This window comes from Enterobacter cloacae complex sp. IR5401, assembly GCF_049238425.1.
Classification (GTDB): domain Bacteria; phylum Pseudomonadota; class Gammaproteobacteria; order Enterobacterales; family Enterobacteriaceae; genus Enterobacter; species Enterobacter hormaechei_C.
In genome coordinates this window covers 57213-172555 of sequence record NZ_JBMKHN010000007.1, presented here as the reverse complement: position 1 = coordinate 172555, position 115343 = coordinate 57213, and the positions used below count along the sequence as shown (strand labels likewise).

The following is a 115343-nucleotide window of genomic DNA, read 5'->3' as shown; positions in this document are numbered from 1 at the left end:
ATAAAAAGACATCGCCCCATTTAAAGGTGATTACGTTGCTTGTTAAGGCTGGCGCAGATCCGCTCCAGCCTCGACCGCAGGGAAAAAGCAGTCCTGCCGAATTTGCCCTAAAGGGAGACAGTGCGGACTGGATCGACGCGATGCTGGACGGTGGCCTCTCACCCAACGTGAAAGATAAGGTTTTCCACGAACCCATCATCTTCCAGTCGCTAAAAGCGAAAAATACAGAGACGCTGGAAGCCATGCTCAATCGCGGTGCTGACGTCAACTCAACCAACTCACTGGGTAAAACGCTGGTGTTTGATGCGCTGGATAACCAGGCTTACGATCATGTCTTGTTGCTTCTCGATCGTGGAGCGGATCCGTCAATTAAGGCCAAAAATGGCTGGTCGATGAGCAATGCGCTCGCGGACGCGTTTAATGGACTTGAGCGAGGCAGTGAGCAATACGAGAAATTAAACGAAATAAAAGAGAAGCTCATCCAGAAGGGGGGCGAATGGCCACCCGCGCCGGTTAAGTGATTGCTCAACTGTCATGAACGCCAGAGATAAGGTTTTCGTTTTCTGGGGATGCATGGATGCCCTGGCCGTTGTCTTATATTGTGCCCAGTCCATGCGGCATGACAAGATCCCTTTTATTTCCGATATACACGCCTTCAGTACGGTTGTGAACACGCTGTCTGCTGGTGGGTATAGCGCTCTGGTTATTCTTTTCTTTATTCTCGATTTTTTGTTGTTGCTCTCTTTTATTGCCTCAGCATGGTGCTTCTTCGCCCGGAATTTATATGCGAGCAGACTGGCACTCTACCAGGAAATACTGCGTCTGGTTGGGTTTCGCTACTCAGTTTCCCTTTTTCCCCTCGTGTTAAGTTTCACGGGCGTGATGAATGTCTGGCTAAATGGATTTTTATTCATTTTGTCAGAGTTTCTGAAAATCTATTCCCTGTGGATTTATAAATATGAAGGGGAAAGGCCCCCGGTTAAAGAGTAAGACGGCCAATAACCAGAACATTCACGTTTAAAAAAGCCTTGTGTCAAAAATATTCTCAGCATAAACCATTACGGAATAAAGATTATGCTCAACCGAATTACCGTCCAGCTCCCGGTTGAGGGGCTGCTTTTCTGGAAACTCTCCGGCCGCGAGGCGATGTCCGAGTCGTTCGCGCTGACGCTGACCGTGCTCGGCACGGACGCGCGCATTGACCGCACTAAGCTGCTGGGCCAGCCGGTCACGGTGACCATCCCGACGCAGAGCCTGCTGACGCCCCGCTATATAAACGGCAAGATTACCCGGGTAGCGGTGAGCGCCGTTGAGCTGACGGGCACCCGCTACGCGGTATACCAGTTGACGGTGGAGCCGGACCTGTGGCCGATGAAGCGCGACCGCAACCTGCGTATCTTCCAGGGCCAGACGGTGCCGCAGATTGTGAAAACCCTGCTGGGTGAGCATCAGGTCAACGTTGAGGACAAACTCACCGGCAGCTACCGGGTGTGGGACTACTGCGTGCAGTATCAGGAGTCGAGCCTGGACTTCATCAGCCGCCTGATGGAGCTGGAGGGAATTGCGTACTACTTCAGCCACGAGGCCGACAAACACACCCTGGTGCTCACCGACGCCGCCCCCCAGCACCAGCCGTTCAGCGGCTATGAGGTCATTCCTTACCACCAGACGCCGTCCGGCGGCAGTACGGACGAAGAGGGCATCAGCCAGTGGGCGCTGGAGGACAGCGTGACGCCGGGGATTTACAGCCTCGACGACTATGACTTCCGCAAGCCGAACGCGTGGCTGTTCCAGGCCCAGCAGAACCCGGCGTCACCGAAACCGGGCAGCATCGACGTGTACGACTGGCCGGGTCGCTTTGTGGAGACAGGGCATGCGGAGTTCTACGCCCGCATCCGTCAGGAGCGCTGGCAGGTGGAGCATCAGCAGATTCAGGCGACGGCCACGGCGGCGGGCATTGCGCCGGGCCACATTTTTACCCTCACCAACGCGCCGTTCTTCAGCGATAACGGCGAGTATCTGGTGACGGCGGCGGGCTACCATTTCGAGGAGAACCGCTACGCGAGCGGTGAGGGGGAGACCATTCACCGCACCGATTTCAGCGTCATTCCGGCGTCGGTGTCCTACCGTCCGGCGCAGAGCACGGCGTGGCCGCGCACCTACGGCCCGCAGACGGCGAAAGTGGTGGGGCCGCAGGGGGAGAGTATCTGGACGGACAAATATGGCCGCGTGAAGGTGAAGTTCCACTGGGACCGTCTGGCGAAGGGCGATGACACCAGCTCCTGCTGGGTGCGCGTGTCGAGCGCCTGGGCAGGCCAGGGCTACGGCGGGGTGCAGATCCCGCGCGTCGGCGATGAGGTGGTGGTGGACTTTATCAACGGCGACCCGGACCGTCCGATCATTACCGGTCGCGTGTACAACGACGCGAGCATGCCGCCGTGGGCGCTGCCGGCTGCCGCGACGCAGATGGGTTTTATGAGCCGCAGTAAGGATGGCCACAAAGATAATGCCAATGCCCTACGATTCGAGGATAAGGCTGGGCAAGAGCAGATCTGGGTTCATGCTGAAAAAAACATGGACACCGAGATCGAGAACTGCGAGACACATGACGTAGGGGTAGACCGTAAAAAAATTATCGGCCGGGATGAGCACGTAACGGTTAAGCGTAACCGGGACGTGAACGTGGGGGCGAATTCAACCAGCAACACGGGTAATCAGCACAAATTCAATGTAGGTAAAAACCAAACCGTATTGACTATGGATAAAGAGGGAAATGCTCTGCTGGAAGCGACAACCTCGATTAAGTTAAAGGTGAATGATAACTACATTCTTATCACGCCATCGACAATTGAAATTATCGTTTCCGAAGGGACACTCAAGGCTGAGAGTATTACTGTGGCATCCTTCAAAGGGACGGAGTTGACGAAGTTAGGCGGCGGAATAAATGCCGAGATGAAAGCTAATGATACTCTTCATCTCAATGGTACAAACCTGACAGATATTAAAGGCGCTGTTGTTAAAATTAACAGCTAATATGTAGAAGGATTTTTGAACATGGGACAGCCTGCCGCCAGAGCGACCATAGATGTCAGCGCACATTCGGGGCCAATACAGTCGGGAAGCCCGGACGTCATCATCGGTGGTTTTCCCGCCGCTCGAAAGGGTGATACGTTATCCTGCTCGACGCACGGCAGCGGTAGTATTGTGGGGGGCTCCGGTACTGTCTTCGTTAACGGTATGCCACTTGCACGTCAAGGAGACAAGACGAAGTGTGATGTTAGCGGCTCACCGGCACCTGCCATACCGAAAGCAGCAGCACCTCAATATTGGGGGGGCACGCTGGCGAAAAATGCCGGCGAAGATGGGATGATGCACGGCGAACATTTTGATGCTCGTGTTCTGGGTGCGTACGCCAGCCTCGAAGATAAAAACCTCAACGGTGATTTTGATACCGCTTCAGCTGGTTTTGCGTTGGCGGATATTACAATTGGGAATATGAAAAGTAAGGATCTGCTACGGGCAGAAATGCGTAATAAACTCGCCGTCGCCAATGCGACGGGGTCTCTGTATGGTGGCGGCAACGATATTTATGGCTTGAATGCGAATGCCGTTGCGACAGGTGAGCAATACGGTGGTTCGGTTGCTGCGGGTAAAGAAGGAACGTTATATGGTGGAGTATCAGGGGATGTAACTATTGGTACAGCAGAAGCTAAAGCCGTATTAGAAGTTTATACCGGCAATGATGGGAAGTATGGTTTGACTGCTGACGCCGGTGCGGAAGCGAAAGGAGTGAAAGGCGAAGTTTCGGGTAACCTTGATATTCTGGGCATCGTTTCCGGAGAAGCAAAAATCGACGGTAGCTTTGGGTCTGCTGGTCTCGCGGGAGGTGGAAGCGCTTTCTGGGACACTAAAGATTATTCCGTTAACGTCAGGGTGACTGGTGGGGCTGCAGGGCTTGTAGGGCTTAAGGGTGATGCAAGTCTGAAAGTGGCATTTAAGCCTATACTGGATTTCTTTGACTATTTGTATGGCGAAGAGGATGAGCCAGCCGTCACCTCTGTTCTGACAGAAAGCGGGGATGGGACAATTATTACCGGGTGTGTTACTGTTTTGATAGGCGATTAAGGGATGTGAGAGGACAATGAAATAATGAAATGGGCTGGCTTAACGATTTTTATTTTAATCACTTTGATCTATATCTGGAATGGAAAAGATCTGTATACAAAAGAAGAATGGCGTGGCTTTGGAATAAAATTCATTTCAGTACTGATTGGTGCATTTGTATTGGTCATTGTTTTGGTTGGCTTTTCTAAGTTCATCCCGTTGCTTACCAGAGAAACTGCACGGTCATTATCAGTAATAATACCAGCTTCCTTTATGGCAGTGCTTCTGTCGAAGTTTTTTGTCGTGATGTTGAATAATATTTTCGATATTATTATGCGATTCCACAAGCGCTATAACACTGCAGCAAACTATACAAAATTATTATCACTATCTGGTAAGTATGGGGCAAAATTACGCCTGGTAGTAAAGTGTCTAGCCTCGTTAGGCTGTATCTTAATGTTCTATGGTATCTGGTTTGGCAGCACTGTCTGAGTTGAAGAGGTTTTATGAACACTGGTAATAATTATGCTTTTCCCATCGTCTCAACCGCAAGCAATGAAGAGATTAAGGCGAACTACTGGAAATGCCTGTATACCTCTGCTGATAAAAAAATGCTTCAGTACTGGGTGATTTTGCCAAATCGTGTTAAGCCAGCTGAACTGACCCCGCAGCACCTTCCTGAGGTCGGCTTGACTAACTTGGGTCGCTATGCCACCGATGATGCGCAACCCTATATGGAAGTTTGGGCCGCTTATGAACGCTGTCAGTGGGAGATGAATCCCTCTGATTGGCTGTTTAATAAACTGGAACTGATGGGCGAAAAAGTGTTGAATCAGCGCTTGATTGCGCATCCTTCCGGTAGTGGCCTTTTTGCAGATGTGCTAACTCTCAAAACGCACTCGTCCGGCGACGAGGTCATTTCACGTTATACCGTACAGAAAGATTACAATCCGCAAGAAGGAGGCGGAAATTATTTCCTGATTAAAGCGGCCTGTGCCGCTCGCGACTACCCTGCGCTGGCGAATGATATTTACTTTACTGTAGTGAACTGGGATTTACTGCATCGTAGTAACTTGGTTCTGGCTGAACTGCTTAAGACCGTGAACCTCAGTGCTAAAAACAGCAGTGGATTTAAAGTACCGGAATCCTGGCAGGTGAATCCCCTTACAGAAACGCGCCTGGTGGTCGAGCACTCGTTTGATGGCATTAACTACGGTGTCATTAATCTTTGCTTTTTTTCGCAGGAGATGTTGTTTACCGCGCAGGATGTTTTTAGCGTTTCGATTAAACGGTTTCACGATCGAGAACCTGCCGTTACGCTTAAGACTGAAGCACTTGCTACTATTCCAAATGAGTTTAATCCATCCCTCGGAAAAACACTGTGGACATGCCGGGGGGAAATGTTCAGCGCAGAGGAAGAAATGCGCGCTGTTTACCAGTGCTATATTTTTAGCGTGGGCAAAGTCTGGTGCTATGCAGAACTGATTGGCAGACACCGTAACTATCATGATTACCACTTCGAGGCGAATAAACGCTGCCTCGAAATCATCCTGTCAACATTCCATATAGAAAATGTCTAATCTTTGACTCGATATTCAGGACAAATTCATGCGTACGCGTAGCTTTTCTTTTTTTAGATGATCGGTGACTTTGTCGGTTTCCCTGCCCTGTCAATATCATCTCCACCATAAACCGTCACTATCAGGAGTCGAGCCTGGACTTCATCAGCCGTCTGATGGCGCTGGAGGGATTGCTATGCCGATATCCGTCAGGAGCGCAGGCAAGTAAGTCGGGCATCAGAAAATTCACACCACCACGGCGGCAGTGGTTACGCCAGAGCACGCTTTCAAAGATTCTTTCAAGTGAAAAGGATATATTTAAGTTGGATCATGAGTAAAGAAAATTATACCGCGCTGGATTATATCAATGATGCTATTGATGCAATTAATAGTCGATTAGAGAAATATCCTACATTTCTTTATATGTTATGGAGAAGAATCAGTAAGATTATATTAAATCTATTCTCATTGGTGTTGAAAAATATAAAAGTAAATTACACACATTGAATCTCGGAGTGCTTGCGTCCAAAGAGTTTGATACTACTGATGACGAAATTTCTCAGCATTGTCCAATGCTAGGTATATAGCTTCGCAAATGGTACAAGGATTTAAGATTATTCTTCCTCATGAGCAAGGCGTAGAATACTTAAAAAGGCAAAAAAGATATCGCAAGTGATGCGCAGTGTTTGATTACAATCTCCCTTCTTCAAATTAATCAAAGATTTTTTGGTAAGAGAAAAGATGAATAATGGTCTGTCATATGACCCCCCCTGTTGCTCTATTTAAAGGGTGTGTGATGCAAGATCTTCACAGTAAAGACTCAGTAATCAATCATTATGCCGATCGTTATCAATGTTATATGCCAATTGATGTCCGTAATGGATTAAGAAGCAATAGTATAGATGCGTCGAATTCATCTCTCCCATGGGATGTAACATTACCTTTAGTCACGACTGAAGATGTTTCACGTGATAAAGCGCTTGGGGCGTTTGTGGGATTGGCTGTTGGGGACGCCGTCGGCACCACTCTTGAGTTTAAGAAAAGAGACAGTGAACATGTAGCAGATATGATTGGTGGCGGGCCTTTTCAATTAAAACCTGGTGAATGGACAGATGATACGTCCATGGCATTATGTCTGGCAGAGACTTATCTTTCAGAAAACAGAATGCACACCGATGTGCTTAGAAAATATATCCTGAAATGGTATCTTGACGGAGAGAATAGCAGTAATGGTCGGTGCTTCGATATCGGCAATACGACGCGGTTCGCGCTTGAACAGTATATGCGTGTCGGACCTTCCTGGTATGGTAATACAGAGAAACACACTGCTGGTAATGCTGGGGTTATTCGTCAAGCACCGGTGTCTATCTTTTGTCGAAAATCACTGCGTGCGATTTACTTCGAATCACAGGCTCAGAGTCGAGCACGCATGGCGCGGTAGAATCAATTAACGCATGCCAATTTCTCGGATTGGTATTGCACTATTTAATCAACGGTTATCAAAAAGAAGAAGCTTTTTCGCCTCATGTTTTCCCACTGTGCGCGCGTGTAATGATCATAAACGCGGGTGAGTATAAGCAAAAAACTCGCGACCAGATTCGTTCAAGTGGTTACGTTATTGATACGCTTGAGGCCGCGATGTGGTCCGTATGGAATACGGATAATTTCCGTGATGCCATTCTGCTGGCAGCCAACCTTGCCGATGATGCTGACAGCGTTGCGGCGACGGCGGGACAAATAGCGGGGGCGTTGTATGGTTATTCCGCTATCCCGCAGGACTGGAAAGATAAACTCGTACAACACGAACGTATTGCCACAATGGCGGGTAAACTATTCGATAGAGCACCTGAGGATAATTTTTTATAGTTAGAATTACCAAGGGTAAGCGAGGGCATATGATGACTTGCGATCAGGTATGGAATTTTTAGTTAACTGAATCTACTGCAATGAATGAAATGACAATGTTTGGTTACGTTGATAGAGCATTAACTTTAGCACAGAAAAGATATGCAGACGTCAAGAATCGTGATCCCCAATCCCCGCTTTTGCAAATGTACGACTCTATTGTACAACAATTATTATTTCTACGGGATTTAATCGAAGGCAAGGAAAAGGATAGAGCGAAATTATGGGATATGACGTTCGGTATGTATGCAGGGAAGGAGTTTGATCATTCTGATGAGTTGTTTTTTGAAAGGTTGTCAGATGCCTGGTTTATTGTGGATCAAATCCGCCGAGGGTTAAAGGTTAGGCTGCCGCATGAGGTCGATACCAACTATAATAAAAAGAAACAAAACCTCATGAAGAAATTCCCTGATGAATTTTAGTATTTCATATGAATAATATTTTTTATTATGGGTGAAAGGTGATTGACTTACATGCTGATTTAAATGCCTTGTTAAAATATGTTGATAGATATCGTAAATACTTACCCATTAGCAGACCTTCAGTCCAGCGAAGGATGCAGTATACGTATGATAATAAGCCATTAGAGTCATCCTCAAATAGTGATGTACAAAAACAATGGGATTTACCACCACCATGTAATATCTCACTAGCGCAATCACGGGATCGTGCGGTAGGTACGCTTATTGGTCTTGCTGTTGGAGATGCTGTAGGTACGACGCTCGAATTTTTGCCTCGTGACAGAGCATACGTCAAAGATATGACAGGAGGTGGGCCATTTCAACTTCGTGCAGGCGAATGGACGGATGATACATCCATGGCATTATGTCTTGCGGAAACGCTTCTTGAGAAAGGCGATGCTGATACTATATGTTTCAGGAATAAGCTTCTGGAATGGTATCAGCATGGTTATAACAGTTCAAATGGCGTCTGTTTTGATATAGGTAATACAACGCGATTTGCTTTAGAGCAATATTTAACAATTGGCCCAGGATGGAGCGGCAATACTGCTCCAGAAACTGCGGGCAATGCTTCCATTATCAGACAAGCCCCTGTCTCTATTTTTTTTAGAAAGTCATTAAGCAAAGCGTTTTATGAAGCTAAAAAACAATGTATCGCAACACACGGTGCCGCGGAAGCAATCAATAGCACGCAGTATTTAAGTTATTTGCTTGTGCATATGATTAACGGTAGCAATAAAGATTTTGTTTTTTCTCCGCACGTTATGCCGCTTCAGCCACGCGTAATGATTATCAACGCGGGTGAATATAAGCAAAAAACTCGCGATCAGATTCGTTCAAGTGGTTATGTTATCGATACGCTTGAAGCCGCGATGTGGTCCGTATGGAATACGGATAATTTCCGTGATGCCATTCTGCTGGCAGCCAACCTTGCCGATGATGCTGACAGCGTTGCGGCGACGGCGGGACAAATAGCTGGAGCATTATATGGTTATTCCGGTATTCCGCAGGAGTGGAAAAACAATCTTGTACAACATGAACGTATCGCCAAAATGGCTGGTGAATTGTTCGATAGAGCCCCCGAAGACACTTTCTTATAACTGTTTATCTCAATGAAACTACAGGAAAAGTAGTTTTATTTTGTGGCAAGCGAAGTCAATCTTACAGCTACTCATTATCACATCAACGGCGTTTCCGCTTTGCATACTGAGATGAGTTAACTTCTGGCACTGAGATTCGTCCATAGTGGAATAAAGATTATGCTCAACCGAATTACCGTCCAGCTCCCGGTTGAGGGGCTGCTTTTCTGGAAACTCTCCGGCCGCGAGGCGATGTCCGAGTCGTTCGCGCTGACGCTGACCCTGCTCGGCACGGATGCGCGCATTGACCGCAGCAGGCTGCTCGGTCAGCCGGTCACGGTGACCATCCCCACGCAGAGCCTGCTTACTCCCCGCTTTATCAACGGCAAGGTGACGCGCGTGGCGGTGAGCGCCGTTGAGCTGACGGGCACCCGCTACGCGGTGTACCAGCTGACGGTGGAGCCGGACCTGTGGCCGATGAAGCGCGACCGTAACCTGCGTATCTTCCAGGGCCAGACGGTACCGCAGATTGTCAAAACCCTGCTGGGTGAGCATCAGGTTAACCTCGAAGACAAACTCACCGGCAGCTACCGGGTGTGGGACTACTGCGTGCAGTATCAGGAGTCGAGCCTGGACTTCATCAGCCGCCTGATGGAGCTGGAGGGGATTGCGTACTACTTCCGCCATGAGGCGGACAAGCACACCCTGGTGCTGACCGACGCCGCGACGCAGCATCAGCCGTTCAGCGGCTATGAGGTCATTCCTTACCACCAGACGCCGTCCGGCGGCAGTACGGACGAAGAGGGCATCAGCCAGTGGGCGCTGGAGGATAGCGTGACGCCGGGGATTTACAGCCTCGACGACTACGACTTCCGCAAGCCGAATGCGTGGCTGTTCCAGGCGCAGCAGAACCCGGCGTCACCGAAACCGGGCAGCATCGACGTGTACGACTGGCCGGGTCGCTTTGTGGAGACAGGCCATGCGGAGTTCTACGCCCGCATCCGTCAGGAGCGCTGGCAGGTTGAGCATCAGCAGATTCAGGCCACCGCCACGGCGGCGGGCATTGCGCCGGGCCACATCTTCACCCTGACCAACGCGCCGTTCTTCAGCGACAACGGCGAGTATCTGGTGACGGCGGCGGGCTACCACTTCGAGGAGAACCGCTACGCGAGCGGCGAGGGGGAAACCATTCACCGCACCGATTTCACCGTTATCCCGGCGTCGGTGTCGTACCGTCCGGCGCAGAGCACGGCGTGGCCGCGCACCTACGGCCCGCAAACGGCGAAAGTCGTGGGACCGCAGGGTGAAAGTATCTGGACGGACAAATACGGCCGCGTGAAGGTGAAGTTCCACTGGGACCGTCTGGCGAAGGGCGATGACACTAGCTCCTGCTGGGTGCGCGTGTCGAGCGCCTGGGCGGGCCAGGGCTACGGCGGGGTGCAGATCCCGCGCGTCGGCGATGAGGTGGTGGTGGACTTTATCAACGGCGACCCGGACCGTCCGATTATCACTGGTCGCGTGTATAACGAAGCCAGCATGCCGCCGTGGGCGCTGCCTGCTGCCGCGACGCAGATGGGCTTTATGAGCCGCACCAAGGACGGTTCCGTGGACAACGCCAACGCCCTGCGCTTTGAGGACAAGGCGGGCGCAGAGCAGGTGTGGATCCAGGCCGAGCGCAACATGGACACCAGCGTTAAAAATGATGAAACGCACACCGTTGGCGGCGCGCGCAGCCATTACGTGAAGAAAAATGAGCTGCATCGCGTGGAGGCTAATCAGATCCAGGCCGTGAAAGGCGGAACCGAGATCCTGACGGGTAAAGGCAAGCTGGATGCAGCGGTGGAGCAGTACGTCATTGCTTCCGGGACGAAGCTGCGGCTGGTCTCGGGCGAGAGTGCTATTGAGCTTAACGCTAACGGCAAAATTAACCTGATCGGCAAAGAGTTTAACTTCTTTGTGGAAGGGGATGGGTATATCACCACAGGCGGTAAGCTGCATCTGAATACGTCGGGCACCAAGCCGGGCACAACGGCGCCGGGATCGGGGCATAAAGGGGATATTGATGCGGCGGTGCAGGAGAAGTTTTCTCCGAATAAAAGTGCTAAGAATCCGGCTCCCGCAGCTTCAGCGCCAGCAGCAACCAGACCAAAACCAACAACAAAATTTGCATCAGCGCCACCATTAAAAGGGAGTTACGTCTATCAAAATAATTCCTACAACTCTGATGTGATGCCCTTCAGTGAAGATGTAGTTAAGGAAATCAATAAGTCACCAACGCTTCAGACACAATTAAAAGATCTAAAAGATAAAGGGTGGGCTATTCAGCCGGGAGCAGCAGGAGGGGGGAGTTACGCTGATACGAATAACAAATTGATTGTCATGGACCCTGAACACATGGAAGATACAGCCACAACGGTGCAAACTCTGGCACATGAGGCAGGGCATGCAACTTATCCTGTTGCGGTAGATTCTTCGAGTAAGGAAAGCTTCATCAACAGCCAGCTTATGGATGAAGGTGGAGCAACGCTGAATAACATTAAAATACAACGCGAGATCCTTGCAAACGGCGGTATTGATATTGATATAGCGGGAAGTGCCGAAAACCTAAAAGCATATAATTCTGCCTATGATAAAATGGTAAGTGGTGAGTTATCTCGCATTGATGCAGCCAAAGCAATAGGAAAAGTGTATGGTAAAGGCGAAATAGCCTCAGGGACTAATCTAAATTATAATGATTACTATGGAGGATTCTATGGAAAGTAGGATGATTAAAGCTACATTCCTCATTGTTCTTCCACTATTTTCAATATTTACCTATGCAGGGCATAATAAAATGAATCAAGATTCGTTGTGGCAAATGATTAAAGAAATGAAATCAGTGTGGGGTAAACAAGTTGAGGATGTCAGTAAACTGTTTAACCAACCGCTGATTAATAATACACAGGAGAAAGAAGACCGTTATACTTCAGCTCCCTTTACGTTAACTGATGGCACACGGATCAGTAATGTGGATGTTCGTTTATGGGGAAATGGTGATAACAGCGTATCTTTGGTTTCTTTCGTAGTTAATCAACCATGTATTACTCTTGATCAAGTCAAATCTCATTTTCCGGATCTGAAATTGTCTAATATCCCTCGCGGAAACACGCCGGGACAATCAGTTGGATATCGCACCCCTACCGATGAACGCGGGCTGGCATGGGCATTTAGCTTTCCAGTTCTGAATCAGGAATGCCTGGGCAGGGTAGTTATGTCACGCTACGAACAATAAGTTGCGAGGCAATTTTACGGGCTGTGAAAGAAGATAATTATCAAACGGCCAATAATATCGCTGCCCCTAAAGTTTTTGCGGAAAAAAAGAAAGTGCTAACGTTCTAATGATCATATTTCTCTGAGTCGCTAAGCAGTAATTAATATTGGCGGTATAAATTTTAGCGCTTTTAATTTTATTTTTCTAATAAATCATCCCGAGTTCACTTATGAAATACACCCTCCAGGAAGGTTCCTTTACCCTTTTTCCTGCCGCCTGGCAGGACAACAGCATGAACATCATTCGCGATGACGAAAGCGGGCTGTCCGTGGTAGTCAGCCGCGGCGTCATCCCGGATGGTAGCGATTACGAACAAGAGTTCCACCGTCAGTGGGAAGTCCTGCGCCCTCAGATGGGGGAGAACGCCCAGAGCGAATTTCAGCACGTAAAAGCCGGGCCAGACGGAAACATTAGCGGACTGGAAGTTGAGACCACCTTTGACCGTAACGGCCAGCGCCTGTGGCAAAAACAGCTGGCCGTGCAGACGCCGGGCAAACCGGTACTGATGATTTTTACCCTCTCGGCCTTAAAAGCCTTTACGGAAGAGGACGAGGCGCGCTGGAGCGCACTGAAGCAGAGTCTGACGCTAAACGACAACCGGAATGTGTAAGGCATGAGCGATAACAACGCGGCCCGTAAGGGCGACGAGATTATTCACTCCAGCATTTTTGCTGATATTACCAGCATTGTGGCGGAAGGCGCTGCCTATGCGGTGATTGGCGCGGCGGTGGGCGCGGCAGCGACCGTCGCGGCCCCACTGCTGGGAGCCGGGGCCGCAGCGGCAGGCGTGGCGGCAATTGGATCCAGCTGTCTGTTGAGCGGCATTATTGGTGGGGTTCTGGCGAACGTCGCGGGGATCACCGACGATATCAGCAATGCTGCTGAAGGGCTGGGCAACGCGCTTTTTCCGCCGTCGCCTGCGGGTAAGATCACCACCGGTTCGAGCAATGTTCTGACAAATAAACTTCCCGCTGCACGCGCAGCCGGGACGTTAACGCCTGCCGATACCCCGTCTCCTGAGCCGCAGTCGCCGGGCAGCTTTGCCGACTACGCGGGTATGCTGCTCTCCGCTGCCGGACAGTTCGGCAGCGAGATGTGGCAGCCGAGCGTCGCCTCTGCTGCCGCGGGAACCTCGCCGCTGGAAGAAGACAAGGTGGCGTGTGATAAACACTCCGGGCCACAGTATCTGGCGGAAGGCTCCAAAAGCGTCTTTATCAACGGGCAGCCCGCGGTACGCGCGAAAGATCGTACCACCTGCGAAGGCACCGTTTCCGACGACGTCTCCCCGAACGTGATCATCGGCGGCGACACCCTCACGGTCCGCGATATCAAAAGCGGTAAAACGCCGGGTCTGGCGTTGGGGATGATTGCGCTCTCCCTGCTGCGCGGGCGTCCGGGCAAGATCCTGAAAAACATGCCCTGCGCGCTGGCTGCTGCCGGTGGCGGGATGCTGGCTGATATGGCCGTCAACGCCGTGTTCGGCTCCTCGCACCCGGTTCACGCTGCTACCGGCGTGAAGGTGCTGAATGACGACGACGAACTCGATTTCTCGCTGCCGGGGCGCTTTCCGCTGCGCTGGCAGCGCAGCTACAACAGCCTGACCACCCGCGAAGGGCTTTTCGGTCTGGGCTGGGCTACCACCTTTGACAGCTATCTGACGCTGGAAGAAAACAATGCCACCTGGTTCGATGAAACCGGGCGCGAGCTGAGCTTTGAACTGCCGCCGGTCGACCGCGCGTTTTACAGCATTAGCGAAGGCATCATTATCCGCCGCAATGAGAGCGGCGACGTGGCGATAGCCGACGATGACGGCGCGGTGTGGCGTCTGTATAAACCGACCCGCGCTAACCCAGCCATCATGCGCCTGGCCTCCCTCAGCGACGAATACGGCAACGCGTTGCTGACGGAATGGGACGAGCACGGCAGGCTGATCGGTCTTCACGACGAGCCGCGAGCGATCGATGTCACCCTGCGCTATGACGATGAACGTTTCCCGCAGCGTGTTACCGCAGCCAGCCATCTCGACGGCAACAAAACCTGGCCGCTGATGCAGTGGGGGTACGATGCGCGCGGCCAGCTGGCGAGCGCAACGGATGCCTCCGGCGTGGTGACGCGTGAATACCGTTACAACGACCACGGCCTGATGGTCTGGCACCGCTTGCCGGGGGGGCTGGAGAGCGAATACCGCTGGCAAAAATTCGACCATTGGCGCGTGGTGGAAAACCGCACCAGCACCGGCGACGGCTGTCGCTTTACCTATGATCTAGCCGCCGGGCTTACGACCGTCGAACACTACGACGGTCAGACGCGAAAGCATTACTGGAACGCGCAAAACCTCATTGTTCGCTACGTTGACGAGAGCGGTGAGAACTGGCGCTACGAGTGGGATGACAACGAACTCCTAACGCGTCGCATCGATCCGCTGGGTAATGCCGTTACCTTCGTCTATGACGACATGGGCAACCGGGTGCAGGAGATCGACGCCGACGGCAACACCCGCACCACCACCTGGCTGGAGCACCGCGCGCTTCCGGCGGCCATTATCGAAGCTGACGGCAGCGCCACCCGGTTCTGGTACGACGAACATCACGGGCTGAAGCGCGTGGTGGACCCGATGGGGCAGACCACGCTGCTGCGTCGGGACGAGTTTGGTCAGGTTGTGGAAGAAGTCGATGCCGCCGGGAACAGCCGCTACCAGGAGTACAACGAGGCCGGGCAGATGGTGCGTGCGACGGACTGTTCGGGCCGTGTGACACAATACCGTTATCATCCGCTGGGCTGGCTGGTGGCTGAGACAGCCGCCGACGGCGAAGAGACGCGTTACCGCTACGACGCCGCAGGGCGTCCGGTGCAGCTCGACCGACCAGAAGGCTGGACCGAGTCGCTCAAATGGAACGAACGTGGCCTGCCGGTGAAGCATGCGGGCGCCGATGGGAAAGAGAGCGAGTTCAGATACGACGAGGCAGGGCGCTTAACCGCCACCCGTAATACGCAGGGTGAAGAGGTGCGCCGCCGCTGGGACAGCCGCGGGCGTTTGATTGCCCTGGAAAACGAAAACGGCGAAGCGTATCAGTTCCGCTGGGGCGCAGACTCGCTGCTGCTGGAAGAGGTGGGACTCGATGGCGTGGCCTCGCAGTATCGCTATGACGCCTGCGGGCGTACGATAGCGCGCACCTTTGCCGCCGGACATCCGGAGGCCATCACCCATGCTTTCGCCTGGAGCGCGAGCGGCCAGCTGGTCGCCCGCACCACGCCGGAAGGGCAGACCCGCTACCACTACACCCCGTCCGGCCTTCTGAGCCGGATTGGGCTGCATCCCGCACTTTCAGCCGATGCCTGGAGCGCCGAGGCCGAGCAGGAGCTTGTGTTTGAGTATGACGCGCTCGGGCGCGTCACGCGCGAAGCGGGCGAGCATGGTGATCTGGCGTGGGGATATGATGCGCTGGGCAACCGCACCTCCGTCACGCTGCCCGATGGCCGCGAGCTGAAACAGTTCTACTACGGCAGCGGGCATCTGCTCAGCATTGCCCTCGATAAGCTGTCGGTCTCCGACTTTACCCGCGACGAGCTTCACCGCGAGACCAGCCGCACGCAGGGGCTGCTGACCACCCGCAGCGAATACGACCGCCTCGGCCGACTGCACCGCCGGGACGTTTTTACCGGCAATGCCCAGCGCCCGTCGCCGCGCCGCTGGTCCCGCCGCTGGGATTACGACTACCGTCATAACCTGGTGCGCGAAGAGCGGGACGATAACCCGTTCAGCTGGTACCGCTGGCAGTACGACAGCGCAGGCCGGCTGATGGTTCAGGGCGGCACGCTGCCCGGACAGGAGCAGTGGCGCTGGGATGCAGCCGGTAACCCGCTCGAAGGATCTGCTGAGAAGGTTACGCACAACCGGCTGACGCAGCTGAACGGCATTCGCTGGCGCTATGACGTCCACGGACGCACCGTGGAGAAAGATAACGGACAGACCCGCTGGCACTACCGCTACGACGGTGAGCACCGCCTGACGGAGGTGATCAGCCAGCCGCGGGACCGCAACAGGCCGCAGACGCAGGTCAGCTTCCGCTACGATCCGCTCGGGCGACGCATCAGCAAAACGCGCCGCCAGATGCTGGGCGGCCAGCCAACCGGCAAGCCGGTCACCACGCGGTTTGTCTGGGAAGGGTTCCGGCTGTTGCAGGAGGTGCACGGGGACGTGCCGCTGACCTACGTCTACAGCGATCAGAACAGCTACGACCCGCTGGCGCGCATTGACGGCGTTGATGCTCCGGAGATTTTCTGGTTCCACTGCCAGCCCAACGGCACGCCGGAGCGGATGACGGATAGCGAAGGACAGGTGCGCTGGGAAGGGGTAAACAGCGCCTGGGGCAAGCTGCTGCGGGAAAGCGAGACGCAGGTATCAGGATATTCCCAGAACCTGCGCATGCAGGGGCAATACCTGGACCGCGAGACAGGGCTGCACTACAATCTGTTCCGGTATTACGACCCGGACTGCGGAAGGTTTACGCAGCAGGACCCGATAGGGCTGGCGGGGGGGATAAACCTTTACCAGTATGCGCCGAATGCGCTGGGGTGGGCAGATCCGTGGGGGTTGACTCCTGACGATCTCATTCGTTACCGGCCACATGATTCTCTTTCTGCTCAAGGTGGAGCTAGAAGCTCTGCTATTTCTAGGGCATGGGTGCAAGAAAAAGCCTTATTGCAGGATGGTGGGGCTGGCACAAGAAATTGGACAGCGCAAGAGAGGGATTTAATTTTGAAGACTCCCAACAAGAGCCTAACCTCTGTGATGTCCCGGGCAGGTTATACCGGGCATCATATCAATTCGGTAGAAGGCAATGGTACACTTGGTTCCAAATGGCAAGGTGATCCGAGGAACATTGTATTCTTGAAAAATCATAACCATCCCGACAAGTTCAATGAGCATGTCCATGGTGATCAAGGACATAGAGGGAATACTAAGAACTCGACGCGTGGGCGCTTAATCGATAGAGAAAGAACACTAAAATCTAGACAACGATGTAAGCAATTATAGGTGGAAAGATGAACATAAAAAATGCAGTCCAAGATCTTGTGAACAAATTTAAAATGAATGAATTGAATATGGGAGAGATAGACTATACAGACGATGAAAATGAGACTTCTTTTCCCGTGAATTTAAATGGGGAGGTTGATTTTTTTTATCGTCATTTGATTTTAAATGACAGTCCAACATTTGATGGTACTTTTTATTTACAGATTATTGAACCTCAAGATCTCAACGAAATATTATCCGGTTGGCGAGTTCAAAATGATACGGCTTGGCGCGATGAATATATAATCTTTGCTGAAAGAAATGGTGACGTTCTTTTTTGTGACACCCAAAATCTAACATCTCCTGTTTATGGTAGCATTCAAAAACGAAACTTTATAATTTCTGGTTCCTTAGCTGACTTTTTGAATGCTTTTTGTTCTGCTATTGAGATGGAACAAAATAATTATGATGGTGATGCTACAGATGATGAATTTAATTTAAGAGAAGATTTTCTGGAAGATATCGATGTGATGCTTAAAACTAAACTAAAAGATGTTGAGGTTGAAGGGTTTAAGAAATTCTTTTTTGGTTAGTTTTTAAGTTTTTTAATAATAAAGATTTACTGTCTTAGATACCTCCTTGCTTCTAAAAGCATTTATTTCTTATTCCCCTTTTTATAGGTGAGGAGGTTTATTTGCTATTGCTAATGAATAAACACATGAATAATATTTACATCTCTTGTAGAAAAAGGAAACGAATTTCATGATAAAAAAATAAGCCGAGGCTTTAGAGCAATAACAAAATGTCCGGCAGGCTCTTCCTGAGCCGCAGATCGAATGGAAAATTGCCAACTGCAACTCTGCGTACATGTACAGTGCTTGCTTTGCTCTCAAGGAGAACGATGAGGCGAAAAAATGGGGGGAGAGGATACTTAGTACACGTGGATCGGATATAGAGACAGCGCCGTTAATCGACCTCGGCATGGTTTTTTATGAGTTGAATCAATTTGATGAAGCGTACAAATATTTTAATGATTCTTATAACTACGTCAAAGAACGAACGTTTCAAGACAGAGCTGAAAAATACCTTGAGTTCTATTTTCCTAAGGGTGCGCAAGTTCGTTTTTTTCATAAAAAACAAATCAAACTTTAAACAAGAAGTTCATCCCATCGCCATTTTTAACGATTTGATTTTATGCTTTCTGCACGCAACTTACCTTTTTCTTTACGTCATGCTCATTCTTTTAAGTGTAAAGTCTTTAGATATTAGACTCTGAGCATTTAAAAGTCTTTTACCAGCTGTACGCAATAATGAAATTATGACAACTGCGATCGTCTGCTGGTAATCCACCTCGAACGACTTGCTGGAAAGGACACGCACAACCCCCTGACGCATGCTTAATCCGTTAAATCAAGGGGGATTGGCTCCTAAGCACGTTGATCCAACAACGCCAGGTAGATCGTATGTATTACCATCAGTATGGGCAGAATGGCTTGAAGAAGTAGCGATTCCAGGCTCCGGTAATGTAAAATAGGTTACTATATGAATATTAATAAAGATGATGATCTCCTTGTGATAGTAAAGAAAGAAGGAATATATTATTGGTTCGTGGCGTTCAAAGAAATGTGGGTTTTAGATAGAATTAAATGGATAGAGGATTTTGTGAAAAGTGGGGTGGAAATAAATCTACAGGATGTCCATAAGGAAAGATATAACATACCCGTAGTAAATGAAGAAAACGCGCAGATTTTTATTGATGGGTTAATTAAAGATGGCTATTCATTCGATAAGGATGACATAGCTGATGAGTTTTTTAGTAGGCTTTCGCAAAAAACAACTTGGTGGGATATATATGATCTTATGCTGGATTTGCTTATAGATTTTGATAATAAAAGACTATATTCGGAGTATGTTGAAAGTATGCATTATCAAAAATATGTTCCTGATGGTTGGCAAGGTGAGCTTGTTGATTTCTGCGGTAATGGAACGTTACCTCAAGATGAAATGTTCTGGATAAAGAATGGAACAAATCATAGAAACGTTATCATTGCTAAAGGGTAAAAAAATTTTCAGCATACCATTTTAGATTATGCAATGGTCTTACAACACGCGAGTTAATTTTTGTGTTAACCGATAAAAAGCCATTATTAACCGTTGTAACCCTATTTGATGCTTAGGGCAAAAGCTTCTTTGCCTGCACTGCCACGAGGCACATTTTTCTATTACTTAAAAATCATCTGAACGAAGAAGGGGTTGTTGTCTTTAGCTATGTGGAAAACCAAAATGGCTGGCATGATTGGTTTTATTTAAATGGCATGAAGCGTAACGCGTTGTCTCGATCAGGCCCTGCTTATTATGATAAAATGCGATTCAAAACTTTTAACGATTCCCGCTCGCAAAAAAAGGATTTAGAAGATATATTATTGTCGACCGGCAGACCTCTCCTAAGAAACGGTGGTGTCAGCCTCGCTAAGTATTAGAGTCTGGCCTTACTTGTTGAGTGATTAATCGAGGTGCCTTTTCAGACGTTAAAGCTTGCGACTACACAAATCATTTCTTTGGAGGTGAGCAAGAAGTCAGATCTCTAAGATATTTTTTTGACTCCCTAATAAAAAATGTACGTGAAAGCGTGGATTTTTCCCGTTCATAAAAATTAAACGTAAACAAGAAGTTCATCACATCGCCATCTTCAACAATGTAGTCTTTTCCTTATGCACGCATCTTGCCTCCTTCTTTCGCGCCTGGCCCTTCCTGACCCAGCTCTTCCATAAACTCTTCACGGTCGGCATCGTCCAGTTCAGTATTATCGGATTCAACCGTGGCGCAAACTACTAACACTAACGAACCCGCAGCGAATATGACCGTCTTGGCCGCCTGCATCGCCGGGATATAGTTACCGGTAATTTTCAGTGCTCTTGGTTGCACCGCTGGGATACTACCGGTAACCCGCTCGAAGGATCTGCTGAGAAGGTTACGCACAACCGTCTGACGCACCTCAACGGCATTCGCTGGCGCTATGACATCCACGGCCGCACCGTGGAGAAGGATAACGGCCAGACCCGCTGGCACTACCGCTACGACGGCGAGCACCGCCTGACGGAGGTCATCAGCCAGCCGCGGGACCGCAACAGGCCGCAGACGCAGGTCAGCTTCCGCTATGACCCGCTCGGGCGACGCATCAGCAAAACGCGCCGCCAGATGCTGGGCGGTCAGCCAACCGGCAAGCCGGTCACCACCCGGTTTGTCTGGGAAGGGTTCCGGCTGTTGCAGGAGGTGCACGGGGATGTGCCGCTGACCTACGTCTACAGCGATCAGGACAGCTACGATCCGCTGGCACGTATTGACGGCGTTGATGCCCCGGAGATCTTCTGGTTCCACTGCCAGCCCAACGGCACGCCGGAGCGGATGACGGATAGCGAAGGACAGGTGCGCTGGGAAGGGGTAAACAGCGCCTGGGGCAAGCTGCTACGGGAAAGCGAGACGCAGATATCAGGATATTCCCAGAACCTGCGCATGCAGGGGCAATACCTGGATCGTGAGACAGGGCTGCACTACAATCTGTTCCGGTATTACGACCCGGACTGCGGGCAGTTTACGCAGCAGGACCCGATAGGCCTGGCGGGGGGGATAAACCTTTACCAGTATGCGCCGAACGCGCTGGGGTGGGTGGATCCGTGGGGGTTAAAATGTGGTTTTTCTCAAAAAGATCGTATAACACAAAGATGGGTGGATAGATTAACAGGGAAAAAACCCGCTGATGTTCATAATATTTTGACATCCAAAGGTTGGACGAGAACATATCCACAAGCCAATAAACCAGGAGCTATCCAACATATTCAATATGTCAAAACAACAAAATCAGGTACTACGTACAAATTAGATTATCATCCCGGAGGGACTCCAACTCAACCTAATATTCATGGTAATGATTACTGGAAAGTTTATCGCGAAGTTGATGGTGCTGATGTAGTATATGGGAGAATTGGTCATGGAGAGTTTAAAAATTATGATTTAATAACCGATTCACCTGTTTATGTTGACGGAGTTTTACTTAATGGGGGGGTATAAAATGATCGATTTTAATGCTGATATTTTATCAGGAAGAGCACTAGGTAACGTTTTTTTGGGGGATAATATCAGTAAGTACATAAGCGAGTTATATGCTGGCTATAAGGTAACTTACTTTGATTATTTCTTGCCTGATGATAAGAAAAGGCTTGCATATATTGTAGATGACACAATGACAATCGCTACCCTTGAAGATGGAACGATCATTTCTATTGGTTGTAACGTAAACTATAAGGGGAGGTATAATAAAATATTACAAACAGGCCAAACGATGGGGGAAATAATAGGGTTGACTTACAAACAGCGTATATTTAATGGCTGTATTATTATAAATGACGACTTTGGTTTTTCATTCGAGTTGCCAGCGCCATATGATGAAATTGCAGATAGCATTGCACATGTTCCACTAGATCTTGTTCTTAATGAAATCCGTGTTGCTGATTACTCTGATTGGAACCCACAAAAAATAAAACGCTGAAGTGTGGGTTAGGGTTGATCCCTCGGATTATTTACTTTACATAAAACCCTAGGTAAGCATTCTCTGGCGTCATGACATCCACTGTCGTAAGTAAAATACCCAGCGCCCGTCGCAGCGCCGCTGGGATTACTACTACCGCAATAACTTGGTGCGCGAAGAGCGGGACGATAACCCGCTCAAATGGTACCGCTGGCAGTACGACAGACAGTGCCGGGCGTCTCCTGGTTCAGGACGGCACGCTGGCCGGAGAGGAGCAGGGGGTCTGGGATGCAGCCGCTAACCCGCTCGAAGGTTCTGTTGAGAACATTACGCACAACCGCCTGGCGCAGCTGAATGATATTCGCTGGCGTTATAATACCCATGCTTGCACTGTAGAGAAGGATAACGGCCAAACCCGAGGAACCGCAACAAACCGCAGACGCAGGTCAGCTTCCGCTACGATCCGCTCGGTCGCCGCATCAGTAAAACGCGACGCCAGAAGCTGGGCGGACAGCCAACCGGCAAGCCATCACCACCCGGTGTGTCTGGGAATGACTGCCTACTGGGGGAAGCGCACGGGGATGTGCTGTTCACCTACGTCGACGAAAGTGGTCAGGACAACTACGATTTGCTGGCGCGTGTAGATAGTGTTGATGCTTCATATATCTTCTGGGTCCATTGCCAATCCAACGGCACGGCACAACTTATAACTGATATCTAAAAGCAGTAATTTTGGTGCAGGTTCGAGTATTGGTAATGTTTTTCCATAACAATCATATGGAACAAGAATAAAAGTCTAGGGAATATAATGAGTGATAAGATCATGCAAACAGTAGATCTGCTAATTTCACATAGTCAAATATTGTTACGATCCAGAGACTATGACGAAAAGCTGAGTCAGTGGGGAAAAGGTAATGTTTCTCAAGGCGCTGTTTTACACAAGGATTATGTTGTATTCGATCCATTACCAGAGGACGCATTTGGAGCAAACGTCAATATCAAAATAGATAATGCTTTTAAATTAGATCAAAATGCACAACGCTGCATTGTTGTTCCATTTTTTATTACGGATAAAAATAAGATCCAGATCGCATCTGCGACAGAGAAATTTGATGTAAGCATTAACGTAACCGGCAAGATTTATTCGCTCTTTTATGAGGTTTGTGAAGGGGACGAGATTTATTATAATTTTACTCTTGTGCCTGAAAAAGAAGCAATCCCTGCTAAGTTTTTATTAGACGACCCTTGGGGAGGGAAAAAATACAATCCTCTAAAAGAGGGTTTTTTTTAAAGTTAATAATAACTAAATCGAATGAAAAAAAATCATACGTTAAACAAGAAGTTCACCACATGAACCTCGTTAACGAAGTAATCTTTCCCTTCCGTACGCATCTTGCCTGCTTCTTTCGCGCCTTGCTCACCCTTGCAGGTGATAAAGTCTTAAAACGCGATAGTCTGCGCACGAATGAAGCCCTTCTCAAGGTCGGTGTGGATCTTACCGGCCGCGTGAGGCGCAGTCGCACCGACAGGGATGATTCACGCGTTCACTTCTTTCACGCCCGCGGTGAAGTAGGTTTGCAGGCTGAGCAGCTCATAGCCCGCGCGGATCACGCGGTTCAGCCCCCGCTCGGCCATGAACTCTTTATGGTCGCCGTCGATGATTTCAGCGATATCGGATTCAACCGCGGCGTAAACCGCTACCTCTACAGAACCTTTACCGCTTGAAGACTCTGCTGAGAAGGTCACGCACAACCGTCTGACGCAGCTGAACGTCATTCGCTGGCACTACCGTTATGACGGTGAACATCACCTGACGGAGGTCATCAGCCAGCTGCGGGACCGTAACAGGCCGCGGACGCAGGTCAGCTTCCGTTACCCTCATACATTGTGACATTCCCAACAGTCAATCAATATAGAAGTGATCCTTTGGGTTATCATCAAGCGTTACAGGTAAAACTAGATGTAACTGGCTTAGATGTAATTGAACCCCGGAAAAATACATTTTTGATCTTAAACACAAAAGATCTCGTTGTCTCTAAAAGAATTGTTAAAAGTGGGAGGAGTTGTGGTTGAGGTGAAAAAATATTATAAAGGAAGTGTTGATTTTATTGCAGGTGAAGGGACTATTCTCAATGAGTTCATAGGAGAAGTAGCCACGCGACAAATAAATATTATAGATGGAAATTATTATGCTTCTTCCTCTTTGCTAGATAAAAAAGAAAAAGTTGGCTTCCTGCTGTATGATGGTAAGAAAAGCGACCTGAACTTAAGTGACGCCGAAGAAATTTCAAATGAGGAATTTGAAGTTTTCTGGCAAACATCAACGGGTTCATTGCAAGAAAAAAAGCGAATAAAATACTTGTCTGGAGATGCTGTGGAACCTTTGAAAAAATCCACAGTTATTGCTCATATTGTGAATAATAAAGGGAAGTGGGGTAAAGGTTTTGTTCTGTCCCTTTCAAATAAATATCCTGCGGCAAAAAAAAGCTATCTTAGTTGCTTCAAAGAAAATAACTTCCCAGAATTAGGGGTGGTTGATTTTGTTATGGTTGATGCTCAGGAGAAGATATTTATTGCGAATATGTATGCGCAGGATGGTATAAAGAAAAATATCAACGACAAAAAACAATACGTATGTTATGACTCTCTGAAAGTTTGTCTTGAAAAATTATCTGACTTTGCTTTAGTTAATCGCCTTTCTATACAAATGCCAAGGATAGGAGCTGGCCTCGGTGGTGGTGATTGGAATGTTATAGAGTCCTTAATACTAAAAAATATTTGCTATAAAATGATTGATTGCAATGTAATAACTTTATAATTTTAAATAAAGTTTAACCATAGATTATGGTGTTTTTGGCGGTTTCTTAGGCAAAGTTTTTATTTAAAAGGACAAGATCTTAAGTATTATAATATCTATAACAATATACTATTGATCAAGGGAACGAGTTTCACGACAACCAAAAATACGCCGAGGCTTTAGAGCAAAACCAAAAAGCCTGGCAAGCGCTTCCTGAGCCAAAGCTCGAATGGGAACTCGCCAACTGGATCGCTGCCTGCATGTACAGCGCATGTTTTGATCTCGCGGATTATGCTGAGGAAAACAAATGGGGAAAAACGACATTACGGACACGTGGATCGGATATAGATACTGCACCCTTAATCGATCTCGGCATGGTCTGTTATGAGTTAAATCAATTCGAGGAAGCGTATAAATATTTTAACGATGCTTATAACTACAGCAAAGAGCGTGCGTTTCAGGATAGACCTAAAAAATATCTAGAGTTCTATCTGCGCAAAAGGGATAAGTTCGTTACTCTATAAAAAAATCAAACATTACGCGTGGATCCGACAACGCCAGGTAGGTCGTGTGAATTACCATCAATATGGGCAGAATGGCTTGAAGAAGTAGCGATTCCAGGCTCCGGGAATGTAAGATAGGTTACTATATGAATATCAATAAAGATGACGAACTCCTTGTGATAGTTAAGTATGAAGGAACATTTTATTGGTTCGTTGCGTTCAAGGAAATGTGGGTCTTAGACAGAGTAAAATGGGTAGAGGATTTTGTGAAAAGTGGGGTGGAAATAAACCTACAGAATACCCATAAGGAACGATATGACATACCAGTTGTAAATGAAGAAAACGCGCAGATATTCATTGATGGTTTAATTAGCGATGGTTATTCATACGATAAGGATGACATTGCTGAGGAGTTTTATAAAAGGCTTTCGCAAAAAACAATTTGGTGGGATATATATGAACTTATGCCGGATTTATTTATAGACTTTGATAATAAAAGATTATATTCGGAATATGTTGAGAGTATGCATTATCAAGAATATGTTCCTGATGGTTGCAAGGTGAACTTGTTGATTTTTGCAGTAATGGATCGTTACCTCAAGATGAAATGTTCTGGATAAAAAATGAAACTGATCATAGAAGCGTTTTGATCGCTAAAGGATAAAATATATTTTCGGCAAACCATTCTTAGACAATGCAATGGTCGATTCAACACGCCAATTTGTGTTTGTGTTAAGCGAGACAAAGCCGTTACCAATCGTTTTGACCATCTTCAACGCTCAGGGTGAAAAACTATTTTGGTCTGCATCTCCTGAAAGTGCTATTTTCTATTACTTAACATTAAACCAGTCAAAGGAAGTGGTTGTTGTATGTAATTTTACAGTAATACAAAATGGCTGGCATAATTGGTTTTATTCTTGGGATATGAAACGTAACGCGTTGTCTAGATCAGGACCTTCGTACTAAATTCACATTTAACATTAAAATTACAGCGACAAGAGTGCCTGAAACTGGCGTACGCAAAGGGGGTATACCTGCTAAAGGTGAGAGACTTGCCTGACCAGCAGAGCGTTTACACCAGCACCCTTTTCAGACGTTAAAATTTGCGACTGCCGACATCATTCTCTTTACCATGTAAAAAAAAATCCACGCCCAAGCGGGGATTTTTCCCATTAAAAACAACTCAAAGGTTAAACAAGAAGTTCATCACATCGCCATCTTTAATGATGTAATCTTTGCCTTCCGCACGCATCTTGCCTGTTTCTTTCGCGCCTTGCTCTCCCTTGTAGGTGATAAAGTCTTCAAACACGATAGTCTGTGTACGAATAAAGCCTTTCACGAAATCGGTGTGGATTTTATCGGCCGCCTGAGGCGCAGTCGCACCCACAGGGATGGTCCACGCACTTCTTTTACGCCCGCGGTGAAGTAGGTTTGCAGGCTGAGCATCTCATGGCCCGCGCGGATCACGCGGTTCAGACCCTGCTCGGCCATGAAATCTTCACGATCGGCGTCGTTCATTTCAGCGATATCGGATTCAACCGCGTTCCAAAACGCTACCACTACAGAACCTTTATCGCTTGAAGAGTCTGCTGAGAAGGTCACGCACAACCGCCTGACGCAGCTGAACGGCATTCGCTGGCGCTATGACATCCACGGCCGCACCGTGGAGAAGGATAACGGCCAGACCCGCTGGCACTACCGCTACGACAGCGAGCATCGCCTGACGGAGGTCATCAGCCAGCCGCGGAATCGCAACAGGCCGCAGACGCAGGCCAGCTTACGCTATGACCCGCTCGTGCGACGCATCAGCAAAACGCGTCGCCAGATGGTGGGCGGACAGCCAACCGGTAACCCAGTCACCACCTGGTTTGTATGGGAAGGGTTCCGGCTGTTGCAGGAAGTGCACGGGGATGTGCCGCTGACCTACGTCTACAGCGATCAGGACAGCTACGACCCGCTGGCGCGTATCGACGGCGTTGATGCCCCGGAAATCTTCTGGTTCCACTGCCAGCCCAACGGCACGCCGGAGCGGATGACGGATAGCGAAGGACAGGTGCGCTGGGAAGGGGTGAACAGCGCCTGGGGCAAGCTGCTGCGGGAAAGCGAGACGCAGGTATCAGGATATTCTCAGAACCTGCGCATGCAGGGGCAATACCTGGATCGTGAGACAGGGCTGCACTACAATCTGTTCCGGTATTATGACCCGGACTGCGGAAGGTTTACGCAGCAGGACCCGATAGGGCTGGCGGGGGGGATAAACCTTTACCAGTATGCGCCGAATGCGCTGGGGTGGGTGGATCCGTGGGGGTTGAGCCGCGAGTGTAGCGGTAAAACAAAACCTGATTTCTATGTTGGTCCAAATGGCCCTAGTTCGACTATGCCTTCTACAGCATATCGTTATATGGATAGCAAATATGCTCCACAGACAATAGAAAATAAATCAGCCCCGTTAAGTTATTTTGGGTATACGAAATATAAATCTGCACATGAAGCCAGGGACGCCTATCAAATTTTTTATGAGAAAGGTAATCCTGATTCATGGAGTGATGCACGTTTATTAGGTGAGTTTGATACATTACAACTGTATAAAAATGGAGTGCCTCAGGTGCAAGTACCTCTTGCCAATGGTGGTCGAGGGCCTGGATATGAGCTTTTCACCAGTGCATATCCTGAGTATGGTAAAGGTGGAGCATTACAGTTGCTACCAATCGAACGTAATTACCCTGTTATTTTTGAACGTGTTACTATAATTCCGGAGTAAAAGCGATGACAGATGAAGAGTTACGAAAGAATCTTGTTTTTTTAATAAAAAAATATGTTCCGGAAAGTCAACAAAAAGCATTTTATGATGATATATCAAAGTCTACTGTGCCAGTGAAAGGTATTTTAGCTGACTTTAATAAAATCAAAACCAGAACTGTTGATGAAGTTGATGGAGATTTAATACGGGATATTTACTTTTATTTTTGTTGACAGATAATTACGTGGGTGATTTATTTTTCCGTTCGTTTTTTATATTTTTTTGGTTGGGAATGGCTCGGTAAAGAGATGAAAATTATCTTTACCGGCAATCAAAATATCAGCAATGGCGTTTAGGAAATTATTAGTTACGCTGATCTCACAGAAAAAAAATAATTGAAAATATTTAATTATGCTGGTGATTTGTATAATGGAGAGGACTAAATCAGGCGGTTAGTTGTTGCCGAATATCCTAATTAAACTATAATGGGGGTTTCAGGGTTTGCGCTTGTTACTAACATGCTGCTCAAAGTTTGAGCAGCAGGGGAAGGGTGCTTCCCCTATCAGTTTTCATATTACAGCTAATCATTAACCCCTTAAAGAATTTCACAAGCATTTTATTTTTAATGGACTGACCCCACATTATCGGTAGAACGATAATAAAAATCGAGGTAATGTAATGAATGATAAAAAAATACAAATAGTTGAGCTACTGATTTCACATAGTCAAATGTTGTTACGATCCAGAGACTATGACGAAAAGCTGAATTACTGGGGAAAAGGCAATGTTTCTCAAGGTGCTGTTCTTCACAAAGATTATGTTATATTCGACCCATTACCAGAGGACGCATTTGGAGCCAACGTCAATATCAAAATAGATAATTCTTTTATATTAGATGAAACTGCTCAACGCTGCATTGTAGTGCCATTTTTTATTACAAATAAAAATAAGCTTCAGGTCGCATGATTGAATTTAAATTCAACCCGATTACCGGTGAGCTAAACCTTGATGGTCTTCCTTTAAAAATAGATACTGAAGAAGGCTTTTGTAAGTGTGATTTATACCACGAATTAGTAAAACGCAAAGCTGTAAATAAAAATATGTCGAATCACTACCTTGTTGACTCAGTAATGTTTTTCGATAAAGAATTTCAAGTTACTATACGCCCGGTGTGCTATGGTTTTCATTTTATGCTTCATCTTGTTGATAAAAATAGTCAATACTATAAATCATTAAATGATTGGAATGCACGAACTAATGTTCACATGCTAAATGAATCAGTGAAAAGCCTGTCTGATTGGCTGAAAGAATCACTGAACCTGGACACGCCTGATACCACGGAAACAGACATCATTAGGTGGAACTTTGAGTGGGGGCGGGTTTCAGTCTCATATGAGACAAAGTCATTTAATCATGGGGTATATATAGTTTGGAATATAAAGTAGTCACTTCCAAAAAAGGTGGTTTAGATATGTTAGAAATGAAACTTGATGTTCATACTGGATTTGTAGAAATTAACAACTACCCCATCGAATTAAAAGATGTTGATACTTTTAAAAATTCCGCATTTTACAAGTTTTTTCTCGCCATTGACTACAGTAGGTCCTTTTTATTTCGCTATCGATAATGTTAAATGGAAAGATCAAGTTTTCATTTTGGAACTGAGGCCTTCAGCATTTTCTTTTTCTCCATCATTATTCCTTACTAGTAAGGATGGAAGTTTTTATAAAACGTTAGAGGATTGGGATAAAAGGGCTAGTCTGAGTAATTTATCGGATGAGCAGCAGCGTTTGACAGTATGGGTTGAGAATGAAATAACATCAAAGCCTAATCTTAAAATTAACAATCCCCCATATGGATTTCAATGGAGGCATGAATGGGGAAATATTGTTGTACAGTCTAATGAAAAAAAGCTTCGATTGTGGTGTTTATATAGAATGGAATGTTTGACTAAATGATGTTAATGATTAATAAAATCCTCCATTTCTTATAGCCTTACTTTTTTATTGATAAACTTAAAATTTAAATAATGAAACTTACTAATCGACTGAAAAAGAAGTTATTAGTCCTTGATGGCATTGACAATGATTTCATAGAGTATGGAAAGGAAATAACATGCCCTGAATGCGAGGGGGTAATAGTCTACTCTATCGTAAACTCATATGAGTTTGACACGCTCACAGAAGAGGTAAAATGCTTTTTGGTTAAGAAAATGAGAGGTGTGAAGCTTGATAGTGAACATAAGAAATATAGCTATGATGAAAGCCAATTAGATGTTTCGAAAAACACATGTTCAAAGTGTTTAAAAGAGTTTTCCGCTATATTAACGTATAAAGAAGTGCAGCCAGCCCGATACCGGGTATATCTTGTGGGGCTTTTTGAAGGTGATTTGAAGCAGATCAAACTTTAAACGTTGAGGTTTACAAATGATTGAAAATCTCATTTGTATTAAAGAAAAAGACCTGCTTCAATGGGCATGTGGTGAAAGTAACATACTGGTTAGTGTGCCATTTTTAAGCTATGCATTGGTCGACTTAACACGCCAGTTAGTCTTTGTGTTAAGCGAGCCTAAGCCATTACCAACCGTTTTGACCATCTTCAATGTGCAGGGCGAAAAACTATTTTGGTCTGCCCCTCCTGAAGGTGCGACTTTCTATTACTTAACATTCAACCTGTCAAAGGAAGTGATCGTTGTCTGTAGCTATCCAGCAAAAAAAAAATGGCTGGCATGATTGGTTTTATTCCTGGGATATGAAGCGTAACGTGTTGTCTCAATCGGGCCCTGCGTATTAAGTTCAAAAGCGCCAAAAAAATGATAACTATAACCGGTGGCAAAAAAGGAACTGTATCAGCAGTTATATCAAGCAGTTTAAAAAAGGCTACGAGGAAAAAGATGACTACGGTTTACATTGTCATATTGACGTATATAAACCCCTTGAGGAGGTTGACCCAACGATACCTTCTCATGTTGAGTGACTAAAAAAGGGTATTCAGAGGGGATATTTCTGACTTCCGGAAGACGGATCCCAAGAACTGGTGGGGTCATTCTCGCTAAATCTGAGAGTCCTGCATCTCTTAAAGAGCGCTAGCGCGAGGGCTCTTTTCAGGCGTTAGGCTTGTGTCTGCCGAAATCATTCCCTTAGATTCCAGCATGAAAACTGATCTCTTAGACAATGTGTTTTAACCTCACAATAAAAAAATCCACGCCAAAGCGTGGATTTTTTTCATTCAAATCAAACGTTAAACAAGAAGTTCATCACGTCGCCATCTTTAACGATGTAATCTTTCCCTTCCGCACGCATCTTGCCTGCTTCTTTCGCGCCTTGCTCACCCTTGTAGGTGATGAAGTCTTCAAACGCGATAGTCTGCGCACGAATGAAGCCTTTCTCGAAGTCGGTGTGGATCTTACCGGCCGCCTGAGGCGCGGTCGCACCCACAGGGATGGTCCACGCACGCACTTCTTTTACACCAGCGGTGAAGTAGGTTTGCAGGTTCAGCAGCTCATAGCCCGCGCGGATCACGCGGTTCAGGCCCGGCTCTTCCAGACCCAGCTCGGCCATGAACTCTTCACGGTCGGCGTCGTCCAGCTCTGCAATATCAGATTCAACGGCAGCGCAAACCGCAACCACTACAGAACCTTCAGCCGCGGCAATTTCACGCACTTTGTCCAGATACGGGTTGTTCTCGAAACCGTCTTCGTTAACGTTGGCGATGTACATGGTTGGCTTCAGGGTCAGGAAGCTCAGATATTTAATCGCTGCTTTGTCTTCGTCAGTCAGGTTTTTCAGCGCGCGCAGCATGCCGGCGTTTTCCAGCTGTGGCAGACATTTTTCCAGTGCAGCCAGTTCCGCTTTCGCGTCTTTGTCGCCGCCTTTGGCTTTCTTCTGCACGCGGTGAATGGCGCGCTCGCAGGTGTCGAGGTCAGAGAGGGCCAGCTCGGTGTTGATGACGTCGATGTCGTCAGCCGGATCCACTTTGTTGTTAACGTGGATAATGTTGTCGTTCTCGAAGCAGCGCACAACGTGGCCGATCGCTTCGGTTTCACGGATGTTGGTCAGGAACTGGTTGCCCAGGCCTTCACCTTTGGAAGCGCCTTTTACCAGGCCCGCGATGTCCACGAACTCCATGGTGGTTGGCAGAATGCGCTGCGGCTTCACGATTTCCGCGAGCTGGTCCAGACGCGGATCGGGCATAGGCACAACGCCGGTGTTCGGCTCGATGGTACAGAACGGGAAGTTCGCCGCTTCAATACCTGCTTTGGTGAGCGCGTTGAACAGGGTGGATTTGCCCACGTTTGGCAGACCGACGATACCGCATTTGAATCCCATTTCTAAATCACCTTAATATCTTGATAATCAATCCGTTAACGATAACCGATTGAAGAAAAGTAAATAACTACGCCTATTATACACGTAACCCGCGCGACGCGCGGTAAAAAAGCCCCAAGACGCCGATTATTGCGCTTTGAAAGCGTGCAGTCGATTGGTGGCTTTCGTCAGGCCGTCCTGAAGCCAAATCTCGGTGCAGCGGGCCGCTTCGTCCACCGCTTCGTCAATCAACTTCTGCTCAGAAACCGGGGGCTTACCCAGTACGAAACCAACAACTTTGTTTTTATCGCCCGGATGGCCGATTCCCACGCGCAAACGGTGGAAATTAGGGTTATTACCCAGTTTGCTGATGATGTCTTTCAGACCGTTGTGGCCGCCATGACCGCCGCCCAGTTTGAATTTCGCCACGCCTGGCGGCAGGTCCAGTTCGTCGTGCGCCACCAGGATCTCATCCGGATTGATGCGATAAAACGTTGCCATGGCCGCCACGGCTTTGCCGCTCAGGTTCATAAAGGTGGTTGGCACCAGCAACCGCACGTCGGCACCCGCAAGATTGATGCGTGAGGTATACCCGTAAAACTTGGGTTCTTCACGCAGGGGAGCGCGCAAACGCTCCGCCAGCAGATCAACATACCAGGCGCCGGCGTTATGGCGGGTTGCGGCATATTCTGCGCCCGGATTGGCGAGGCCGACAATCAGTTTAATCGTCACGATTTACTTCCTAATGGGTTCCAGATCTGGCGCGTAGTTTACTGTCTGGCGCGCCGCTTGACAAAGTTCTGCCTGCTGTACACCGAAATGCGAATAATTTCCTCTTTGAATAATTAGAATTTCAAGCTGTTCAATGTCTTATTTGTAAATTTTTGTCCGGGAGTTATCAGTAAATGTGATCATTCACGCAACTCATATAAGAGGCGTTGTCTATACTTTACACACAAGGAGAAGGGGCTTTTCCCCTGACAACCCAAAGTTCCGGAGGTGACATATGAAACGCAAAAACGCTTCAATGCTCGGTAACGTGCTAATGGGGTTGGGACTGTTCGTGATGGTCGCCGGTGTCGGTTATTCAATCTTAAACCAATTACCGCAGCTTGACCTCCCACAATACTTTGCGCATGGCGCGGTGCTGAGTATCTTCCTCGGTGCGGTACTGTGGCTCGCCGGGGCGCGCGTGAGCGGACATGAGGAAGTCTGCGATAAATACTGGTGGGTGCGTCATTACGATAAACGATGCCGCCGCGACCAGCGCAAGCATAGCTAGTGCCCCATAAAGAACACCGAAACGACTTCATCTGAAGTCGTTTTTTTTTGCATGACGCATTGACCCTCACGTAACGTAAGGCTTCAGAGTAACGACACTGGCAGAACAAAAGGAGCCGTTATGTTGATACAGGTGGGTGAACTGGCGAAACGTGCCGGGATCACCGTGCGGACTTTGCATCACTACGAGCAAACAGGGCTGTTGTTACCTTCTGCCAGAAGCGCGGCAGGCTACCGGCTTTATAACCTGGCGGATGTGCAGCGTCTGCATATGATCCAGACGCTGGCAAAAGCCGGGCTGGAGCTTGCCGAAATCAGGGATTTTCTGGAACAGCGTTCGCTGTCATTAGCCGAATTACTCGACGGGCAAATCACTCTGCTGGACAAGCAACTGCGTACCATCCATACGCTGCGCAACCGGCTGGTGGAATTGCGTACCGGGCTGACCGACGATGCGACGCCGGATCTGGAATCCTGGCTACAGACTCTGGAGTTAATGAATATGTACGATCGCTGGTTTAGCAAAGAAGAGTTGCAGCAACTGCCGTTTGCGGTAGAGAAAGAGGCGCTGGCGGATATCTGGTCGGGGCTGGTGAGGGAGGTTAAACACTTGCTGGAACAGAACGTCAGCGTCACGGACGCGCGGGCGACCGATTTGGCTTCACGGTGGATGGAACGCCTGGAGCAGGATACCGCAGGCAAACCGGAATTTTTGACCCGCCTGAACGAGATGCACAGCGTGGAGCCGCAGATGCAGGAGCAAACCGGCATTACGCCGGAGATAACTGATTACATCACGCGGGCGTTTGCCGAATCAAAGCTCAGCATCTGGGAGAAATATCTCACTGCCGAAGAGATGGCCTTTACCCGGGCGCACTACTTTGACCGGATGATGGAGTGGCCGCCGCTGGTGGCGAAGCTGCATCAGGCGCAGCGAGATAATCTCAGTCCCGCTTCTGACGATGCGCAAAAGCTGGCAGAAAAGTGGCTGGTTTTATTCCAGTCCTATGCGGGAACAAACCCGCAGACCCAGCAAAAATTTCGCCTCGCCATGCAGCAGGAGCCGCATCTGATGAAAGGCACGTGGATGACGCCTGCCGTGCTTGAATGGCTCCAGCAGGCGATCGGGGTGATGATGCAAAGACGCGTCTCTGCATCAGATGACTCACAGATCCGCTAATGCAGCTTCACGGTTAGGGTAGAAGGACAATCGGCCAGGGATCGGCTGCACGCCTGCGCGCGCCATGGTGCGCAGGGGCTGGAATTCGAGGTTACTTATCCGCAGCTCGCAGCCTTCCGGCAGGCGGGCAACAAAGCGCTGGAAGGCATCCAGACCGCCGGCATCCAGCACCGGGACGGCATCCCACTTCAGCACCACAATCCGTTTGCCCGCGATGCGGGATTCCAGATCGCTGAACAAACCTTCCGCTGCGGCGAAGAACAGCGGACCAATCACGCGCAGCACCAGCACATCGTCAGGCACCTCAACGTTAACCGGGGAGAGACGCGTCATCTGCGCGATGCGGCGCATAAACAGCAGCGAGGCCAGCACTATGCCGACGCTGATAGCGATAACCATATCGAACAGCACGGTCAGCGACATGCAGATCAGCATCACGATAATGTCGTCTTTCGGCGCGCGGCGCAGCAGGTTAACCACCTTATGCGCCTCACTCATGTTCCAGGCCACCATCAGCAGCAACGCAGCCATGGCAGAGAGCGGAAGCCATGAAAGCAGCGGGGCAAGGATCAGCAGCGCCATGATCACCAGCAGGGAGTGAATGACCGCCGAAACCGGTGATGTCGCGCCCGCACGTACGTTCGCGGCGGAACGGGCAATCGCAGCCGTAGCCGTAATACCGCCGAAGAACGGTGCAACGATGTTCCCTAAGCCCTGGCCGACCAGCTCGCTATTGGCTTTATGCTTAGTGCCGGTCATGCCGTCGAGCACAACGGCGCACAGTAGAGATTCAATCGCGCCCAGCATGGCCATGGAGAATGCAGCGGGCAGCAGAGCGCGAAGGGAATCCCAGCTCAGGGTGAAGCTGGAGCCCGGCATGTCCCACGGCAGAACCAGCTGCGGCAGCAGCTGCGGAATGCCGCTGCCCTGTGAGCCGTCCGCCAGAACATAGTGGAACAGGGAGCCAATGGTGGCGACCTGTCCACCGAGCAGGTTGACGGCGCCCATCACCGCGCAGCCCAGCAGCAGAGCGGGGAGATGCCCCGGGAGACGAATACCTAAGCGAGGCCAGACGATGAGAGTGCCGAGGGTAACGATGCCAATGGCCGCATCGCCCAGGTTGGCCGTCGGCAACGCCATAAACAGCGCGCCCACTTTCTGTAAATAGTGCTCCGGAACATGGGCCATTTGCAGGCCGAGGAAATCCTTAATCTGCATGGTCCCGATGGTGATCCCAATCCCCGAGGTGAACCCCAGCGTTACGGAAAGGGGAATATATTCAATCAGGCGACCAAAGCGGGCCAGACCAAACAGAATTAAAAAGATGCCGGACATCAGGGTGGCAACCAGCAGGCCTGCCAGACCAAACTGTTGGGAAACCGGGTAGAGGATCACCACAAAGGCGGCCGTCGGGCCGGAGACGCTGAAGCGGGACCCGCCCGTCAGCGCAATCACAATCCCCGCAACGGCCGAGGTGTACAGCCCGTACTGCGGCGCGACGCCGCTACCAATCGCCAGCGCCATCGCCAGCGGGATGGCAATAATCCCGACGGTGATCCCGGCTATCAGGTCACGAACAAAGCGTGACGACGTGTATTTCTCTTTCCAGCAGGCGTCGATGAGGGCGCGAAAGGGCAGAACATGTGAGGAGGCTACGTTTTTCACAATTATCTATCATCCGTATGCGCATCATCTGTCATGTGAATGGCAGGTGAAGGAGGCATTAATCATACAAATAAAACCCAGAGACAAAAAAACCCGCCGCAGCGGGTTTTTCGGCCGTGTTCGATCAGTGTTCGAACATTGCAGAGATCGATTCTTCGTTGCTGATACGACGAATCGCTTCGGCCAGCATCCCGGACAGAGTCAACGTACGCACGTTTGGCAGCGCTTTGATCTCGTCGCTCAGTGGAATGGTATCGCACACCACAACTTCGTCAATGACGGAGTTACGGAGGTTGTTTACCGCATTGCCGGAGAAGATCGGGTGAGTGGCGTAAGCGAATACGCGTTTCGCACCACGCTCTTTCAGCGCTTCAGCGGCTTTACACAGCGTACCGCCGGTATCGATCATGTCGTCCACCAACACGCAGTCACGGCCAGCCACGTCACCGATGATGTGCATCACCTGAGAAACGTTAGCGCGCGGACGGCGTTTGTCGATGATCGCCATGTCGGTATCGTTCAGCAGCTTTGCGATAGCACGAGCACGTACCACGCCGCCGATGTCCGGAGAAACCACAATCGGGTTGTCCAGATTCAGTTGCAGCATGTCTTCCAGCAGGATTGGGCTGCCGAATACGTTATCAACCGGCACGTCGAAGAAGCCCTGGATCTGCTCTGCGTGCAGGTCAACCGTCAGTACGCGGTCAACGCCGACGCTGGACAGGAAGTCAGCGACAACTTTAGCGGTGATTGGCACACGCGCGGAACGGACGCGACGGTCCTGACGTGCATAGCCAAAGTAAGGAATAACAGCAGTGATACGGCCAGCAGAAGCACGACGCAGCGCGTCGACCATAACAACCAATTCCATCAGGTTGTCATTCGTTGGAGCACAGGTGGACTGGATGATGAAAATATCACCACCGCGTACATTTTCATTAATTTGTACGCTGACTTCGCCGTCGCTAAAGCGACCTACAGCGGCGTCGCCGAGGGAAGTGTACAGGCGGTTGGCAATACGTTGTGCTAGTTCCGGGGTGGCGTTACCAGCAAAAAGCTTCATATCAGGCACGAGAAGAACCTCAGGCATGCGTCCAGTGGTGGATAGCGTTCGCCGCAAACTGCGGGGCCTAAGCAAACGCTATCCAGGCGGTGTATTAAAGAGCGCGATGCAACGTCTGGAACAGGGTGACGTTGTCACCGAAACTCAGTCTGCGCCAGAATGGCCTGCTGTAGGGGGGAGATGTTCATCCCGCGTGCTACAAAACCATGCAGCCAAACCGGCGCTTGCTCAAGCACCTGACGGGCGGCGGTTTCGGTGTCAAATTCAGCAAAGACACAGGCCCCTGTACCGGTCAGGCGCGACGGCGCGTATTCTAACAGCCAGGAAAGCACCGCATCAACCTCGCGAAAACGTTTTCTTGCGATATCCTCGCAATCGTTGCTGAATTCACAATTTAATAACGTTTTTATTGACCGTACCGGGGTATTTCTTTTCAGGTCAGGATCTTTAAAGATGACCGGGGTAGGAATGCTCACGCCAGGGTGAACGATCAGATACCATTTTTCCGGCGGATCGACCGGCGTGAGGATTTCACCGACACCTTCAGCGAACGCCGCGTGGCCGCGCACAAACACCGGTACATCGGCGCCCAGCGTCAATCCTAACGCTGCCAGTTCGTCCGTCGTCAGACCGCAGTCCCAGAGGTGGTTAAGCGCCACCAGTACGGTCGCGGCGTTCGATGAACCGCCACCAAGACCGCCGCCCATTGGCAGGCGTTTGTCGATACGGATATCCGCACCGCTTCCCGCCGGCAGACGACCCGACGTCGACGCCGTTTTCATCAGCAGGCGGGCAGCGCGCACGATCAGGTTATCGTCATGCGCCACGCCGTCGACCGGCGTCAGCAGGCAAATCTGCCCGTCCTGACGCGGTTCGATGGAGATGGTGTCGCCGTAATCGACAAACTGAAACAGGGTTTGCAGGGTGTGATAGCCGTCAGCGCGCTGCCCGGTAATGTAGAGAAACAGGTTCAGTTTTGCGGGAGAGGGCCAGTGGGTCATCATTTAACGATCCAGTTGTCCATTTTCAGCTTGATACGCTGGCTACCCTGCGTCAGCTCCATATTGGACGGCAGCGACGGTTGAGTCTTGCTGTCATACGCGCAGTACACCACTTTCCAGGTTTTACCGCCCTGAGTGTAATTTACCTGGCTCAGACGGTATTGATCGTCGAGCGTGTAGTCGGTTGCGTCACCCGGCAGGCCAAGGATCCACTGGCGCAGACTATTGAGCGGAATCGGCATCCCGGTCAGCTTGCCAATCATCTCTTCGGCGTCGGTTGCCGTGTAGTGCTGGCCTTTGTTATCGGTAATCTGCGCTTCGCCAGGCTTCGCGTTCAGCTCCAGTTCGGTGCTGCCCAGCGGGTTCAGCAGCAGCAGGCGATAGTTGTCCTGACCCGTTTGCTGCCAGAAGAAGCGAGCGTAAACTTTTTGCTCGTCAGAGAGATAAGCAAATGCACCGCGGGTCTGATACTGGCTTAATTTCAGCACGTCCTGCTGGTGCTGGCGCCACTGCGGTGAGTCAGGGCTTTTGCCCGGGCCTTTCGGTTGATGAACGGAACAGGCGGTCAGAACCAGGGCCGCCAGAGGCAGCAGGCGAATCATTCGGGTCATAATGATGACAAATCCTTGAGATACGTTGCAGTTATAACTGTTAATGCTAGCGTTGAAGGGTGCCACCGTCTACGTTCAAATTATCTCAAAGCGTGGCGTAAGCTATTACTCCGAAAGGGGGCAGTCTCTTTTATTGATCTCGCGCATCCTGTATGATGCGTCCTGCTAACCTTATTAACGCTGGTACTACTCCCGCTCAACATGACCCTATTAGCACTCGGTATTAACCACAAAACGGCCCCGGTTTCACTGCGAGAACGCGTTACGTTTTCGCCGGATACGCTCGACCTGGCGCTGGACAGCCTGCTTGCACAGCCGATGGTGCAGGGTGGCGTGGTGCTGTCGACGTGCAACCGTACCGAGCTCTATTTAAGCGTGGAGGAGCAGGACAACCTTCACGAGGCGCTGATCCGCTGGCTATGTGACTACCACAACCTCAACGAAGAAGAGCTGCGCAACAGCCTGTACTGGCATCAGGATAACGATGCGGTCAGCCATCTGATGCGCGTGGCCAGCGGTCTGGATTCGCTGGTGCTGGGCGAGCCGCAGATCCTCGGCCAGGTGAAAAAAGCCTTCGCGGATTCCCAGAAAGGGCATCTGAAAGCCAGCGAACTTGAACGAATGTTCCAGAAGTCATTCTCCGTGGCGAAGCGTGTGCGAACCGAAACCGACATTGGCGCCAGTGCGGTTTCGGTTGCTTTCGCGGCCTGTACCCTTGCCCGTCAAATCTTCGAATCGCTGTCGACCGTCACCGTACTGCTGGTGGGGGCGGGCGAAACCATCGAGCTGGTGGCGCGCCATCTTCGCGAACACAAGGTGAAGAAGATGATCATCGCCAACCGCACCCGCGAACGTGCACAGGTGCTGGCAGATGAAGTGGGCGCTGAGGTGATTGCGTTGAGCGACATCGATGAACGTCTGAAAGAGGCGGACATTATTATCAGCTCTACCGCCAGCCCGCTGCCGATTATCGGGAAAGGGATGGTCGAGCGTGCGCTGAAATCCCGCCGCAATCAGCCGATGCTGCTGGTGGATATCGCCGTTCCGCGTGATGTCGAACCGGAAGTGGGCAAACTGGCGAACGCCTACCTGTACAGCGTGGATGACCTGCAAAGCATCATTTCGCACAACCTTGCCCAGCGTAAGGCGGCGGCTGTGCAGGCGGAAACTATCGTTGAGCAGGAAACCAGCGAATTTATGGCCTGGCTGCGCGCGCAAAGCGTCAGCGAGACCATCCGCGAATACCGCGGTCAGGCGGAGCAGGTGCGTGATGACCTGACGGCCAAAGCGTTAGCGGCCCTTGAACAGGGCGGCGACGCGCAGGCGATTATGCAGGATCTGGCCTGGAAACTGACCAACCGCCTGATCCATGCCCCAACCAAATCTCTTCAGCAGGCTGCCCGTGACGGGGACGATGAACGCCTGACAATTCTGCGCAACAGCCTCGGGCTGGAATAGCGCCCTATACCCATTTTCTAAGACAAGGTGCATTTACGCCTATGAAGCCTTCTATCGTCGCTAAACTGGAAGCTCTGCACGAGCGCCATGAAGAAGTCCAGGCGCTGCTCGGCGATGCCGGGACCATTGCCGACCAGGAACGTTTTCGCGCGCTGTCGCGTGAATACGCGCAGTTAAGTGATGTTTCAAAATGCTTTACCGACTGGCGACAGGTCCAGGAAGATATCGAAACCGCGCAGATGATGCTCGACGATCCTGAGATGCGCGAGATGGCGCAGGAAGAGTTACAGGATGCGAAAGCGCGTTCAGAAGAGATGGAGCAGCAGCTTCAGGTGCTTCTGCTGCCGAAAGATCCGGACGATGAGCGTAACGCCTTTGTGGAAGTCCGCGCCGGTACCGGCGGCGACGAAGCGGCGCTGTTCGCCGGGGATCTGTTCCGTATGTACAGCCGTTATGCCGAATCCCGTCGCTGGCGCGTGGAGATCATGAGCGCCAACGAAGGCGAGCATGGCGGCTACAAAGAGGTTATCGCCAAAATCAGCGGTGACGGCGTGTACGGTCGACTGAAATTTGAATCCGGCGGTCACCGCGTGCAGCGCGTGCCTGCGACGGAATCGCAGGGGCGCATTCATACCTCGGCCTGTACGGTGGCGGTGATGCCGGAGCTGCCGGAAGCGGAACTGCCGGATATCAACCCGGCGGATCTGCGCATCGACACCTTCCGCTCTTCAGGGGCAGGTGGTCAGCACGTTAACACCACCGACTCCGCTATCCGTATTACTCACCTGCCCACCGGGATTGTGGTTGAGTGTCAGGATGAACGTTCCCAGCACAAGAACAAAGCTAAGGCGTTATCCGTGCTGGGCGCCCGTATCCACGCGGCGGAAATGGCGAAACGCCAGCAGGCGGAAGCCTCTACCCGCCGTAACCTGCTGGGCAGCGGCGACCGTAGCGATCGTAACCGCACCTATAACTTCCCGCAGGGGCGCGTAACCGACCACCGCATCAACCTGACGCTGTACCGTCTGGATGAGGCAATGGAAGGCAAGCTCGATATGCTGATTGAGCCTATCGTGCAGGAATACCAGGCCGACCAGCTGGCGGCACTGTCCGAGCAGGATTAATGGATTTTCAGCGCTGGTTACGCCATGCCGCCAGTGAGCTTTCCGCAAGTGAAAGCCCGAAGCGCGACGCCGAAATTCTGCTTGAGCATGTGACGGGTAAAGCCCGCACGTATCTGCTGGCTTTCGGCGAAACCGCGCTGACCGCTGAACAGCAATCGCAGCTGGAGACGCTGCTTGCCCGCCGTAAAACCGGCGAGCCGGTGGCGCATCTGGTTGGCGAGCGCGAGTTCTGGTCCCTTCCACTGTACGTCTCAGCGGCCACGCTGATCCCGCGCCCGGACACCGAGTGTCTGGTGGAGCAGGCGCTGGCGCGGTTACCAGCGCAGCCGTGTCAGATCCTCGATCTCGGCACCGGCACCGGGGCGATTGCGCTGGCGCTTGCCAGCGAGCGGCCAGACTGCACCGTGACGGCGGTAGACGTGATGCCTGATGCGGTCGCCCTCGCGCGGCGCAACGTTGAACGGCTGGGGCTGAACAATGTTTCCGTTCTGCAAAGCAGCTGGTTTGCCGCGCTTGAAAGCCGCATGTTTGAAATGGTTGTCAGCAATCCGCCCTACATCGACGAAGACGATCCGCATCTCGCGCAGGGCGACGTGCGTTTTGAACCGTTGACCGCGCTGGTCGCTGCGAATCAGGGACTTGCGGATCTCGATCACATTGTGACAACGTCACGGCAACATTTGCTTCCCGGTGGCTGGCTGCTGGTGGAACATGGCTGGACGCAGGGAGAGGCGGTGCGAGCGCTGTTTACGCATGCCGGATACGCTGCCGTGGAAACCTGCCGGGATTACGGCGGCAATGAACGTCTGACGCTGGGGCAGCGGTCATGAGCATGTTTACGCTGCTGATCTCCGTTCACCTGGTTTCCGTTGCCCTGACCATTGGCTTTTTTATTGCCCGCTACTGGTGGCGCTACAACAACAATCCGCTGATTAACGCCCGCTGGGTACGCATCGCCCCGCACTGTATCGACACGGTGCTGTTCCTTTCCGGAGCCGGGTTAATGTGGAAGACCGGCTATCTGCCATTTACTGATAAAGGCGCATGGCTGACTGAAAAGCTGTTTGGCGTTATCATCTACATCGTTTTGGGTTTTATCGCGCTTGGGCGTCATCGTCCGCGCAGCCAGCAGACAGGGTTTATCGCCTTTTTGCTGGGTCTGGTGGTGCTGTACATCATCATTAAACTCGCCACCACAAGAATACCGTTACTGGGGTAAGTCATGAGGTCCTTAGCCGATTTCGAATTTAACAAAGTGCCGCTCTGCGATGGTATGATCCTGATTTCAGAGATGATCCGCGACGATTTTACGTCACAGTACGTTTACGCTGAACTGGAGAATCTGGTCAGCCTGGCGCGCGAAGAGATCAATCAGGCACGTCCGCAGGACTGGCAATTAGAGAAGCTGATTGAGCTTTTCTACGGCGAATGGGGTTTCTGCGACACGCGAGGCGTGTACCGCCTGTCTGACGCACTGTGGCTGGACCAGGTGTTGAAAAATCGTCAGGGCAGCGCCGTCGCGTTGGGCGCCATTTTACTGTGGGTTGCGCACGAGCTGGAGATTCCACTGGTGCCGGTCATTTTCCCGACGCAGATGATTTTGCGGGCGGAGTGGCTAGACGGTGAGATGTGGTTAATCAATCCGTTTAACGGCGACACGCTGGATGAGCATACGCTGGACGTCTGGCTGAAAGGCAACATCAGCCCGATAGCTGAGCTGTTCAATGAAGATCTCGATGAAGCCGATAACGCCGAAGTGATCCGCAAGCTCCTGGATACGCTGAAGTCTGCGCTGATGGAAGAGCGTCAGATGGAGCTGGCCCTGCGCGCAAGCGAAGTGCTGTTGCAGTTCAATCCGGAAGATCCGTACGAAATCCGCGACCGCGGCCTGATTTATGCGCAGCTCGACTGCGAGCACGTGGCGCTGAATGATTTAAATTATTTCGTCGAACAATGTCCGGAAGACCCGATCAGCGAGATGATCCGCGCGCAGATCAACGCGATCGCGCATAAACACATTACACTGCATTAATCTTAATTCCGATTCACACCTGAATAAGGCGATCCTATGAAACAAAAAGTGGTTAGCATTGGTGATATCAACGTGGCAAACGACCTGCCGTTCGTGCTGTTTGGCGGTATGAACGTGCTGGAATCCCGCGATCTCGCTATGCGCATCTGCGAACACTACGTGACCGTGACCCAAAAACTGGGCATCCCGTACGTGTTTAAAGCCTCTTTTGACAAAGCCAACCGCTCCTCCATTCACTCATACCGTGGCCCGGGCCTGGAAGAGGGGATGAAGATTTTCCAGGAGCTGAAACAGACGTTTGGCGTGAAAGTGATCACCGACGTGCACGAGGCGTCTCAGGCACAGCCGGTGGCTGATGTGGTAGACGTGATTCAGCTTCCGGCGTTCCTCGCTCGCCAGACTGACCTGGTAGAAGCGATGGCGAAAACCGGTGCCGTGATTAACGTGAAAAAACCGCAGTTCGTGAGCCCAGGCCAGATGGGTAACATCGTCGACAAGTTTATCGAAGGCGGTAACGACCAGGTTATCCTGTGCGACCGTGGTTCAAACTTCGGTTATGACAACCTGGTTGTGGATATGCTGGGCTTCAGCGTGATGAAGAACGTCTCTAACCAGTCTCCGGTGATTTTCGACGTGACCCACTCCCTGCAATGCCGCGACCCGTTTGGCGCCGCGTCTGGCGGGCGTCGTGCGCAGGTGACCGAACTGGCGCGCGCCGGTATGGCAACTGGCCTGGCGGGTCTGTTCATTGAAGCGCACCCGGATCCGGCTAACGCGAAATGCGACGGTCCATCCGCGCTGCCGCTGGATAAGCTGGAGCCGTTCCTGAAACAGATCAAAGCGATTGACGATCTGGTGAAGAGCTTCGACGAGCTGGATACCAGCAACTAATAAAAAAACCCGCTTCGGCGGGTTTTTCTTTGCCCGGCGGCGCTACGCTTGCGCGGGCCTACGGGTTTTGTAGGCCGGGTAAGCGCAGCGCCACCCCGCAAAAAAATTACGCAAATATTGTCATCAGATACGCAATAAACAGCGCCATATGCGCCGCGCCGTTCAGCACATTGGTGCGGCCGGTGGAGAAGGAAATCTGGCACAGCAGCAAGGATGCCACCATCACAATCATCTCTGGCGCACCCAGCGCAAACTGCAATTCATTTCCCGTCATAAAGGCAATCAACGTTACCACCGGAACGGTAAGGGAGATGGTCGCCAGAACAGAGCCAAAGAACAGATTCATCGCACGCTGCACCTGATTATTGAGCACCGCTTTCAGCGCTCCCAGGCCTTCTGGCGACAGGATCAACAGGGCCACCAGGAAACCGGTAAAGGCGACCGGCGCGTTCAGTTCAGTTAACAGCGCCTCCAGCGGGTTCGCATTCATCTTGGTGACCGCAATTACGGCAATCAGATGCACGATCAGCCAAACCGTGTGCCACGCGCTGCTGTGAGCCGACGGCTTACCGTGATGCGGGTCATCGTCGTCACCGTCGTCTTCATGCTCGTAAACAAACAGGCTCTGGTGCGTTTTGGTCTGGATCAGCAGGAACACGCCGTACATCGCCGCGGAAATCAGCGCCACCAGCAGCGCCTGGCCGGTGGTGAAATTTGCACCCGGCAGCGCCATTGGGAATACCAGCACAATAATCGCCAGCGGGAACAGGGCGATCAGGTACTGTTTAATGCCAAAAAGGTTCATGTACTGGGTGGCAAATTTGCGACCACCTAATAAAAGTGAAAAACCGACCAGGCCGCCGGTAACAATCATAATGATGGAATAGAGCGTATCGCGCATTAGCGTTGGCGCGGCGTCGCCGGTGGCCATTAATGCGGAAATGAGACTGACCTCAAGAATCACAACCGAAAGGCTTAAAATTAATGACCCATACGGCTCTCCAAGACGGTGGGCTAAAACATCCGCATGGCGTACCACGCTAAATGCGCTGGTTAAAATACCCACCAGAGCCAGAATATTGATCCCCACAACCACTGGCAATGACTGACTGCTTCCCCAGAAGAGCAGCACAGCCAGTGCCAGAACCGGGAAAATGAGAGAGGTCTCCTTGTGGCGGGTTTTCACCGCCTCGTGTGTTGCTGTCATGTGTTTCTCCAACAATGCAGGTGCTTGTAATTATAGATAGATTTTAAAGGTATTAAACTAACAGAAATCTGTTAAATACCCTGTATTTTTTACTTAGTTTTACCCTTTATTATAATTTTTATGCCTGAGGCTTATAATGGCCTATCTCTGTTAAATATTAATTTAATAACAATGACTTGCATTTTTATATTGTTCATTTCTTTCTGTTGGCTGGCACCCTCGCGTATCGTCGTCCACACTTATCTTTTAGCCAAAAGAGAGGTTAACGATGCCATACAAATCGAAAAGCGAATTACCAGATAACGTGCAAAACGTATTGCCTGCCCACGCCCAGGATATCTACAAAGAAGCCTTTAACAGCGCCTGGGATCAGTACAAAGATAAAAAAGATCGCCGGGACGATGCCAGCCGCGAAGAGACGGCCCATAAGGTGGCCTGGGCCGCCGTAAAAAATGACTATGAGAAAGGGGACGATGATAAATGGCACAAAAAGAAATAGCCGCGAATAATACGCTGCCTCCCTTTTGACATTTCAGGCGGTTGACCTGCCGCTGTATTGCATCTGGCCCGCGAATTGCTTATCGTTGCTCAACTGCTGTTAAAATGAACAGCACAGAATGCCGGGAAGGCGAATTACAGATGTCGCAAGGAAGCATGCAGTGGCGGAGGTGGAATGTGTTAACGCGTGATTTCTTGATGAAGGCAGATTGTAAGACGGCATTTGGTGCTATTGAGGAATCGCTTCTGTGGTCGGCTGAACAACGTGCGGCGTCGCTTGCGGCAACGCTGGCCTGCCGCCCGGATGATGGCCCGGTCTGGATCTTTGGTTACGGCTCGCTGATGTGGAACCCGGCGCTCGAATTTGTTGAATCGGCAACCGGAACGCTGCCTGGCTGGCACCGCGCCTTCTGTTTGCGCCTGACCGCCGGACGCGGCAGCGCGTGTCAGCCAGGACGCATGCTTGCACTAAAAGAGGGCGGGCGCACCACGGGCGTGGCATACCGGCTGCCGGATACCACGCTGGAAGATGAGCTGACGCTGCTGTGGAAGCGCGAGATGATCACCGGCTGCTATATGCCCAGCTGGTGCAAGCTGGAACTGGATGACGGCCGCACCGTCAACGCGCTGGTGTTCATTATGGATCCGCGCCACCCGCTGTATGAAGCCGACACCCGAACCCAGGTGATTGCCCCGCTGATTGCCGCCGCCAGTGGACCGCTGGGTACTAACGCCCAGTATCTTTTCTCGCTCGATCAGGAGCTGACGCGTCTCGGTATGCAGGACGACTGTCTGAGTGAGCTGGTGGTGAAGGTGAAAGCGCTGCTGGAAGGGAACCCGCTCAGCAATACGCTGCGGCCGGGTTTTGCCTGATAATACGCCCGGCTGGCCGGGCGTTTACTGTTATGCCGCCACGTAACTTACGGAATGTTCGAGCGACTGGCTGTGGCTGTCGATCAGCACATCCCAGGTGCCGGTGTAAGGCACCGTCAGCCAGGCCTTATCGTCCTGGACGGTAAGGATATCTGCCTGCGATTGCTTCTGTCCTTTTGTACTCATCAGATGGATGCGGCAACGCTCTGAGCAACGCACCACTACCGTATCCCCGCCAAACAGTTTCAGACTCGTTTTAACTCGTGCCATTTTATACCCCGTCGTTTTTGCCCATCCCGAGCGTGATGTTGTTCACAATTTACTCATTGCATAACACCAAAGGGGCAGGGGTGGGATGCTGATTTCGATCAAAAAATGGCGCAACGATTAAACAAAAATGACAAAATCCCTGAAACCTTTCAGCGGACGCACTTTTTCCCTGTTTAACGCGCGTCCGGGAAAAATTATATGCGGAAATGGCCTGCGGTCTCAGCAAGGTCGCCCGCCTGGCTTTGCAGCGCGCTGGCCGCCGCAGCAGACTGTACAACAAGCTCGGCGTTCTGCTGCACCATGCGATCCAGATGAGTCACCGCGTGGTTAATTTCATGGATCCCTTTCATCTGCTCGCGGGTGGCAATAGATATTTCACGCATTATGCCTGACACGCTCCCGACGCTGGCGCGGATCTCATCCATGCTGTCGCCCGCAAGGTGCACAAACCGGGAGCCGGTTGCAACGCTTTCGGTGGTGGAATCAATAAGGGATTTGATCTCTTTCGCCGCCTGAGCGCTGCGGCTGGCCAGGTTACGTACTTCCCCCGCAACGACCGCGAACCCACGGCCTTGCTCCCCGGCACGTGCCGCTTCCACCGAGGCGTTAAGCGCCAGAATATTGGTCTGGAAGGCGATGCCGTCAATGACGCTGGTGATATCGCCGATTTTCGCGGAAGCCAGTTCGATGGACTGCATGGTGCTGATGGCCTGAGCGACGACGTCACCTCCGCGGGATGCGGCGGCAGAGGCCTTGCTCGCCTGTTCATTCGCTTCTGCTGCCGACTCGTTTGACTGCGTGACGGAGGCCGTGATCTCTTCCACGGCGCTGGCGGTTTCGCGAAGGCTTGATGCCGCCTGCTCGGTACGCCCGGAAAGATCCTGATTACCCGCCGCAATCTCATGCGCGGCGTTTTTCACTGAGGCGCTGGCATCACGCAGCTGGACCATCACCACAGAAAGCTTATTGCTGAAGGCGTTAAACGCCTGCGCGATTTGCGCCACTTCATCGCCCCCCTTATCCGGCAGACGCTGCGACAGATCGTTAGTACCGTTGGCAATGTTGTTCATCGCGTCACGGATACCGGACAGCCGCTTAAGCAGGCGGGCAATCAGGAGGTGCATGAGGGCTCCGCTCAGCAGGGCGAGGATCGCCAGCGACAGTGCAGATGCTTTAAGCAATGAGCGCATCCCGGCGGTGGCATCGCCGTTATCAAGCGCCACAACCAGCAGCCAGTGCGTCCCCGGCACGGCGGTGGCCAGGAACGTTTTTTCGCGTCCGTTTGACGTTCCGTCAACCAGGTTGCCGCTTTTCAGAGTGGCAAAATCGGTCCCTTTGATCGTTTCAGTAAACGGCTTAAGCGTCAGTGCAGGATCGCTGCCGGCAATTACGGTGCCGTTGCTGTCCAAAAGCAGTCCGCTGCTGGCCGGAGTTGGGTGAATACCGCGCACGTTAGCCACCACGCTGTCCATTGCCACATCGCCCGCCAACACTGCTTTCAGGGCGCCTTGCTCTTTAACGGGTACCGCGAACGTCACCACCAGTTTCCCGGTTCCCGCGTCCACATAGGGTGCAGTCACTACCGGGCCATCAGCGCTGACGACCTGCTGATACCACGGGCGAAGGGTGGGATCGTAATCAGCGGGCACCCCGGTTGGGTCAGAAAATTTAGCCGTTTTGCTGGCATAACCCACGTAGACGTTGGTGAATCCACCCGCCAGCGCAAGCTGTTTAAACACCGGAACCGGATCGTCGCTGAGCGCGACCGACTGCGCCGAAGTGATGACGGTCATTTTGCTGTTCACCCAGTCGGCAATCGCCATGTTGTGGCTGGCGCTGGTGTTGGTCAGAATATCGCGCTGCGACTGCTGGTTATCCTGGCGCGTGACCTGAAAGTTAATAATGGTATTAAGAAGAAGGGCGACGATCAGACAGCCTGTCGTCGCAGCAATGATGCGGGCGCGAATAGAACTGAACATAAGTGTAATACCTGCTGTGTTGTTTCCATGCCTATCGGCAACGGCGCAGGTAAACTTGATGCTGAAACCGCGTCCATAAGAAAATAATATTTTTAGCGGGTTATTATTAAAAAGTTAATACTTTATCGGCGGAAAGCGTCCATTCAGCCAGCTCCACCAGCGTACCAATTTCCACGCCATCAATCAGCGGCAGCCCGGTAATGCCGCGCCCGTCGGTACAGGTTTTGCACAGTTTGACCGGAACGTTTTGCGCGGTCAGGATCTCCAGCATTTGTTGAATGTTGTAGCCCTCTGCGGGTTTTTGCCCCTTCAGCCCGGCCGTGACGGCGTCGGACATCAAAAAGAGGCGCAGCTCCAGCTCACTCTCCTTATCGCGCAGCGCGATTGCCAGGCGCAGGCTGTTAAAAAGGGATTCACTGCCGTAGGCCGCACCGTTGGCGACGATCACAATCTTCTGCATGTTGACTCCTGTTCTTTGAAAAGGCACGAATATTGCTTCTCGTACCGAAGAATACGTATCGGGGAGAGAAACGATGACGATAGTGGCTGGCAGTTCCCCTGGCGCAACCGAATGGTTCCAGCGTGCGAGAATGTTGCGCGAGGAACAGCTCGGCAGACTGGCGCAGCTGGGCGCACTGGTGAACGGCATCAGTCGACTGGTGCATATGCTACAGTGCGAGCGCGGTGCGTCAAATGTCTGGCTCTGCTCGCAGGGCAAATTGTACGCGCCTGAATGCAAGGCCAGCAGGGCCCTGGTGGATGAAAACCTTGCCGCATTGCACCTTCTGTTTAACGAACCGCTCCCGGGCAGCGCCCTCTGCGAACGTATTGCCAGCGCACTGCACTGCCTTGAGACGCTGACGGCGCTGCGTGATAGCGTTACAGGTCAACGCGTCACCGCGCCGCAGGCGATGGAACACTACAGCCGCATACTGCGTCATCTGCTCAGTATCGTACCTCAACTCAGCGACAGCATTGACGATCCGCACATCGCGGGCCGATTTGTGGCCCTTTACAGCCTGATGCAGGGCAAAGAACTTGTGGGACAAGAGCGGGCGCTGGGGGCTATTGGTTTCACCCAGGGATTCTTTGACGATGAAACCCGCCAGCGGCTGGTGGATCGCATTGATGGCCAGCAGGCCTGCTTTGAGGTTTTTATCTCCCATTGTACTCCAGACGTGCAGGAGTCATTTACCCTCAACTGCCAGCCGGGTCTGGAGACTGAAAAACTCAGGCGTGAAGCGTGCACCCGCCAGCCTCCGGCAGATAACGGCGATACCGCCGTCAAATGGTTCGCCCTGCAAACCGCGCGTCTTGAGCATCTGCGCACGCTGGAGGAGGTGGCAATTGCCGATCTGATGACGGCAGTTGAGGAGCGTCGCTGTAGCGAAAACCTGCACGCAGACGATGAGCACGACGATATCCTGGCGCGATTTCCTGACAGACCGCTGCTGCCGCTGGTGCGCCAGCAGGCGCGTGAAATTGAGCAACTCTCCCGTCAGCTTGCTTCCCTGCGCGACACGCTGGAGGAGCGTAAGACCATCGACAAAGCCAAAAGCGTGCTGATGACACACCAGAACATGAGCGAGGAGCAGGCGTGGAGTGCCCTGCGCAAAATGGCGATGGATAAAAACCAACGCATGGTGGATATCGCCCGTGCGCTGCTTACGGTGAAAAATCTGTGGAAGATACCCCCTGGGGAGTAGTTGCACAGTCAGTGGGCAATTCATGCCTGATTGAGGTGCGTAAAACTGCGCTCTCCTTGCAGAAACCCCGTAACGCCGGGGATGAAAAGCTGGCATTACCTTTGCATTAACAGATTAACCATTTTCGACGATGCGCCAACGGCGGTGCATGCGTCTTCGGGATAAAGGCGTCCAGCGGTGCTTCAGCACCGTCGGGCGCTTTTTTTTGCCTTTTTTCAGGAGCAATTATGGCGGATTTGTCGAGACGGCGGTTATTGCAGGCCAGCATGCTGGCGAGTGGTGCGATGCTGTTGCCGGGTGTCATGCAGGCCGCATGGGCGGCGGGGTCAGATAAGCCGGAGCAGGATACCGTGCGTATCGGGTTTATCCCCCTGACCGACTGCGCGCCCGTGGTTATCGCGGCCCTGAAAGGGTTCGATAAAAAACACGGCATTACCATTGTACCTACCAAAGAGGCGAGCTGGGCGGCGGTGCGCGACAAGCTGGTGGCGGGTGAACTGGACGCCGCACACATTCTTTACGGCCTGCTGTACGGTCTGGAACTGGGTATTGCGGGCAAGCCGCAGCAGATGGCGAACCTGATGACCCTCAACCAGAACGGTCAGGCCATTACGCTCTCCAGCGATCTGACGGAGAAGGGCGTTCGTGACCTCGACGGGCTGAAAAAGCTGATTGCGCAGCAGGCACCGGGAACCTACACCTTCGCGCATACCTTCCCGACGGGAACGCACGCCATGTGGCTCTACTACTGGCTGGCCAGCGCGGGGATTAACCCGTTTGACGACGTGCGCACCGTGGTGGTGCCGCCGCCGCAGATGGTGATGAACATGCGCATTGGCAACATGGTCGGGTTTTGCGTTGGCGAGCCGTGGAACGCGCGGGCGATTAACGACCGCATCGGATTTACCGCCGCCACGTCGCAGTCCATCTGGGCCGATCACCCGGAAAAGATCCTCGGCACCCGACGCGACTGGGTGGCGAAAAATCCGCACACCGCACGGGCGCTGGTGAGCGCCGTGATGGAAGCCGCGCGCTGGATCGAGGCGTCAGCGGAAAACAAACGCGAAACCGCGCAGATCCTCTCGCGCCGCGCCTGGCTCAACTGCAAGGAACAGTATCTCACCGGACGCATGCTCGGCGAGTACGACAACGGGGTCGGTCAGCGCTGGCAGGATGCGCACCCGATCCGTTTCTTCAACGAGGGTGCCGTGAGCTACCCGTATCTCTCCGACGGCATGTGGTTCTTAACCCAGTTCCGCCGCTGGGGCTTGCTCAACGCCGCGCCGGATTACGCGGGCATTGCACAGCGCATTAACCAGACCGCGGTCTGGCAGGATGCCGCGACCGCCGTGGGCGGCATGTCCACACCGTCATCACCGTATCGCAGCAGCACCCTGATGGACGGCACCGTCTGGAACGGCACCGATCCGGAAGGGTACGCCAACCGCTTCGCCATTCACCGTAAAGGGGCCTGAGTATGCAGCATCTGCAAAATACAAAACCACAAGAGACGTCAGAGAGCGGGGAAGTGATAGTCCTGCCTCCGTTACAGGTTCGCCGTCGTGCGCCCGCGTTTACGCGTCGGATGAATGATTTTTTACAGCGCGTCATCCCGGCGCTGCTCGGTCTCGGCCTGCTGGTGGTGCTCTGGCAGCTGGCGGCGATAAACAGTAAAGGCTTTCCGACGCCGCTCAGCACGCTCGATTCGGCCATGACCCTGTTTGCCGATCCGTTTTATCGCGACGGGCCAAACGATATGGGCATTGGCTGGAACGTGCTGGCGTCGTTGCAGCGCGTCGCCATCGGCTTCGGTCTGGCGGCGCTGGCGGGCATTCCGCTGGGCTTTTTGATTGGCCGCTTCACCTTTTTCTCCCGCATGTTCAACCCGCTGATCGCGCTACTGCGTCCGGTCAGCCCGCTGGCCTGGCTGCCTATCGGCCTGCTGCTGTTCCAGAAAGCGGAGCCTGCATCGAGCTGGACTATTTTTATCTGCTCCATCTGGCCGATGGTCATTAACACCGCCGAAGGGGTGCGCTGTATTCCGCAGGACTACCTCAACGTGGCCCGGGTGCTGCAACTCTCAGAGTGGACCATCATGCGCCGCATTCTTTTCCCGGCCGTGCTGCCTGCGGTGCTGACCGGGGTACGTCTTTCCATTGGCATTGCCTGGCTGGTGATTGTCGCCGCCGAGATGCTCACCGGAGGTTTAGGCATTGGCTTCTGGATCTGGAATGAGTGGAACAACCTCAACGTCGAAAACATTCTCATCGCCATCGTCATCATTGGCGTGGTCGGGTTGCTGCTGGAGCAGGGGCTGATGCTGATCGCCCGTCGCTTTAGCTGGCAGGAAAAATAAGGAGTGAAGATGAAACCGTTAATTCAGGTCCAGGCCGTGAGCCAGCGTTTTTCCACCGCCAGCGGCGAGTTTCTGGCGCTGCAAAACGTCTCTTTTGATATCCACGAGGGCGAAACCGTCAGTCTGATTGGTCACTCCGGCTGCGGCAAGTCGACGCTGTTAAACCTGATCGCCGGGATCACGCTGCCGACGGAAGGCGGGCTGATTTGCGACAACCGCGAAATCGCCGGGCCGGGGCCAGAGCGCGCGGTGGTGTTTCAGAATCATTCGCTGCTGCCGTGGCTGACCTGCTTCGACAACGTGGCGCTGGCGGTAGATCAGGTCTTCCGTCACACCATGAGTAAGGCCGAGCGCAAAGCGTGGATTGAGCACAATCTCGACCGGGTGCAGATGGGCCACGCGCTGCATAAGCGCCCCGGGGAGATCTCCGGCGGTATGAAGCAGCGCGTCGGGATTGCCCGCGCGCTGGCGATGAAGCCGAAAGTCCTGCTGATGGATGAACCCTTCGGCGCGCTGGATGCGCTGACGCGCGCCCATCTTCAGGACTCGGTGATGCAGATCCAGCAGGCGCTGAACACCACCATCGTGCTCATCACCCACGACGTGGACGAGGCGGTACTACTCTCTGACCGCGTACTGATGATGACCAACGGCCCGGCGGCCACCGTGGGTGAGATCCTGCGCGTCGATCTGCCGCGCCCGCGCAACCGGGTGCAGCTGGCGGACGACAGCCGCTATCACCACATGCGCCAGCAGATCCTCTATTTCCTCTATGAAAAACAGCCGAAAGCGGCGTAATGAGGGGGCACGATGCGACTGGTCATTATCGGTAATGGTATGGCGGCAACCCGGCTGATTGCGTCGCTCACCGGGCGTGTTCCCGGTCGTTTCGCTGTCACCGTCATCGGTGACGAGCCGGAGCAGGCATACAACCGCATCCAGCTTTCGCCGGTGCTGGGTGGCGAAAAGCAGGCGGAGCACATCTGTCTGCACGATGAAGACTGGTACACGGCACGAGGCGTGACGGTGCTGCGAGGAGAAACGGCGCTCGCAGTAGACGTCAACGCGCGTGAAGTGCATACCTCTGCTCGCACGCTGGGCTGGGATGCGCTGGTGTTTGCCACCGGTTCTACCCCTGTTGTGCCGCCGATCCCCGGCGGCGATGCGCCGCATGTGTTCACCTTTCGCACCCTGGCAGAAACCCGCGCCATCCAGAATATCTCCGGGCCGGCGGTAGTGCTGGGCGGCGGCGTACTCGGCGTGGAGGCAGCGGCAGCGCTGGCGCGCAAGGGTGACAACGTCACGCTCGTGCATCGCGGTCCGTGGCTGATGGAACAGCAGCTGGATCAGCAGGCGGGACTGTTGCTGGAAGAGGCGCTGGCGGCGCGGGGCGTTAGCTGTGAACTCGCCTCCGGCATCACCGCCATCGCTGACGATGCCGTGACGTTGCTCGACGGACGCCGCATTGCCGCCACGCGCGTGGTGCTGGCAACCGGCGTGCAGCCCAACGTTGCGCTGGCGAATGCCAGCGGCATTCGCTGCGCGCGCGGCATCGTGGTGGATCAGGAGATGCAAACCTCCGTGCCGGGTATCTACGCCATCGGCGAGTGCTGCGAAATTGACGGCCAGACGTTTGGCCTGGTGGCCCCCTGTCTGGCGCAGGCGGATATTCTTGCCGCGCGGCTGGCCGGGGAGGTCACCGCGCCGTTTACCCTGACCGACAACGGCGTGCGCCTTAAGGTGACCGGCGTGGATCTGTTCAGCCTCGGGCGCGCGACGGCGCAGGCGGACGATGTGGTCTGGAGTTCATGGGATCCGCTGACCCGTCACTATCGACGTTTACTGATCCATCAGGGGGCGCTGGCTGGCGTGCTGCTGCTGGGTGACTGCCGCAGCGCGGCAACCTTTACCGATTTACTGGCAACGGCTGCGCCCGCCCACGCGGACTGGCTGTTCGATCGTTTCACAACGCAACCGCAGGTTGCAGGACAGAACGCTATGACAAAACCTACTCTGGTGGTGGTTGGGCACGGTATGGTCGGCCATCATTTCCTCGAAGACTGCGTTAACCGCAATTTGCATCAGCAGTATCAGATTATTGTTTTTGGCGAAGAGCGCTATGCCGCCTATGACCGCGTGCATCTGTCGGAATATTTTGGCGGACGCAGCGCGGACTCGCTCTCGCTGGTGGCGGGGGAGTTCTTTGCCGATAACGGCATTGAGCTGCGCCTCTCGCAGCAGATCGTTGCTATCGATCGTGATGCACACGTAGTGCGTACCGCCAGTGGCCATGAGACTCACTGGGACAAGCTGGTGCTGGCGACCGGCTCGTACCCGTTCGTACCACCCGTTCCGGGCAACGATCTGCCGGGCTGTTTTGTCTACCGCACCCTCGACGATCTGGACAACATTGCGGCCCATGCGGCAGGCTCTCGACGCGGCGTGGTAATTGGCGGCGGCCTGCTGGGTCTGGAGGCGGCGAATGCACTTAAGCAGCTCGGGCTGGAAACTCACGTGGTGGAGTTTGCGCCGAACCTGATGGCGGTGCAGCTCGACAGCGACGGCGCGGCAATGCTGCGCAAGAAAATTGAGGCGCTGGGCGTAGGGGTGCACACCAGTAAATCGACGACGGAGATTGCCACCGCAGACGACGGGCTGGTGCTGCGCTTTGCCGATGGTGAACAGCTGGAAACGGACATGGTGGTCTTCTCTGCCGGTATTCGTCCGCAGGACGCACTGGCGCGCAGCAGCGGGCTGGTTATCGGCGAGCGCGGCGGTATCTGTATTGACGACGGCTGCCGGACTTCCGATCCGGACGTGCTTGCCATCGGCGAATGCGCGCTGTGGGAGGGAAAAATCTTTGGCCTGGTGGCCCCGGGCTACCAGATGGCGCGCGTGGCCGCCGCTGTGCTGGCGGGTGAGGAGAAGCGCTTCACCGGCGCGGATATGAGTACCAAACTCAAGTTGCTGGGCGTGGATGTGGCGTCGTTTGGCGATGCCCATGGGCGCACGCCGGGCGCGCTGAGCTACCAGTGGACGCACGGGCCGCAGCAAATCTACAAAAAAATTGTGGTCAGCCACGACAGCAAAACCCTGCTGGGTGGCGTGCTGGTGGGCGATGCCAGCGAATACGCCACGCTGGTGCAGATGATGCTCAACGGCATCGGCCTGCCAAAAGAGCCGGAAACGCTGATCTTACCCGCGTCGTCAGGCAGCGCGCCGAAAGCGCTGGGCGTGGCGGCGCTGCCGGAAAGCGCGCAGATCTGTTCGTGTCATAACGTCAGCAAAGGGGATATCTGCCAGGCGGTAAGCGCGGGCGCAACGGATATCGGCGCCATTAAGCAGTGCACCAAAGCGGCGACCGGCTGCGGAGGCTGTAGCGCGCTGGTGAAGCAGGTGATGGAGTTCCAGCTTGCGGAGCAGGGCGTGGAGGTGAAGAAAGATATCTGCGAACACTTCCCGTACTCGCGTCAGGAGATTTACCACCTGGTGCGCGTCAACCATATCCGCACCTTCGACCAGCTTATCAGCCGCTACGGTCAGGGGCACGGGTGCGAGATCTGTAAGCCGCTGGTGGGATCGGTATTGGCTTCCTGCTGGAACGAGTATCTGCTGAAACCGGCGCATCTGCCGTTGCAGGACACCAACGACCGCTATTTCGCTAATATTCAGAAGGACGGAACGTACTCCATCGTCCCGCGGATGCCTGCGGGTGAAGTGACCGCCGACGGGCTGATCGCCATCGGCCAGATCGCGAAACGCTATAGCCTTTACAGCAAAATTACCGGCGGGCAGCGTATTGACCTGTTTGGCGCCACACTCGAACAGTTGCCGGAAATCTGGCAGGCGCTGGTGGAGGCCGGGTTTGAGACCGGACATGCCTACGGGAAATCTCTGCGCACGGTGAAATCCTGCGTCGGGTCGACCTGGTGCCGCTACGGCGTGCAGGATTCCACCGGCCTCGCGGTCAGGCTGGAGCACCGCTACAAGGGCCTGCGCGCGCCGCACAAAATCAAAATGGCGGTCTCCGGCTGTACCCGTGAGTGCGCAGAGGCGCAGAGCAAAGACGTGGGGGTGATTGCCACGGACAAAGGCTGGAACCTCTATCTGTGCGGCAACGGCGGGATGAAGCCGCGCCACGCGGACCTCTTCGCCAGCGATCTGGACGACGAAACGCTGATCCGCACCGTTGACCGTTTCCTGATGTTCTACATTCGCACGGCAGATCGTCTGCAACGTACCAGTACCTGGATGGATAACCTGGAAGGCGGCCTCGACTATCTGCGCGAGGTGATCCTCAACGACAGCCTGGGGATCGCCCACGAGCTGGAGCAGGAGATGGCTCGGGTGGTGGAGACCTACCAGTGCGAATGGCAAACCACCCTAAACGATCCTGACCGCCTGGCGCTGTTTCGCACCGCGGTGAATGTCCCTGCCGCGGCGGAGAGCAAGCGCTGGCAGGAAATTTGTAATATCGATGAGATCCCGGAGCAGGCGGGCATCGGTGCGCATCTTGGGCGCAAACCGATTGCGCTGTTCCGCTTTGGCAAAAACGTTTATGCCCTCGACGATCGGGAGCCGGGTAGCCGCGCGAACGTGCTTTCACGCGGCATCCTCGGCGATGCGGCGGGGGAACCGGTGGTGATCTCGCCGCTCTACAAGCAACGTATTCGTCTGCGCGACGGCTGTCAGGTGGAGAATGGCGAACCCGTGGTGCGCGCCTGGCCGGTAAAAATTGAAAACGGCAAGGTATGGGTTGGAAATGAAGAGCTGGTGATGCGTGCGGAGGCCTCATGACCGAAACCCGGACAACGTGCCCTTACTGCGGGGTGGGCTGCGGCGTGGTCGCCAGCGCAGACGGTGAAAAGGTGAGCATTCGGGGGGATGAAACTCATCCGGCGAATTTCGGTCGTCTGTGTGTAAAAGGATCTGCCCTCGGGGAAACCACGGGGTTGCAGGGACGCCTGCTGCGCCCGGTGGTCGATGGCCGGGAGGTGGCATGGCCGCAGGCGCTGGGCGAAGCGGGCGAGCGGCTACGGAACATCATCAACGAATGGGGGCCGCAGGCGGTGGCGTTTTATGCCTCCGGCCAGCTGTTGACCGAGGATTACTATGCCGCCAACAAGCTGATGAAAGGCTTTATCGGGGCGGCGAACATTGATACCAACTCGCGGCTGTGCATGTCATCGGCGGTGGTGGGCTACAAACGCGCCTTCGGTGAAGACGTGGTGCCGTGCAGCTACGAGGACGTGGAAAACAGCGATCTGGTGGTACTCGTTGGCTCAAACGCGGCCTGGACGCATCCGGTGCTGTATCAGCGGCTGGTGCAGGCAAAGCACAACAATCCGCAGATGAAAGTGGTCGTGATCGATCCGCGTAAAACCGCCACCTGCGATATAGCCGATCTCCACCTCGCGCTCAGACCCGGCAGCGACGCCGGGCTGTTTGTGGGGTTGCTCAATCTGATTCAGGGGCGGGGCGAGTGGCCGATCCCTCGCGTGGAGGCGTTTTGCGATCTGCCTTCAGACGAGATTGGCACCTTCTACGACTGGTTTATCACCGCGCCACGCGCGATCACGCTCTACACCATGGGGATCAACCAGTCCTCCACCGGCAGCGACAAGTGTAACGCCATCATTAACGTGCATCTTGCCAGCGGGAAGTTCAACCGTCCTGGCTGCGGCCCGTTTTCGCTGACCGGACAGCCAAATGCCATGGGCGGGCGGGAAGTGGGCGGGCTGGCGAATCAGCTGGCGGCGCACATGAACTTCGAGCCGGACGATCTTTCGCGCGTGGCGCGTTTCTGGGGAACGGAACGGCTGGCGCAGACCCCGGGCCTGATGGCGGTGGAATTGTTTGACGCCATTGCGCGCGGCGAGGTGAAGGCGGTGTGGATCATGGGCACCAACCCTGCCGTGTCGCTTCCCGACAGCCACGCGGTGTGTCAGGCTCTGGCAGCCTGCCCGCTGGTCATGGTATCTGAGGTGATGCAGGAGACGGACACCAGCCGGTTTGCCCATATCCGTTTTCCCGCCCTGGGCTGGGGCGAGAAAAACGGCACGGTGACCAATTCTGAACGCCGTATCTCCCGCCAGCGTGCCTTTCTGCCTGCGCCGGGCGAGGCCAGACCGGACTGGTGGATAATCGCCCGGATGGCAGACCAGCTCGGTTATGGCGATGCCTTCGCCTGGGAACACCCTCAGGAGATATTTTGTGAACATGCGGCGCTGACGGCGTTTGAAAATAACGGCGAACGGGCGCTAAACCTGCGCGAACTGGCGTCGCTGTCGCGAGAGGCGTGGGACGCGCTGGCGCCTTATCAGTGGCATGCCGGTGATTTCCCGCAAAGAAATCTTGTACCGGTTGATCCTTCCTCGCATGGGGCAGGCGTCGACGAATTGTACCCCTTGATACTGAATACCGGGCGGATCCGCGATCAGTGGCACACCATGACGCGCACGGGGTATGTTCCGCGCCTGATGCAGCATATTGATGAGCCTTTTGTTGAGATGAACGCAACCGATGCGGCGCGCGCTGGGCTGACTGACGGCCAGCTGGCGCGGATAAGCTCCCCGCGCGGGGTGATGGTTGCCAGAGTACGTATCTCCACCGCGCAGCGTGCGGGCGAGCTGTTTGCGCCGATGCACTGGAACGCGCAATTTGCACGGCAGGGGAAGGTCAATGCGTTGGTAGAAGGGCGGATTGATGCTGGTTCCGGCCAGCCGGAGAGTAAACAAACCGCGGTGAGGATCATGCCCTGGCTACCGGCCTGGCAGGGTGAACTGTATGCCCGCGAGCTGCCAGCGCTGCCGCCGTCGGTCTGCTGGTGGCGTAAAGCCTCACGTCTGACGGTGGCGGGGGAGCAGCCGTTGCTGTCGTGGGTCAGGGCGTACGCCAGCGGTCGGGGCTGGCAGTTACAGGTGGCACAGACGGGAGAACGCAGCAGCGTGCTCGCCTGGCATCACGGCGAGCTGATGCTGGGCTACTGGGAGGGCCATACGCTGCCGGCGCTGGCGCATGCGTTTATTGAAGAAGCCTTTGCTGCTGCACCCGTACAACTCGCTGAACGCCATGCGCTGCTGCACGGACAACGGCCGGGCGAAGATGCCGATCCCGGGCGAATTATCTGTAGCTGCTTCAGCGTGGGTGAAAATACGATACGTAAGGCGATAGCCGGAGGCTGTGATTCTGCCGCAGCGCTGGGCGTGAAGCTGCGCTGCGGCACGAACTGCGGCTCCTGCGTGCCGGAGCTGAAAGCGCTGTTGGGATAATAGTGCAAGGGCGTCGGTTGGCGGCTTCGCACCGGTACGAATTTGTAGGTCGGGTAAGGCGAAGCCGCCACCCGACAAATCTTTTCAGGATATTCCTGAAATTTCTGTTAAGACTGGTTTTCAGGGCTTATGGCGTTAACATAATAAGTGTTTGTTCATAAACACAGGTTCTGATTGACGACGTTGAAGGCTGTATCGTCCCGCATCCGTTTTTTGCTGTTACTCCCCCTTTTTACGGCTGGAGCCCTTCACGGTGCGCCGAAATCCTTCGTGCAGCAGGCGCAGAATCCGTTTGATAATAACGGCGATAGCCTGCCGGATCTCGGTATGGCGCAACCGACCACCGAAGGCGAAAAGCATCTGGCTGAAATGGCAAAGGCCTTCGGTGAAGCCAGTATGACCGATAACGGCCTGACGGCCGGGCAGCAGGCGCGACAGTTCGCGTTTGGCAAAGTGCGGGATGCCGTCAGCGGTGAAGTCAACGAGCAGATTGAATCCTGGCTTTCACCCTGGGGAAACGCCAACGTCAATGTACTGGTGGATGACGACGGCAACTTTAACGGCAGCAGCGGTAGCTGGTTTATCCCCTGGAACGACAACACCCGTTATCTGAGCTGGAGCCAGCTTGGCCTGACGCAGCAGACAGATGGGCTGGTGAGCAATGTCGGGATCGGGCAGCGCTGGGTTGCCGGAAACTGGCTGCTGGGCTACAACACCTTTTACGACAACCTGCTGGAAGACAACCTGCAACGTGCCGGGCTGGGCGCAGAGGCGTGGGGTGAAAACCTGCGCCTGTCGGCCAATTACTACCAGCCGTTCGCTGGCTGGCAGCCGCGTTCCGACATCCGCGAGCAGCGCATGGCGCGCGGGTACGACGTAACGGCCAAAGCCTGGCTTCCCTGGTTTCATCACCTGAACACCAGCGTCAGCTTTGAACAGTATTTTGGCGATAACGTCGATCTGTTTAACAGCGGTACGGGGTATCACAACCCGGTTGCGGTCAACCTGGGGCTGAACTATACCCCCGTACCGCTGGTCACCCTGACGGCTGCCCATAAGCAGGGGGAGAGCGGCGTTAGCCAGAATAACCTCGGGCTGAAGCTCAACTATCGTTTTGGCGTGCCGCTGGCGAAACAGCTTTCCGCCGGGGAAGTGGCGGCGACGCGCTCGCTGCGGGGCAGCCGCTATGATTCACCCGATCGCGATAATCTGCCCGTGATGGAATTCCGTCAGCGCAAAACCCTCTCGGTATATCTGGCCACGCCGCCGTGGGATCTTAAGCCAGGCGAAACCGTGATGCTGAAGCTGCAAATTCGCAGCAAGCACGGTATCCGGCAGATCCACTGGCTGGGTGATACCCAGGCGCTCAGCCTGACCTCACCGGCAAACGGCAACAGCAGCGATGGCTGGAGTGTGATCATGCCTGCATGGGATGATTCAGAAGGGGCGAAAAACGCATGGCGGCTAACGGCCGTGGTGGAAGATAAGGATGGGCAGCGTGTCTCCTCCAATGAGATCACGCTTTCCGTGGTGCAACCGCTCGTCGCAATGCCTGCCGACGATCCACGGTGGAAGTTGCTGCCGGATGAGTAAGTTAAAAAATGCGCTCCTGATGCACCCAGACGGCGGCTTCGACGCGGGATTTTAACTTCATTTTTTTCAGCATGTGTTTGACATGCACTTTGACCGTGCTCTCGGTGATGTCCAGACGGCGGGCGATCATTTTATTCGGCAGCCCCTGGGCAATCAGCTTCAGAATGTCACGCTCGCGCGGGGTCAACTGGCTGACGTCGCGGTCAGACGTGGCGCGGTTCGCACGCAGGCTGGCGGCCAGTACCGGCGTTAACGCTTCACTCAGCACCATCTCGCCTGCGGCAGCCTGTTGCAGCGCCTTGAGCAGATCTTCCGGCTCCATATCTTTCAGCAGATAGCCGTCTGCCCCTCGCTTGAGGGCGGTGACCACGTCTTCTTCATGGTTTGAGACGCTGAAGACCACCACCCGGCCAGAGAGGGATTTCTCCCGCAGCTTGTCGAGGGTTTCCAGGCCATTCATGCCCGGCATGTTGAGATCGAGCAAGATCAAATCAGGATCGAGCGATTCGGCAAGTTCAATACCCTGTTCGCCGTTGCTGGCTTCCCCGACGACGGTGATATCTGGCGCCATGCTGACAAGCTGTTTAACGCCAGTGCGCAGCATCGGATGATCGTCAATCAACAGGATAGATGCCGGTTCCTGATTAGTCATGGTTTTCTCCTTGAGCAGTTATGAGGGGCTTTTCGGGTATAAAGGTGACCACTACTTCGGTGCCACCTGACTCTCCCCGGCGAACCTGGCAATCACCGCGCAGGCTTTGCGCGCGGTCTCGCATGATAATTAAACCATAATGGTTCGTTCGTTCGGCATTTTCCGGCACGCCGCGGCCGTTATCCTGAACCCTGAGCTTCACCTGATTATCCTGGCAGCTGACGGTGACCGTAACGGCCGTCGCCTCGGCATGCTTGAGCACGTTGCTCAGGGCTTCACGGGCAATTTGCAGCAAATGGATCGCCTGGTGAGAGGGGACAAAACGCGGTGGCAGCTGGTAATCCAGCTTCACCGGGAAGCCCAGCCGGGCACTAAACTCCTGACAGCTGGACTCCAGCGCAGGGCGCAGCCCCGGCTCGGTGAGCTGCAAACGGAAGGTGGTCAGCAGCTCGCGAAGCTGAACCCACGAGGTGTTAAGCTCGTTGCGGATCTGGCTGAGCAGCTGTTTGCTGCTCTCGGGCATGCCTTCGTCCTGCATTTGCAGGCAGCTCACCTGCATCTTCATGCAGGAGAGGGACTGGGCGATGGAGTCGTGCAGCTCGCGGGCGATGGTGGCACGCTCCTCCATCACGATCAGCTGCTGCTGTTTCTCCTGGTGGCGGTCGAGCGCCAGCGTGGCCGTGAGCTGCTCAACAAGCGTATCGACCAGCTGCTGCTGGTCGTGGCTCAGGTGACGTCCGGCGGGCAGGGTGGCCAGCAAAATACCGTACTGGGTATGGCTGTCCATCAGCCGCCACTTGAGGGTCGTGCCGCTGGTGGTAAGCGGCGGCAAGCCGCGCGGGCACAGATGACACCCTTTATCGTCGCAGGAGATGTCCGACTGACAGGTAAATTCCTGATGGTTTTCCTCATCTTCAACGTCGTAAACCCGAAGCTCAAGATCGCGGAGCAGAGTCAGGTTTTGCAGGCCGTTCAGTACTGGCGAGAGACGTTCGCAAAGCGGTACCTGCATATGCAGGCGACGGTTCGCCTGCCAGAGGAAAGAGAGGATCTCGTTTTTTTGCTCAAGCCCGGCGGTTTTCTCCTGGACGCGTTGTTCCAGTACCGCGTAGCTCTCTGATAGCTCTGCCGACATGGTATTGAGCGCCTCGCCAAGCATCGCCATTTCGTTGCGCCCGCTGATGTGCGTGCGCTGGGTAAAATCGCGCTGTGTGACGGCGCGGGCCATCGCCAGGAGCTGTTTCCAGGGGTTAAGCAACCGCGCGCGCAGCCAGATAACCGTGAAAATCAGCAGCAAACCCATAAACAGCGCCATTGCGCGGTGAACTATCACCACACGGTCAATGCGTAACTCTGTGGTGCGATCGAATGAGGAGACAAGATGATCGATGCGTGACACAAACCCGGCGACATCCTGGGCGACCGTTTCCCGGTCTTCCGCCCGCTTTAAGCCGGGCTCCAGCTGGGTATGCCAGTAGCCCTGAAGCGCCTTAAGCTGAGATTGCTGACCGTCACGGATGGCGGCTCTTTCCAGTTCAGGGCTGAATGCGGTACGCTCCATTTCGTCGATAAGCGGTTGGTCAGCCTGCGTCAGCGGCACCGACGCCAGTAGCCGGTAACTCTGCATACGTAGCGAGCCTGCCTCGTTGATGGCATGCGCGTTACCCTGTACACCCTGTACCAGCCAGCCAGAAATAGCCATGCCGGTCACACCGATAGCGGTGGACAGCAGAACAATAAGCGCCAGCTGGTTAACCAGCGTCAGCGGAGATAAACATCTTTTTAACATAGAGTTGCCGGGCTCCTGACGTGACCTGATTGCAGGAATGGCGCTATTCTGGTGCATACCCTGGAGTATACCCATACCAATAAAGGATTACCTCTAAATTGCCAGAGAGGTAACGGTTAGTGGGTGGACGAAGCAGGGATGCCTCAGCACCGTGAAAAACCACACCTTTTTTACGTTTTGCATCTACTCATTAAGAGTGATGGCTTTTTTTTTGCCGCAAAACCTCCCACTTTTCCTTTGATTTATATCAACTTACCGCCGCTCTAAAGCCCTAATGTTTGCAGCATCATTCGAGAATCAGAGGTGTCTATGAGTCACTCTTCCGCTCCCGAAAGGGAAACTGGTGCCGTTATTACAGACTGGCGTCCAGAGGATCCGGCGTTCTGGCAACAGCGCGGCCACCGTGTAGCAAGTCGTAATCTGTGGATTTCCGTTCCATGTCTGTTACTGGCGTTTTGCGTCTGGATGTTGTTCAGTGCGGTTGCGGTTAACCTGCCAAAAGTGGGCTTTACCTTTACCACCGACCAGCTGTTTATGTTGACCGCGTTGCCGTCGCTTTCAGGCGCACTGCTGCGCGTTCCTTATGCGTTTATGGTGCCGGTCTTTGGTGGTCGTCGCTGGACGGCTTTCAGTACCGGGATCATGATCATACCGTGCGTGTGGCTCGGTTTTGCGGTGCAGGATACCTCCACACCGTTTAGCGTGTTCGTGATTATCTCTCTGCTGTGCGGTTTTGCGGGGGCGAACTTTGCGTCCAGTATGGCAAACATCAGCTTCTTCTTCCCGAAAGCGAAGCAGGGTGGCGCGCTGGGCATTAACGGCGGTCTGGGTAACATGGGCGTGAGCGTGATGCAGCTGATTGCCCCGCTGGCGATCTCTGTCTCCATCTTTGCGGCCTTTGGCGGCGGCGGTGTGACGCAGCCCGACGGTTCCGTGCTGTTCCTGCAAAACGCCTCCTGGATTTGGGTACCGTTCCTGGTGGTCTTTACCCTGGCGGCGTGGTTCTTCATGAACGATCTGTCCGCGTCCAAAGCGTCATTGAGCGAGCAGCTGCCGGTTCTGAAGCGTGGCCACCTGTGGGTGATGGCGCTGCTGTATCTGGCGACCTTCGGCTCGTTCATCGGTTTCTCCGCAGGCTTTGCCATGCTGTCTAAAACCCAGTTCCCGGACGTGCAGATCCTTCAGTTTGCCTTCTTCGGTCCGTTTATCGGCGCGCTGGCACGTTCGCTGGGCGGGATGATCTCCGACCGTCTGGGCGGGACGCGCGTTACGCTGGTGAACTTTGTTGTAATGGCCATCTTCTGTGCGCTGCTGTTCCTGACGCTGCCTGCGGGTGGTGAGGGGGGTAACTTCTTTGCCTTCTTCGGCGTCTTCATGGTGCTGTTCCTGACCGCCGGGCTGGGCAGTGCGTCTACTTTCCAGATGATCTCTGTCATCTTCCGCAAGCTGACCATGGACCGCGTGAAAGCGCAGGGTGGGAGCGACGAGCAGGCAATGCGTGAAGCCGCCACCGATACCGCTGCGGCGCTTGGGTTTATCTCTGCGATAGGCGCGATTGGCGGCTTCTTTATTCCAAAAGCGTTCGGTATCTCACTGGATCTGACCGGCTCTCCGGCGGGTGCGATGAAAGTATTCCTCGTCTTCTATATCGCCTGCGTGGTCATCACCTGGCTGGTATATGGCCGTAATACCAAGAAAAACAAGTAAGCTTGATTATCCGTTTGCGCGGCCTGAGTGCCGCGCTTTTTTTAATCGCTAAATAGTTACAACATACTAATGGCGTTACCCGTGGTCACCCACAGGTAACGCTGTGATCGCCATCGCTTTACAGGTGTCTCTACCCCTTAATACCTAAGATGTTAAATTTTGCCTCGCTTATTGTACGATAAATAAAATATATCCATATAAATCATAAAGTTAAAAAATAATAACAGCTACCGCTTTGGTGGTATTTGATCTAATACCCCCCCTCAGAGTCCCCCTTCGTCTTGATCGTTATCAATTCTCACCATCTTTCATAGCGTTACCTTCGCTGCAAATCAGCAATGTCGATTTAGAGAGCCACAGGCTCCACACAGGAGATACCCGATGAGCAAATTTTTGGACCGGTTTCGCTACTTCAAACAGAAGGGTGAAACTTTTGCCGATGGGCACGGCCAGGTTCTGGATACCAACCGGGACTGGGAAGACGGTTACCGTCAACGCTGGCAGCATGACAAAGTTGTCCGTTCTACCCACGGCGTAAACTGCACTGGCTCATGTAGCTGGAAGATTTTCGTTAAAAACGGTCTGGTCACCTGGGAAATGCAGCAGACCGATTATCCGCGTACCCGTCCGGATATGCCGAACCACGAGCCGCGTGGCTGCCCGCGTGGGGCCAGCTACTCCTGGTATCTCTACAGCGCCAACCGACTGAAATACCCGCTGATGCGTAAACGCCTGATGAAAATGTGGCGTGAAGCGAAAGTGCAGCACAGCGATCCGGTTGATGCCTGGGCCTCCATCATTGAAGATGCCGACAAAGCGAAAAGCTTCAAGCAGGCGCGTGGTCGCGGTGGTTTCGTTCGTTCTTCCTGGAAAGAGGTGAACGAGCTGATTGCGGCTTCCAACGTCTACACCGTGAAAACTTACGGTCCTGACCGTGTGGCAGGCTTCTCGCCAATCCCGGCGATGTCGATGGTCTCTTACGCCTCCGGCGCACGCTACCTGTCACTCATCGGCGGTACCTGCCTGAGCTTCTACGACTGGTACTGCGACCTGCCGCCAGCGTCGCCACAGACCTGGGGCGAGCAGACCGACGTGCCGGAGTCCGCTGACTGGTACAACTCCAGCTACATCATCGCCTGGGGCTCTAACGTTCCGCAGACCCGTACCCCGGATGCGCACTTCTTTACTGAAGTACGTTACAAAGGGACCAAAACCGTTGCCGTGACCCCAGACTACGCCGAAATCGCCAAGCTGTGCGACCTGTGGCTGGCGCCGAAACAGGGTACCGATGCCGCCATGGCGCTGGCGATGGGCCACGTAATGTTGCGTGAATTCCACCTCGACAAGCCAAGCCAGTATTTCACCGATTACGTGCGTCGCTACACCGACATGCCAATGCTGGTGATGCTCGAAGAGCGTGACGGCTATTACGCCGCAGGCCGTATGCTGCGTGCCGCGGATCTGGTGGACGCGCTGGGTCAGGAAAACAACCCGGAGTGGAAAACGGTCGCCTGCAACAGCAACGGCGAGCTGGTGGCGCCAAACGGTTCTATCGGCTTCCGCTGGGGCGAAAAAGGCAAATGGAACCTGGAGCAGCGTAACGGCACCACGGGTGAAGAGACGGAACTTCGCCTCAGCATGCTGGGCAGCCAGGATGAGATCGCCGATGTCGGCTTCCCGTACTTTGGTGGTGAAGGTTCCGAGCACTTCAACAAGGTTGAGCTGCAAAACGTTCTGATGCACAAACTGCCGGTTAAGCGCCTGCAACTGGCGGACGGTACTACTGCTCTGGTCACTACCGTCTACGATCTGACCATGGCGAACTACGGCCTGGAGCGCGGCCTGAACGATGAAAACTGCGCGACCAGCTATGATGACGTGAAGGCTTATACCCCGGCCTGGGCGGAGCAGATCACCGGCGTGCCACGCGCGCAGATCACCCGTATCGCGCGTGAATTTGCGGAAAACGCCGACAAGACCCACGGTCGCTCCATGATCATCGTCGGTGCGGGTCTTAACCACTGGTATCACCTAGATATGAACTACCGTGGTCTGATCAACATGCTGATCTTCTGCGGCTGCGTCGGGCAGAGCGGCGGCGGCTGGGCGCACTACGTGGGTCAGGAAAAACTGCGTCCGCAGACCGGCTGGCAGCCGCTGGCGTTTGCCCTTGACTGGCAGCGTCCGGCACGCCACATGAACAGCACCTCCTACTTCTATAACCACTCCAGCCAGTGGCGCTACGAGACGGTTACCGCCCAGGAACTGCTGTCGCCGATGGCGGATAAATCCCGCTACAGCGGCCACCTGATTGACTTCAACGTGCGCGCTGAGCGTATGGGCTGGCTGCCGTCTGCGCCGCAGCTGGGCACGAACCCGCTGCGCATTGCGGAAGCGGCGAAGAAAGCGGGCATGTCACCGGTTGACTACACCGTTAAATCCCTCAAAGACGGCTCAATCCGCTTCGCGGCAGAACAGCCGGAGAACGGTAAAAACCATCCGCGTAACCTGTTCATCTGGCGCTCTAACCTGCTGGGTTCGTCCGGTAAAGGCCATGAATACATGCTGAAATACCTGCTCGGTACCGAAAACGGTATTCAGGGTAAAGATCTCGGCAAGCAGGGCGGCGTGAAGCCAGAAGAAGTTGAATGGAAAGACAACGGTCTGGACGGCAAGCTGGATCTGGTGGTAACGCTGGACTTCCGTCTGTCCAGTACCTGCCTGTACTCCGATATCGTGCTGCCTACCGCCACCTGGTACGAAAAAGACGACATGAATACGTCGGATATGCATCCGTTTATTCATCCGCTGTCTGCGGCCGTTGACCCGGCATGGGAATCAAAAAGCGACTGGGAAATCTACAAAGACATCGCGAAGAAATTCTCCGAAGTCTGTGTAGGGCACCTGGGCAAAGAGACCGACGTGGTGACGCTGCCAATCCAGCACGACTCCGCTGCCGAACTGGCGCAGCCGCTGGACGTGAAGGACTGGAAAAAAGGCGAGTGCGACCTGATCCCAGGCGTAACCGCGCCGCACATTATTCCGGTTGAACGTGATTACCCGGCAACGTACGAGCGCTTTACCTCTATCGGCCCGCTGATGGAAAAAATCGGTAACGGCGGGAAAGGGATCGCCTGGAACACCCAGAGTGAAATGGACCTGCTGCGCAAGCTCAATTACACCAAAGCGGACGGCCCGGCGAAAGGCCAGCCGATGCTGAACACGGCGATTGATGCGGCGGAAATGATCCTGACCCTGGCCCCGGAAACCAACGGCCACGTGGCGGTGAAAGCCTGGGCGGCCCTGAGCGAGTTTACCGGTCGTGACCATACGCACCTGGCGAAGAATAAAGAGGAAGAGAAAATCCGCTTCCGCGATATTCAGGCCCAGCCGCGCAAGATTATCTCCAGCCCGACCTGGTCTGGCCTCGAAGATGAACATGTGTCCTATAACGCCGGATACACCAACGTTCACGAGTTGATCCCATGGCGCACGCTTTCTGGCCGTCAGTCTCTGTATCAGGATCACCAGTGGATGCGTGACTTCGGTGAAAGCCTGCTTGTGTACCGTCCGCCAATCGACACCCGCTCCGTGAAAGCGGTGATGGGTGCGAAATCGAACGGTAACCCTGAGAAGGCGCTGAACTTCCTGACGCCGCACCAGAAGTGGGGTATCCACTCCACCTATAGCGACAACCTGCTGATGCTGACCCTGTCGCGCGGGGGGCCAATCGTCTGGATGAGCGAAGCGGACGCCAAAGATCTGGGTATCGAAGATAACGACTGGATTGAAGTGTTCAACAGCAACGGTGCCCTGACGGCACGTGCGGTGGTGAGCCAGCGTGTACCGGCCGGGATGACCATGATGTACCACGCGCAGGAACGTATCGTTAACCTGCCGGGGTCTGAGATCACCGAACAGCGCGGCGGTATTCACAACTCCGTGACCCGTATTACGCCGAAGCCGACCCACATGATCGGTGGTTATGCCCAGCTGGCCTACGGCTTTAACTACTACGGCACCGTAGGATCGAACCGCGATGAGTTCGTGGTGGTACGTAAGATGAAGAATATTAACTGGTTAGATGGCGAAGGTAATGACCAGGTACAGGAGAGCGTAAAATGAAAATTCGTTCACAAGTCGGCATGGTGCTGAATCTGGATAAATGCATCGGCTGTCATACCTGCTCAGTCACCTGTAAAAACGTCTGGACCAGCCGTGAAGGTATGGAGTACGCCTGGTTCAACAACGTGGAAAGTAAGCCGGGCACCGGCTTCCCGACCGACTGGGAAAACCAGGAGAAGTGGAAGGGCGGCTGGATCCGTAAAATCAACGGCAAACTGCAACCGCGCATGGGTAACCGTGCCATGCTGCTGGGTAAAATCTTCGCTAACCCGCATCTGCCGGGCATCGATGATTACTACGAGCCGTTTGATTACGACTATCAGAACCTGCACAACGCGCCGGAAAGCAAACACCAGCCGATCGCCCGTCCTCGCTCGCTGATCACCGGCCAGCGCATGGACAAAATTACCAGCGGTCCAAACTGGGAAGAGATTCTGGGCGGCGAGTTCGAAAAACGCGCCAAAGACCAGAACTTCGAGAACATGCAGAAGGCGATGTACGGCCAGTTCGAAAACACCTTCATGATGTACCTGCCGCGCCTGTGCGAACACTGCCTTAACCCGGCGTGCGTGGCGACCTGCCCAAGCGGCGCCATCTACAAGCGTGAAGAAGATGGCATTGTGCTGATCGACCAGGACAAGTGCCGCGGCTGGCGTATGTGCATCACCGGCTGCCCGTACAAAAAAATCTACTTCAACTGGAAGAGCGGTAAGTCTGAGAAGTGCATCTTCTGCTACCCGCGTATCGAAGCCGGTATGCCGACCGTCTGCTCAGAGAGCTGCGTAGGTCGTATCCGCTACCTCGGCGTGCTGCTGTACGACGCGGACGCGATTGAAAAGGCCGCAAGCACCGAGAACGAGAAAGATCTGTATCAGCGTCAACTAGACGTCTTCCTCGATCCAAACGATCCGAAGGTTATTGAGCAGGCGCTGAAAGACGGTATTCCGCAGAGCGTGATTGACGCCGCACAGCAGTCTCCGGTGTACAAAATGGCGATGGACTGGAAGCTGGCCCTGCCGCTGCACCCGGAATACCGCACGCTGCCGATGGTCTGGTACGTGCCGCCGCTGTCTCCGATTCAGTCTGCGGCGGATGCGGGTGAACTGGGCAGCAACGGCATTCTGCCGGACGTGGAAAGCCTGCGTATCCCGGTTCAGTATCTGGCCAACCTGCTCACCGCCGGGGATACCCAGCCGGTACTGCTGGCGCTGAAACGTATGCTGGCGATGCGTCACTTCAAACGTGCGGAAACCGTTGACGGCGTGAACGATACCCGCGCGCTGGAAGAGGTTGGTCTGACCGAAGCGCAGGCGCAGGAGATGTACCGCTATCTGGCAATCGCTAACTACGAAGATCGTTTCGTGGTGCCGAGCAGCCACCGTGAACTGGCTCGCGAGGCCTTCCCGGAGAAAAGTGGGTGTGGCTTTACCTTTGGCGACGGTTGCCACGGGTCAGACAGCAAATTCAACCTGTTCAACAGCCGCCGCATCGACGCGATGGATGTGACCAGCAAAACGGAGCCGCACCAATGATTGAACTCGTCATTGTTTCGCGTCTGCTCGAGTACCCTGATGCTGCGCTTGTGCAGCATCAACAGGAACTCTTTGATGCACTCGCGTCATCTGAAAACCTGGATAAAGAGGATGCCCAGAAGCTGGGCGTTTTCCTCCGCGATCTGCTGGCGCGCGATCTTCTTGATGCGCAGGCGGACTACAGCCAGCTGTTTGACCGGGGTCGTGCCACGTCTCTGCTGTTGTTCGAACACGTTCACGGTGAATCCCGCGACCGTGGTCAGGCGATGGTGGATCTGATGGCCCAGTACGAGCAGCACGGTTTGCAACTCGACAGCCGCGAGCTGCCGGATCACCTGCCGCTGTATCTGGAATATCTGGCGCAGTTGCCGAAAGAGGAAGCGCTGGGCGGGTTGCAGGACATTGCTCCCATTCTGGCGTTGCTCGGCGCGCGTCTCCAGCAACGTGAGAGCAGCTATGCAGTCCTGTTTGATCTGCTGGTGAAACTGGCTAACGCCTCGGTTGACAGTCAAAAAGTGGCGGAAAAAATCGCGGATGAAGCCCGGGACGATACCCCACAAGCACTGGATGCCGTCTGGGAAGAAGAGCAGGTGAAATTCTTTGCTGACCAGAGCTGTGGCGAATCTGAAATCTCCGCGCATCAGCGTCGTTTTGCCGGAGCGGTGGCTCCGCAATATTTGAATATCTCTAACGGAGGACAGCACTAATGCACTTCCTGAATATGTTCTTCTTTGACATTTACCCGTATATCGCGGGCACCGTGTTCCTGGTGGGAAGCTGGCTGCGTTATGACTATGGCCAGTACACCTGGCGTGCTGCCTCCAGCCAGATGCTGGATCGTAAAGGGATGAACCTGGCGTCAAACCTGTTCCACATCGGGATTTTGGGGATTTTCGCCGGTCACTTCCTGGGGATGCTGACCCCGCACTGGATGTACGAAGCGTGGCTGCCGATTGACGTGAAGCAGAAGATGGCGATGCTCGCCGGTGGCGCCTGCGGCGTGATGACCCTGGTGGGTGGTCTGTTGCTGCTGAAACGCCGTCTGTTCAGCCCACGCGTGCGGGCTACCACGACCGGAGCGGACATCCTGATCCTCTCCCTGCTGATGGTGCAGTGTGCGCTTGGTCTGCTGACCATTCCATTCTCTGCGCAGCATATGGACGGCAGCGAGATGATGAAGCTGGTGGGATGGGCGCAGTCTGTCGTGACCTTCCGCGGGGGCGCCTCTGAGCATCTGGACGGCGTGGCGTTCATCTTCCGCGTTCACCTGGTGTTGGGTATGACCCTGTTTGTGCTGTTCCCGTTCTCTCGCCTGGTGCACATCTGGAGTGCGCCGGTGGAGTACCTGACGCGCAAATATCAGGTTGTGCGTGCTCGTCGCTGATTCGCTGTATTAATACAACCCCGCATATGCGGGGTTTTTTTTGTCCCCGATCCAGGGTTTCGTGCGGATGCCGGGTGGCGGTTGCGCCTTACCCGGCCTACAGAATTCACTATGCTCGAATCGAACCTTGGTCGAAGCTTCTTATCCTTCCCCGCATGGGAGAACCATGGGGCATTGTGCTTTTGGATAGTGCTAAAGAATCTGGAAGTGATGGTGGTGGGGGAAGGATTACTCAGCGCTTCGCGCTTCGCCCTTCGGGTCGTTGCCTGCGGCAACGCTTTCTCGCTACGCTCGAATCGAACCTTGGTCGAAGCTTCTCATCCTTCCCCGCACTGAAGAACCATGGGGCATTGTGCTTTGAGAGAGTGCTGTAGCATCTGGAAGTGATGGTGGTGGGGGAAGGATTCGAACCTTCGAAGTCGATGACGGCAGATTTACAGTCTGCTCCCTTTGGCCGCTCGGGAACCCCACCAGGGGTAATTCATATTTTGAGGTAAAGCTGGAGATGGTGGTGGGGGAAGGATTCGAACCTTCGAAGTCGATGACGGCAGATTTACAGTCTGCTCCCTTTGGCCGCTCGGGAACCCCACCACGGGGTAATGCTTTTAACTGGCCTGCTTCGTGTTGGAAGCGGGGCGCATCATATCAAATGAGACGCCCCTGTAAAGCATTCCTTTAGGAAAATGAAGCTGTTTGCCTGCTTTTTATCCGCAAAGGCGTAAAGCTAATCAATTCATTTTCCGAGGGATTAAAGAATAATCGTTCTGTTGCCGTACACAAAGACGCGCTGGGCAAGTACCTGATACAGCGCACGGCTTAGTACGTTCTTCTCAACGTCACGGCCGGCACGCATCATATCTTCTGCCGTGTAGGTGTGATCCACGTGAATCACGTCCTGCATGATGATTGGGCCTTCATCCAGATTATCATTCACGTAGTGCGCGGTTGCGCCAATGATCTTCACCCCACGCTCGTATGCCTGGTGATACGGACGCGCGCCAATAAAGGCTGGCAGGAAGGAGTGGTGGATGTTGATAATCTTGTTCGGGAAGCGCGCCACGAAGGATGGCGTCAGCACGCGCATATATTTCGCCAGCACCACGTAGTCCGGGTTATGCGCTTCAATCGCAGCAGCCATCAGGTTGTCGTGCTCTTCACGGGTATGGCCTTCGTGACTGACCAGCTCAAACGGAATGTCGAAACGTTCTACCAGTGTACGCAGCGTCTCGTGGTTGCCAATGACGGCGGCAATTTCGACGTCCAGGCCACCGTAGTTGGCTTTCATCAGCAGATCGCCCAGGCAGTGCGCCTCTTTGGTGACCAGAATGACAATACGGCGACGGCCCGCCGGGTTCAGCTCGCGCACCGAGCCTTCCGGCAGGGCGCTGTCCAGATCGGCAAGCAGGGTTGTGTCGTTGAAAATGCCTTCTAGTTCGGTACGCATAAAGAAGCGACCGGTACGGTGGTCAACGAACTCGTTGTTCTGCACGATATTCAGTTCATGCTTGTAGCAAATGTTGGTAATTCGTGCGATCAGCCCTTTTTGATCGGGACAGATAGTGCGCAGAACTTTACGTTGTAATGATTGCATCGCCGGGAAATCCTGTTTATGTATTTGCGAAGTCTGAGTTGTCAGGCATTACTGCCGCAACACTTTTTAAATTTTTTTCCTGAACCACAGGGGCAGGGATCGTTACGACCGAATTGCGGACGTGTGCCGTCAATATAATACCATTGCCCGCTGTCCTTTAAGAACCGTGAGCGTTCAATGATGGCGCCGGGTTTGTTTTGTTCGCTAAAGCGGGCGACAAAACTGACATAGCCCTCGTTGGCATCGCGTCCGGGAGCGGCTTCAAAGACGGTGAGGCCCAGCCAGACGGTGTTAGCAAATCCGGCTTCAATCTCTTGGCGAAAATCGGCAGCATGGCAGGACGGATGCCAGGTCTTAATCAGGTAGTCTGCGTTTTTGATCACAAAAGCAGTATACCGCGAGCGCATAAGGTGTGACGGGTCTGGTGCAACCTGCTTGCCAGAAAGATATCGCTGGCAACATAGGCTATACTCCAGAGCGCTACCACAGGGGCAGAGTTGAGACACGATTCTCTTCCTGGAACAAAAAATAAGGCGTTAAACGCTTAAGGTAGCAATATGTTAACTGAGCAGGTGCGTTGACGCTATGTCGGGAATCCAGGGGAAGTAAAACAGGGCTAATGAGAAAGGTAAAAATTGGACTGGCGTTGGGCTCAGGTGCTGCCCGGGGTTGGTCACATATTGGCGTTATCAATACCTTAAACCAGATGGGGATTGACGTTGATATTGTTGCAGGATGTTCTATCGGGTCGCTGGTCGGATCTGCGTACGCCTGCGGTAAGCTCCCGGAGCTTGAAAGCTGGGTGCGCTCCTTCAGTTACTGGGATGTGCTGCGCCTGATGGATCTCTCCTGGCAGCGTGGCGGCCTGCTGCGCGGCGAACGCGTGTTCAATCAGTTTCGCAAGATAATGCCCCTCGCTGACTTCAGCCACTGCCAAATGCCTTTCGGGGCCGTTGCAACCAACCTCAGTATGGGCAGGGAGTTATGGCTCACCGAAGGGGATATTCATCTCGCCGTTCGTGCATCCTGTAGTATGCCTGGGTTAATGGCGCCTGTGCCTCACAACGGCTACTGGCTCGTTGACGGTGGTGTAGTGAATCCTGTCCCTGTCTCTCTGACGCGCGCCATGGGGGCGGATATCGTTATTGCCGTGGATTTACAGCACGATGCTCACCTCATGCAGCAAGATTTGATGCCGGTTAATCTTCAGAGCGATGATGCGGAAGAAGAGAAACTTGCCTGGCATGCTCGATTACGCGGCAGAATAGGGCGCCTGGCTGCCCGTCGCGCGGTGACCGCACCGAACGCCATTGAAATCATGACGACCTCTATTCAAATTCTTGAGAATCGCCTGAAGCGAAACCGTATGGCTGGCGATCCTCCGGATATTCTTATTCAACCCTATTGTCCACAAATCTCTACCCTTGATTTCCACCGGGCTGAGGCCGCCATAGCAGCGGGCTCGTTAGCCGTCGAAAAGAAAATAGATGAACTGTTGCCTTTTGTGCGTACAGCACGTTGAGCACTTTTTTGATTACTTCAGCAAAATCTGACAGGCGATAGTACCAATAGCATGCCACTATTTAGTAACTGTCAGCCAGGGGAGGAACCATGACACAGCCATTGGCCGGAAAACATATTTTGATAGTAGAAGACGAGCCCGTTTTCCGATCGCTACTGGATTCGTGGTTATCCTCACTGGGTGCAACCACGTCCCTTGCCGAAGATGGCGTCGAGGCACTGGAAAAAATGGCCAGCATGGCGCCGGATCTGATGATCTGCGATCTTGAGATGCCGCGCATGGACGGATTAATGCTGGTAGAAAACCTGCGTAATGAAGGTTATCAGACACCGATACTGGTGATCTCGGCCACCGAAAATATGGCGGATATTGCTAAGGCGTTGCGTTTAGGAGTGCAGGATATCCTGCTCAAACCGGTTAAAGATTTAAACCGTCTGCGCGAAACGGTGTTGGCCTGCCTGTATCCCAATATGTTCAATTCCCGGGTGGAAGAAGAAGAACGTCTTTTCCAGGACTGGGATGCTTTAGTCAGTAATCCGCTCGCGGCCGCGAAGCTGCTTCAGGAACTTCAGCCGCCGGTGCAGCAAAATATCTCTCATTGCAGAGTAAATTATCGCCAGCTGGTAGCGGCTGACCAGCCTGGACTGGTGCTGGATATTGCGCCGCTCTCGGATTCCGACCTCGCTTTTTATTGCCTGGATGTTACCCGAGCGGGAGATAACGGCGTTCTGGCGGCCTTATTACTCCGGGCGCTGTTTAATGGATTGCTACAGGAACAATTATCCCATCAGGGGCAACGACTTCCTGAGTTAGGCAGTTTACTAAAACAGGTCAACCAACTTTTTCGCCAGGCCAATTTACCGGGGCAGTTCCCGCTTCTGGTTGGCTATTATCACAGCGGGTTGAATAACCTTATTCTGGTGTCTGCGGGATTAAATGCCACACTGAATACTGGCGAACACCATATTCAGGTGAGTAACGGCGTGCCGTTGGGTACGCTGGGAAATACTTACCTTAATCAAATTAGCCATCGCTGCACCTCCTGGCAGTGCCAAATTTGGGGTGCCGGAGGGCGGTTACGCTTAATGTTGTCCACGGAGTAAGCAGTCAGATTTTATTTTTCAGATTGCTTTACCTGTGTTTTTGCTGGCAGTGCTACTATCGCTGCGAGTTTCATGCGTATTTGTCTTAATTGATCGGCAACGCGTTCTTTTCAGACCCGTATTAGTGGCTGAGACTGTATACTCAACGCGTTATTCAATGCATAAAAGTTCAAAACTTGAACAGTTCAGGAGAATTTCAATGGCTGCCCTTAATTCGAAAGTCAGAAAGGCCGTTATCCCGGTGGCGGGATTGGGTACCAGGATGTTGCCAGCGACGAAGGCAATCCCAAAAGAGATGCTGCCTCTGGTTGATAAGCCATTAATCCAGTATGTCGTGAATGAATGTATTGCAGCAGGTATCACCGAAATTGTGCTGGTGACGCATTCATCTAAAAACTCTATCGAAAACCATTTCGATACCAGTTTCGAACTCGAAGCAATGCTGGAAAAACGCGTTAAGCGCCAGCTGCTGGAGGAAGTGCAGTCTATTTGTCCTCCACACGTTACCATTATGCAGGTTCGTCAGGGCCTGGCGAAGGGCCTGGGGCATGCAGTATTGTGCGCACATCCTGTAGTGGGTGATGAGCCGGTCGCGGTTATTCTGCCTGACGTGATCCTTGATGAGTACGAGTCCGATCTTTCCCAGGAAAACCTGGCGGAAATGATTAAACGCTTCGACGAAACCGGCAGCAGCCAGATTATGGTTGAGCCAGTCGACGACGTGACCGCTTACGGCGTGGTTGACTGCAAAGGCGTTGACCTGCAACCTGGCGAAAGCGTACCGATGGTTGGCGTTGTTGAAAAACCTAAAGCGGACGTCGCGCCGTCTAACCTTGCTGTCGTTGGTCGTTACGTACTGAGCGCTGAAATTTGGGCGCTGCTGGCGAAAACGCCTCCGGGTGCGGGCGATGAAATCCAGCTGACGGATGCTATCGATATGCTGATCGAGAAAGAGACCGTGGAAGCCTACCATATGAAAGGTAAGAGCCATGACTGCGGGAATAAGCTCGGTTATATGCAGGCATTCGTCGAATATGGTATTCGCCATAACAGCCTGGGTGAAGAATTTAAAGCCTGGCTCAAAGGTAGCGTGGGTATTAAGTAATAAACTCACAGTCCAGTGAACAAGACCGGTGGAGCGATGCTCACCGGTTTTTTTATGCCTGTCGCTCCGTAATTGGCGGGGGATTGTCAAGGACGTTAAATACGGAGCCTCACAATATGACAGAATGTAAGGAGATGTTCGGGCGAATATTACAGGTATAAAAAATCCCGCACAGAGCGGGATTTTTCAGAATCTTTCCAGATTAATCCTTGATCAGGAAGTCATCCAGTTGTTTACCTTGTTCGTCCATTGCTTTCTTGATTACAGCAGGAGTACGGCCCTGGCCAGTCCAGGTTTTCTCTTCGCCGTTCTCATCGATGTAGCTATATTTAGCAGGACGTGCCGCGCGTTTTGCTTTGGTACCGGTTTTAGCCGCAGCCATGCTGTTCAGCAATTCGTTTGGATCGATACCATCGGCAATCAGCATTTCGCGATACTGTTGCAGTTTACGTGTACGTTCTTCGATTTCAGCCGCAGCTGCGCTTTCTTCTTCACGACGTTCGTTAACTACAACTTCTAATTTTTCGAGCATTTCTTCAAGCGTCTCAAGGGTACATTCTCTTGCCTGCGCACGAAGAGTACGGATGTTGTTCAGAATTTTAAGTGCTTCGCTCATTGTAGTAATCTCAAACTTATAATGGGGGTGGGTTTGTTGTCCTAATAATAGAGCCTTAATTTCACTTGTGCAATAGGTGGGAATGTAAGGAATTCAAAAAATACAAAATAAACGACGCTATTATTAATTACGCTAACTTAAATTTCATTGTTTGTTGGGGCTGCGAGATATCGTTTCAAACGGCAAAAGCGCGTCATTTGCATGTTTGTTTTGTGACTTTTACCTCAGGAATTATAGTTGCGGTTGATAAATATCAGCCTTTTGTATTACCCCGTGTAAACGCAGCGAAGCCAGGAATAGTTAATAAATAGTGAATTTTAATGAACGAAGAAGACACTATAAAAAGAAGTGTTATCTCTGGTTGCGGTCTCACCTTATTGTCAGTGTTTAATGCCTTTACTGCCTGTTTTAACGCATTATTTTGCGCTACTCGCGAAGGATTTACCGGTGCATGGCAGGTTGGAGTGTGCTGCTCGCCGCAGCTGACGGTACAAAATATGGTACAATGATCCATCGGGAATATTTCACATTGATTAGGGTTCTTCGGCCAATGGCACAACTTTATTTCTACTATTCGGCAATGAATGCAGGGAAATCGACGGCGTTACTGCAATCCTCATACAATTATCAGGAGCGGGGGATGCGTACCGTTGTTTATACCGCCGAAATCGACGATCGCTTTGGGGCAGGGAAGGTAAGCTCAAGAATAGGGCTTTCATCGCCTGCAAGGCTGTTTAACCCTGAAACGGACCTGCTGGAGGACATTCGTGTCGAGCATGCCTCTAAGCCTGTCCATTGCGTGCTGGTAGATGAAAGCCAGTTCCTGACCCGTGAGCAGGTCCATGCGCTTTCAGAGGTCGTTGATGAGCTGGATATTCCCGTTCTTTGCTATGGATTACGTACCGATTTTCGTGGGGAGTTATTTGCCGGCAGCCAGTATCTGCTCGCCTGGTCGGATAAGCTGGTTGAGCTGAAAACAATCTGCTTTTGTGGCCGCAAGGCAAGTATGGTTCTTCGCCTGGACCAGTCGGGTAAACCCTATGCTGATGGCGAGCAGGTGGTGATAGGAGGCAATGAACGTTATGTCTCGGTCTGCCGCAAGCATTATAAAGAGGCGCTGGCTGTAGGCTCGCTGACGGCGTTACAGGGCGACAATCGAAAATAACATGAATGTTTTACCGATCCTCAGATATAAAAAAACCCGCCGCTGGCGGGTTTTTTATCACACTGTCAACTAAGCGTTTTTCTTCGCTTTCTTGTCAGCCTTTACAACTGCGGGGATTTCAACTTTTACGGCTGCGACATCGCTTTCAGTGAAGTTACGACCGTAATAAGTATCCAGCAGGATCTGTTTCAGTTCGGAAATCAGTGGGTAGCGCGGGTTAGCACCAGTACACTGGTCATCGAATGCATCTTCAGACAGCTTATCTACGTGAGCGAGGAAGTCAGCTTCCTGAACGCCTGCTTCGCGGATAGATTTAGGAATACCCAGTTCCGCCTTCAGACTTTCCAGCCATGCCAGCAGTTTTTCGATCTTCGCGGCAGTACGGTCGCCCGGTGCGCTCAGACCCAGGTGATCTGCGATTTCAGCATAACGACGGCGCGCCTGTGGACGGTCGTACTGGCTGAATGCAGTTTGCTTGGTTGGGTTATCGTTGGCGTTATAGCGGATAACGTTGCTGATCAACAGGGCGTTCGCCAGACCGTGAGGAATGTGGAACTGTGAACCCAGCTTGTGCGCCATAGAGTGACAGACACCCAGGAAGGCGTTAGCAAACGCGATGCCCGCGATTGTTGCCGCACTGTGTACACGTTCACGCGCAACAGGGTTTTTCGAACCTTCGTTGTAAGAAGCTGGCAGGTTTTCTTTCAGAAGTTTCAGCGCCTGCAAAGCCTGACCGTCAGAGAACTCAGAAGCCAGTACGGAAACGTAAGCTTCCAGAGCGTGAGTTACCGCATCCAGACCACCGAACGCACACAGTGATTTCGGCATTTCCATGACCAGGTTGGCGTCAACGATAGCCATATCTGGCGTCAGTGCGTAGTCAGCCAGCGGGTATTTCTGACCGGTTGCGTCATCAGTCACAACGGCAAATGGCGTCACTTCTGAACCAGTACCGGAAGTAGTGGTGACGGCGATCATTTTCGCTTTCACGCCCATTTTCGGGAACTTGTAGATACGTTTACGGATATCCATAAAGCGCAGCGCCAGTTCTTCGAAGTGAGTTTCCGGATGCTCGTACATCACCCACATAATTTTCGCAGCGTCCATTGGGGAACCGCCACCCAGTGCGATGATCACATCAGGTTTGAAGGAGTTCGCCAGTTCAGCGCCTTTACGTACAACGCTCAGGGTTGGGTCAGCTTCAACTTCAAAGAAGACTTCAGTTTCCACGCCAGCCGCTTTCAGAACAGAGGTGATCTGGTCTGCATAGCCATTGTTGAACAGGAAACGGTCAGTCACGATGAGCGCACGTTTGTGGCCATCAGTAATCACTTCATCCAGCGCGATTGGCAGAGAGCCGCGGCGGAAGTAGATAGATTTCGGAAGTTTGTGCCACAACATGTTTTCAGCTCGCTTAGCAACGGTTTTCTTGTTGATCAGGTGTTTTGGACCAACGTTTTCAGAGATGGAGTTACCACCCCAGGAACCACAACCCAGAGTCAGGGAAGGTGCGAGTTTGAAGTTGTACAGATCACCGATACCACCCTGAGAAGCAGGGGTGTTGATCAGGATACGTGCCGTCTTCATCTTCTGACCGAAGTAAGCAACACGCTCAGGCTGGTTATCCTGATCGGTGTACAGGCAAGAGGTGTGGCCGATACCGCCCATTGCCACCAGTTTCTCTGCTTTTTCTACCGCGTCATCAAAATCTTTCGCACGGTACATTGCCAGCGTTGGGGAGAGTTTCTCGTGAGCAAACGGCTCACTTTCATCAACGACTTTCACTTCACCAATCAGAATCTTGGTGGTAGCAGGGACGCTAAAGCCAGCGAGTTCAGCAATTTTATACGCTGGCTGACCTACGATAGCTGCGTTCAGCGCGCCATTTTTCAGGATCACGTCCTGAACGGCTTTCAGTTCTTTACCTTGCAACAGGTAGCCGCCGTGGCTGGCGAAACGTTCACGAACGGCGTCGTATACCGAATCAACCACAACAACAGACTGTTCAGATGCACAGATAACGCCGTTATCGAAGGTTTTAGACATCAGCACAGAAGCAACTGCACGCTTGATATCTGCCGTTTCGTCGATCACAACAGGAGTATTACCTGCGCCTACGCCGATGGCTGGTTTACCGGAGCTGTATGCTGCTTTAACCATACCAGGACCACCGGTCGCCAGAATCAGGTTAATGTCCGGGTGATGCATCAGGGCGTTGGACAGTTCAACAGAAGGTTGGTCGATCCAGCCGATCAGATCTTTTGGCGCACCCGCCGCAATGGCAGCCTGAAGCACGATATCTGCTGCTTTGTTGGTGGCGTCCTTCGCACGTGGATGCGGAGAGAAAATGATTGCGTTACGTGTCTTCAGACTGATGAGAGATTTGAAGATGGCGGTAGAGGTTGGGTTAGTGGTTGGAACGATACCGCAAATGATGCCGATCGGTTCTGCGATGGTGATGGTGCCGAAAGTATCGTCTTCTGACAGCACACCGCAGGTTTTCTCATCTTTATAGGCGTTGTAGATATACTCTGAAGCAAAGTGGTTTTTGATCACTTTATCTTCAACGATACCCATGCCGGATTCGGCAACGGCCATTTTAGCGAGAGGGATTCGAGCATCAGCAGCAGCCAGAGCGGCCGCGCGGAAGATTTTATCAACCTGTTCTTGGGTGAAATTGGCATATTCACGCTGGGCTTTTTTTACGCGCTCGACGAGGGCGTTCAGTTCAGCGATATTGGTAACAGCCATAATGCTCTCCTGATAATGTTTAAACTCTTTTAGTAAACCAGCGCTCGATACGTCTGACAGTATAGTCAGAGCCGATCCCACTTGCGTAACACACAGTAAAACAAAGGATTACTCACTGCTCCAGCTCACTAATTTACTAAAAGAGCCTTACCTTAGCATCATACCTTTTTGATAGGTGATCTCCCTGGCGGCGTAACCAAGATTACTCACTTCTGAGTACGAAAATTATGATCGAGATCAATTTTGTCCTAAGCTGATACCTTTCAGCAGGGTTATTTTGTGCTAATTATTCTACTGTTAAATAATTAAGTAACTATTGGAAGCGGCGATATCATTGATTACACAAATGTTTAACATCATGAATTGATAACGTTTAAGAACAGATTTCTGGTGAAGTGTGCGGCTAAAAAGCGTATCTTCAGCGCGGATTTATCATGACATGCAGTTTCTCCCTGGACATGCTCAATTGCGGAGCTTAATGTGATTCAAACGCTCTTTGATTTCCCTACATATTTCAAGTTTTTTATCGGCTTGTTTGCTCTGGTTAACCCGGTAGGGATCATCCCTGTCTTCATCAGTATGACCAGCTATCAGACGGCTGCGGCACGAAATAAAACCAACCTGACGGCAAACCTGTCGGTGGCGATCATCCTACTTACGTCTCTTTATCTCGGGGACGCCATTCTTCAGGTCTTCGGCATCTCGATTGATTCGTTCCGTATAGCAGGCGGGATCCTGGTGGTGACGATTGCCATGTCGATGATCAGCGGCAAGCTGGGGGAGGATAAACAGAACAAACAGGAAAAATCAGAGACAGCTATCCGCGAGAGCATTGGGGTTGTGCCACTGGCACTGCCGCTGATGGCGGGCCCGGGGGCGATCAGTTCCACCATTGTCTGGGGAACGCGCTACCACAGCCTGATGCACCTGATTGGCTTTTCCGTCGCCATTGCGCTGTTCGCGCTGTGCTGCTGGGGCGTATTTCGTATGGCGCCATGGCTGGTTCGCTTGCTGGGACAAACGGGCATCAACGTGATTACCCGTATCATGGGTCTGTTGTTAATGGCGTTGGGCATCGAATTTATCGTTACCGGTATAAAAAGTATTTTCCCCGGGTTAGTACACTGACTTTCATTTGAAAGAGCGGAGCCAGCGGCTCCGTTTTTTTTACGTGATTATCTGCAAATCATATAAATAAAGTTGAAATAGGCGCCAGTCATAATAAGTTCTACTAATAACCCTCTTTTGTTGTTTTTCAAGAGGTTGTTTATTTTCATTTCCCCTTGCCGCGCATAAATCCCTCAAACCCTCTGTTATTTTACTCACATGATACTCTGGGGCTTGCTGACAGATAACCGAAATGATATTAGTAATTTCGATGCTGACTCAGACGAATGTGCTAAATAATAATCAATTGTTAAATTATCGTGAAAATTCGTTCAACTAAGCCATGTCGTCGCGTTTGGAGCAACAAAATTTCTTATCTGTATGAATTATATCTCTTTTTGTTGATTTCGGCGTAAGCCAGGGTTAGCGCCTTAGTTATGCCAGCCATCGTAAAAGAGAAATGCTTAACAAATTTGCAAAATGTATTGGCGAGAGTTGGCACCATTTGGTACTTTCCGGCCTTATATTTTGCAGCATTAAACAAGTTGATGAGAACTATTTTCATATAGCCCTCACGTAAGATATCCAACGCATCTCTCTGACAGGGGAAAGGTGTAAAGAATCGACGCAAGACCGCCGTACGAGCGGTCAGTAATAATGAAGTCGGTGATAGCAAGAAGTAAAAAAGAACCTGACAGTAGCAAAAAAAACTCCTGCGCTGTACAGGCCCCAACAGGGGATTACACAACTGGCGAAGGCCAGTCATTATAATGAGTGGAGTATCAACACAATGTCCATCATCACAAAAAAAAGTCTGGTAGCGGCGGGGATTTTAACTGCGCTAATCGCGGGCAACGCTGCAATGGCTGCGGACGTTCCTGCTGGTGTTCAGCTGGCTGAGAAGCAAACGCTGGTACGTAATAACGGTGCGGAAGTGCAGTCTCTTGATCCGCACAAAATTGAAGGTGTTCCAGAGTCTAACGTTAACCGCGATCTGTTTGAAGGTCTGCTGGTGACTGACGTAGACGGCCACCCGGCTCCGGGCGTGGCGGAAAAATGGGACAACAAAGATTTTAAAGTCTGGACCTTCCATCTGCGTAAAGATGCGAAATGGTCCGACGGTACGCCGGTTACCGCCGAAGATTTCGTCTATAGCTGGCAGCGTCTGGCGGATCCAAATACCGCCTCCCCGTATGCGAGTTACCTCCAGTATGGCCATATTGCCAATATCGATGACATCATCACGGGTAAAAAGCCAGTAACCGACCTGGGCGTAAAAGCCATCGATGCCAACACCTTTGAAGTGACGTTGAGCGAACCTGTTCCGTACTTCTATAAGCTGCTGGTTCACCCGTCCGTCTCCCCGGTACCAAAATCCGCGGTGGAAAAATTTGGTGAAAAATGGACGCAGCCTGCGAATATCGTGACCAACGGTGCATATAAGCTGAAGGACTGGGTCGTTAACGAACGTATGGTGCTGGAGCGCAACCCGCAGTATTGGGATAATGCGAAGACCGTTATCAATCAGGTCACCTACCTGCCAATCTCTTCTGAAGTGACGGACGTAAACCGCTACCGCAGTGGTGAAATCGACATGACCTATAACAACATGCCGATTGAACTGTTCCAGAAGCTGAAAAAAGAGATCCCGAAAGAAGTTCACGTCGATCCGTATCTGTGCACCTACTATTACGAAATTAACAACCAGAAAGCACCGTTCACCGACGTACGTGTTCGTACCGCACTGAAGCTGGCTCTGGATCGCGACATTATCGTGAATAAAGTGAAGAATCAGGGCGACCTGCCAGCTTACAGCTACACCCCGCCTTACACCGACGGTATGAAGCTGGTTGAACCTGAATGGTTCAAATGGTCCCAGGAAAAACGTAACGAAGAAGCGAAAAAACTGCTGGCTGAAGCTGGCTATACCGCCGACAAGCCGCTGACCTTTAGCCTGCTGTACAACACCTCTGATCTGCATAAAAAACTGGCTATTGCCGTCGCGTCTATCTGGAAGAAAAACCTCGGCGTGAACGTGAAGCTGGAAAACCAGGAATGGAAGACCTTCCTCGATACGCGCCACCAGGGAACCTTTGACGTGGCACGTGCAGGATGGTGTGCGGACTATAACGAACCGACCTCATTCCTGAACACCATGCTGAGCGACAGTTCGAACAACACCGCACACTATAAGAGCCCGGCGTTTGATAAGCTGATTGGCGAAACCCTGAAGGTGGCAGATGACGCCCAGCGCGCCGATCTGTACGCGAAATCAGAACAACAGCTCGATAAAGACTCTGCGATCGTTCCGGTTTACTACTACGTTAACGCCCGCCTGGTGAAACCATGGGTAGGGGGTTATACCGGTAAAGACCCGTTGGATAATATTTCCGTTAAGAATCTTTATATTATCAAGCATTAATGGCAATACGTGGGGCGAGCGAGCTTGCCCCACTGTGTCTATTTTGTAACATTCATCAGGCACACGCCAGAAGGTACGGGCAATGTTGAAATTTATCCTGCGTCGCTGTCTTGAAGCGATTCCAACGTTATTTATTCTAATTACAATTTCCTTCTTCATGATGCGTCTTGCACCGGGCAGTCCTTTTACCGGTGAACGCACGCTTCCGCCAGAAGTTATGGCCAACATCGAAGCGAAATACCATTTAAACGATCCTATCACCACGCAGTACTTCAACTATCTGAAGCAGCTTGCACACGGTGATTTTGGTCCGTCATTTAAATATAAAGACTATTCCGTTAACGACCTGGTGGCGTCCAGCTTCCCGGTATCGGCTAAATTAGGAGCTGCTGCATTTATCCTGGCCGTTGTTCTCGGTGTCACTGCGGGCGTTATCGCCGCGCTTAAACAAAATACCCGATGGGATTACGCCGTAATGGGGGTCGCAATGACCGGGGTGGTTATCCCCAGCTTCGTTGTTGCGCCGTTGCTGGTCATGATATTCGCCATAACCCTGAAATGGCTTCCCGGAGGCGGCTGGAACGGCGGGGCGCTGAAGTTCATGATATTGCCGATGGTGGCATTATCTCTGGCCTACATCGCCAGTATCGCCCGTATTACCCGCGGTTCAATGATTGAAGTCCTGCATTCGAACTTCATCCGTACCGCCCGTGCGAAAGGGCTGCCGATGCGCCGGATTATTTTCCGTCATGCCCTCAAGCCTTCACTGTTACCGGTACTCTCCTATATGGGGCCTGCTTTCGTCGGCATTATCACCGGTTCAATGGTGATTGAAACCATTTATGGCCTGCCGGGCATCGGGCAGCTGTTTGTTAACGGGGCGCTTAACCGTGACTATTCGCTGGTGCTGAGCCTGACGATCCTCGTGGGCGCGCTGACCATTCTGTTTAATGCCGTTGTCGATGTGCTGTATGCCGTTATCGACCCTAAAATCCGTTACTAACTGGAGCACGCCATGATGTTGAGTAAGAAAAACAGCGAGGCGCTGGAAAACTTCAGTGAAAAGCTGGAGGTTGAAGGTCGCAGCCTTTGGCAGGACGCCCGCCGTCGTTTTATGCATAACCGCGCCGCCGTTGCCAGCCTGGTCGTGCTGGTGCTTATTGCGCTGTTTGTCACCCTGGCGCCAATGCTCTCTCAGTTCACCTATTTCGATACGGACTGGGGCATGATGTCCAGCGCGCCGGATATGGAATCCGGGCACTATTTCGGTACCGACTCTTCCGGGCGTGATTTGCTGGTGCGAGTGGCGATTGGCGGCCGTATCTCCCTGATGGTTGGCATCGCGGCGGCGCTGGTGGCGGTGATCGTCGGCACGCTTTACGGTTCGCTTTCCGGATACCTCGGCGGGAAAGTAGACTCCGTGATGATGCGTCTGCTAGAAATCCTGAACTCCTTCCCGTTCATGTTCTTCGTCATTCTGCTGGTGACCTTCTTTGGTCAAAATATCCTGCTGATCTTCGTGGCGATCGGGATGGTGTCCTGGCTGGATATGGCGCGTATTGTGCGCGGCCAGACGCTGAGCCTCAAACGTAAGGAGTTTATCGAAGCCGCACAGGTTGGTGGCGTTTCTACCGCCAATATTGTGGTGCGTCATATCGTTCCTAACGTGCTGGGCGTGGTGGTGGTATACGCCTCCCTGTTGGTGCCAAGTATGATCCTGTTTGAATCTTTCCTGAGCTTCCTGGGATTAGGTACGCAAGAGCCGCTGAGTAGCTGGGGCGCTCTGTTAAGTGATGGCGCAAACTCCATGGAAGTGTCACCGTGGTTACTGCTGTATCCGGCGGGCTTCCTGGTCGTCACCCTGTTCTGTTTCAACTTTATCGGCGATGGCCTGCGTGATGCCCTCGACCCGAAAGACCGTTAAGGAGCGCCGTCATGACTATTATTGAAACGGCAACCGCGCCACAGGCGCAACAGCGGACCAGCGCACTGCTGGACGTTAAAGACCTCCGCGTGACGTTTAAAACCCCCGACGGTGATGTTACTGCCGTTAACGATCTCAACTTCGACCTGCGTGCCGGTGAAACGCTGGGCATTGTGGGCGAATCCGGTTCCGGTAAATCCCAGACCGCATTCGCGCTGATGGGCCTGCTGGCGTCAAACGGCGTGATCGGCGGTTCGGCGACGTTTAACGGGAAAGAGATCCTGAACTTGCCGGAACATGAGCTGAACAAGCTGCGCGCCGAGCAGATTTCAATGATTTTCCAGGATCCGATGACGTCCCTGAACCCCTATATGCGGGTGGGCGAACAGCTGATGGAAGTGCTGATGCTCCACAAGGGCCTGGGTAAAGCCGAAGCGTTTGAAGAGTCCGTCAAAATGCTGGATGCGGTGAAAATGCCTGAAGCACGTAAGCGCATGCGCATGTATCCGCACGAGTTTTCCGGCGGTATGCGTCAGCGCGTTATGATCGCGATGGCATTGCTTTGCCGGCCAAAACTGCTGATCGCTGATGAACCGACCACCGCCCTGGACGTGACCGTTCAGGCGCAGATTATGACGTTGCTGAACGAGCTGAAGCGCGAGTTCAACACCGCCATCATCATGATTACCCACGATTTAGGCGTCGTTGCCGGGATCTGCGACAAAGTGTTAGTCATGTATGCAGGCCGCACGATGGAATACGGTAATGCCCGCGATGTGTTCTACCAGCCAGCCCATCCGTACTCTATCGGGCTGCTGAATGCCGTACCGCGCCTTGATGCGGAAGGGGAGTCGCTGCTGACTATCCCGGGTAACCCGCCAAACCTGCTGCGTCTGCCAAAAGGCTGTCCGTTCCAGCCGCGTTGTCCGCATGCGATGGAAATCTGTAACAGCGCACCGCCGCTGGAAGCGTTTGTCCCAGGCCGTCTGCGCGCCTGCTTTAAGCCGCTGGAGGAGCTGGTATGAACGCAATCGACGAAAAAAGAAATGTGCTGCTCGAAATCGCTGACCTGAAGGTCCATTTCGATATCAAAGACGGTAAACAGTGGTTCTGGCAGCCTGCCAAAACCCTGAAAGCGGTGGATGGCGTCACGCTACGCCTGTACGAAGGGGAGACCCTGGGCGTGGTGGGTGAATCTGGCTGCGGCAAATCGACATTTGCGCGTGCGATCATCGGCCTGGTGAAAGCCACCGACGGGAAAGTGGCCTGGCTTGGCAAAGATCTGCTGGGGATGAAGCCGGATGAATGGCGCGACGTGCGCAGCGACATCCAGATGATTTTCCAGGATCCGCTGGCATCCCTGAACCCGCGTATGACCATTGGCGAAATCATTGCCGAGCCGCTGCGCACCTATCATCCGAAGATGCCGCGCCAGGAAGTTCGCGATCGGGTGAAAGCGATGATGCTCAAGGTGGGTCTGTTGCCTAACCTCATCAACCGCTACCCACATGAGTTTTCCGGCGGTCAGTGCCAGCGTATCGGTATCGCACGCGCGTTGATCCTTGAACCAAAACTGATTATCTGTGACGAGCCGGTTTCGGCGCTGGACGTCTCCATCCAGGCCCAGGTGGTTAACCTGCTACAGAAACTGCAACGGGAAATGGGGCTGTCGCTGATCTTCATCGCCCACGATCTGGCGGTGGTAAAACACATTTCGGACCGTGTGCTGGTCATGTATCTGGGCCACGCCGTGGAGCTGGGTACGTATGATGAGGTGTACCACAATCCGCTGCACCCTTATACCAAAGCGCTGATGTCTGCGGTTCCCGTTCCGGATCCCGATCTGGAAAAAAATAAAACCATTCAGCTTCTGGAAGGTGAACTGCCTTCGCCAATCAACCCGCCTTCAGGCTGCGTATTCCGTACGCGATGCCCAATAGCCGGGCCGGAATGTGCAAAAACACGACCGGTTCTGGAGGGCAGTTTCCGACATGCGGTTTCCTGCCTGAAAGTAGACCCGTTATAATCGCAAGGGCTGACATGATGTCAGCCCTTATTTTTCGAGATTAATGTGTCGCGATTATTCACGTCGGCCCGTCAGCGGCTGTATCACCTTTTATTTGATCCTGAGACGGTTTCCGGTCGCCGTTTCGAAGGCCTGTGTGGTTTATTTGCCCTGATTAGCGTCATTATTATCTTTATCGAATCCGGCGCCGGAACGCAGTACCATATGACGTATGAGGAGTGGCACGTTTTCGTCTGGCTGGAATTGATTGTAACGCTGGTGTTTACCGCGGAATATGTGCTGAGGGTCATTAGCTGGCCAAATCCGGCGAAATACGTTTTCAGCTTCTGGGGATTTATTGATTTAGCCACCATCCTGCCGCTGTATGTCATGTGGCTGTGGCCTGAGATCAGTCTGAATTATGTGTTTGCCTGGCGCGCAATGCGGGCGATTCGCGTGTTACGAATTCTCAAACTGCTGCGCTTTATGCCGTCGCTGCGGGTTTTTTGGGTCGCCATTGTCAGCGCCCGCCACCAGCTGATTCTCTTCTATTCGTTTATTGCTATCGTGATGATCGTTTTTGGCTCCCTGATGTATTTAATCGAAGGGCCAAAATACGGGTTTACCACGCTTAATGCGTCTGTTTACTGGGCTATCGTCACGGTGACCACCGTGGGCTATGGTGATATTACCCCGCATACGCCGCTCGGACGTATTGTGGCATCGGTTCTTATCCTGATCGGCTATTCAGTAATAGCGATACCAACGGGGCTAATTACCACCCATATGAGCAGCGCCTTCCAGAGCAGCAAGCAGCAACGCAAATGTCCGAATTGTCAGCAGGGGAATCATGAACCCGGCGCGCGGTTTTGTCACCGCTGTGGAAATGCTTTACCGGATTAAATAAAAAAGGCTGCGCGGGCAGCCTTTTTTATTATTCGCGCCAGAGAATATGGCACAGTTTGTGGTCTTTCTCGCGGCACAGCAGGACGCGGGCAAAGATGTCGTTAATTTCTCCGCCGTCTTCATCTGCCAGGCCAATCACCACCTCGGCGAAGAAGTCCGGATTGAGGTCAAAATCGACGTGTTCGGCCCAGTCTTCAGACGGATCGAACAGCTCAGCACCGCCACGCTCTTCAAATTGCAGGTTGAAAAGAATGACGTCAGCAGGGTCGAGATTATCGACCGCCAGCTCGAGAAAAATATCGTAGGCCTGTTCGAGCGTTTCGTCTTCGGTCAGGCGATTGTTCAGATCCATTTCCATGATGACTACCTGTTAAACATCGTTGGGCACGTTTTACAGCAACGGGCTAAAGAAGTAAAACAGTCGTTCGGCAATTCGCTGCCAGAGCGGACGTTTCGCCCACAGTCTGGCGTCCAGCAGGCGTGAGCGGGAGATATAATCGTCCTGAACCGCCGCCAGATCGCCACCGAACCCGGCGTCATCAATGACCAGCGTAATTTCAAAATTCAGCCACAGACTGCGCATATCGAGGTTGACGGTACCCACCAGGCTCAGCTCTCCGTCCACCAGCACGCTCTTGGTGTGTAACAGCCCGCCTTCGAACTGATAAATTTTAACGCCTGCGGCCAGCAGCTCACTAAAGAACGCGCGGCTTGCCCACCCGACCAGCAGCGAATCGTTCTTGCGTGGCATAATAATGCTCACATCCACTCCGCGCTGTGCCGCTGTACAGATGGCATGCAGAAGATCGTCGCTGGGAACGAAATAGGGCGTGGTCATGATCAGATATTCCCGCGCGGAGTACGCGGCGGTCAGCAGTGCCTGATGGATCAGATCTTCCGGGAAGCCAGGACCGGAGGCGATAGTGTGGATAGTGTGCCCGCTGGCTTCCTCAAACGGCATGATATTGCCATCCGGCGGCGGGGGAAGAATGCGTTTCCCGGTTTCAATTTCCCAGTCGCAGGAGTAGACGATGCCCATTGAGGTCGCGATCGGTCCCTCCATCCGCGCCATCAGATCGATCCATTGCCCCACGCCGGAATCCTGCTTGAAGAAGCGGGGGTCAACCATGTTCATGCTGCCGGTGTAGGCGATATAGTTATCGATCAGAACCATTTTCCGGTGCTGGCGGAGATCCATGCGGCGCAGAAAGACGCGGAAAAGATTCACTTTCAGCGCCTCGACCACCTCGATACCGGCGTTGCGCATCATGCCTGCCCACGGGCTACGGAAAAAGGCCACGCTGCCGGCGGAGTCCAGCATCAGGCGGCAGTGGATACCGCGACGTGCAGCGGCCATTAGCGATTCGGCGACCTGGTCCGCCATGCCGCCCGGCTGCCAGATATAAAACACCATCTCGATATTATGCCGGGCGAGCTGGATATCACGGATCAGCGCCTGCATCACATCATCAGAAGAGGTCATCAGTTGCAGCTGATTGCCTTTTACCCCAGCAATCCCCTGGCGGCGTTCGCACAGCTTGAACAGAGATGCGGCCACGCTGCTGTTCTCTTCAGCGAAGATATGCTTGCAGGCTTTAAGGTCGGCAAGCCATTTCGCCGTGGAGGGCCACATGGCGCGGGCGCGTTCGGCGCGGCGTTTACCCAGATGAAGTTCACCGAAAGAGAGATAGGCGATGATGCCCACCAGCGGCAGAATGTAGATAATCAGAAGCCAGGCCATGGCGGAAGGTACCGCTCTGCGTTTCATCAGAATGCGCAACGTCACCCCGGCAATTAACAGCCAGTATCCTAAAATGACCAGCCAACTCACCACGGTGTAGAAGGTTGTCATAAATAAAAAATCCTTTTGAAAGCGTATTGTTATGAGTTTACGCATCAGGATTCATCTGGCAAATAAAAACGGCAGATAAAAGCGCTGGTTTGCCGCCTGCTTAGGCATATAATGGCATCTCTGTTAGAGAAAGAGTTGTAGACATGAAGCGCAGTAGAACTGAAGTTGGGCGCTGGCGCATGTTGCGACAGGTGAGTCGTCGTAAGGCTCGTTGGCTGGAAGCACAATCCCGCCGCAATATGCGTATCCACGCCATCAGAAAATGTGGCCTGAACAGACACCGTAACGCGCTGTTGTTCGCAGTCCAGGACATCTGAAAAGCATGAAGGGCACCGTAAAGGTGCCCATTAAACATCCAGGCTATCAATTTTTGCAGTCTCCTTCCGTTTGCTTTCCGCGATATACTAAGTCCCCATAACGTCATGATATTAAAAGATGAATCCTTATCTCTGGATTTTTATTGTACTTTTGGCGCTGGATGCGCTCAGAGAAGATTTAGGACTTTCGTCATTTTCCTCATTGGCAGATTATGTTTTCGCATGGGGAATACATTGGCTTTATTAAAGGAAAAAAGGATGAACGGAAAAGTAATGGCAGCACTCTTTGGGATTGCGATATTAAGCGGTTGTGCCAGCAGCAAAACCTCACCCGAACGGCACGCGTTTTATTTCGTGTCGCATCAGTCCAGCTTTACTGGCGGCAATTACACCTCCAGCGTGCAGAAAAATTATCAGCTGAACGTGGCGCAGTTCCGCGAGCTTTATGCCCGGGGCAAAGCTGACCGCGCGGAAGGGCGGACTCAGGCTGAAGCCAGTGAATACGCACAAAGCATTCGCGATCAGCTAAAAGAAAATGCGACGTCTCAGGAATTGTTCGCAGGCAACACGAAGGATAAATGGTCATCGGACATGGACAGTAAAGACGCCATATTATTTGGCAACGAACTGGCCGCGACTTATCTTGATGGCTATAACGGCGTACAATAGCGCAACTGATTCAGGGGATACCGTAATTACCGGTATCCCCGCTGTTTTTGAGCGAAAGGAGTGAGACGTGTTTGCGGAGTTTGGTGTACTGAATTTCTGGACCTATGTTGTCGGCGCATTTTTTATCGTGCTGGTTCCAGGACCGAACACCTTGTTTGTGCTGAAAACAGGGATTGGCCACGGCGTTAAGAAAGGCTATCTGGCAGCCACCGGTGTGTTTATTGGTGATGCCGTGCTGATGTTTCTGGCCTGGGCAGGCGTCGCCGCGTTGATCCAGACCACTCCGGTATTATTTAATATTGTCCGCTATCTGGGCGCGTTTTATCTGCTGTGGCTGGGCGGAAAAATGCTCTGGTCCGTTATGACGCGTCAAAAAAATGCGCACGAAAGTAGCGCCGAACCGGCAAGCGCAATCCTTAAGCGTTCGCTGGTGCTGAGCCTGACGAACCCGAAAGCGATTCTCTTTTACGTGTCGTTCTTCGTACAGTTCATTGATGTCAATGCGAAGAATACCGGCACGTCGTTCCTGATCCTCGCCACAACGCTTGAGCTGATCAGCTTCATGTACATGAGCTTCCTGATTTTCTCAGGCGCGTTTGTCACGCGTTACCTCAAAACCAAAAAGAAACTGGCGAAGCTGGGGAACGGGCTGATAGGTCTGCTGTTTGTCGGATTTGCGGCGAGGCTGGCGTCGCTGCACTGAATGAAGAAAAGGCTCCTGAGGGAGCCTTTCGTTTCAGAATACTTTTTTATACGGACGAACCGTGACTTTCTCGTACACGCCGGCTGCCACGTACGGGTCTGCTTCTGCCCAGGCCTGCGCGGCTTCCAGAGATTCAAACTCGGCAATCACCGCGGAGCCGGTAAAACCCGCCGCGCCCGGATCGTTGCTGTCAACGGCAGGCATCGGACCTGCGGTCAGCAACCGACCTTCATCCTGTAGCAACTGTAAACGCGCCAGATGGGCAGGGCGAACGGAAAGACGTTTTTCCAGAGAATCAGGTACATCTTCAGCGTAAATCACGTAAAGCACGGCAAAGCTCCTTAACCGGTAAAAGTGACAATTACGTTATGTGAAAGCACAAATGACTGCAATGTAAAGATAATAACAATGTTAAAACCCTGATCTGGATGCCCCTTTTTTGGCCTCATGTACGCTTAAATTGCGCCAGGACAAAGTGTCTTATTGAATATGATTGCTATTTGCATTTAAAATCGAGGTTCGGTTTTTTTAACGTTGATGATTATGACTTCGATGACCCTTGATTTACCTCGCCGCTTTCCATGGCCGACGCTGCTTTCCGTCGTTATTCACGGTGCTGTCGTGGCGGGTCTGCTCTATACCTCGGTTCATCAGGTTATTGAAATGCCGGCGCCAGCGCAGCCAATTTCTGTGACCATGGTATCGCCTGCGGATCTTGAGCCGCCGCAGGTTGCGCCGCCGCCACCACAGCCCGTTGTTGAACCCGAGCCGGAGCCAGAGCCAGAGCCGGTTCCTGAACCGCCGAAAGAAGCGCCGGTGGTGATCCATAAGCCGGAGCCGAAACCTAAGCCGAAGCCAAAACCCAAGCCGGTCAAAAAGGTGGAAGAGCGGCCGAAACGCGAAGTGCGTCCGGTTGAGCCACGCGCCACGCAGCCGGTTGAAAATGCCGCCCCGTCACGTCCGCTGATGAATAACACCACGACCGCGACAAAACCGACGGTAACGGCGCCCGCGGGCCCGCGCGCGCTGAGCCGTAACCAGCCGCAGTACCCGGCACGTGCTCAGGCGTTACGTATTGAAGGGCGTGTACGGGTGAAATTCGACGTTACGGCCGATGGACGTGTCGATAACGTGGAAATCCTGTCCGCACAGCCGGCGAATATGTTTGAACGTGAAGTTAAATCGGCCATGCGCAGGTGGCGCTATGAAGCCGGTAAACCCGGCAATGGGTTGATTGTGAACATTGTCTTCCGCCTGAACGGCGGGGCACAGATGGAATAAAAGAAGCCTCCGCAAGGAGGCTTTTTTTTACCTGAGGATCAGCTCCGTGGAAGCTGGCGGGGCTTACCGTCGCTATCCACCGCCACATAGATGAACAATGCCTCCGTCGCCTTATAGCGCTGACCAATCGGTTCAGAAGAGACTTTTTTCACCCAGACTTCAATGTTGATGGAGACAGACGTAGTGCCGCGTTTTACGCAGCGTGCATAACAGCACACCACGTCCCCCACCGCGACAGGACGCAGGAAGGTCATGCCATCGACCCGGACGGTTACCACGCGCCCGTGTGCAATCTCTTTTGCCAGGATTGCACCGCCCATATCCATCTGCGACATCAACCAGCCGCCAAAAATATCGCCATTGGCATTCGTATCCGCAGGCATTGCCAGTGTGCGTAAAACCAGTTCGCCCTGTGGGGCGTCATTTGTTGTCATTGTTTTTAAACTCGTAACTGAAGACTTCAGGCGGGATGCTACTATGATTTCTGGCTGGAGAGAATAGGGTTAGCGCCCGCAGAGCAGGCGCCTTAGGGTCAGAAGGACAGGGTCACGCCTGCGTAATACGCACGGCCTGGTTCGTTATAGGTCGATGCACCGTCATTTTCACGGTAAATCTGCTTATCAAAGAGGTTGCTGATCCCGGCATTCAGGCGGAGATCTTTTGTCAGCTGATAATTGCTGCCGATCCCAACGATGGAATAGGCGCCAATCTCTTTATCTGACATCGCATTCTGCTCTTTGCGGATTTCAGCATTTTCTCTTGGCTTCTGGCGACCATACATCGTCCAGCTAAGGTTCGCTGAAAGTTTGCTGCTAACCTGCCAGTCGAGCATCGTGTTGACGGTATATTTTGGAATAATCGACAGAGGGTTGCCGGTGTCCTTACTTTCAGACTGAATCATATACGTCGCATTGGTACGCCAGGTTAGCGTGTCGCGGATAACCGGGACGGTGAGGTTGCCTTCCAGCCCCTCAACGACAGCCTTTCCTCCGTTCTGCCACTGAAGGATATTTGCGCCGCTGCTTGTCTGGCCCAGCACATCCGTTCCTGAAACGATCTTGTTTTTGTAATCGTTGCGGAACCAGGTTATGCCCGCCTCGTAGCCTTCCAGCGCAAAGGCCAGGCCAATCTCTTTGTTCACGCTGATTTCAGGATCCAGATCCGGGTTACCTAACAGGTAACAGCTTCCTTCGGAAACATTGTTCGGGCAGCCATTGCCGCGGGTGGAAAGCAGATAGCCTTCGCTGGATTGATACAGGTTTGGCGCTTTAAATACCCGAGCGATACCCGCTTTAACCTTGAACATGTCACCCAAATCCTGAGAGACGTTCAGGCTCGGGCTCCAGTTGCTGCCAAACTGATTGTGATAATCAAAGCGGAGCCCCGGGATCAGGTTGGTGCCCTGACGCGCTTCAATATTGTCCTCAAGATAGATGCCGGTGAGGTCAGCGCTGTTTTTGCTGTTGCGCTCAGAAGCCGTGCCGGGAACGCCGTTAATCACTTCTCCCGACACATTTGTCGCCTGCATTGAGGCCGGATCGTTCAGTTCATCACGATTCCATTCTGCACCCACGGTTAGCGTCTGTTCGACCAGCCAGAAGAAAGGAATGTTCAGTTCACCCGTTGAACGGTATGACTCCAGCCGGCTGGTATCGTATTTATCGCTATTGATCATCCCCTCAACTTTGCCCGTAGAGCCTTCTTCCAGGCGGGTGTTGTTGGTCTTTTCATAATAGACACCGAACTTTGACTGACCCCAGTCCCAGATGCCGTTGTGCGTAATGCCATAAGACTGGCGGTACATTCGGTTGGTTTCGTGTCCATACAGGGACGACACCAGACCGTCAGGGCTGACGTTGCTGTTGCTGTATTGAGTATCACCCGCGTAGATATTGCCCTGGCGGCTGTAGCTGTAGTCGAAATCGATAATCTGCTGTGGCGTGAGTTTCCAGGAGAGCAGGGCATTGATGTCCTTGTTGCGCACGCCTTCACGTCCGGCGGCGTAAGAGCCGTTTTGCGCGGTGTTGATGTCCTGAGCATCTGCGTCGGTTTTGTTGATATTCCCGTACAGGCGCATCGTTAACGCATCGCCCGCAAGAGGGCCGCTCAGATCAAAATTAGCGCGTTTTGTCGCCCCCTCTTTATCATTTTCAGGCTGGTTAGTGTACAGGGAGAGTGAGCCGTGCCAGTCGTTGGTCGGGCGTTTGGTAATGATGTTGACGACGCCGCCGGCCGCCCCCGAACCATAGCGGGCGGCAGCAGGTCCCCGGAGCACTTCAATGCGCTCAACCATCTCTGGCGGAACCCAGTTAGTATCCCCGCGGGTGTCGCGCTCCCCGCGCCAGCTGTAGCGCACCGAGTTACGTGACGTCACCGGCACACCGTCAATCAGAATCAGCGTGTTCTCCGGCCCCATACCGCGGATGTCGATCTGGCGGTTGTTACCGCGGCTGCCTGTCGCGCTGTTTCCGGTGAGGTTAACCCCGGGCATTTTGCGAATAATTTCTGAAAGATCGTTAACCGGTGGATCCTTTTCTATGTCCTTTGCCGTGATGATGGAAACCCCCGGCTGTTGCTTCAGCGCCTCTTCAGCGGTGGCCTGAACAACCATTGTTTCACCATCGGTGAGAGTCTCTTCCGCTGCGTGAGCGCTCTGGTATAGCGTTGAAAAAATGGCGAGCGTAAGTGTAGCCGGGGCAAATCTTATTATGTTATTCATCAACTCATTTCCATTTGTTAAAAATGCGATGACGAATATTAATGATAGTCATTCTCATTACAATAAAGTGACAGCGATCTCCATAAAATCTTCATGATTCAGACATTTTCGCAGGAAGGATGTAGAGAAAAGAGAAGGCGGGAAACGAGGCCAGACCGCGTGACGATCTGGCCAGAAGGATCAGTGCTTGTCATCCTGCGGCATGTGGCGATAAATATAAACACCGCTGAGCAGGGTGAAGATAAGAGTCAGCGCCGTCAGGCCAAACACCTTGAAGTTGACCCAGATATTCTGCGGCAGCCAGAATGCGATATAGATATTCGCCAGACCACACAGAATAAAAAATAGCGCCCAGGCGATGTTCAGACGTCCCCACACAGCCTGCGGCAGGGTCAGTTCTTTCCCCAGCATGCGCTGGATCAGTGGCTTCTTCATCACCCACTGGCTGATGAGGAGTGCGCCCGCAAACAGGCCGTAAATCACCGTGACCTTCCATTTGATAAATTCATCATTGTGGAAGAACAATGTCAGACCACCAAACACCGCCACCATCAGGAAGGTGATGAGCGCCATCTTTTCAACTTTGCGATAGCGAACCCAGCTGTAAATCAGCACCACAGCCGTTGCCACAATCAGCGCCAGCGTGCCGGCATAAATGTCGTACAGCTTATAAAAAGCGAAAAATACGATCAGCGGTAAAAAATCAAGAAACTGCTTCATTCTGCGATCCCAGTTACTGACGAATTAACATGTACAGGCGGAACAAATAGACCAGCAGCACGGCTGAAATCAGATTGCTCAGCGTATTGGCGACAACCGCTCCGACATTTGGCGTTAACACCGCAAAATTCGGCGCAAACAGCAACAGCAGAGTCTTGGCCAGCAGCCAGCTGATAACGGCCGGGGCGACCAGTCGCATATTGGCCCATGCGAGCCTGATGCTGCTGCGCATGGCGGTGAAAATGCCCAGTTTGTCCTGCACAACCATTACTGGCGCGAATGAAAGCACGATAGCCAGCAGCACGCCCGGCACGACCACCAACATGATCCCCATCTGGACCAGCAGCGTGGTCAGGAAGATGAGGATAAACAGCTTTGGCAGCACCGGAGCACTGGCCCCGATTGCACGTAACGCGCTGACGCGTTGGCCGGCAGATACCAGTTGGATCATCAGCAACACGCCACCCGCCAGAATGGCGTTGCCAATCAGACCCGAGAAGGTAGATGCCGCAGATGCGCGCAGCAAGATTTGCTGTTGCTCTGGCGTCATATTCTGCACAAGGTCAAACAACCCTGCGCTGCCTGCAAGATGATCCCCCTGGCTCAGCGTGGCAATCTGTTCATCACTGGGTGAGAACGCATGACCCAGCACCACCGTAATAAAGGCGCACAACAACGCGATCAGTAAAAAGGTAATGAACTGATTGCGGAAAAAATTTCCCGTGTCACGGTAGACAGACTTCGCCGTGATAGACATGCACTCTCCTTGAGTATTGCAGGTGTTAATTAGCCGGCAATTGTACACCGGATAACACGCTGGTGGCAGCATCAAGGCTTGTATGGAAAAGCATATCTTTGTAAAGCGGCGGTAATCCATAGCGGGCGCGGGCGCGATTGCATGCCTCATTGACCTGCCCATCCTCTCCCGACATCGCGAAAGTGCGACACGGGCTGGGGCGATCCGCGTAAATGGAGCAGCGGGTGGATACCCCAGGTTCACCTTCCAGTGCCACACAGCGGCTCTGTTTTTGATTGGTGCCGCACATACAGCGCAGAAAAGGGGTTAAGGGTTCAGTGAGATCGACCGGAACGGTGCCGCCGCCATCGCTGGCTTCAGCCCAATAGAAAGAGACTCGAAAATACGCACAACAGGCTCCGCACGTCATGCACGGGTTATGATCACTCATGGCACACCTGCAAAAGTAGAACGCATCAAATCACATTGTGAGAGCGATAAATTATCCAGCCGCTACAGGAAGCGCAAGAGAGGGAAAACAGAAAATTTTGTAACCATGAAATGCCAAAAATTGACGCGGTAACAACTTATTGCTTTATGAGGCGTCACCAAAAATTAACCTAGATCAATGAATGTTAACTTACTGGTTTTAATGTGATCTGTGTTAGATCACTTATTACTCATTTGTGAGTATATTCTCCTCCGCAATTAAAACCACAACGATGGAGCGGATATGAAAAAATTAGCGGTGGCAGCCCTTATCTTAAGCAGTCTCTCTGGCGGCGCTTACGCGCATGAAGCAGGTGAATTCTTTATTCGTGCCGGTTCGGCAACGGTACGTCCAACGGAAGGGTCCGACAATGTGCTGGGTATGGGCGGGTTTAACGTTAGCAATAACACCCAGTTAGGCCTGACGTTTACGTATATGGCAACGGATAACATTGGCGTCGAGCTTTTAGCCGCCACGCCATTCCGTCACCGCGTCGGTTTAGGACCGACCGGGGACATTGCCACGGTGCACCATTTGCCACCAACGCTGATGGCGCAGTGGTACTTCGGCGATTCCAGCAGCAAGGTGCGCCCTTATATTGGTGCAGGCGTTAACTACACCACCTTCTTTGATGAGAAATTTAACGATACCGGTAAAGAGGCCGGGCTCTCCGATCTCAGCCTGAAAGACTCGTGGGGCATGGCGGGACAGGTTGGTCTGGATTATCTGATTAATCGTGACTGGCTGATCAACGCCTCTGTCTGGTATATGGACATTGATACGGACGTGCGCTTTAAAGCTGGCGGGCAGCAGCAAAGTATCAATACCCGTCTGGATCCGTGGGTATTTATGTTCTCAGCAGGCTATCGTTTCTGACAGAAGATATATCCCCTGTCAGCCGGTGATTGCTGTATGGTGGTTGTTCCACACACCTGTCTGGAGGGGATATCCCCAACATCAAATTTGAGTGTCCGGTTTGTGCAGGTAAACAGTTTCAGTTCACGACGTTCAGCCCAGCACATAGCCTACCTCACGGTGCTATCTGTTCCGTTTGCGGAACACGTCTCACCATTCATTCATGCCTGCCGAAGCTCAGACGACGACGGTGGCCAAAGCCATTAAACTAGAAAAGGCCTCTGAGAGGCCTTTTTCGATCGTGAAATCACTTCTGAATTAAATAACGAATGGTTGGTCCGTCCTGCTGGATATCCAGCACGGTATAGCCGTGATTTTTGGCATCAAGCGGAATGTTATTGATCGACTGGGGGCAATCGCTCACCACTTCCAGAATTTCACCTTTCTTTAGCTGCGGTAGCGCTTCAAGCGTGGCGACGGCCGGGTAAGGGCAAGGTTCACCCACCATATCGAGACGATAATCAGGCACGATCTCTTTCATGCGGCATTCTCCTGAGTTTCAGTTTTGGCGGTGGCGCGTCGGAAGAAGCGCTTCTCTTGTGCAACAACCAGTAAGAAGGCGATGAGCAGCAGGGCATAGGTCACCAGGAGCCCTCCGAGTGGACCAAAGGTTTTCAGCAGGTTGACCTTGTCCCAGTTTGTTGCCAGCACCGGAGAGACGTCATCCCAGTAGCAGGCCAGAAGGGTAGAGCCAATCACGTTACCCAGACCCACCCACCAGTAATGCACCTGGCCTTCCACAGCGCGATACATCCAGCCGGTTTCACACCCGCCCGCCAGCACGATGCCAAAGCCAAACAGCAGCCCGCCAATCACGGCATTTGGGCCGGCCCACATAATTTTTGGCTCCACGCCGAGCTGAACATAGCTGAAGATGCCGATCGCGCTCACGGCCATACCGGCAATGATCGCCTTCGCCATCATGGTTCGTCCGGTGATCCACATATCGCGAAACGCGGAGGTAAAGCAGATCTGCGCGCGTTCAATCAGCAGACCAAAACCGACGCCGAACAGCATGGCCAGGCCGAGTTTTGGCTGATTCATCGCCGTGCAAATCGCCCAGGCAACCATAGCAAAAAAGACCAGCATACCGAGGCGGAAACGACGACGCGCCTGATCGGGTTTTTGCGTTAACGGAGAGGCAGCGCTAACTTTCGTCATTTTCACCGGAATGCGGAACAGCGGCAGCAGGGTGAATTTAGCACCGAAGTAGGAGCCGATGGCGGTGGCGACGGCAAAGAACCAGGCATGCAGCGAGAACTGCGGAATGCCGGTAAAGAACGCGGCCAGATTACAGCCCATCGCCAGACGAGCGCCAAACCCGGCAATGATGCCGCCGACCACGGCCTGCATAATGCGGATGCGGCTTTTCGGCATGCGCAACTTAACGTTGTTGGCCCACAGCGCGGCCGCAAAACAGCCGCCGAACATGCCAATGATCATCATCCCGTCGATGCGGGTCAGCGGTGTGCCCTCAAGATGGATCAGTTTGAAGTAGCCCCACTCTTCGGCATGGACGCCTGCCAGCTGTAATAGCTGCCCACCCCAGCGGGTAAACTCGCCCGTAACAGCCCAGAAGGTGCCGGTAATACCGAAATAATAGGTAGAGAGAATGCCTGCCGCGATAACGGCCGGAACAGGTGACCAGAACTTAACCAGGTAAGTCTGTTTGAAGGAATACCATGACATGAATAACCTCTGAACTCAGAAGGGTAACGCTAAAAAGAGCCCAGATCATACGCTTACGCGAAAGTTTGGAAAGTCATTCACACCGAAAATATCGACAGGATCAATTTTGACCTGCTTCTTTCAGGAAGAGATGAGGGAAAACCGCCTGACGCCGGGGCCAGACGGTGTTAACGGTTACGCCTTGCGCGTGGCCGCTTTCATGGATGTGACGAATGCGTGTAATTCAGCCAGCATCTGCTGTGGCTTATCCACGTTCTTCTCGATAATTTTCACGATAGCCGAACCCGAAATGGCCCCGGCGGCTTTCGCGTCAATCGCCGCAGTAACCTGATCCGGTGAGGAAATGCCAAAGCCCTGAAGCGGCGGTGCAGCATGGTATTCTGCAAGCTTCTCCACCAGATGATGCAGCGGCAGCGCGGCTTTGTTTTCCGCACCGGTGACGCCCGCACGGGAGAGCAGGTAGGTGTAACCTCGTCCGTAAGAGGCAATCTGGCGCAACAGATCGTCATCGGCATTCGGTGGACAGATGAAAATCGGCGCGACGTTGTGGCGCATTGCCGCCTGACGGAATGGCGCAGACTCTTCAACGGGCACGTCAGCCACCAGCACGGAGTCAACGCCCACGCGGGCGCACTCTGCGTAAAACGCATCAATACCGCGGCTGAACACCAGGTTGGCGTACATCAGCAGGCCGATCGGAATGGTCGGGTGCTTCTGACGGATCGCCGCCAGCATTTCAAAGCACTGGCCCGGCGTCACGCCCGCAGCAAACGCGCGAAGCGTTGCGTTCTGAATGGTCGGGCCATCCGCCAGCGGATCGGAGAACGGAATACCGAGCTCCAGCGCGTCGGCACCGGCATCAATCAGGGTGTCGATAATCTTCAGCGACTGCTCCGGGCCGGGGTCGCCCAGCGTCACGAAGGGAACGAACGCGCCTTCCTGGCGGGCTTTCAGTTGTGCAAATGCGTTGTCGTAGCGTTCCATCAGATTTCCCCTCGTGCTTTCAGAATATCGTGAACGGTGAAGATATCTTTGTCACCGCGACCGGAAAGGTTTACCACCAGCAGCTGCTCTTTTTCCGGGTTTTCCTTCATCATTTTCAGCGCGTGCGCCAGCGCGTGGGAAGACTCCAGCGCCGGGATGATCCCTTCATTGCGGCACAGCGTTTTGAAGGCCTCCAGCGCTTCGTCATCGGTGATGGAGACATAATCCGCGCGGCCGGTGCTGTTCAGGAACGCGTGCTGCGGCCCTACGGACGGGAAATCCAGCCCGGCAGAGATCGAGTAAGACTCCTCAATCTGCCCTTCATCGGTCTGCATCATCGGGGCCTTCATGCCGAAGTAGATCCCCACGCGGCCATGCTTCAGCGGCGCACCATGCTCGCCCGTTTCAATGCCGTGGCCGGCAGGCTCAACGCCAATCAGCCCAACGCTGGTTTCGTCGATAAAATCGGCAAACATGCCGATGGCGTTAGATCCGCCGCCAACGCAGGCGATCACCGCATCCGGCAGGCGACCCTCTTTTTCGAGGATCTGCGCTTTAGTCTCTTCGCCGATCATGCGCTGGAATTCACGCACGATGGTCGGGAACGGGTGCGGGCCCGCGGCGGTACCGAGCATGTAGTGGGCGGTTTCGTAGCTGCCAGACCAGTCGCGCAGCGCTTCATTACAGGCATCTTTCAGCGTGGCAGAACCGCTGTGCACCGGGATCACTTCCGCCCCCATCAGACGCATACGGAACACGTTTGGCGACTGGCGCTCAACGTCCTTCGCCCCCATGTAAATGCGGCATTTCAGGCCGAGCAGGGCGCTGGCGAGCGCTGAGGCCACACCGTGCTGCCCCGCGCCGGTTTCGGCGATGATTTCGGTTTTACCCATCCGCTTCGCGAGCAGCGCCTGGCCCAGCACCTGGTTAGTTTTATGCGCGCCACCGTGCAGCAAATCTTCACGCTTAAGATACAGCGTAGTTTTAGTGCCTTCGGTCAGGTTGCGGCACTTTGTCAGCGCCGTCGGACGACCGGCGTAGTTTTTCAGCAGGTCAGTAAACTCCGCCTGAAACGCCGGATCTTTCTGTGCGCTCACGAACGCTTCTTCCAGCTGGCGCAGCGCGGGCATCAGGATTTGTGGGACATACATCCCACCGAACTCACCAAAATACGGGTTAAGTAATGTCGTCATCTTCTCTTCCTTAATATGCACGCAGAGTTTTAAATACCGATGCCAGCTTGCTGGCGTCTTTTATGCCCGGTTGGGACTCTACGCCTGAATTGAAATCGAGGCCGGCGCAGCCGGTTTTGGCCGCTTCCACACAGTTATCGGGGCTTAATCCCCCCGCCAGCAGGACATTGTCCAGCACTTCGCCACGCAGCAGTGACCAGTCGAAACGCTGCCCCGTGCCGCCCTGGCCGTTGTCGAGCACGTATTTATCAACATGCTTCAGGTTACGCGCGGGCAGGGTGGCGCCAACGCTTTGCGCTTTCCAGACCTGAACCTGAGGCGCCAGAGCATGTCGCAGAGCATCGATGTACGCCTGATCTTCATCGCCATGCAGCTGAACCGCGCTCAGGGATAACGCGTCCGCTTTAGCCGCAACGTCGTTAATATCCGCATCGCGGAACACGCCCACGTAGTTCAGTGGCGCAGCCGCCATCACCTTGCGCGCCTGTTCCTCATTAACGGCGCGAGGAGAGGACTCAACAAAGATCAGACCACCATAGATTGCGCCCGCTTCATATGCGGCCTGCGCATCCTGTTCACGGGTCAGGCCGCAGACTTTGTTCTCACCCAACAGCACGCGGCGCACGGCCGCATTAAGATCGTCGTGTTCCATCATCGCGGAGCCGATCAGGAAACCGTTGGCAAAGTGGCTGAGTTCGCGCACCTGAGCGTAGCTGTTTATCCCGGATTCGCTGATCACCGTGACGCCCGCGCCCAGACGCGGCGCAAGCTGGCGCGTACGGTTGAGGTCAATCGACAGGTCGCGCAGGTCGCGGTTGTTAATGCCGACCACTTTTGCTTCCAGCGCGATGGCGCGCTCCAGCTCCTCTTCGTTGCTCACTTCGGTCAGCACGCCCATATTCAGGCTGTGCGCGACGGCGGAGAGCTGGCGATACTGCTCGTCATCCAGCACGGAGAGCATCAGCAGGCAGGCATCGGCCTGGTAAAAGCGCGCCAGCCAGATCTGATACGGGTCGATAATAAAGTCTTTGCACAGAATCGGCTGCGGCGCGATGCCGCTGACTACGGGCAGAAAATCGAAGCTGCCCTGAAAATATTTCTCATCCGTCAGCACAGAAATGGCAGACGCATGATGCTTGTAGATACCGGCAATACGCGCCGGGTCGAAATCGTCACGGATCACGCCTTTGGACGGAGACGCTTTTTTACACTCCAGAATAAACGCGGTACGCGCGCCCTGGAGCGCATCATAAAAACGACGGCTGCTCGGAACGACGTCATTCTGAAAACTGGCGAGCGGCTGCTGTTGCTTGCGGGCTTCCACCCAGATGGCCTTATCGGCGACGATTTTCGCTAAAACGGTCTGCATTATTTACCCTCTTGCCGCAAGTGCGGTAACGCGATCGTAAGCTGCACCGGAGCGCAGTACGTCCAGAACTTTTTGGGCGTTGGCTTTCAGATCTTCCTCGCCATGTAAACGCATCAGCATGGCTACGTTGGCCGCCACGGCGGCCTCATGGGCGGCCTCACCTTTACCTTGTAATAAGCGCGTGAGAATGTCACGGTTTTCTTCCGGCGTGCCGCCCGCCAGGGCGTCCTGATGGTACGGGGTCAACCCGAAGTCAGCGGCCTCAAGCTGATAGTTCAGCACTTCGCCGTTATTCAGTTCCGCCACCAGCGTGGGCGCATGCAGGGAAACTTCATCCATCCCGCCGCTGTGTACCACGGCGGCGCGTTGGTAACCGAGGACGCGCAGCGTCTCCGCAATCGGCAGGACCAGCTCCGGGCTGTAAACGCCAATCAGCGCCAGCGGCGGGTGCGCCGGGTTAATGAGTGGACCGAGCACGTTAAACAGCGTGCGGGTTTTAAGCTGCTGGCGAACCGGCATCGCGTGGCGGAAACCGGTGTGATACTTCGGCGCAAACAGGAAACAGACGCCCAGGTCATCCAGCGCTTCACGGGAACGCTCGGCGTTCATGTCCAGGTTGATACCGAAAGCTGCCAGCAGGTCGGACGATCCTGAACGGCTGGACACGCTGCGGTTGCCGTGTTTCGCCACTTTCAGACCGCATGCCGCGGCCACAAAGGCGCTGGCGGTGGAAATATTGATACTGTTACTGCCGTCGCCACCGGTCCCGACAATATCGGCAAACGGGTAGTCCGGGCGCGGGAACGGGGCGGCATTTTCCAGCAGCGCGGTTGCCGCGCCGGCGATCTCCTGCGGGCTTTCGCCGCGCACTTTCATGCTCACCAGCGCAGCGGCCAGCTGCTCAGGCTTCAGCTCGCCGCGCACGACGGCGGAGAACAGCTGGTGGCTCTCCTGCTGGCTCAGGGTCTGAGCCTGATACAGTTTTTCCAGAATCGGTTGCAGGGTGTTGGTCTGCTCCAGCTTTTGCAGCGCCCAGTCGAGCGTTTGCTCCAGCAGGCGCGCGCCGTTGGACGTCAGGATAGATTCCGGGTGGAACTGCATCCCGCAGACGCGATCCGCATCATGACGCACCGCCATCACCATCCCTTCAAACGAGGCGTTAATGGTCAGCCCGGCCGGAATGTTGCTGCCAACCAGCGAGTGGTAACGCGCTACCGGAAGCGGGTTCGGCAGCCCGGCAAACATCGCCTGACCGTCATGTTCAATACTTGACGCTTTGCCATGCAGGATCTCCCCCGCCTGACCCACGTAACCGCCGTAGGCTTCGACAATCGCCTGATGGCCAAGGCAGATGCCGATAATCGGCAGCTTGCCGCGCATACGGGTCAACAGCTCAGGCATACAGCCTGCTTCGCTCGGTGCGCCTGGGCCCGGGGAGAGCATCAGCACCGGGTTTTGCATGGTCGCCAGACGGTCAATCAGCGTCTGGGCCGGAACGTGGTTGCGATAGATAACGACATTGTGACCATTCGCACGCAGCTGATCTGCCAGGTTGTAGGTAAAGGAGTCGATATTATCGAGCAGCAGAATGTCAGCCATCAGAAAATCTCCTGTGCATGGTGTGCGGTAGCAATGGCGCGCAGTACCGCGCGCGCTTTACTGCGGGTTTCGTCGGCTTCCGACTGCGGAACAGAATCCAGCACAATTCCGGCCCCGGCCTGGACGGTGGCAATGCCGTCCTCAACGTAGGCGGAGCGGATCACGATGCAGGTATCGAGGTCACCGTGAGCGGTGAAATAGCCCACGGCACCACCGTAGCTGCCGCGACGGCGTCCTTCCGCTTCGGCGATCAGCTGCATAGCGCGGACTTTCGGCGCGCCGCTCAACGTGCCCATGTTCATGCAGGCGCGGTAGGCGTGCAGGACGTCGAGGTCGTGGCGCAGCTCACCCACCACGCGGGAGACCAGGTGCATGACGAAGGAGTAGCGGTCGACTTTGGTCAGGTCCGCCACGTAGCGGCTGCCAGGCGTGCAAATGCGTGCCAGATCGTTACGCGCCAGGTCAACCAGCATCAGGTGTTCGGAGAGCTCTTTATGGTCGGTACGCATTTCCAGTTCAATGCGGCTGTCGAGATCGCGGTCCAGGGAGCCATCGGCACGACGGCCGCGTGGGCGGGTTCCCGCTATCGGGTAGATCTCAATCTGGCGGCTGGTGGCGTCGTACTTGAGGGAGCTTTCCGGCGACGCGCCAAACAGGGTGAAATCATTGTCCTGCATAAAGAACATGTAAGGGCTTGGGTTGCTCTTTTTAAGCACATCGTAAGCCGCCAGCGGCGACGGGCAGGGCAGTGAGAAGCGACGGGACGGCACCACCTGGAATATCTCCCCGGCACGAATCGCTTTTTGCATCTGACGCACCACCGCGCCGTACTGATCGTCGGTCTGACTCACCTCGCAGGTCATCTTTTCAACACGCTGCACCGGGAGCGCGGGCGGTGCTTCCGACATCTGCTGTTGCAGTTGGGCGATGCGCTGCGCGAGGCGATTTTTCTCAGACGCAGACGGCGTGAACAGGCTGGCCTGGATGCGGGTGTATTTTTTCTGATGGTCGATCACCAGCAGGGTTTCGGCCAGGTAGAAGCAGTAGTCCGGGCAGCGGTTACCCTGCTCGGTTTGGGGTAAATCTTCAAAGCCAGCAACCAGGTCGTAAGCAAACAGCCCGCCAAAGAACATTGCTTCGCGCTCATCTTCCGGTACGGCCACCAGATTTTGCAGCAGACGGAAGGCGTCAAAAACGGAGAGCGAGCAGAGGCGGGCATCCTCATCCAGCAGCTGGCTTACCGGCGGGAAATGCAGAATTCGCAGGTCCGGATGACGCTCATTTTCAATGCCTGAAGGCAGAGCCGCATCCAGCAGCGGCAGCAGCGACGCGCCATTCTCAGATAACGCCTTAATAGTGACAGTATCACCCGCTGCGGTAATGCGCAGCGCGCTGTCAACCAGCAGCAGGCTTTTGAGATCGTCCTTGCTGTCGATATCAGCAGATTCCAGCAGCAGCGTCGCAGGACGTGCACCGCACACCTGATGAAACAGCGCGGTAGGGTTATGGCGATAGGCCGCCTCGCAGGTCAGCAGTTCGAGGTGGGGTTTGGCTGTTTGCATGTTGTTGTTCTCATATTCTGTTCAAAAAAAAGCCCGCTGGGTAGCGGGCTGGGTATCTGTTTGCTTATCGCAGACGCGTGACACTGCCCGAAGATCAGGAAGTACGCCACCAACCGTGCAGAGCGAAATGTGCTGTCATTTTCAGATACCTTTCTCGTGTGAACTTGCGTACTAGTTAACTAGTTCGGTGGCGTGTTGTCAACCCCTGATTTCAGTATTTCACGGTTAGTCGGTATCATAGGGGCTTCGGATGTCTCCAACCTGTTATGGGAAGTGCTTTGAGCGATACCACCTACGCCGTAATTTATGATTTACACAGCCATACGCAGGCTTCAGATGGCCTGCTGACACCCGAAGCTCTGGTCCATCGCGCCGTTGAAATGCGTGTCGGCACGCTGGCAATAACCGATCACGATACCACTGACGGCATTCCCGCCGCGCGCGCCGAGATTGTCCGCAGCGGACTGGCGCTGGATCTGGTGGCCGGGGTTGAGATCTCGACGGTCTGGGAAAACCACGAAATTCATATCGTTGGCCTGAACATCGATACAGAACATCCGGCCATGCGTGCTTTTTTGCAAGAACAAAAAACACGCCGCAATCAACGCGCGGAGATGATTGGCGAACGTCTGGAAAAAGCGCATATTCCCGGTGCGCTGGAAGGCGCGCGAAAGCTGGCGAACGGTGGGGCGGTGACGCGCGGCCATTTCGCCCGTTTTCTGGTGGACGCTGGTAAGGCGACGACCATGGCGAATGTCTTTAAAAAGTATCTGGCGCGCGGGAAAACCGGATACGTTCCCCCACAGTGGTGTACAATAAAACAAGCTATTGATGTGATTCATCATTCTGGCGGTAAGGCCGTGCTGGCCCATCCGGGGCGGTATAATCTTTCTGCTAAATGGCTGAAAAGACTGCTGGCACACTTTGCCGAATGCGGCGGTGAGGCGATGGAAGTTGCCCAGTGTCAGCAGGCACCCAATGAACGTTCGCAGCTCGCGACCTACGCCCGTCAGTTTGGCCTGCTTGGCTCACAGGGTTCAGATTTCCATCAGCCCTGCGCGTGGATTGAACTGGGGCGCAAGCTCTGGTTACCCGCGGGCGTTGAGCCTGTCTGGCAGCTCTGGGAACAGCCACAGCAAATTGAAGAGAGGGAAGTATGAGTCAGTTTTTCTATATCCATCCGGATAACCCCCAGCCACGTCTGATTAATCAGGCCGTGGAGATCGTCCGCAAAGGCGGCGTTATTGTCTACCCAACCGATTCTGGCTACGCGCTGGGCTGTAAAATTGAGGACAAAGGGGCGATGGAGCGCATCTGTCGCATCCGCCAGCTGCCGGACGGCCACAACTTTACCCTGATGTGTCGCGATCTCTCTGAACTGTCGACCTACGCTTATGTTGATAACGTGGCCTTTCGCCTGATTAAGAACAACACGCCCGGTAACTACACCTTCATTCTGAAAGGGACAAAAGAGGTGCCGCGTCGTCTGTTGCAGGAAAAACGTAAAACCATCGGCATGCGCGTGCCGTCGAACCCGATTGCCCAGGCGCTGCTGGAAACCCTCGGCGAGCCGATGCTCTCCACATCGCTGATGCTGCCGGGCAGTGAGTTTACCGAGTCCGACCCGGAAGAGATCAAAGATCGTCTGGAGAAGGTGGTGGAGCTGATTATCCATGGCGGCTATCTTGGCCAGCAGCCGACCACCGTGGTGGATCTCACCGAAGACGCGCCAGAAGTCATTCGTGAAGGCGTGGGCGATGTTAAGCCTTTCTTGTAAGGGTGTAAGCAGATATACTACGCGGCCATCAAAGCAGGGCGCCGCCCTGTTTTTGACCTGATTCGACGCCTGTGAAGGCGACACCTGAGGAAGCTCAATGAGCGAGAAGTTACAGAAAGTGCTGGCGCGTGCCGGCCACGGTTCGCGCCGTGAAATCGAAGCCATTATTGAAGCAGGCCGCGTGAGTGTGGACGGTAAAATCGCCACGCTCGGTGACCGCGTTGAAATCGTACCGGGGCTGAAGATCCGCATTGACGGCCATCTTATCTCCGTGAAAGAGTCTGCTGAACAGATCTGCCGCGTGCTGGCTTACTACAAGCCGGAAGGCGAACTGTGTACCCGCAACGATCCGGAAGGTCGCCCGACGGTGTTTGACCGTCTGCCAAAACTGCGTGGCGCCCGCTGGATTGCCGTAGGACGTCTGGACGTGAACACCTGCGGCCTGCTGCTGTTCACCACCGATGGTGAACTGGCAAATCGTCTGATGCACCCGAGTCGTGAAGTGGAACGTGAATACGCCGTTCGTGTTTTCGGCCAGGTTGATGAGAACAAACTGCGCGACCTGTCGCGTGGCGTTCAACTGGAGGACGGCCCAGCGGCGTTCAAAACCATCAAGTTTACCGGTGGTGAAGGCATTAACCAGTGGTACAACGTTACCCTGACAGAGGGACGTAACCGCGAGGTGCGTCGTCTGTGGGAAGCGGTCGGTGTCCAGGTGAGCCGTTTGATTCGCGTCCGCTATGGCGACATTCTGCTGCCGAAAGGCCTGCCACGTGGCGGCTATACCGAGCTGGATCTGACGCAAACCAACTACCTGCGCGATCTGGTTGGCCTGACGCCAGAAACCACGTCGAAAGTGGCGGTAGAGAAAGATCGTCGTCGCATGAAGGCGAATCAGATCCGCCGTGCGGTGAAGCGTCACAGCCAGGTTAGCAGCAATCGCCGCTCTGGCAGCCGTAATAACAACGGTTAATCGAAAAGCCCGGTGAATATACCGGGCTTTTTTTCTTCAGTAATCAATCCCCATTTGCGCTTTGATACCCGCATCGAACGCATGCTTAACCGGACGCAGCTCGCTGACGGTATCGGCCAGCTCCAGAATATCCCGATGACACCCGCGCCCCGTGACGATAACCGTCTGATGCGCTGGGCGGTTTTTCAGGGCAGCCAGCACGGCCTCCAGAGGCAGGTAGTCATAAGCCACCATATAGGTGATCTCATCCAGCAACACCATGTTCAGCGACGGGTCTGAAAGCATTCTTTTGGCATGCTCCCAGACGGCGAGGCAGGCTGCGGTATCGGTTTCTCGGTTCTGGGTATCCCAGGTAAAACCGGTCGCCATCACCTGAAACTCAACGCCATGCGGCTCGAGCAGATTACGCTCGCCGTTGGGCCATTCACCCTTGATAAACTGGATCACGCCCACTTTCTGCCCGTGCCCGACTGCGCGGGTGGCGGTACCAAATGCGGCGGTGGTTTTGCCTTTACCGTTGCCGGTGAACACGATGAGGATCCCGCGCTCGTCCTGAGCGGCCGCCACGCGTGCATCAACCTGTTCTTTCAGACGCTGCTGGCGCTGCTGATGCCGATCTTCACTCATTGCGATATCCCCGGTTTGCGGCCTGGCTGGGCATCGAATGTCATTCCGGTTTTGCGACGGCTGTCGTCACCCATCAGCCACAGGTAAAGAGGCATAATATCGGCCGGGGTTTTAAGCTTTTGCGGATCTTCTGTCGGGAAGGCGCTGGCACGCATTTTGGTGCGCGTACCGCCCGGGTTAATACAGTTAACCCGCAGGTGGCGGCTTTGGTACTCTTCGGCCAGCACCTGCATCATTCCTTCGGTGGCAAATTTTGAGACGGCGTAAGCCCCCCAGTTCGCACGCCCCTGACGCCCCACGCTGGAGGAGGTAAAGACCAGCGAGCCGGAATCGGAGTTGAGTAATAAAGGAAGCAAGGCCTGGGTCAGAAAAAACGTCCCGTTGACGTTAACCTGCATCACCTGCTGCCAAATCTCCGGATCCTGTTCATCCATCGGGCGCACTTCGCCCAGTAACCCCGCGTTGTGCAGTACGCCATCCAGACGCGGATAATGCGTGCTGATACGCTGGGCAAGGGCCTGACATGACGCTGGCGTACAGGTCAGCAGATCGAGCGTATACCAGGGCGTGGGGGTACCGCTGGCGTTTTCGATTTCACGGGCGACGGCCTTGAGCTTTTCTTCATTACGTCCCAGCAGAATAAGGCTCGCACCGTATTCAGAATAGGTCAGCGCCGCTTCGCGACCAATCCCGTCGCTGGCACCGGTAACCAGAATGATGCGGTTCTGTAGAAGGTTTTTTTGTGGCTGATAATGCACGGTGGCTCCTCAGGCGCATTGGGCGTGACTTGCACCTTTATTTATGACTTTTCGGCTTTATGCCCGAAACAGCGTCAGAATTCAATCAGTCTACAGGACAGATCGCTGGGAAATTAACAATTTGCAAAGATTTAAACCAGAAACGGGGGATTCCTGAAGCCGCCTCGCAGAGGTAATGTCCAGAGCGAGACGCCTGCGCAGGGCTGTTGTACACTGGCGTGAAAGATTCGTGGTTAAATCAAGGTGGAACGCGTGGAATTACTTTCTCAGTATGGGTTGTTTTTGGCCAAAATCGCGACGGTGGTTATAGCTGTCGCGGTGATTGCCGTCCTGATTGTTAACCTGACGCAGCGTAAGCGTCAGCGTGGTGAGTTACGCATTACCCGCCTGAGCGAACAGTATAAAGAGATGCAGGAGGAGATGTCTCTGGCGCTGCTTGACGATCATCAACAGAAGCTGTGGCTAAAAGCCCAGAAGAAAAAACATAAGCAGGACGCCAAAGCTGCGAAGGCGAAAGCTAAACTCGCCACGCCACAGGCTGACGCAAAACCGCGCGTCTATGTGCTCGATTTTAAAGGTAGCATGGATGCGCATGAAGTCTCCTCACTGCGTGAAGAAGTGACGGCGGTGCTGGCCGT

The 115343-nt window shown here is 53.4% G+C and carries 102 protein-coding genes, 2 tRNA genes, 1 other RNA gene, 9 pseudogenes and 1 other annotated feature (2 of these 115 cut by a window edge); of the genes and pseudogenes, 74 read left to right on the top strand and 40 right to left on the bottom strand.

Annotation, left to right across the window (positions count from 1 at the left end; translation table 11 throughout):
• The 16 genes and pseudogenes from ACOTX1_RS12865 to ACOTX1_RS12790 all read left to right on the top strand — a co-directional run.
• Nucleotides 1-521, top strand: partial view of an ankyrin repeat domain-containing protein gene (locus tag ACOTX1_RS12865; RefSeq protein ID WP_023314302.1) — the 3' portion only. It extends 241 nt beyond the left edge of the window; only the last 521 of its 762 coding nucleotides appear in the window; its start codon lies off the left edge, out of view; the stop codon is at nt 519-521.
• Between the two features lie 52 nt (nt 522-573).
• Nucleotides 574-990, top strand: coding sequence for a hypothetical protein (locus tag ACOTX1_RS12860; RefSeq protein ID WP_023314301.1), 417 nt, complete (start codon nt 574-576; stop codon nt 988-990).
• An 84-nt stretch (nt 991-1074) separates the two neighbouring features.
• Nucleotides 1075-3033, top strand: a complete 1959-nt coding sequence (locus ACOTX1_RS12855) for a type VI secretion system Vgr family protein (RefSeq protein WP_023314300.1) — start codon at nt 1075-1077, stop codon at nt 3031-3033.
• A 21-nt stretch (nt 3034-3054) separates the two neighbouring features.
• Nucleotides 3055-4125, top strand: a complete 1071-nt coding sequence (locus tag ACOTX1_RS12850; RefSeq protein WP_023314299.1) for a PAAR domain-containing protein — start codon at nt 3055-3057, stop codon at nt 4123-4125.
• Between the two features lie 24 nt (nt 4126-4149).
• Nucleotides 4150-4596 (top strand): hypothetical protein, encoded by a 447-nt coding sequence (locus ACOTX1_RS12845; RefSeq protein ID WP_023314298.1) that lies wholly within the window; start codon nt 4150-4152, stop codon nt 4594-4596.
• 14 nt (nt 4597-4610) lie between these two features.
• Nucleotides 4611-5684 (top strand): hypothetical protein, encoded by a 1074-nt coding sequence (locus ACOTX1_RS12840; protein ID WP_023314297.1) that lies wholly within the window; start codon nt 4611-4613, stop codon nt 5682-5684.
• 482 nt (nt 5685-6166) lie between these two features.
• Complete coding sequence (locus ACOTX1_RS12835; RefSeq protein WP_230246519.1) at nt 6167-6250, top strand: hypothetical protein; 84 nt, start codon at nt 6167-6169, stop codon at nt 6248-6250.
• A 209-nt stretch (nt 6251-6459) separates the two neighbouring features.
• Nucleotides 6460-7529: pseudogene (gene tri1, locus ACOTX1_RS12830) on the top strand (ADP-ribosylarginine hydrolase Tri1).
• Nucleotides 7530-7609: 80 nt separating this feature from the next.
• Nucleotides 7610-7990, top strand: coding sequence for an immunity protein Tsi6 family protein (locus ACOTX1_RS12825; protein ID WP_022651396.1), 381 nt, complete (start codon nt 7610-7612; stop codon nt 7988-7990).
• Nucleotides 7991-8028: 38 nt separating this feature from the next.
• Nucleotides 8029-9129: an ADP-ribosylarginine hydrolase Tri1 gene (gene tri1 / locus ACOTX1_RS12820; RefSeq protein WP_032634185.1), complete on the top strand. Its 1101-nt coding sequence runs from the start codon at nt 8029-8031 to the stop codon at nt 9127-9129.
• Between the two features lie 159 nt (nt 9130-9288).
• Nucleotides 9289-11871 carry a type VI secretion system Vgr family protein gene (locus ACOTX1_RS12815; RefSeq protein ID WP_032667439.1) on the top strand — a complete coding sequence of 861 codons (2583 nt, stop codon included), beginning with the start codon at nt 9289-9291 and terminating at the stop codon, nt 11869-11871.
• A gap of 1 nt (nt 11872) precedes the next feature.
• Nucleotides 11873-12379: a hypothetical protein gene (locus tag ACOTX1_RS12810; protein WP_223831766.1), complete on the top strand. Its 507-nt coding sequence runs from the start codon at nt 11873-11875 to the stop codon at nt 12377-12379.
• A gap of 208 nt (nt 12380-12587) precedes the next feature.
• Nucleotides 12588-13028, top strand: a complete 441-nt coding sequence (locus ACOTX1_RS12805; RefSeq protein ID WP_263521573.1) for a DUF1795 domain-containing protein — start codon at nt 12588-12590, stop codon at nt 13026-13028.
• 3 nt (nt 13029-13031) lie between these two features.
• The gene (locus ACOTX1_RS12800) at nt 13032-17456 is read left to right on the top strand and encodes an RHS repeat-associated core domain-containing protein (protein WP_120784915.1); all 4425 of its coding nucleotides are present in this window, start codon (nt 13032-13034) and stop codon (nt 17454-17456) included.
• Between the two features lie 8 nt (nt 17457-17464).
• Nucleotides 17465-18028 (top strand): hypothetical protein, encoded by a 564-nt coding sequence (locus ACOTX1_RS12795; RefSeq protein ID WP_017384278.1) that lies wholly within the window; start codon nt 17465-17467, stop codon nt 18026-18028.
• Nucleotides 18029-18977: 949 nt separating this feature from the next.
• Nucleotides 18978-19496 (top strand): hypothetical protein, encoded by a 519-nt coding sequence (locus tag ACOTX1_RS12790; protein ID WP_023314290.1) that lies wholly within the window; start codon nt 18978-18980, stop codon nt 19494-19496.
• Between the two features lie 648 nt (nt 19497-20144).
• Here the strand turns inward: ACOTX1_RS12790 and ACOTX1_RS12785 are convergent.
• Nucleotides 20145-20321, bottom strand: a pseudogene (locus ACOTX1_RS12785) (hypothetical protein); the annotation flags it as partial.
• On the opposite strand from ACOTX1_RS12785, the pseudogene ACOTX1_RS12780 reads away from it, so the two are divergent.
• The 4 genes and pseudogenes from ACOTX1_RS12780 to comJ (ACOTX1_RS12765) form a co-directional block, all read left to right on the top strand.
• A pseudogene (locus ACOTX1_RS12780) lies at nt 20280-21503 on the top strand (RHS repeat domain-containing protein); the annotation flags it as partial. The pseudogenes ACOTX1_RS12785 and ACOTX1_RS12780 sit on opposite strands and share 42 nt — an antisense overlap.
• A 1-nt stretch (nt 21504) precedes the next feature.
• Nucleotides 21505-21981, top strand: a complete 477-nt coding sequence (locus ACOTX1_RS12775; RefSeq protein ID WP_032628402.1) for a hypothetical protein — start codon at nt 21505-21507, stop codon at nt 21979-21981.
• Between the two features lie 71 nt (nt 21982-22052).
• Nucleotides 22053-22604 carry a hypothetical protein gene (locus ACOTX1_RS12770; protein ID WP_022651387.1) on the top strand — a complete coding sequence of 184 codons (552 nt, stop codon included), beginning with the start codon at nt 22053-22055 and terminating at the stop codon, nt 22602-22604.
• 164 nt (nt 22605-22768) lie between these two features.
• Nucleotides 22769-23251 (top strand): competence protein ComJ, encoded by a 483-nt coding sequence (gene comJ / locus ACOTX1_RS12765; protein WP_023314287.1) that lies wholly within the window; start codon nt 22769-22771, stop codon nt 23249-23251.
• A 32-nt stretch (nt 23252-23283) separates the two neighbouring features.
• Here the strand turns inward: comJ (ACOTX1_RS12765) and ACOTX1_RS12760 are convergent.
• Nucleotides 23284-23691, bottom strand: a pseudogene (locus tag ACOTX1_RS12760) (DUF933 domain-containing protein); the annotation flags it as partial.
• Between ACOTX1_RS12760 and ACOTX1_RS12755 the strand changes: the two are divergent.
• The 3 genes and pseudogenes from ACOTX1_RS12755 to ACOTX1_RS12745 form a co-directional block, all read left to right on the top strand.
• A pseudogene (locus ACOTX1_RS12755) lies at nt 23678-23836 on the top strand (RHS repeat protein); the annotation flags it as partial. The pseudogenes ACOTX1_RS12760 and ACOTX1_RS12755 overlap by 14 nt on opposite strands.
• A 153-nt stretch (nt 23837-23989) precedes the next feature.
• Entirely contained in the window at nt 23990-24778 is a 789-nt protein-coding gene (locus ACOTX1_RS12750) for an Appr-1-p processing protein (protein ID WP_044704307.1), read from the top strand.
• Between the two features lie 628 nt (nt 24779-25406).
• The gene (locus ACOTX1_RS12745; RefSeq protein WP_263521576.1) at nt 25407-25880 is read left to right on the top strand and encodes a hypothetical protein; all 474 of its coding nucleotides are present in this window, start codon (nt 25407-25409) and stop codon (nt 25878-25880) included.
• 563 nt (nt 25881-26443) lie between these two features.
• Here the strand turns inward: ACOTX1_RS12745 and ACOTX1_RS12740 are convergent.
• Nucleotides 26444-26841, bottom strand: a pseudogene (locus ACOTX1_RS12740) (DUF933 domain-containing protein); the annotation flags it as partial.
• Here ACOTX1_RS12740 and ACOTX1_RS12735 point away from each other — a divergent pair.
• The 8 genes and pseudogenes from ACOTX1_RS12735 to ACOTX1_RS12700 form a co-directional block, all read left to right on the top strand.
• A pseudogene (locus tag ACOTX1_RS12735) lies at nt 26837-28021 on the top strand (RHS repeat domain-containing protein); the annotation flags it as partial. The pseudogenes ACOTX1_RS12740 and ACOTX1_RS12735 overlap by 5 nt on opposite strands.
• A 5-nt stretch (nt 28022-28026) precedes the next feature.
• Nucleotides 28027-28233 (top strand): hypothetical protein, encoded by a 207-nt coding sequence (locus ACOTX1_RS12730; protein WP_022648388.1) that lies wholly within the window; start codon nt 28027-28029, stop codon nt 28231-28233.
• A gap of 445 nt (nt 28234-28678) precedes the next feature.
• On the top strand, nt 28679-28966 hold the full coding sequence (gene comJ / locus ACOTX1_RS12725; protein WP_023314282.1) for a competence protein ComJ: 288 nt from the start codon (nt 28679-28681) through the stop codon (nt 28964-28966).
• Nucleotides 28963-29445 (top strand): hypothetical protein, encoded by a 483-nt coding sequence (locus ACOTX1_RS12720; protein WP_023314281.1) that lies wholly within the window; start codon nt 28963-28965, stop codon nt 29443-29445. Before comJ (ACOTX1_RS12725) ends, ACOTX1_RS12720 begins: the two co-directional genes overlap by 4 nt.
• 96 nt (nt 29446-29541) lie before the next feature.
• Nucleotides 29542-29958, top strand: a complete 417-nt coding sequence (locus ACOTX1_RS12715; protein WP_263521580.1) for a hypothetical protein — start codon at nt 29542-29544, stop codon at nt 29956-29958.
• Nucleotides 29959-30029: 71 nt separating this feature from the next.
• The gene (locus ACOTX1_RS12710) at nt 30030-30410 is read left to right on the top strand and encodes a hypothetical protein (protein ID WP_022651375.1); all 381 of its coding nucleotides are present in this window, start codon (nt 30030-30032) and stop codon (nt 30408-30410) included.
• Between the two features lie 16 nt (nt 30411-30426).
• Nucleotides 30427-30732 carry a hypothetical protein gene (locus ACOTX1_RS12705; RefSeq protein ID WP_023314279.1) on the top strand — a complete coding sequence of 102 codons (306 nt, stop codon included), beginning with the start codon at nt 30427-30429 and terminating at the stop codon, nt 30730-30732.
• 161 nt (nt 30733-30893) lie between these two features.
• Nucleotides 30894-31184 (top strand): annotated as a pseudogene (locus ACOTX1_RS12700) (YciI family protein).
• Nucleotides 31185-31233: 49 nt separating this feature from the next.
• Here the strand turns inward: ACOTX1_RS12700 and ychF are convergent.
• The gene (ychF, locus tag ACOTX1_RS12695; RefSeq protein ID WP_003856650.1) at nt 31234-32328 is read right to left on the bottom strand and encodes a redox-regulated ATPase YchF; all 1095 of its coding nucleotides are present in this window, start codon (nt 32326-32328) and stop codon (nt 31234-31236) included.
• Nucleotides 32329-32454: 126 nt separating this feature from the next.
• Entirely contained in the window at nt 32455-33039 is a 585-nt protein-coding gene (pth, locus tag ACOTX1_RS12690) for an aminoacyl-tRNA hydrolase (protein ID WP_006810922.1), read from the bottom strand.
• A 274-nt stretch (nt 33040-33313) separates the two neighbouring features.
• On the opposite strand from pth, the gene ychH reads away from it, so the two are divergent.
• The gene (gene ychH / locus ACOTX1_RS12685) at nt 33314-33589 is read left to right on the top strand and encodes a stress-induced protein YchH (protein WP_003856655.1); all 276 of its coding nucleotides are present in this window, start codon (nt 33314-33316) and stop codon (nt 33587-33589) included.
• Nucleotides 33590-33709: 120 nt separating this feature from the next.
• The gene (locus ACOTX1_RS12680) at nt 33710-34768 is read left to right on the top strand and encodes a MerR family transcriptional regulator (protein WP_263521581.1); all 1059 of its coding nucleotides are present in this window, start codon (nt 33710-33712) and stop codon (nt 34766-34768) included.
• Here the strand turns inward: ACOTX1_RS12680 and dauA are convergent.
• The 4 genes from dauA to lolB form a co-directional block, all read right to left on the bottom strand.
• On the bottom strand, nt 34754-36433 hold the full coding sequence (dauA, locus tag ACOTX1_RS12675) for a C4-dicarboxylic acid transporter DauA (protein ID WP_023314277.1): 1680 nt from the start codon (nt 36431-36433) through the stop codon (nt 34754-34756). The two genes, ACOTX1_RS12680 and dauA, sit on opposite strands and share 15 nt — an antisense overlap.
• Before the next feature lie 124 nt (nt 36434-36557).
• Nucleotides 36558-37505, bottom strand: a complete 948-nt coding sequence (gene prs, locus ACOTX1_RS12670) for a ribose-phosphate diphosphokinase (RefSeq protein WP_003856663.1) — start codon at nt 37503-37505, stop codon at nt 36558-36560.
• A gap of 125 nt (nt 37506-37630) precedes the next feature.
• The gene (ispE, locus tag ACOTX1_RS12665; RefSeq protein ID WP_023314276.1) at nt 37631-38500 is read right to left on the bottom strand and encodes a 4-(cytidine 5'-diphospho)-2-C-methyl-D-erythritol kinase; all 870 of its coding nucleotides are present in this window, start codon (nt 38498-38500) and stop codon (nt 37631-37633) included.
• Complete coding sequence (lolB, locus tag ACOTX1_RS12660; RefSeq protein ID WP_023314275.1) at nt 38497-39108, bottom strand: lipoprotein insertase outer membrane protein LolB; 612 nt, start codon at nt 39106-39108, stop codon at nt 38497-38499. Before lolB ends, ispE begins: the two co-directional genes overlap by 4 nt.
• A 201-nt stretch (nt 39109-39309) precedes the next feature.
• Between lolB and hemA the strand changes: the two genes are divergently transcribed.
• From hemA to kdsA, 6 genes are read left to right on the top strand one after another with little or no spacing between them, the layout of a single operon-like run.
• Nucleotides 39310-40566, top strand: coding sequence for a glutamyl-tRNA reductase (gene hemA / locus ACOTX1_RS12655; protein ID WP_003856666.1), 1257 nt, complete (start codon nt 39310-39312; stop codon nt 40564-40566).
• 41 nt (nt 40567-40607) lie between these two features.
• Nucleotides 40608-41690 (top strand): peptide chain release factor 1, encoded by a 1083-nt coding sequence (prfA, locus tag ACOTX1_RS12650; RefSeq protein ID WP_003856667.1) that lies wholly within the window; start codon nt 40608-40610, stop codon nt 41688-41690.
• Nucleotides 41690-42520: a peptide chain release factor N(5)-glutamine methyltransferase gene (prmC, locus tag ACOTX1_RS12645; protein WP_003856668.1), complete on the top strand. Its 831-nt coding sequence runs from the start codon at nt 41690-41692 to the stop codon at nt 42518-42520. Before prfA ends, prmC begins: the two co-directional genes overlap by 1 nt.
• A gap of 2 nt (nt 42521-42522) precedes the next feature.
• Nucleotides 42523-42909, top strand: coding sequence for an invasion regulator SirB2 (gene sirB2 / locus ACOTX1_RS12640; protein WP_369701965.1), 387 nt, complete (start codon nt 42523-42525; stop codon nt 42907-42909).
• 3 nt (nt 42910-42912) lie between these two features.
• Nucleotides 42913-43722, top strand: coding sequence for an invasion regulator SirB1 (gene sirB1, locus ACOTX1_RS12635; RefSeq protein ID WP_003856670.1), 810 nt, complete (start codon nt 42913-42915; stop codon nt 43720-43722).
• Between the two features lie 36 nt (nt 43723-43758).
• On the top strand, nt 43759-44613 hold the full coding sequence (gene kdsA, locus ACOTX1_RS12630) for a 3-deoxy-8-phosphooctulonate synthase (protein WP_003856671.1): 855 nt from the start codon (nt 43759-43761) through the stop codon (nt 44611-44613).
• Nucleotides 44614-44719: 106 nt separating this feature from the next.
• Here kdsA and chaA read toward each other — a convergent pair whose 3' ends face one another.
• Entirely contained in the window at nt 44720-45820 is a 1101-nt protein-coding gene (chaA, locus tag ACOTX1_RS12625) for a sodium-potassium/proton antiporter ChaA (protein ID WP_003856672.1), read from the bottom strand.
• A 268-nt stretch (nt 45821-46088) separates the two neighbouring features.
• Here chaA and chaB point away from each other — a divergent pair, with 268 nt between their 5' ends.
• Both chaB and ACOTX1_RS12615 read left to right on the top strand, forming a co-directional pair.
• The gene (gene chaB, locus ACOTX1_RS12620; RefSeq protein WP_023314272.1) at nt 46089-46319 is read left to right on the top strand and encodes a putative cation transport regulator ChaB; all 231 of its coding nucleotides are present in this window, start codon (nt 46089-46091) and stop codon (nt 46317-46319) included.
• A 176-nt stretch (nt 46320-46495) separates the two neighbouring features.
• Entirely contained in the window at nt 46496-47191 is a 696-nt protein-coding gene (locus ACOTX1_RS12615; protein WP_017384255.1) for a gamma-glutamylcyclotransferase, read from the top strand.
• A 30-nt stretch (nt 47192-47221) separates the two neighbouring features.
• On the opposite strand, the gene ACOTX1_RS12610 is transcribed toward ACOTX1_RS12615, so the two are convergent.
• From ACOTX1_RS12610 to ACOTX1_RS12600, 3 genes are all read right to left on the bottom strand, one after another.
• Nucleotides 47222-47461 carry a hypothetical protein gene (locus ACOTX1_RS12610; protein WP_015570352.1) on the bottom strand — a complete coding sequence of 80 codons (240 nt, stop codon included), beginning with the start codon at nt 47459-47461 and terminating at the stop codon, nt 47222-47224.
• A 194-nt stretch (nt 47462-47655) separates the two neighbouring features.
• Nucleotides 47656-49440, bottom strand: coding sequence for a methyl-accepting chemotaxis protein (locus ACOTX1_RS12605; RefSeq protein WP_045326578.1), 1785 nt, complete (start codon nt 49438-49440; stop codon nt 47656-47658).
• 106 nt (nt 49441-49546) lie between these two features.
• Entirely contained in the window at nt 49547-49900 is a 354-nt protein-coding gene (locus ACOTX1_RS12600; protein ID WP_015570354.1) for a DsrE/DsrF/TusD sulfur relay family protein, read from the bottom strand.
• Nucleotides 49901-49973: 73 nt separating this feature from the next.
• Here ACOTX1_RS12600 and nasR point away from each other — a divergent pair, with 73 nt between their 5' ends.
• The 7 genes from nasR to ACOTX1_RS12565 all read left to right on the top strand — a co-directional run bounded on the left by nasR (nt 49974) and on the right by ACOTX1_RS12565 (nt 62366).
• Nucleotides 49974-51146, top strand: coding sequence for a nitrate regulatory protein NasR (gene nasR / locus ACOTX1_RS12595; RefSeq protein WP_023314270.1), 1173 nt, complete (start codon nt 49974-49976; stop codon nt 51144-51146).
• Between the two features lie 227 nt (nt 51147-51373).
• On the top strand, nt 51374-52621 hold the full coding sequence (locus tag ACOTX1_RS12590; protein WP_023314269.1) for a CmpA/NrtA family ABC transporter substrate-binding protein: 1248 nt from the start codon (nt 51374-51376) through the stop codon (nt 52619-52621).
• 2 nt (nt 52622-52623) lie between these two features.
• The gene (ntrB, locus tag ACOTX1_RS12585) at nt 52624-53502 is read left to right on the top strand and encodes a nitrate ABC transporter permease (protein WP_003856687.1); all 879 of its coding nucleotides are present in this window, start codon (nt 52624-52626) and stop codon (nt 53500-53502) included.
• Between the two features lie 9 nt (nt 53503-53511).
• Nucleotides 53512-54300, top strand: a complete 789-nt coding sequence (locus ACOTX1_RS12580; protein WP_023314268.1) for an ABC transporter ATP-binding protein — start codon at nt 53512-53514, stop codon at nt 54298-54300.
• Between the two features lie 12 nt (nt 54301-54312).
• A complete protein-coding gene (nirB, locus tag ACOTX1_RS12575; protein ID WP_023314267.1) occupies nt 54313-58299 on the top strand; it encodes a nitrite reductase large subunit NirB in 3987 nt (1328 codons plus the stop codon).
• Nucleotides 58296-60773 (top strand): nitrate reductase, encoded by a 2478-nt coding sequence (locus ACOTX1_RS12570; RefSeq protein WP_023314266.1) that lies wholly within the window; start codon nt 58296-58298, stop codon nt 60771-60773. Before nirB ends, ACOTX1_RS12570 begins: the two co-directional genes overlap by 4 nt.
• A gap of 174 nt (nt 60774-60947) precedes the next feature.
• On the top strand, nt 60948-62366 hold the full coding sequence (locus ACOTX1_RS12565; RefSeq protein ID WP_032667443.1) for a YchO/YchP family invasin: 1419 nt from the start codon (nt 60948-60950) through the stop codon (nt 62364-62366).
• 1 nt (nt 62367) lies between these two features.
• On the opposite strand, the gene narL is transcribed toward ACOTX1_RS12565, so the two are convergent.
• Together narL and narX are read right to left on the bottom strand one after the other, a co-directional pair.
• Nucleotides 62368-63018 carry a two-component system response regulator NarL gene (gene narL, locus ACOTX1_RS12560; protein WP_003856701.1) on the bottom strand — a complete coding sequence of 217 codons (651 nt, stop codon included), beginning with the start codon at nt 63016-63018 and terminating at the stop codon, nt 62368-62370.
• Complete coding sequence (gene narX / locus ACOTX1_RS12555) at nt 63011-64807, bottom strand: nitrate/nitrite two-component system sensor histidine kinase NarX (RefSeq protein WP_059288161.1); 1797 nt, start codon at nt 64805-64807, stop codon at nt 63011-63013. Before narX ends, narL begins: the two co-directional genes overlap by 8 nt.
• Before the next feature lie 309 nt (nt 64808-65116).
• Here narX and ACOTX1_RS12550 point away from each other — a divergent pair, with 309 nt between their 5' ends.
• The 5 genes from ACOTX1_RS12550 to narI all read left to right on the top strand — a co-directional run bounded on the left by ACOTX1_RS12550 (nt 65117) and on the right by narI (nt 73555).
• On the top strand, nt 65117-66514 hold the full coding sequence (locus tag ACOTX1_RS12550) for a NarK family nitrate/nitrite MFS transporter (protein ID WP_003856705.1): 1398 nt from the start codon (nt 65117-65119) through the stop codon (nt 66512-66514).
• Nucleotides 66515-66895: 381 nt separating this feature from the next.
• Nucleotides 66896-70639 carry a nitrate reductase subunit alpha gene (locus tag ACOTX1_RS12545; RefSeq protein ID WP_023314263.1) on the top strand — a complete coding sequence of 1248 codons (3744 nt, stop codon included), beginning with the start codon at nt 66896-66898 and terminating at the stop codon, nt 70637-70639.
• Nucleotides 70636-72171 (top strand): nitrate reductase subunit beta, encoded by a 1536-nt coding sequence (gene narH / locus ACOTX1_RS12540; RefSeq protein ID WP_023314262.1) that lies wholly within the window; start codon nt 70636-70638, stop codon nt 72169-72171. The genes ACOTX1_RS12545 and narH overlap by 4 nt, the downstream gene beginning before the upstream one ends.
• The gene (gene narJ / locus ACOTX1_RS12535) at nt 72168-72878 is read left to right on the top strand and encodes a nitrate reductase molybdenum cofactor assembly chaperone (RefSeq protein ID WP_022651366.1); all 711 of its coding nucleotides are present in this window, start codon (nt 72168-72170) and stop codon (nt 72876-72878) included. The genes narH and narJ overlap by 4 nt, the downstream gene beginning before the upstream one ends.
• Nucleotides 72878-73555, top strand: a complete 678-nt coding sequence (narI, locus tag ACOTX1_RS12530; protein ID WP_003856712.1) for a respiratory nitrate reductase subunit gamma — start codon at nt 72878-72880, stop codon at nt 73553-73555. The genes narJ and narI overlap by 1 nt, the downstream gene beginning before the upstream one ends.
• A gap of 211 nt (nt 73556-73766) precedes the next feature.
• Here narI and ACOTX1_RS12525 read toward each other — a convergent pair.
• The 5 genes from ACOTX1_RS12525 to ACOTX1_RS12505 all read right to left on the bottom strand — a co-directional run bounded on the left by ACOTX1_RS12525 (nt 73767) and on the right by ACOTX1_RS12505 (nt 75652).
• A non-coding RNA gene (locus ACOTX1_RS12525) (RtT sRNA) lies at nt 73767-73897 on the bottom strand.
• A gap of 45 nt (nt 73898-73942) precedes the next feature.
• A tRNA-Tyr gene (locus ACOTX1_RS12520) sits at nt 73943-74027 on the bottom strand.
• Nucleotides 74028-74061: 34 nt separating this feature from the next.
• Nucleotides 74062-74146: transfer RNA gene (locus tag ACOTX1_RS12515), tRNA-Tyr, on the bottom strand.
• 157 nt (nt 74147-74303) lie between these two features.
• A complete protein-coding gene (gene purU, locus ACOTX1_RS12510; RefSeq protein ID WP_003856715.1) occupies nt 74304-75146 on the bottom strand; it encodes a formyltetrahydrofolate deformylase in 843 nt (280 codons plus the stop codon).
• 41 nt (nt 75147-75187) lie between these two features.
• The gene (locus tag ACOTX1_RS12505) at nt 75188-75652 is read right to left on the bottom strand and encodes a YchJ family protein (RefSeq protein WP_003856717.1); all 465 of its coding nucleotides are present in this window, start codon (nt 75650-75652) and stop codon (nt 75188-75190) included.
• Between the two features lie 113 nt (nt 75653-75765).
• On the opposite strand from ACOTX1_RS12505, the gene rssA reads away from it, so the two are divergent.
• The 3 genes from rssA (at nt 75766) to galU (ending at nt 78876) form a co-directional block, all read left to right on the top strand.
• Nucleotides 75766-76668 (top strand): patatin-like phospholipase RssA, encoded by a 903-nt coding sequence (rssA, locus tag ACOTX1_RS12500; RefSeq protein WP_023314261.1) that lies wholly within the window; start codon nt 75766-75768, stop codon nt 76666-76668.
• Between the two features lie 89 nt (nt 76669-76757).
• Nucleotides 76758-77771, top strand: coding sequence for a two-component system response regulator RssB (rssB, locus tag ACOTX1_RS12495; RefSeq protein WP_003856721.1), 1014 nt, complete (start codon nt 76758-76760; stop codon nt 77769-77771).
• Nucleotides 77772-77970: 199 nt separating this feature from the next.
• The gene (gene galU, locus ACOTX1_RS12490; protein ID WP_003856723.1) at nt 77971-78876 is read left to right on the top strand and encodes a UTP--glucose-1-phosphate uridylyltransferase GalU; all 906 of its coding nucleotides are present in this window, start codon (nt 77971-77973) and stop codon (nt 78874-78876) included.
• A gap of 202 nt (nt 78877-79078) precedes the next feature.
• Here galU and hns read toward each other — a convergent pair whose 3' ends face one another.
• Complete coding sequence (gene hns / locus ACOTX1_RS12485) at nt 79079-79492, bottom strand: histone-like nucleoid-structuring protein H-NS (protein WP_003856724.1); 414 nt, start codon at nt 79490-79492, stop codon at nt 79079-79081.
• Between the two features lie 550 nt (nt 79493-80042).
• Here hns and tdk point away from each other — a divergent pair.
• Nucleotides 80043-80657 carry a thymidine kinase gene (gene tdk / locus ACOTX1_RS12480; RefSeq protein WP_032634550.1) on the top strand — a complete coding sequence of 205 codons (615 nt, stop codon included), beginning with the start codon at nt 80043-80045 and terminating at the stop codon, nt 80655-80657.
• 69 nt (nt 80658-80726) lie between these two features.
• Here the strand turns inward: tdk and adhE are convergent, their stop codons facing one another.
• On the bottom strand, nt 80727-83408 hold the full coding sequence (gene adhE / locus ACOTX1_RS12475) for a bifunctional acetaldehyde-CoA/alcohol dehydrogenase (RefSeq protein WP_003856730.1): 2682 nt from the start codon (nt 83406-83408) through the stop codon (nt 80727-80729).
• A 480-nt stretch (nt 83409-83888) separates the two neighbouring features.
• Between adhE and ACOTX1_RS12470 the strand changes: the two genes are divergently transcribed.
• The 7 genes and pseudogenes from ACOTX1_RS12470 (at nt 83889) to ACOTX1_RS12440 (ending at nt 91769) form a co-directional block, all read left to right on the top strand.
• Complete coding sequence (locus tag ACOTX1_RS12470; RefSeq protein WP_017384236.1) at nt 83889-84536, top strand: YchE family NAAT transporter; 648 nt, start codon at nt 83889-83891, stop codon at nt 84534-84536.
• 769 nt (nt 84537-85305) lie between these two features.
• Entirely contained in the window at nt 85306-86937 is a 1632-nt protein-coding gene (gene oppA, locus ACOTX1_RS12465; RefSeq protein WP_003856736.1) for an oligopeptide ABC transporter substrate-binding protein OppA, read from the top strand.
• Nucleotides 86938-87019: 82 nt separating this feature from the next.
• The gene (gene oppB, locus ACOTX1_RS12460) at nt 87020-87940 is read left to right on the top strand and encodes an oligopeptide ABC transporter permease OppB (RefSeq protein WP_022651360.1); all 921 of its coding nucleotides are present in this window, start codon (nt 87020-87022) and stop codon (nt 87938-87940) included.
• A 12-nt stretch (nt 87941-87952) separates the two neighbouring features.
• Complete coding sequence (gene oppC / locus ACOTX1_RS12455) at nt 87953-88861, top strand: oligopeptide ABC transporter permease OppC (RefSeq protein WP_003856740.1); 909 nt, start codon at nt 87953-87955, stop codon at nt 88859-88861.
• A gap of 11 nt (nt 88862-88872) precedes the next feature.
• Nucleotides 88873-89886 carry an ABC transporter ATP-binding protein gene (locus tag ACOTX1_RS12450; RefSeq protein ID WP_003856742.1) on the top strand — a complete coding sequence of 338 codons (1014 nt, stop codon included), beginning with the start codon at nt 88873-88875 and terminating at the stop codon, nt 89884-89886.
• Nucleotides 89883-90887: a murein tripeptide/oligopeptide ABC transporter ATP-binding protein OppF gene (oppF, locus tag ACOTX1_RS12445; RefSeq protein ID WP_003856743.1), complete on the top strand. Its 1005-nt coding sequence runs from the start codon at nt 89883-89885 to the stop codon at nt 90885-90887. Before ACOTX1_RS12450 ends, oppF begins: the two co-directional genes overlap by 4 nt.
• Before the next feature lie 14 nt (nt 90888-90901).
• Nucleotides 90902-91769 (top strand): annotated as a pseudogene (locus ACOTX1_RS12440) (ion transporter).
• 31 nt (nt 91770-91800) lie between these two features.
• Here the strand turns inward: ACOTX1_RS12440 and ACOTX1_RS12435 are convergent.
• Together ACOTX1_RS12435 and cls are read right to left on the bottom strand one after the other, a co-directional pair.
• Nucleotides 91801-92130, bottom strand: coding sequence for an HI1450 family dsDNA-mimic protein (locus ACOTX1_RS12435; protein ID WP_006810881.1), 330 nt, complete (start codon nt 92128-92130; stop codon nt 91801-91803).
• Between the two features lie 33 nt (nt 92131-92163).
• Nucleotides 92164-93624, bottom strand: a complete 1461-nt coding sequence (gene cls / locus ACOTX1_RS12430; protein WP_003856750.1) for a cardiolipin synthase — start codon at nt 93622-93624, stop codon at nt 92164-92166.
• 143 nt (nt 93625-93767) lie between these two features.
• On the opposite strand from cls, the gene ACOTX1_RS12425 reads away from it, so the two are divergent.
• The 4 genes from ACOTX1_RS12425 (at nt 93768) to leuE (ending at nt 95313) form a co-directional block, all read left to right on the top strand.
• The gene (locus ACOTX1_RS12425) at nt 93768-93941 is read left to right on the top strand and encodes a YciY family protein (protein WP_017384232.1); all 174 of its coding nucleotides are present in this window, start codon (nt 93768-93770) and stop codon (nt 93939-93941) included.
• A 118-nt stretch (nt 93942-94059) separates the two neighbouring features.
• A complete protein-coding gene (locus tag ACOTX1_RS12420) occupies nt 94060-94188 on the top strand; it encodes a KPN_01571 family protein (protein ID WP_208985927.1) in 129 nt (42 codons plus the stop codon).
• Between the two features lie 11 nt (nt 94189-94199).
• The gene (locus ACOTX1_RS12415; RefSeq protein WP_003856751.1) at nt 94200-94610 is read left to right on the top strand and encodes an Exc2 family lipoprotein; all 411 of its coding nucleotides are present in this window, start codon (nt 94200-94202) and stop codon (nt 94608-94610) included.
• A gap of 67 nt (nt 94611-94677) precedes the next feature.
• Complete coding sequence (leuE, locus tag ACOTX1_RS12410) at nt 94678-95313, top strand: leucine efflux protein LeuE (protein ID WP_006810877.1); 636 nt, start codon at nt 94678-94680, stop codon at nt 95311-95313.
• Nucleotides 95314-95346: 33 nt separating this feature from the next.
• Here leuE and ACOTX1_RS12405 read toward each other — a convergent pair whose 3' ends face one another.
• The gene (locus tag ACOTX1_RS12405) at nt 95347-95643 is read right to left on the bottom strand and encodes a YciI family protein (protein WP_023314258.1); all 297 of its coding nucleotides are present in this window, start codon (nt 95641-95643) and stop codon (nt 95347-95349) included.
• Nucleotides 95644-95865: 222 nt separating this feature from the next.
• Between ACOTX1_RS12405 and tonB the strand changes: the two genes are divergently transcribed.
• The gene (gene tonB / locus ACOTX1_RS12400) at nt 95866-96594 is read left to right on the top strand and encodes a TonB system transport protein TonB (RefSeq protein WP_017384230.1); all 729 of its coding nucleotides are present in this window, start codon (nt 95866-95868) and stop codon (nt 96592-96594) included.
• 38 nt (nt 96595-96632) lie between these two features.
• Here the strand turns inward: tonB and yciA are convergent, their stop codons facing one another.
• The 5 genes from yciA to ACOTX1_RS12375 form a co-directional block, all read right to left on the bottom strand.
• Nucleotides 96633-97028 (bottom strand): acyl-CoA thioester hydrolase YciA, encoded by a 396-nt coding sequence (gene yciA, locus ACOTX1_RS12395; RefSeq protein ID WP_023314256.1) that lies wholly within the window; start codon nt 97026-97028, stop codon nt 96633-96635.
• Between the two features lie 98 nt (nt 97029-97126).
• Nucleotides 97127-99313 carry a TonB-dependent siderophore receptor gene (locus ACOTX1_RS12390; protein ID WP_023314255.1) on the bottom strand — a complete coding sequence of 729 codons (2187 nt, stop codon included), beginning with the start codon at nt 99311-99313 and terminating at the stop codon, nt 97127-97129.
• Nucleotides 99314-99493: 180 nt separating this feature from the next.
• Nucleotides 99494-100033 carry a septation protein A gene (locus tag ACOTX1_RS12385; protein WP_003856762.1) on the bottom strand — a complete coding sequence of 180 codons (540 nt, stop codon included), beginning with the start codon at nt 100031-100033 and terminating at the stop codon, nt 99494-99496.
• 13 nt (nt 100034-100046) lie between these two features.
• A complete protein-coding gene (locus ACOTX1_RS12380) occupies nt 100047-100790 on the bottom strand; it encodes a YciC family protein (RefSeq protein WP_003856765.1) in 744 nt (247 codons plus the stop codon).
• Nucleotides 100791-100815: 25 nt separating this feature from the next.
• On the bottom strand, nt 100816-101220 hold the full coding sequence (locus ACOTX1_RS12375; RefSeq protein WP_023314254.1) for a YkgJ family cysteine cluster protein: 405 nt from the start codon (nt 101218-101220) through the stop codon (nt 100816-100818).
• Nucleotides 101221-101502: 282 nt separating this feature from the next.
• Here ACOTX1_RS12375 and ompW point away from each other — a divergent pair, with 282 nt between their 5' ends.
• Nucleotides 101503-102135, top strand: coding sequence for an outer membrane protein OmpW (gene ompW / locus ACOTX1_RS12370; RefSeq protein WP_003856769.1), 633 nt, complete (start codon nt 101503-101505; stop codon nt 102133-102135).
• 286 nt (nt 102136-102421) lie between these two features.
• Here the strand turns inward: ompW and yedF are convergent, their stop codons facing one another.
• The 8 genes from yedF to trpL form a co-directional block, all read right to left on the bottom strand.
• A complete protein-coding gene (yedF, locus tag ACOTX1_RS12365; RefSeq protein ID WP_003856774.1) occupies nt 102422-102655 on the bottom strand; it encodes a sulfurtransferase-like selenium metabolism protein YedF in 234 nt (77 codons plus the stop codon).
• Nucleotides 102652-103863: a selenium metabolism membrane protein YedE/FdhT gene (gene yedE, locus ACOTX1_RS12360; protein WP_022651357.1), complete on the bottom strand. Its 1212-nt coding sequence runs from the start codon at nt 103861-103863 to the stop codon at nt 102652-102654. Before yedE ends, yedF begins: the two co-directional genes overlap by 4 nt.
• A 174-nt stretch (nt 103864-104037) precedes the next feature.
• Nucleotides 104038-104847, bottom strand: coding sequence for a tryptophan synthase subunit alpha (gene trpA, locus ACOTX1_RS12355; RefSeq protein WP_003856778.1), 810 nt, complete (start codon nt 104845-104847; stop codon nt 104038-104040).
• Nucleotides 104847-106040: a tryptophan synthase subunit beta gene (gene trpB / locus ACOTX1_RS12350; protein WP_003856780.1), complete on the bottom strand. Its 1194-nt coding sequence runs from the start codon at nt 106038-106040 to the stop codon at nt 104847-104849. The genes trpA and trpB overlap by 1 nt, the downstream gene beginning before the upstream one ends.
• Before the next feature lie 10 nt (nt 106041-106050).
• Nucleotides 106051-107409, bottom strand: coding sequence for a bifunctional indole-3-glycerol-phosphate synthase TrpC/phosphoribosylanthranilate isomerase TrpF (trpCF, locus tag ACOTX1_RS12345; protein WP_023314253.1), 1359 nt, complete (start codon nt 107407-107409; stop codon nt 106051-106053).
• A 3-nt stretch (nt 107410-107412) separates the two neighbouring features.
• Entirely contained in the window at nt 107413-109008 is a 1596-nt protein-coding gene (trpD, locus tag ACOTX1_RS12340) for a bifunctional anthranilate synthase glutamate amidotransferase component TrpG/anthranilate phosphoribosyltransferase TrpD (protein ID WP_017384223.1), read from the bottom strand.
• Nucleotides 109008-110570 (bottom strand): anthranilate synthase component 1, encoded by a 1563-nt coding sequence (locus tag ACOTX1_RS12335; protein ID WP_022651355.1) that lies wholly within the window; start codon nt 110568-110570, stop codon nt 109008-109010. Before ACOTX1_RS12335 ends, trpD begins: the two co-directional genes overlap by 1 nt.
• A 23-nt stretch (nt 110571-110593) precedes the next feature.
• Nucleotides 110594-110688, bottom strand: a sequence feature (Trp leader region).
• Nucleotides 110665-110709: a trp operon leader peptide gene (gene trpL / locus ACOTX1_RS12330; protein ID WP_071524153.1), complete on the bottom strand. Its 45-nt coding sequence runs from the start codon at nt 110707-110709 to the stop codon at nt 110665-110667. (Overlaps the previous feature by 24 nt.)
• 127 nt (nt 110710-110836) lie before the next feature.
• Between trpL and rnm the strand changes: the two genes are divergently transcribed.
• The 3 genes from rnm to rluB all read left to right on the top strand — a co-directional run bounded on the left by rnm (nt 110837) and on the right by rluB (nt 113320).
• A complete protein-coding gene (gene rnm / locus ACOTX1_RS12325; RefSeq protein WP_023314252.1) occupies nt 110837-111730 on the top strand; it encodes an RNase RNM in 894 nt (297 codons plus the stop codon).
• Nucleotides 111727-112347, top strand: coding sequence for an L-threonylcarbamoyladenylate synthase (locus tag ACOTX1_RS12320; RefSeq protein WP_003856793.1), 621 nt, complete (start codon nt 111727-111729; stop codon nt 112345-112347). The genes rnm and ACOTX1_RS12320 overlap by 4 nt, the downstream gene beginning before the upstream one ends.
• 97 nt (nt 112348-112444) lie before the next feature.
• Nucleotides 112445-113320, top strand: a complete 876-nt coding sequence (rluB, locus tag ACOTX1_RS12315) for a 23S rRNA pseudouridine(2605) synthase RluB (protein ID WP_003856794.1) — start codon at nt 112445-112447, stop codon at nt 113318-113320.
• A 36-nt stretch (nt 113321-113356) separates the two neighbouring features.
• Here rluB and cobO read toward each other — a convergent pair whose 3' ends face one another.
• Nucleotides 113357-113947, bottom strand: coding sequence for a cob(I)yrinic acid a,c-diamide adenosyltransferase (cobO, locus tag ACOTX1_RS12310; protein WP_023314251.1), 591 nt, complete (start codon nt 113945-113947; stop codon nt 113357-113359).
• Nucleotides 113944-114705: a YciK family oxidoreductase gene (locus ACOTX1_RS12305; RefSeq protein ID WP_023314250.1), complete on the bottom strand. Its 762-nt coding sequence runs from the start codon at nt 114703-114705 to the stop codon at nt 113944-113946. Before ACOTX1_RS12305 ends, cobO begins: the two co-directional genes overlap by 4 nt.
• 252 nt (nt 114706-114957) lie before the next feature.
• Here ACOTX1_RS12305 and sohB point away from each other — a divergent pair, with 252 nt between their 5' ends.
• On the top strand, nt 114958-115343 hold the start of the coding sequence (gene sohB, locus ACOTX1_RS12300; protein ID WP_022651351.1) for a protease SohB. It continues 661 nt past the right edge of the window; the window shows 386 of its 1047 coding nt (coding positions 1-386); its start codon is at nt 114958-114960; its stop codon lies beyond the right edge, outside the window.

Excerpts from the sequence above, each read along its gene's own strand:
- ACOTX1_RS12860 (WP_023314301.1), top strand. The coding sequence starts at position 574 with ATGGATGCCCTGGCCGTTGTCTTATATTGTGCCCAGTCCATGCGGCAT.
- ACOTX1_RS12855 (WP_023314300.1), top strand. The coding sequence starts at position 1,075 with ATGCTCAACCGAATTACCGTCCAGCTCCCGGTTGAGGGGCTGCTTTTC.
- ACOTX1_RS12850 (WP_023314299.1), top strand. The coding sequence starts at position 3,055 with ATGGGACAGCCTGCCGCCAGAGCGACCATAGATGTCAGCGCACATTCG.
- ACOTX1_RS12845 (WP_023314298.1), top strand. The coding sequence starts at position 4,150 with ATGAAATGGGCTGGCTTAACGATTTTTATTTTAATCACTTTGATCTAT.
- ACOTX1_RS12840 (WP_023314297.1), top strand. The coding sequence starts at position 4,611 with ATGAACACTGGTAATAATTATGCTTTTCCCATCGTCTCAACCGCAAGC.
- ACOTX1_RS12825 (WP_022651396.1), top strand. The coding sequence starts at position 7,610 with ATGAATGAAATGACAATGTTTGGTTACGTTGATAGAGCATTAACTTTA.
- ACOTX1_RS12815 (WP_032667439.1), top strand. The coding sequence starts at position 9,289 with ATGCTCAACCGAATTACCGTCCAGCTCCCGGTTGAGGGGCTGCTTTTC.
- ACOTX1_RS12810 (WP_223831766.1), top strand. The coding sequence starts at position 11,873 with ATGATTAAAGCTACATTCCTCATTGTTCTTCCACTATTTTCAATATTT.
- ACOTX1_RS12805 (WP_263521573.1), top strand. The coding sequence starts at position 12,588 with ATGAAATACACCCTCCAGGAAGGTTCCTTTACCCTTTTTCCTGCCGCC.
- ACOTX1_RS12800 (WP_120784915.1), top strand. The coding sequence starts at position 13,032 with ATGAGCGATAACAACGCGGCCCGTAAGGGCGACGAGATTATTCACTCC.
- ACOTX1_RS12795 (WP_017384278.1), top strand. The coding sequence starts at position 17,465 with ATGAACATAAAAAATGCAGTCCAAGATCTTGTGAACAAATTTAAAATG.
- ACOTX1_RS12790 (WP_023314290.1), top strand. The coding sequence starts at position 18,978 with ATGAATATTAATAAAGATGATGATCTCCTTGTGATAGTAAAGAAAGAA.
- ACOTX1_RS12775 (WP_032628402.1), top strand. The coding sequence starts at position 21,505 with ATGATCGATTTTAATGCTGATATTTTATCAGGAAGAGCACTAGGTAAC.
- ACOTX1_RS12770 (WP_022651387.1), top strand. The coding sequence starts at position 22,053 with ATGACATCCACTGTCGTAAGTAAAATACCCAGCGCCCGTCGCAGCGCC.
- comJ (WP_023314287.1), top strand. The coding sequence starts at position 22,769 with ATGAGTGATAAGATCATGCAAACAGTAGATCTGCTAATTTCACATAGT.
- ACOTX1_RS12745 (WP_263521576.1), top strand. The coding sequence starts at position 25,407 with ATGAATATCAATAAAGATGACGAACTCCTTGTGATAGTTAAGTATGAA.
- ACOTX1_RS12730 (WP_022648388.1), top strand. The coding sequence starts at position 28,027 with ATGACAGATGAAGAGTTACGAAAGAATCTTGTTTTTTTAATAAAAAAA.
- comJ (WP_023314282.1), top strand. The coding sequence starts at position 28,679 with ATGAATGATAAAAAAATACAAATAGTTGAGCTACTGATTTCACATAGT.
- ACOTX1_RS12720 (WP_023314281.1), top strand. The coding sequence starts at position 28,963 with ATGATTGAATTTAAATTCAACCCGATTACCGGTGAGCTAAACCTTGAT.
- ACOTX1_RS12715 (WP_263521580.1), top strand. The coding sequence starts at position 29,542 with ATGTTGATACTTTTAAAAATTCCGCATTTTACAAGTTTTTTCTCGCCA.
- ACOTX1_RS12710 (WP_022651375.1), top strand. The coding sequence starts at position 30,030 with ATGAAACTTACTAATCGACTGAAAAAGAAGTTATTAGTCCTTGATGGC.
- ACOTX1_RS12705 (WP_023314279.1), top strand. The coding sequence starts at position 30,427 with ATGATTGAAAATCTCATTTGTATTAAAGAAAAAGACCTGCTTCAATGG.
- ychF (WP_003856650.1), bottom strand. The coding sequence starts at position 32,328 with ATGGGATTCAAATGCGGTATCGTCGGTCTGCCAAACGTGGGCAAATCC.
- ychH (WP_003856655.1), top strand. The coding sequence starts at position 33,314 with ATGAAACGCAAAAACGCTTCAATGCTCGGTAACGTGCTAATGGGGTTG.
- ACOTX1_RS12680 (WP_263521581.1), top strand. The coding sequence starts at position 33,710 with ATGTTGATACAGGTGGGTGAACTGGCGAAACGTGCCGGGATCACCGTG.
- ispE (WP_023314276.1), bottom strand. The coding sequence starts at position 38,500 with ATGATGACCCACTGGCCCTCTCCCGCAAAACTGAACCTGTTTCTCTAC.
- lolB (WP_023314275.1), bottom strand. The coding sequence starts at position 39,108 with ATGACCCGAATGATTCGCCTGCTGCCTCTGGCGGCCCTGGTTCTGACC.
- hemA (WP_003856666.1), top strand. The coding sequence starts at position 39,310 with ATGACCCTATTAGCACTCGGTATTAACCACAAAACGGCCCCGGTTTCA.
- prfA (WP_003856667.1), top strand. The coding sequence starts at position 40,608 with ATGAAGCCTTCTATCGTCGCTAAACTGGAAGCTCTGCACGAGCGCCAT.
- prmC (WP_003856668.1), top strand. The coding sequence starts at position 41,690 with ATGGATTTTCAGCGCTGGTTACGCCATGCCGCCAGTGAGCTTTCCGCA.
- sirB2 (WP_369701965.1), top strand. The coding sequence starts at position 42,523 with ATGTTTACGCTGCTGATCTCCGTTCACCTGGTTTCCGTTGCCCTGACC.
- sirB1 (WP_003856670.1), top strand. The coding sequence starts at position 42,913 with ATGAGGTCCTTAGCCGATTTCGAATTTAACAAAGTGCCGCTCTGCGAT.
- kdsA (WP_003856671.1), top strand. The coding sequence starts at position 43,759 with ATGAAACAAAAAGTGGTTAGCATTGGTGATATCAACGTGGCAAACGAC.
- chaA (WP_003856672.1), bottom strand. The coding sequence starts at position 45,820 with ATGACAGCAACACACGAGGCGGTGAAAACCCGCCACAAGGAGACCTCT.
- chaB (WP_023314272.1), top strand. The coding sequence starts at position 46,089 with ATGCCATACAAATCGAAAAGCGAATTACCAGATAACGTGCAAAACGTA.
- ACOTX1_RS12610 (WP_015570352.1), bottom strand. The coding sequence starts at position 47,461 with ATGGCACGAGTTAAAACGAGTCTGAAACTGTTTGGCGGGGATACGGTA.
- ACOTX1_RS12605 (WP_045326578.1), bottom strand. The coding sequence starts at position 49,440 with ATGTTCAGTTCTATTCGCGCCCGCATCATTGCTGCGACGACAGGCTGT.
- ACOTX1_RS12600 (WP_015570354.1), bottom strand. The coding sequence starts at position 49,900 with ATGCAGAAGATTGTGATCGTCGCCAACGGTGCGGCCTACGGCAGTGAA.
- nasR (WP_023314270.1), top strand. The coding sequence starts at position 49,974 with ATGACGATAGTGGCTGGCAGTTCCCCTGGCGCAACCGAATGGTTCCAG.
- ACOTX1_RS12590 (WP_023314269.1), top strand. The coding sequence starts at position 51,374 with ATGGCGGATTTGTCGAGACGGCGGTTATTGCAGGCCAGCATGCTGGCG.
- ntrB (WP_003856687.1), top strand. The coding sequence starts at position 52,624 with ATGCAGCATCTGCAAAATACAAAACCACAAGAGACGTCAGAGAGCGGG.
- ACOTX1_RS12580 (WP_023314268.1), top strand. The coding sequence starts at position 53,512 with ATGAAACCGTTAATTCAGGTCCAGGCCGTGAGCCAGCGTTTTTCCACC.
- nirB (WP_023314267.1), top strand. The coding sequence starts at position 54,313 with ATGCGACTGGTCATTATCGGTAATGGTATGGCGGCAACCCGGCTGATT.
- ACOTX1_RS12570 (WP_023314266.1), top strand. The coding sequence starts at position 58,296 with ATGACCGAAACCCGGACAACGTGCCCTTACTGCGGGGTGGGCTGCGGC.
- narL (WP_003856701.1), bottom strand. The coding sequence starts at position 63,018 with ATGACTAATCAGGAACCGGCATCTATCCTGTTGATTGACGATCATCCG.
- narX (WP_059288161.1), bottom strand. The coding sequence starts at position 64,807 with ATGTTAAAAAGATGTTTATCTCCGCTGACGCTGGTTAACCAGCTGGCG.
- ACOTX1_RS12550 (WP_003856705.1), top strand. The coding sequence starts at position 65,117 with ATGAGTCACTCTTCCGCTCCCGAAAGGGAAACTGGTGCCGTTATTACA.
- ACOTX1_RS12545 (WP_023314263.1), top strand. The coding sequence starts at position 66,896 with ATGAGCAAATTTTTGGACCGGTTTCGCTACTTCAAACAGAAGGGTGAA.
- narH (WP_023314262.1), top strand. The coding sequence starts at position 70,636 with ATGAAAATTCGTTCACAAGTCGGCATGGTGCTGAATCTGGATAAATGC.
- narJ (WP_022651366.1), top strand. The coding sequence starts at position 72,168 with ATGATTGAACTCGTCATTGTTTCGCGTCTGCTCGAGTACCCTGATGCT.
- narI (WP_003856712.1), top strand. The coding sequence starts at position 72,878 with ATGCACTTCCTGAATATGTTCTTCTTTGACATTTACCCGTATATCGCG.
- purU (WP_003856715.1), bottom strand. The coding sequence starts at position 75,146 with ATGCAATCATTACAACGTAAAGTTCTGCGCACTATCTGTCCCGATCAA.
- rssA (WP_023314261.1), top strand. The coding sequence starts at position 75,766 with ATGAGAAAGGTAAAAATTGGACTGGCGTTGGGCTCAGGTGCTGCCCGG.
- rssB (WP_003856721.1), top strand. The coding sequence starts at position 76,758 with ATGACACAGCCATTGGCCGGAAAACATATTTTGATAGTAGAAGACGAG.
- galU (WP_003856723.1), top strand. The coding sequence starts at position 77,971 with ATGGCTGCCCTTAATTCGAAAGTCAGAAAGGCCGTTATCCCGGTGGCG.
- hns (WP_003856724.1), bottom strand. The coding sequence starts at position 79,492 with ATGAGCGAAGCACTTAAAATTCTGAACAACATCCGTACTCTTCGTGCG.
- tdk (WP_032634550.1), top strand. The coding sequence starts at position 80,043 with ATGGCACAACTTTATTTCTACTATTCGGCAATGAATGCAGGGAAATCG.
- adhE (WP_003856730.1), bottom strand. The coding sequence starts at position 83,408 with ATGGCTGTTACCAATATCGCTGAACTGAACGCCCTCGTCGAGCGCGTA.
- oppA (WP_003856736.1), top strand. The coding sequence starts at position 85,306 with ATGTCCATCATCACAAAAAAAAGTCTGGTAGCGGCGGGGATTTTAACT.
- oppB (WP_022651360.1), top strand. The coding sequence starts at position 87,020 with ATGTTGAAATTTATCCTGCGTCGCTGTCTTGAAGCGATTCCAACGTTA.
- oppC (WP_003856740.1), top strand. The coding sequence starts at position 87,953 with ATGATGTTGAGTAAGAAAAACAGCGAGGCGCTGGAAAACTTCAGTGAA.
- ACOTX1_RS12450 (WP_003856742.1), top strand. The coding sequence starts at position 88,873 with ATGACTATTATTGAAACGGCAACCGCGCCACAGGCGCAACAGCGGACC.
- oppF (WP_003856743.1), top strand. The coding sequence starts at position 89,883 with ATGAACGCAATCGACGAAAAAAGAAATGTGCTGCTCGAAATCGCTGAC.
- ACOTX1_RS12435 (WP_006810881.1), bottom strand. The coding sequence starts at position 92,130 with ATGGAAATGGATCTGAACAATCGCCTGACCGAAGACGAAACGCTCGAA.
- cls (WP_003856750.1), bottom strand. The coding sequence starts at position 93,624 with ATGACAACCTTCTACACCGTGGTGAGTTGGCTGGTCATTTTAGGATAC.
- ACOTX1_RS12425 (WP_017384232.1), top strand. The coding sequence starts at position 93,768 with ATGAAGCGCAGTAGAACTGAAGTTGGGCGCTGGCGCATGTTGCGACAG.
- ACOTX1_RS12420 (WP_208985927.1), top strand. The coding sequence starts at position 94,060 with ATGAATCCTTATCTCTGGATTTTTATTGTACTTTTGGCGCTGGATGCG.
- ACOTX1_RS12415 (WP_003856751.1), top strand. The coding sequence starts at position 94,200 with ATGAACGGAAAAGTAATGGCAGCACTCTTTGGGATTGCGATATTAAGC.
- tonB (WP_017384230.1), top strand. The coding sequence starts at position 95,866 with ATGACCCTTGATTTACCTCGCCGCTTTCCATGGCCGACGCTGCTTTCC.
- yciA (WP_023314256.1), bottom strand. The coding sequence starts at position 97,028 with ATGACAACAAATGACGCCCCACAGGGCGAACTGGTTTTACGCACACTG.
- ACOTX1_RS12390 (WP_023314255.1), bottom strand. The coding sequence starts at position 99,313 with ATGAATAACATAATAAGATTTGCCCCGGCTACACTTACGCTCGCCATT.
- ACOTX1_RS12385 (WP_003856762.1), bottom strand. The coding sequence starts at position 100,033 with ATGAAGCAGTTTCTTGATTTTTTACCGCTGATCGTATTTTTCGCTTTT.
- ACOTX1_RS12380 (WP_003856765.1), bottom strand. The coding sequence starts at position 100,790 with ATGTCTATCACGGCGAAGTCTGTCTACCGTGACACGGGAAATTTTTTC.
- ACOTX1_RS12375 (WP_023314254.1), bottom strand. The coding sequence starts at position 101,220 with ATGAGTGATCATAACCCGTGCATGACGTGCGGAGCCTGTTGTGCGTAT.
- ompW (WP_003856769.1), top strand. The coding sequence starts at position 101,503 with ATGAAAAAATTAGCGGTGGCAGCCCTTATCTTAAGCAGTCTCTCTGGC.
- yedF (WP_003856774.1), bottom strand. The coding sequence starts at position 102,655 with ATGAAAGAGATCGTGCCTGATTATCGTCTCGATATGGTGGGTGAACCT.
- yedE (WP_022651357.1), bottom strand. The coding sequence starts at position 103,863 with ATGTCATGGTATTCCTTCAAACAGACTTACCTGGTTAAGTTCTGGTCA.
- trpA (WP_003856778.1), bottom strand. The coding sequence starts at position 104,847 with ATGGAACGCTACGACAACGCATTTGCACAACTGAAAGCCCGCCAGGAA.
- trpB (WP_003856780.1), bottom strand. The coding sequence starts at position 106,040 with ATGACGACATTACTTAACCCGTATTTTGGTGAGTTCGGTGGGATGTAT.
- trpCF (WP_023314253.1), bottom strand. The coding sequence starts at position 107,409 with ATGCAGACCGTTTTAGCGAAAATCGTCGCCGATAAGGCCATCTGGGTG.
- trpD (WP_017384223.1), bottom strand. The coding sequence starts at position 109,008 with ATGGCTGACATTCTGCTGCTCGATAATATCGACTCCTTTACCTACAAC.
- ACOTX1_RS12335 (WP_022651355.1), bottom strand. The coding sequence starts at position 110,570 with ATGCAAACAGCCAAACCCCACCTCGAACTGCTGACCTGCGAGGCGGCC.
- rnm (WP_023314252.1), top strand. The coding sequence starts at position 110,837 with ATGGGAAGTGCTTTGAGCGATACCACCTACGCCGTAATTTATGATTTA.
- ACOTX1_RS12320 (WP_003856793.1), top strand. The coding sequence starts at position 111,727 with ATGAGTCAGTTTTTCTATATCCATCCGGATAACCCCCAGCCACGTCTG.
- rluB (WP_003856794.1), top strand. The coding sequence starts at position 112,445 with ATGAGCGAGAAGTTACAGAAAGTGCTGGCGCGTGCCGGCCACGGTTCG.
- cobO (WP_023314251.1), bottom strand. The coding sequence starts at position 113,947 with ATGAGTGAAGATCGGCATCAGCAGCGCCAGCAGCGTCTGAAAGAACAG.